We start from the raw sequence: 114133 nt of genomic DNA, 5'->3' as shown, positions 1-114133 counted from the left end.
CGTGGCCCCGCTCGCGGTCGCCGCCGTGGTCCCAGCCGTAGTCGTCGCCGTCGTACCCGTCGGGGTGGCCGTAGCCGTAGCCGTCGTGGTCGTGGTCGGCCGTCCATCCGCCCGGGACGGCGCGGGCGGCTTCGGCCTCCGCGCGTGCCCGGTCGGCCGCCCGCTGGCGCTCCGCGGCGCTCGGTTCGTGGATCTCGGCGTTCCGGACGAAGTCCTCGTCGAACACCACGGAGGCGAAGTCCTCTTCCGCGCCTCCGCGGTCGTCTGCATCGTCTTCGGGGGTCCCGTCGTCCGGGAACGGCTTGCCCCCCACGTCGTCCGGCACGGCAACAGAGTAGACCTGGGGGGAGCCTTTGGGCAGGGTGTCCGCCGAATTCCGGCCACCCCCGGTGGGTGATTCGACTACCGGACGTGACCGTCGCCGGTGACGATGTACTTGGTGGAGGTGAGCTCCGGAAGCCCCATCGGGCCGCGGGCGTGCAGCTTCTGCGTGGAGATGCCGATCTCGGCGCCGAAGCCGAACTGACCACCGTCGGTGAACCGGGTGGACGCATTCACGGCGACGGTGGTGGAGTCGACCAGCTGGGTGAAGCGGCGCGCGGCGGCCTGCGAGGTGGTGACGATCGCCTCGGTGTGCCCGGAGGTCCAGCGGCGGATGTGGGTGACGGCGTCGTCGAGGGAGTCCACGACCGCGGCGGCGATGTCGTAGGAGAGGTACTCGGCGGCCCAGTCCTCGTCCGTGGCGGGCAGCGCGGTGGCCTTGGTGCCCTCGGCGGCGGCCAGGACGGCCTCGTCGCCGTGGACGGTGACGCCGGCCTCGGCGAGCGCGTCGAGGGCGCGCGGCAGGAAGGCGTCGGCGATGTCACGGTGGACGAGGAGGGTCTCGGCGGCGTTGCAGACGGAGGGCCGCTGGGCCTTGGAGTTGAGGAGGATGTCCACGGCCATGCCGAGGTCGGCCTGGGCGTCGACGTAGACGTGGCAGTTGCCGGTACCGGTCTCGATGACCGGGACGGTGGACTCCTCGACCACGGTCTTGATGAGGGAGGCACCGCCGCGGGGGATGAGTACGTCGACGAGGCCGCGGGCGCGCATCAGCTCGCGGACGGAGTCGCGGGACTCTCCGGGGACGAGCTGGATCGCGTCGGCGGGCAGGCCGGCGCTCTCGACGGCGTCGCGGAGGATGGCGACGAGCGCGGTGTTGGAGGCGTAGGCGGAGGAGCTGCCGCGCAGCAGGACGGCGTTGCCGGACTTGAGGCAGAGGGCGGCGGCGTCCACGGTGACGTTGGGGCGGGCCTCGTAGATGATGCCGACGACGCCGAGGGGGACCCGGATCTGGCGGATGTCGATGCCGTTGGGGAGGGTGTTGCCGCGGACGACCTCGCCGACGGGGTCGGGGAGGGCGGCGACGTCGCGGACGTCGGAGGCGATGGCGGCGACGCGCTCACGGGTCAGGGTGAGGCGGTCGATGACGGTCTCGCTGGTGCCGGCGGCGCGGGCCTTGTCCGTGTCCACGGCGTTGGCCGTGATGATCTCGGCGGTACGGGCCTCCAGCGCGTCGGCGATCGCCAGCAGGGCCGCGTCCTTGGCGGACCGCGGGAGTGGGGCGATGGCCGCGGCGGCGGTCCGGGCGCGGTGCGCCGTGGCGAGGACGGGGGAGGCGGCGGGGGCCGTGGCGGTGGCGTCGTCGAGCGAGGTCATGCGGCCAGGGTAAGCCCCTGCCGGTAGCCGGCCGACGGGGCTTCCATCCCGCGAGACGGCCCCTGCGGGACGCCGCTGCGCGGGCCCTTCTCCCCGCCTCGCCCTTGCGCCGTTTCCCGGGCTCTGCCCGGACCCGCGCCTCACCCGCCGACCGGGCTGTCAGTACGGGTGGACGCCCACCGGGTGGGCCGGGGGCGGGCCGTAGCCCTCCGCGACGCGCAGGTGGTAGGTGGCGCGGTCGATGACCTCCAGGCCGACGATCTCCCAGGGCGGCAGTTGCGCCGAGGACCGGTGCTCGCCCCACAGGCGCAGGGCGACGGCCGCGGCGTCGTGCAGGTCGCGGGCCTCCTCCCAGTACCGGATCTCCGCGTGGTCGTCGGCGTACCGGCTGGTGAGCAGGAACGGGTGGTCGTGTGCCAGTTGTTCCAGTCCCCGCCTCACCTCGGACAGCGGGGCCGGTTTGCCGGAGACGCTCAGGGTCACGTGCCACAGGCGCGAGGCCTGGTCCTGCTCCTGCTCGTGCCCGCCGCCGTCACCGTCCCCCGTACCGACGCTGGTCAGCGCTCGTCTCACCAGCCGCCTCCTGTCTCCGCTACGCGTGTCCGCCTGCTCCGCCCCTCACAGTTGACCAGTCCCCGGGCGGCCGCGCTGCGGTTTTGCCGAACCTCAGCCCTGGAGCAGGACCAGATCGTCACGGTGGACGACCTCCCGCTCGTACGCGGGTCCGAGTTCCCGTGCGAGCTCGCGAGTGGAGCGGCCGAGGAGCTGCGGGAGTTCCTTGGCGTCGAAGTTGACCAGACCCCGGGCGACGGCGCGGCCGTCCGCCGCCCGCAGCTCCACCGGGTCGCCCGCGACGAAGTCGCCCTCGACCGCCGCGATCCCGGCGGGCAGCAGCGAACTGCCCCGCTCGGTGACCGCGCGGACGGCGCCGTCGTCCAGGACGAGGTGGCCCTGCGGGGTGGAGGCGTGCTGGAGCCAGAGGAGCCGGTCCGCGCTGCGGCGTCCGGTGGCGTGGAAGTACGTGCCGGTCCCCCGCCCGGCCAGGGCGTCGGCCGCCTGGCTCGCGGAGGTGAGCACCACCGGGATGCCGGCGGCCGCGGCGATCCGAGCCGCCTCGACCTTGGTGACCATGCCGCCGGTGCCCACGCCCGCCTTGCCGGCGCTGCCGATGGTGACGTGCGCGATGTCCTCCGGTCCGCGGACCTCGTCGATGCGGGTGGTGCCGGGCTGGGAGGGGTCGCCGTCGTAGAGGCCGTCGACGTCGGAGAGGAGGACGAGGAGGTCCGCGCGGACGAGGTGGGCGACGAGGGCGGCGAGCCGGTCGTTGTCGCCGAAGCGGATCTCGTCCGTGGCGACGGTGTCGTTCTCGTTGACGACCGGGAGGGCGCCCATGGCCAGCAGCTGGTCCAGGGTCCGGTAGGCGTTGCGGTAGTGGGCGCGGCGGCTGGTGTCGTCGGTGGTGAGCAGCACCTGGCCGACGCGCAGCCCGTACCGGGCGAAGGAGGCGGTGTAGCGGGCGACGAGGAGGCCCTGCCCGACGCTGGCCGCGGCCTGCTGGCGGGCCAGGTCCTTGGGGCGGCGGCGCAGGCCGAGCGGGGAGAGCCCGGCGGCGATGGCTCCGCTGGAGACGAGGACGATCTCCTTCTCACCGCCGCTGCGGGCCTTGGCGAGGACGTCGACGAGCGCGTCCACCCGGTCGGCGTCGAGCCCGCCGGCCGCCGTGGTCAAGGAGGAGGAGCCGACCTTGACCACGATCCTGCGGGCGTCCACGACACCTTGCCTAGCCGCTGACACGTTGTTCCCCTTGCCCCTTGCCGTCACTGCCTGCCACCTCAATCTACGGGGTGGCCGAAGGGGGCCGCTCGGGGGTTTCAGACCGTGGACGAGGTCCTGGCCCGCTCCTGCCGCCCGCCCGGTCCGGCGGCCCGGCCGGCGCCGGGGACGAGGATCTTCCGGGAGAGCAGGAAGGTGAAGGGGATGGCCACGATCGCCGCGACCAGCGGGGCGATGCGGGTGTCCATCCCGGCCCACGTCACCAGGGCGTAGAGGCCGGCGGACTGGATGACGTAGTTCGTCACGTTGGTCAGGGGGAAGAGGAGGAACTTCTTCCAGGTCGGCCGGGTCCGGTAGGTGAAGTAGGTGTTCATGAAGAACGAGCCGACCATCGCCAGCACGAAGGCGAGCGAGTAGGCGGCGAAGTACGGCATCCAGGGGTGCAGGAGGAGGTAGATGCCGAAGAAGGTGCCGGTGTTGACCGCTCCCACCAGGGCGAAGCGGAACACCTGGCCGAGCTGTTCCCTGCGGGTCATCGGGCGCTGCGCTCCACGATCGTCGGCTCCGCCGCCGGGGTGGTGGTGCCCGCGGTCCTCGGGAGGGGTTCGGAGCCGTGCGACTCCTTCACCAGGAAGTGCGGCCGGCGCTTGGTCTCGTAGTAGATGCGACCGATGTACTCGCCGACGAGGCCCAGCATGATCAGCTGGACGCCGCCCAGGCCCGTGATGATGGCCACGAGGGTGACGTAGCCCGGGGAGTCCACTCCGTTGGTGATCGCCGTGATCGTGATCCACAGCGCGTACAGGCCGGTCAGCGCCACCAGCGACACGCCGAACCAGATACCGATCCGCAGCGGCCTGTTGTTGAAGGAGATCAGGCCGTCCATGCCGTAGTTCAGCAGGGAGCCGAACTTCCACTTGGTCTCGCCGGCCTCGCGCTGCGCGTTGCGGTAGTCGAAGTGGACGGTGTCGAAGCCGATCCAGGAGAACAGGCCCTTGGAGAAGCGGTTGTACTCCGGCAGCGACAGCAGGGCGTCCACGGCCGGGCGCGACAGCATCCGGAAGTCGCCGACGCCGTCGGTGAGCTCCACGTCGACCCAGCGGTTGACGCCCCGGTAGTAGAGGCGGCTGAGGGCGGAGCGGACCTTCTTGTCCCCCTCGCGCGTGCGGCGGGCGATGATCTGGTCGTGGCCCTGGCGGTAGTGCTCCAGCATGGTCGCGATGAGCTCCGGCGGGTGCTGGAGGTCTGCGTCCATGATCACGACGGCGTCGCCGGTGGCCTCGCGCAGGCCGGCCAGCATGCCGGCCTCCTTGCCGAAGTTGCGGCTGAAGGAGACGTAGCGGGTCCGTTCACCGTGCTCGGCAGCGATCTTCCGGAGCTTGCCGAGGGTGCCGTCGCGGCTGCCGTCGTCGACGTAGCAGACCTCGTACTCGACGGGCAGGGAGTCCAGGACCCTGCGGATCTCGACGTCGAAGCTGTCGATGACGGCTTCTTCGTTGTAGCAAGGGACAACTACGGACAGCTTGGTCATGAACACTTCCTGCTGGATCCGAACGGGTGATTGTCGGCGACCGGACCCGCCTCTCACCTCTTCCTTAGAAGTATGCACGGCGAGGGTCCACCGAGAGTCGCCCTGCCTGAGCCGAGGGCGGCACACGGTAGCTTTGACGGGATAAGCGGAATGAGCGGAACGAAACGAAGGGATCGAGGTGCACGTGCCCGACGTCTCCGTGGTCGTCATCGTCTACAACGACGCAGAGCGTCTGTCGACAGCAGTCCAGTCGGTTCTCGACCAGACACTCCAGGGTGTCGAGGTCGTGATCGTCGACGACTGCAGCCAGGACCGCTCCTTCGCGGTCGCCCAGGAACTCGAGTCAGCGCATCCGGGGAGGGTGCGCGCCTTCCAGCTGCCGCAGAACAGCGGCGGCTGCGGTGCGCCGCGCAACCACGGCATCCAGCAGGCCACGGGAACGTACGTGATGTTCCTCGACAGCGACGACGTGCTGGAGCGCAACGCGTGCCGGAACATGCTGGCCGCCGCCGAGCGGACCGGCTCCGACCTGGTCTCGGGCATGTGCGTACGCGTGCACCTCGACAACCGGTGGGGCAAGACCACCGAGTGGTACCCCTGGATCTACTCGCGCACGCGCACGCTGGAGTCGATCACCGAGTTCCCGGACCTGCTGGTCTACGACACCCTCTCCACGAACAAGTGCTACCGGCGCGCGTTCCTGCTGGAGCAGGGCCTGGAGTTCCCGGTCGGCATCCACTACGAGGACCTGCTCTTCTCCGCGCAGGCGTACGTGGCGGCCCGGCGCATCACGCTGATCCCCAACCACGTGTACTTCTGGAACGTGGTCGAGAAGGCCGCGGCCAAGTCGATCAGCAACCGGCGCCACGAGATCGCCAACTTCGTGCACCGGATGGAGATCCACCGGCGCGTCGACGAGCTGCTGGCGGCCAAGGGCCACACGGACATCAAGTCCGCGAAGGACGCCAAGTTCCTCAAGCACGACCTGGTCCTGCACCTGCGTGACCTGCCGCTGCTGAGCGACGAGTACCGCCAGGAGTTCGCGGGCCTCGCCAACGGCTACCTCGCCGGCATCGACCCGGAGGCGTACGAGCACGTCACGCACCTCCAGGCGATCTGTGCGTACCTGCTGGGCAAGGAGGACTGGGACAACCTGCTCCCGGCCGCCGACGCCATGATCAACAAGGGTCGGCTGACCTCCCCGCTGGCCGAGCGCGACGGCCGCGTCTACTGGTGCGCCCAGCACATCGACGGCTCCGACGCCGCCGAGGCCCGCCGGATACTGGACGTCACCGAGCAGGGCTTCCACACCACCCCCCTGTCGTCCCTCACCCTGGGCAACCGCCTCACCTCCTACGAGGACGACGGCCGCGGCACCGTCACGCTCTCCGGCACCGTCGTGAACCCGCTGCGCCGCATCGACGCCGACGCGGAGCTGAAGGCCACGCTGGAGCTCCGGGCCCGCCGGCAGGTCGGCGTGCGGTCCTTCAGCTTCCCGGTGGCAACCGTGCGCCACGCCGGTGACACGATCGAGTGGAGCACCACGGCGGACATCGGCGGCACCGTGCGCCCCTTGGGCATCATCGACGCCGTCTGGGACGTCCGCCTCAAGCTGACCGCCGGGGGCGAGCGGATCACCACCCGCGTCTCGGTCGGCGGCCTCGACCTGGACTCGGCCGCCCGGCTGCGCGTCCGGCCGCGGCTGACCCGTCTGGTCTCCGACCGCTTCGCCGCGGAGATGACCAAGAAGGGCAACCTCTCCTACGTCCTGACCGCCGAGGGCGCCGCGGCCGTCCGCACCCAGTCGCTGATCAACAACGCCATACAGGGCAAGGCGGCCGGCGTGGTCAAGCGGGGCCTGCGCAAGGCCCTGCGGGCCCGCCGGAACATGGGCTCGGGCGAGCAGAAGGTACGGATCTACCACGAGGTCTTCTCGAAGCTGCCGGTCAAGAAGGGCACGGTCGTCTTCGAGAGCCACATGGGCAAGCAGTACAGCGACAGCCCGAAGGCCATCTACGAGGAGATGGTCCGCCAGGGCGCGCCCTTCGAGGCGATCTGGTCGTACGCGGGCTCCCGGCCGACCGGCTTCCCGAAGGAGGCCACCCTGGTCAAGCGGTGGAGCTGGCAGTACCTGCGCGCCCTGGCCCAGGCCGAGTACTGGGTCGACAACCAGGGCTTCCCGCTGGCCCTGGCCAAGCGCCCCGGCACCACCTACATCCAGACCTGGCACGGCTCCGCGCTCAAGCGGATGGGCTTCCACGAGCCGCGCACCAAGGCGCAGGGGCGGGCCGGGCAGGCCCGCTTCCAGGCGGCCGTCGACCGCTTCGACCACTTCCTGATCCGCTCCGAGCACGACGCCCGCACCCTCGCGAAGGGCTTCCGGCTGCGCGACGAGGTCCTGCTGCGCACGGGTTACCCGCGCAACGACGCCCTCGTCGAGGCGCACCGGGCCGAGACGGCCAGCGGCGAGCGCGTCCGCGGCGCCCTCGCCGCCGAACTGGGCATCGACCCGGACAAGAAGGTGCTGCTGTACGCGCCGACCTTCCGGGCGGGCGCGGACGGCGCGGTGGAGGGCTTCGCCTTCCCGTTCGACGTGGAGGAGTTCGCGGACCGGCTCGGCGACCGCTTCACGCTGCTCGTGCGGACCCACTACCTCAACAGCGTCTCGCTGCCGCCGTCGGTGGCCGGGCGGGTCGTCGACGTGTCCCGGCACCACGACATCACCCCGCTGCTGGCCCTCGCCGACGGACTGATCACCGACTACTCGTCGGTGATGTTCGACTACGCGGTCCTGGACCGGCCGATGGTGTTCTTCGCGTACGACTACGAGAAGTACGCCACCGACATCCGCGGCACGTACTTCGACCTGAAGGAGAAGGCCCCGGGCCCGGTGGTGGCCACCGCGGACGAACTCCTGCAGGCACTGGCGGCCTTCGAGGAGGCGGACGCCAAGTACGCGGAGGCGCGGCAGCGCTTCCTCACCGAGTTCGGCGAGTACGACCGCGGGGACGCGGCCCGCCAGATCGTCGAGAAGTTCTTCACCGGGAGCGGCAAGTGAGCCGGGACATCTTCATCGTCTCCAACAGCGTCGACGAGATCGGCGGCGTGACCACCTGGTCGCACCAGATGGCCCGGCTGTTCACCGAACGCGGCCACCGGGTGCACCTCGTCGGCATCGCCCCCGTCGCCGAGGAGATCCGGCAGAGGCTGCCGCAGGACCTGCCGTACGAGACCACCACGCTCTACGACGCCCACCCGCCGGCGGCCCGCCGGCTGCGCGGCATCAAGGGCCGGCTGAACGCCCCCGAGCGGCGCCGTCAGGCGGCCCGGCGGGCGCAGATGCGGCTCAAGGCCGACCGGCTGAGCGAGCTGCTGCGCGGGGCCCGGCCGGGCGGGGTCGTCATCGTCACCCAGGTCTGGGCGATGGAGTGGGTGGCCCTCGCCGACACCAAGGGGCTGTCCGTCGTCGGCATGAGCCACGAGTCGTTCGAGGCCAGCCAGAAGTCGACCCGCGGCGAGCGGGTCCGCCGGCACTACCGGGAGGTCGACCGGCTGCTGGTGCTGACCCCCGAGGACGCGGACCTGTGGATCCGGACGGGCATGGAGAACGTCGGCAGCATGCCGAACCCGATCCCCTTCATGCCCGGCACCCCCGCCCCGCGCACCTCCAAGGTCGTGGCCAGCGTCGGCCGCCTCGCCTTCGAGAAGGGCGTCGACCTGCTGCTCGACGCGTGGGCGGACGCCGCGCCGCTCCACCCGGACTGGGTCCTGCGGATCTACGGTGCGGGCGCGGAGGAGGCGGCGCTGCGGGCGCACTGCACCGGCCTGGGCATCGACGACTCCGTCGAGTGGATGGGCAGCACCGACGACGTGCTGGGGGCGCTGCGCGGGGCCTCGGTCTTCGCCCAGGCCTCGCGGGCCGAGGGCTTCCCGATCACGCTGCTGGAGGCGATGGCGGCGGGCGTGCCGGTGGCCGCCTTCGACTGCGCGCCGGGCGTGCGGGAGATCGTCGAGCACGGCGAGGACGGGCTGCTGGCCCGGCTGGGCAACACGATGGAGCTCGCCGGGCACCTGCACGAGCTGATGTCCGACGGCGAGCTGCGCGACCGGCTCGGCGACAACGCCTTCCGCTCGGTGAAGCGCTACTCCAGCGCCGAGATCACCGACCGCTGGGAGGAGCTGTTCTCCTTCCTGGAGCGCTGACGGCCCTCCCCCGCACCGGACAAGACGCGGCCGCCCGCCCCGGACCTTCCCGGGGCGGGCGGCCGCGTCATGCGACCCGAGGGGTCGTCGGGCCTCAGGCCTTGTGGACGTCGCGGTGCGCGTCCTGGCGGGCCACCTTGTTGGCCTCCCAGCCCGCCCACGCGGAGGTGACCATCTCGCTGACGTCGTGACGGGCCGCCCAGCCCAGCACCGTGTTGATCTTGTCTGCGGAGGCCACGACCTTCGCCGGGTCGCCGGGCCGGCGCGGGCTGATCTCCGGGGCGAGGTCGTGCCCGGTGCCCTTGTTCAGCAGCTCGACCATCTCGGCGACCGAAACGCCCTCGCCGCGCCCGATGTTGACGGTCAGGTCCTTGTAGTCCTCGGCCGCGGCCCACTCGGCCAGCTTGCGGGCGGCCGCCACGTGCGCCTCCGCCAGGTCCTCGACGTGGATGTAGTCGCGGATGCAGGTGCCGTCCGGCGTCGGGTAGTCGTCACCGAAGATCTTGGCGCCCAGGCCGGCGTCGTAGCGCTCGAACACCATCGGGACCAGGTTGAAGACGCCGGTGTCCGCGAGCTCGGGGGTCGCGGCGCCCGCCACGTTGAAGTAGCGCAGGCACGCGGTGGAGATGCCGTGCGCCCTGCCCGCGGCGCGCACCAGCCACTCACCGGCCAGCTTGGTCTCGCCGTACGGGCTCAGCGGCGCGCACGGGGTGTCCTCCGTGACCAGGTCCACGTCGGGCATGCCGTACACGGACGCGGAGGAGGAGAAGAGGAAGTTGCGCACGCCCGCGTCGGCCACGGCCTGGAGCAGGACCGTGAGGCCCTGCACGTTCTCGTGGTAGTAGTACAGCGGCTTCTCGACGGACTCGCCGACCTGCTTCTTGCCCGCCAGGTGCACCACGCCCGTGATCTTGTGCTCGCGGAGGGTCTTCTCCAGCACCAGCCGGTCCAGGACCGAGCCGACCACCAGCGGTACGCCCTCCGGGACACGGTCCTCGTTGCCCGTGGAGAGGTCGTCGAGGACGACGACCTTCTCCCCCGCGAGCAGCATCGCGCGGACGACGTGCGCGCCGATGTAACCGGCGCCACCGGTGATCAGAAACGTCATGTGCATATCTCCTTGGTCCTGTCCGACTTCGGTGGGCGAAGCGCAGCGGGGCGCATCCGTTCTCAGCCCGCCCCCCGGGCCGCCCGGGCCCGGTGGAGGCGGTTGCGTACGAGGTAGAGGGCACCCTCGGCGCCGGGCGCGAGGCGCAGCGCGAGGGCGCCGGCCCCCGTCCGGTAGGGCTGCGCCAGCAGAACACCGTACCGGCTGCTCGGCAGGGCCCGACGGCGGAGCAGCCGGCCCCGGGGGCGCAGGGAGGTGAACACCGAGCTCCCGTCGGCACACTGCACGCCCACCCCGACGTTCCAGGCCTGCATCCTGCGCAGTCCCTGGCGGCGGCCGGTGACGGCCAGGTCAGCGAGGCGGAAGGGCAGTACCGCCAGCCAGCCTCCGCTCCGGTCGGGCTGCAGCTCGACCGGGCGCGCGAGGACCGGCTCGCCGCCCGCACGCGGCATGAAGCTCAGCCGTGCGGTCTGCGGACCGGCCTCGGCGAGGCGTCCGTAGAGGTCGTGCACGCGGATCCGCACGGCGCCGCGGCCGGCCGGTTCGGCGTCGACGGTGACGGGCAGCTCGTCGACCGGCAGCGTGGTCAGGCCGTCGAGCTCGACGGGGAGCTCCTCGCTCCACACCGGCTCGCCGGAGGGTCCGACGGCGTACGGGGGCAGCAGCCGCGGCGGCTGCGCGGCCAGCCGGGACAGCCGCTCGATGTCGGCGGGCGGGGTCGCGGTGGCGCGCAGCACCCGCACGATCCAGCGGGCGGTGGCCGCGGCGGCCTCGACGTCCGCCTCCGCGAAGGTGTCGACGTACTCGCGGGTGAGGGTCCACCAGGCCGCCCGGTAGTCGGGGTCCGCACCGATCTCGCGCAGGTACATGGGCAGGTCGTATGCGAGGAACTTCACGTGGCAGGCGCTGCCGAGTACCGGGGAGGCCGCGGCCAGGGTACGGGCCGCCGTGCGGTGGGCCTCGATGCGCGAGCGCCAGTTCCCGACGTCCTTGCGGTCCAGGGAGATCGACACCTGGGCGGCGCTGCGGCGCACGTGCCACACGTAGACGAGCTCGCCGGTGACGGCGATGCGCGGGGCGGCGGCGAGGACGCGGGCCGTGAAGGCGAAGTCCTCGTAGACGAACCGGCCGTCGGGGAAGCGCAGGCCGTGCTCCTCCAGGAAGGCGCGCTCGTAGAGCTTGTTGACGCAAAGGGTGTCGCGGACGAGCTCGGGCCGGTCCTCCGGGCGCTCGATGACGTCGCCGGGGGTGTACAGACCGGGCATCCACGGCACGTCGTGGTGCTGGGGCAGCTCGCGCCGCACGGCCGCGCCGACGGTCACCGGCGCGCGGTGCTCCTCCGCGGTGCGCACCAGGGCGTCCGCCGCGCCCGGTGGCAGGATGTCGTCGCTGTCGAGGAAGAGCACGTACCGGCCGGAGGCCACGGCGATCCCGTCGTTGCGCGGGGTTCCGCACCCGCCGCTGTTCTCCGTCCGGTGCACGACCTTGAGGCGGGGGTGGACGGAGGCCAGTTCGTCCAGCACCCGCGCGGTGCCGTCGGACGAGGCGTCGTTCACCGCGATGACCTCGGCGACCACCGGGCCCTGGGCGAGGGCCGAGGAGACGGCCTCGCCCACGAGCCCGGCGTCGTTGTACGCGATCACCACGACGGAAACGGTGGGGAGGTTGCTGCTGTTCACCCGGAGGATCCTAGGCGACCGAGATAAAAGTGCCTTCAAACCCTCCGGGTCCCTTTCCCTCGGGAGTGGACTAGAACGGCCGGAATTCGTCGTACTCCTGCTGCGCCGAGTCCCCGCGCCGGGCTTCCTTCTCCTTGCGGCGCTGGGTGGCCGGACGCGGCGCCTCCATGCGGTGGTCCTCACCGCGGCGGCCCAGCATCTCGGCTCCGGCCATCATGGTCGGCTCCCAGTCGAAGACGACCGCGTTCTCGTCGGAACCGATGGCGACGCCGTCACCGGCGCGCGCACCGGCCTTCTTGAGCGCGTCCTCGACACCGAGGCGGTTGAGGCGGTCGGCCAGGTAGCCGACGGCCTCGTCGTTGTTGAAGTCGGTCTGGCGGACCCAGCGCTCCGGCTTCTCGCCGCGCACCACGTACACGTCCTCGGCCTCGTCGTAGGCGACGGTGAACCCGGCGTCGTCCACGGCCTTCGGGCGGATGACGATGCGGGTCGCCTCCTCCTTCGGCTTGCGGGCGCGGGCCTTGGCGATGACCTCGGCGAGGAAGTAGGAGAGCTCCTTCAGGCCCGTACGGGCGACCGCGGAGACCTCGAAGACCTTGTAGCCGCGGGCCTCCAGGTCGGGGCGCACCATGTCGGCGAGTTCCTGGCCGTCCGGGATGTCGACCTTGTTCAGGACGACGAGGCGCGGGCGCTTCTCCAGGCCGCCGCCGTAGAGCTTCAGCTCCTCCTCGATGACGTCGAGGTCGGCGATCGGGTCGCGGTCGGTCTCCAGGGTGGCCGTGTCCAGGACGTGCACGAGCACCGAGCAGCGCTCGACGTGGCGCAGGAACTCCAGGCCCAGGCCGCGGCCCTGGCTGGCGCCGGGGATCAGGCCGGGGACGTCGGCGATCGTGTAGACGGTCGAGCCCGCGGTGACGACGCCCAGGTTCGGGACGAGGGTGGTGAAGGGGTAGTCCGCGATCTTCGGCTTGGCGGAGGAGAGCACCGAGATCAGCGAGGACTTGCCGGCGCTCGGGAAGCCGACCAGCGCCACGTCGGCGACGGTCTTGAGCTCCAGGACGATGTCGCTGGTGGTGCCGGGGACGCCGAGGAGCGCGAAGCCGGGGGCCTTGCGGCGGGCGGAGGCGAGCGCGGCGTTGCCGAGGCCGCCGCGGCCGCCCTCGGCGGCCACGTAGGTGGTGCCCTGGCCGACGAGGTCGGCGAGGACGTTGCCCTGCTTGTCGAGGACGACGGTGCCGTCGGGCACGGGCAGGACCAGGTCCTGGCCGTCCTTGCCGGAGCGGTTGCCGCCCTCGCCGGGCTTGCCGTTGGTGGCCTTGCGGTGGGGGCTGTGGTGGTAGTCCAGCAGGGTGGTGATCGCCTGCTCCACCACCAGGATGACGTCGCCGCCGCGGCCGCCGTTGCCGCCGTCGGGGCCGCCGAGCGGCTTGAACTTCTCCCGGTGCACGGAGGCGCAGCCGTGGCCTCCGTTACCCGCGGCGACGTGCAGCTCGACGCGGTCCACGAAGGTGGTCATGGTTGTTCCTCCAGATACAGCGGGGATAGTCCGGAAAGATCCGGTGGCAGGCCTTGCTGCCCATTAAACGTGTCTATGTGACAACGCGCCGAGGGCGGACCTCTCTTCCCGGCCTGAGCCGGGAAGAGCTGAGATCCGCCCTCGGGAAGTTACGAACGCTCGATCAGCCGAAGCTGGATCAGGCGGCCGGAACGATGTTGACGACCTTGCGGCCACGGTGCGTGCCGAACTGCACGGCACCGGCCTGCAGCGCGAACAGCGTGTCGTCGCCACCACGACCGACACCCGAGCCCGGGTGGAAGTGGGTGCCGCGCTGGCGGACGAGGATCTCGCCGGCGGAGACGACCTGACCGCCGAAGCGCTTCACGCCGAGCCGCTGGGCATTGGAGTCGCGCCCGTTCCGGGTGGACGATGCGCCCTTCTTGTGTGCCATGTCTCAGTCCCTCTTACTTCGCAGCCGCGGGGATACCGGTGACCTTGATCGCCGTGTACTGCTGGCGGTGACCCTGGCGACGGCGGTAGCCGGTCTTGTTCTTGTAGCGCAGGATGTCGATCTTGGCGCCCTTGTGGTGGTCCACGACCTCGGCCGTGACCTTGATACCGGCCAGGACCCACGGGTCGCTGGTCACGGCGTCGCCGTCGACAACGAGCAGGGTCGAGAGCTCGACCGTGTCGCCAACCTTGGCAGTGGAAATCTTGTCAACCTCAACGATGTCGCCGACAGCAACCTTGTGCTGGCGACCACCGCTGCGCACGATGGCGTACACGCGGATCTCTCTCTCACTCGGGACGGATGCTCCTGAAGCCAGCCGCTCAGGCGGGCCGGGGCCCACGCTGATCCGGATTGGACGAGCGGCCTCTCCCGCACAGCGCTCGCGCGCCGGAAGCCGGAGGAAGGTGCTCAGGAGCTCGACGCGCGCTGAACGGATTCGTACAGGACACGCCGACGGTCTAGGTTACGGGGCCGGTTCCGGAGGGTCAAACCGGGTCCCGCACGGCCGTGGGCCCCGCCGAGCGGCGGGGCCCACGGTCACGTGACGGATCAGGCTTCGGCCGGAGCCGAGACGGTCGGGGCGGCCTGCTGCTCCGCCGCCGCGGTCTTCTTCGTCGCCCGCTTCGTCGCGGTCTTCTTCGTCGTGGCCGCCTTCTTGGCCACCGTCTTCTTGGCGGCCGCCGCCTTCTTGGCCGGGGCCTTCTTCGCCGCGGTCGCCTTCTTGGCCGGAGCCTTCTTGGCGGCCTTCTTCGCCGGTGCGGCCTCATCGGCGGGAGCGGACTCCTCGGCCGGGACGGCTTCCTCGGCCGGGGCGGCCGACTCGGTCACCGGGGCCTCGACGACCACCACGGCGGCCTCCGCCGCGCCCGCCGGGGAACCGGCCGGTGCGGTGGCCTTACGGGTGGCACGGCGGCGCGGACGGGCCGGCGCGGCCTCCGCCACCGGAGCCTCCTCGGCCGCGGCGACCGGCTCGGACTCGACGACCGGCTCCGGGGCCTCGACGACGACCGGCTCGGGGGCCGGGGCCGGCTCCGGCTCGGCCACGACGACCGGCTCCGGGGCCTGCTCGGCGGCGACCGTCGGCGCGGTGGCCTTACGGGTCGCACGGCGCCGGGTACGGCCCTTCGGCGCGGCCTCCTCGACCGGGGCGACGGGGGTGGCCTCGACCGACTCCGCGGCCTCCACGGCCTCGGTGACGACCTCGGTGGCCGGCTCCAGGACGGTGTCGGCGGGCTCGGTCACCGGCTCGGCGACGACCTCGGCCACGGGGGCCGGGGCCGGAGCGGCCTCGCGCCGCGGGGCACCCGCCGGAGCGGTCGCCTTGCGGGTGGCACGGCGACGGTTGCGGCGCCCGCTCAGACCCGCGGCGGCCTCCGCCTCGGCGGCGGAGCCGTACAGCTCCTCGCCCGCGGCGAACTCCGGCTCGGGCAGCGCCTTGGGCGCCGCGACCTCGGCGGCGACCTCGGCCTCGGACTCGAAGGTCTCCGCCTCCGGGGTCTCGACGGTCTCGACCTCGTGCTCGTGCTGGTCGAACTCGCCACGGCCGCCACGGCGCTTGGAGCGCTTGCCGTTGCCACCGCCGCCGATCGCGGCCGGGGACTCCATGTGGACGATGACGCCGCGGCCGTTGCAGTGGACACAGGTCTCGGAGAAGGACTCCAGCAGACCCTGGCCGACCCGCTTGCGGGTCATCTGGACCAGGCCCAGCGAGGTGACCTCGGCGACCTGGTGCTTCGTGCGGTCACGGCCCAGGCACTCCAGCATGCGCCGCAGGACCAGGTCGCGGTTGGACTCCAGGACCATGTCGATGAAGTCGATGACCACGATGCCGCCGAGGTCGCGCAGCCGCAGCTGGCGGACGATCTCCTCGGCCGCCTCCAGGTTGTTCCTGGTGACGGTCTCCTCGAGGTTGCCGCCCTGACCGGTGAACTTGCCGGTGTTGACGTCGATGACGATCATCGCCTCGGTCTTGTCGATCACAAGCGAACCGCCCGAGGGCAGCCACACCTTGCGGTCGAGCGCCTTGGCGAGCTGCTCGTCGATCCGGTACGTCGCGAAGACGTCGACCTCGGAGGTCCAGCGCTGCAGCCGGTCGGCCAGGTCCGGGGCGACGTGCGAGACGTAGCCGTGGATGGTCTCCCAGGCGCCCTCGCCGCTGACGATGACCTTCGAGAAGTCCTCGTTGAAGATGTCGCGCACGACGCGGACGGTCATGTCCGGCTCGCCGTACAGCAGGGACGGCGAAGACGTCGTGATCTGCTTCGACTTCTTCTGGATGTCCTCCCACTGGGCCTGCAGACGCTCGACGTCGCGGCGCAGCTCGTCCTCGCTCGCGCCCTCGGCGGCGGTGCGCACGATGACGCCCGCGTCCTCGGGGACGATCTTCTTGAGGATGGTCTTCAGACGCGCGCGCTCGGTGTCGGGCAGCTTGCGGCTGATGCCGGTCATGGACCCCTCGGGCACGTAGACCAGGTAGCGGCCGGGCAGCGAGACCTGGCTGGTCAGGCGGGCGCCCTTGTGGCCGATCGGGTCCTTGGTGACCTGCACCAGGACCGACTGGCCGGACTTCAGGGCGGACTCGATGCGGCGCGGCCCGTTGGCCATGCCGAGCGCCTCGAAGTTGACCTCACCGGCGTACAGGACGGCGTTGCGGCCCTTGCCGATGTCGATGAACGCGGCCTCCATCGACGGCAGCACGTTCTGGACCTTGCCCAGGTAGACGTTGCCGACGTACGAGGTGGCCTCTTCCTTGTTGACGTAGTGCTCGACGAGCACGTTGTCCTCGAGGACGCCGATCTGGGTGCGCTCGCCGGACTGGCGGACGACCATCACGCGCTCGACGGCCTCACGGCGGGCCAGGAACTCGGCCTCGGTGATGATCGGGACGCGGCGGCGGCCCTGCTCGCGGCCCTCGCGGCGGCGCTGCTTCTTCGCCTCCAGACGGGTCGAGCCCTTGATGGACTGGACCTCGTCGGACGGCTCGGCCTTCTCGCGCGCCGGGCGCGGCTCGCGGACCTTGACGACGGTGCGCACACCGTCCTCGTCGCCGGTGTCGGCGGCGTCGGTACCGGTGTCGCCGCTGCGGCGACGGCGACGGCGACGACGGCGGCTGGAGGTGGAACCGAGGGCTTCCTCTTCGGTCTCCTCCTCCTCTTCCTCGTCGGACTCCTGCTCGGCGGCCTCGGGCTCGGTCTCCTCCTCGGCGGACTCGTCGAGGTCGGCGGCCTCACCGCGACGGCGGCGACGGCCACCGCGGCGGCGGCGGCGCGAGGGGCGCTCGCCCGACTCGTCGCCGTCCTCGAAGTCGGCGGCCTCGGCGGACTCGTCCTCGGACTCGGCGGCCGCGGCCTCCGGCTCCTCCTCGGCGAGCACCTCGGGCAGCGAGACCGGCGCGGTCTCCGCGGCGCCACGGCCACGGCGACGGCGGCGGCCGGTGGGCTGCGCGGCCTCGACGGGCGCGGCGGCCTCGGTCTCCTCTTCCTCCTCGACCTCCTCGGCCTCGCTCGCGGCGGCGGCAGCGGCGGCCATGGCGGCGGTCTCGGGGGTCTGGAACATCGGCTCGGTGAAGACCGGTGCCTGGAAGACGGCCACGGCGGGGCGGACCGCGCGGCGGGCGCGGGCCGGGGCGGCGGGCGCCTCGGCGGCCTCGGGCTCGGCGGCAGCGGCGGGCTGCTGCGCGGCGGCGGGCGCGGTGGTGGAACGGGTGGCGCGGCGGCGGCCGCGCTTCGGGGCGTCCACGGCGTCGGCCACGGTCACGGCGCGGGCGGCGGCCTTGGGGGCCTCCTCCGCGACGGCGGGAACGGGCTCGGCGACCGTCTCGGCGGCCGGGGTCTCGACGGCCGGGGCGGCGACGGCGCGGGTGGCACGACGGCGGGTACGCGGAGCCGGAGCGGCCGGGGCCTCCTCGACGACCGGCGCGGGAGCGGCCTCGGCAACGGCCGGAGCCTCCACGACCGGAACCTCGGCAGCAGCCTCAGCGGCCGGAGCGGCCACCGCACGGGTGGCACGACGGCGGGTACGCGGAGCCGGAGCGGCCGGGGCCTCCTCGACGACCGGCGCGGGAGCGGCCTCGGCAACGGCCGGAGCCTCCACGACCGGAACCTCGGCAGCAGCCTCAGCGGCCGGAGCGGCCACCGCACGGGTGGCACGACGGCGGGTACGCGGAGCCGGAGCGGCCGGGGCCTCCTCGACGACCGGCGCGGGAGCGGCCTCGGCAACGGCCGGAGCCTCGGCGGCGGGGGTCTCGACGACGGCCTCGACGGCCTGGGTCTTCGGAGCGGCGACGGCGCGGGTCGCGCGGCGGCGGGGACGGGCGGGGGCGGCGGCCGGAGCGGCCTCCTCGGCGGGGGCGGGCTCGGCCACCGCAGTCACCTCGGCGGCCGCGGTCGCGGCGCCGCCGGGCGGACCGGCCGGCCGGGACGCGGCGCGGCGACGCCTGCGCGGGGGCAGGTTGTCGCTGGGGCTGCCGCTGTCGGCGCCGGCGGGGGTGGTGTCGTTTTCGTTGTTGAGCATTGCGGGCGGTTCTCCCGTCACGCTCCCGGGCGCCGCGGCTGACTTCCGGTCCGGCACGGCTCCGCGCGATGACGCGGGGCCGGCCTCCGGGGCGCGTTCGCCACACGGGAGCTGTAGTCCATGGCCGCCGGTTCCGTACGTGTTGGTCCGTACGGCCTGGCGGAAGTCTTCAGGTCTGTACGCGGCCCGACCCAGGTGGCTCCCGAGTGCCAGGGCTGCGCGACGACGACGGTCCTTACGCGGCGGGACCTTCCGGCGCCTTCGCGTCGGCGGTCACGGCGACCGTGGGTGGGGCGGCCGTGTCTGCCTCGCGGTCGGGCGCGAGCGGGTCGGTCACCGTGCCGGACTCCTCGTCGAAGAGCCCCTGCGCCAGCCTGGTCACCGCAGAGGGGACCGGCGGCGCCAGGTCGGCCACAGCTCGGAGACCGGACAGGACGTCGTCGGGTCGCACGGCAGGTGTCAGATGCCGAACAACCAGCCGCAGTATCGCACAAGCATTGTCCAGCGGCCTATCAGCCGGCGCGGGAAGCGCTTCGAGGCTGACGACCGCGCCGCGGGTGTCGAAGGTCCGCACGCCGTTCTTGGTCTTGCGCTGCACCTCGACGGTCTCGGCGGCGAGGAAGACCTCCACCGCCCGCTCGGCCTCGGCGAGGTCCACGCCGTCGAGTCGCAGCTCCCACACGGAGGCGGTCAGCCGGTCCGCGAGCCCGGAGGTGCGGGCCTCGACGGCATCGATGATGTCGAGGCCGGACGGCATGGACTCGTCGAGCAGTTTGCGGAGGGTCTCGGGGTCGCGGGGGGCCGCGAGACCGATCTCCAGGTACTCGGCCTCGCTGCCGGTCCCGGTCGGGGCGGCGTTCGCGTAGCTGACGCGCGGGTGCGGGGTGAAGCCGGCCGAGTACGCCATCGGCACCTCGGCACGGCGCAGGGCCCGCTCGAAAGCGCGCTGGAAGTCGCGGTGGCTGGTGAACCGGAGGCGGCCGCGCTTGGTGTAGCGCAGTCGGATGCGCTGCACCACCGGTGCGGGAGGCGGGCCTTCGGGCTGTCGCTTGCCCAGTGGTTCTTCTCCTTGTGCGGGGCTCCGCGGCTCGCGCTTCGCCCTGAGGTCTGTCGACCCGCTCCGGCTCACCCCTGCCGTCGGGGCAGGGAGATCTCGTCTGCGGGTGCCGCGTCGGCGGCTGTCGTACTACCCAGAGTACGCGCCCGTGACCTCGTCGGTTCCACGGGAGGAGTCCCGAAGAGCGCACGGCGCACGGTCGCCCGTGCCTCGCGGACGGCTGCGCGGGCGGTCCGCCACACCTCGCGCACGGCGTGTCCGGCCGGGGTGAGGACGTGCCGGTAGACCTGCGCGGCGGGCCATCCGACCAGCACCCAGCAGACCCGCTTGAACCCGCGCCACACGGCGGAGACGATCAGCCCGGCCACGTGCCAGGCCCAGGCGAGGACCTTCCCGAGCGGGGTGAGGACGTACCGGTACAGGGCGGCGGCCAGCCATGCCGCACCGAGCCCGACGGGCCGCAGCAGGTACCGGTACACGGCGACGACGAGCCGTGCGAGACCCAGCCCGACCGGCCGCAGCAGGTACCGGAACACGGCCACCGCGAGCCACAGGAGCCCGTGCCCGACGGGGGTGAGGACGTGGCGGTACGCCGCCGCGGCCAGCCATGCGGTCCCGCGGCCGACGGGCGCGAGCACGTACCGCCACAGCGCGACCCACGGCCAGACGAACAGCGTCATGCCGAGCGCCCACCCGATCCGGGTCACGCCCTTGGCGAGGGGCGCCAGCAGGTAGCGCATGCCGCCCCGGCCGATCCAGGCCAGCGCCGCCCCGAGCGGACGCAGCAGGCAGGCAATCAGGAACTGCCCGGCCGGCGCGAGCAGGTGGTCGTACGTCCCGCGGCACAGCCACGCCAGTCCCTGCCCGACCGGGACGAGCACGTACCGCCACAGCCCGACCCACGGCCAGACGAGGAGCAGCTTGAGCAGGACGGTCAGCAGCCACCCCAGCGCACGCAGCAGGGGTTCGAGGACATGGGCGTACAGCGGCCCGAGGACGTGCCGGTGCACGGCGCGGGCCGCGGCGACCAGCAGTTCCCAGACCACTCGTACGGGCAGTACGACGAGTACGGCGACGATCTTCACGGGGATCCTGATGACGCCCACCAGGCACCCGTCACCGCCGTCGGCGGGAGGCCGTTTGTCCATGTCCATGCCGTGGAGGACACGAGGGAGGCCCCCGCCCGTTGCGGGCGGGGGCCTCTCGTGACCCAAGGGTTACGTGACCGGCGGGCCGGTTACTTCACGACCGACAGCGGCAGCAGCTTCTTGCCGGTGGGGCCGATCTGGATCTCGGTCTGCATCTGGGGACACACGCCGCAGTCGAAGCACGGGGTCCAGCGGCAGTCGTCGACCTCGGTCTCGTCGAGGGCGTCCTGCCAGTCCTCCCAGAGCCAGTCCTTGTCGAGACCGGAGTCCAGGTGGTCCCAGGGCAGGACCTCTTCGTAGGTGCGCTCGCGGGTGGTGTACCAGGCCACGTCCACTCCGTAGGCGGGCAGGGTCTTCTCCGCGGCCTGCATCCAGCGGTCGTAGCTGAAGTGCTCGCGCCAGCCGTCGAAGCGGCCGCCCGACTCGTAGACGGCGCGGATGACGTCGCCGATGCGGCGGTCGCCGCGGGAGAGGAGACCCTCGACGATGCCCGGCTTGCCGTCGTGGTAGCGGAAGCCGATGGAGCGGCCGTACTTCTTGTCGCCGCGGATCTTGTCGCGGAGCTTGCCCAGGCGGGCGTCCGTCTCCTCGGCCGACAGCTGCGGCGCCCACTGGAACGGGGTGTGCGGCTTGGGCACGAACCCGCCGATCGACACCGTGCAGCGGATGTCGTTCTGGCCGGAGACCTCGCGGCCCTTGGCGATGACGTTGACCGCCATGTCGCCGATCTGGAGCACGTCCTCGTCGGTCTCGGTGGGCAGGCCGCACATGAAGTACAGCTTCACCTGGCGCCAGCCGTTGCCGTAGGCGGTGGCGACGGTCCGGATGAGGTCCTCCTCCGAGACCATCTTGTTGATGACCTTGCGCATGCGTTCGGAGCCGCCCTCGGGGGCGAAGGTCAGGCCGGAGCGGCGACCGTTGCGGGTCAGCTCGTTGGCCAGGTCCACGTTGAAGGCGTCCACGCGGGTCGACGGCAGGGAGAGGCCCACCTTGTCGTCCGAGTAGCGGTCGGCGAGGCCCTTGGCGATGTCGGCGATCTCCGTGTGGTCCGCCGAGGAGAGCGAGAGGAGACCGACCTCTTCGAAGCCCGTGGCCTTGAGGCCCTTCTCCACCATCTCGCCGATGCCGGTGATGCTTCGCTCCCGCACGGGGCGCGTGATCATGCCGGCCTGGCAGAAACGGCAGCCGCGGGTGCACCCGCGGAAGATCTCCACGGACATGCGCTCGTGGACGGTCTCCGCGAGCGGGACCAGGGGCTGCTTGGGGTACGGCCACTCGTCGAGGTCCATGACGGTGTGCTTGGACACGCGCCACGGCACGCCGGAGCGGTTCGGGACGACGCGGCCGATGCGGCCGTCCGGGAGGTACTCCACGTCGTAGAAGCCGGGCACGTAGACGTTGCCCGTCTTGGCGAGGCGCAGCAGGACCTCTTCGCGCCCGCCCGGCCTGCCCTCGGCCTTCCAGGCGCGGATGATGTCGGTCATGTCGAGGACGGCCTGCTCGCCGTCGCCGATGACCGCGCAGTCGATGAACTCCGCGATCGGCTCGGGGTTGAAGGCCGCGTGGCCGCCCGCGAGGACGATCGGGTGGTCGACGGTGCGGTTGCGGGCCTCCAGCGGGATGCCGGCGAGGTCCAGCGCCGTGAGCATGTTGGTGTAGCCCAGCTCCGTGGAGAAGGACAGGCCGAACACGTCGAAGGCGGAGACCGGGCGGTGGCTGTCCACGGTGAACTGCGGCACGTCGTGCTCGCGCATCAGCTCTTCGAGGTCGGGCCACACGCTGTAGGTGCGCTCGGCGAGGACGCCCTCGCGCTCGTTGAGCACCTCGTACAGGATCATGACGCCCTGGTTGGGCAGCCCGACTTCGTATGCGTCCGGGTACATGAGCGCCCAGCGGACGTCGCAGCTCTCCCACGGCTTGACCGTGGAGTTGAGTTCACCGCCGACGTACTGGATGGGCTTCTGCACGTGCGGAAGCAGGGCCTCAAGCTGAGGGAAGACCGACTCGGTCATCACGCGACTTTCGTGAAGCGGGCAGGGGGCAGCTATCTAGCGTACCCCGATGGCTCAGCCGCCCCCCACCGCGTGATCACTTCAGTGCCGTCCGCAGGGCGGGGGCCGAGGCCTTCGCCCAGACGTCGGGCAGTTCCCGTTCGCGCCGCTCGGCCAGGGCCTCCTCGCGGCCGTAGAGCAGACCCCAGGTGAAGGCGGGCTCGCCCGCCTCCGTCGCCTGGGCGGCGAGGCCACGCAGGGCGTCGCGCGCGACCACGCTGTCCTGGTGGTCGCCGAGCAGGGTCTGGACCTTCTTCACGGCCTTGGCCAGGTGTTTCGCCGGTTTGCCGAGCTGGGGCTCGGCCGACTCCGCGGCGTACCGGACGCGCTTGGCGGCCTTGCGGGCCTCGTGGAGGGCCAGGTCCCGTTCCCGGCCCTCGTCGAGGGCGAGCGCGCCGTCGATGCGGGTGGAGAGGCGGGCGTAGTCGCGGAGGACCGCCTTGGCGAGGACCTTCGCCGGGGACTTGGCGGCGCCGTCGAGCAGCGGGGGCGCGTCCAGCACGGCGTCGAGCGCGTCGAGGAGGGCGACGTAGCGGTCGCTGTCGAGTGCGGCCAGGGCCCGGCGCCGCGATGCGGAGCGCCGGCTGGTGTTCCAGGTCCGCAGCCGGCTGCGGACCGGACCGGTGAGGAGGGTGCGGGGCAGGGCGGCGAGGTGGTCCTGGAGCCGCTCCATGAGGACTTCCTGGTCGCGGTCGACGCCGAGTTCGGCGGCCAGCCAGCGCAGCTCCTCGCCGACGGGGTCGGTGACGTCGCGGTCCAGGACCTTGCGGTAGGTCTTCAAGGCGCTGCGCAGGCGGCGGGTGGCGACGCGCATCTGGTGGACGGAGTCCGGCAGGTCGCGTCGTACGGCCGGGTCCTGGGCGACGAGGGCGTCGCGCTGCTCGGTCAGGTACGCGACGACGTGCGCGCCGGCGGTGCCGTCGGGGCGCGCGCCGGCGGGCCGGGCGGGGGGCGCGGCGTCGGTCTCGGCGAGGGCCCTGGCGAGTTTGGAGGGGGCGTCGGACACCTTGAGGCCGGCTTTGCGGAAGGCCTTCTCGACGGCGTCGAGGAGGTCGGGGTCGACGCCGTCGGCGAGTTCCACCTCGACCTCGGTCCAGCCGGCGGTGGCGTCGCCGCGTTCGGCGACGACCTCGTCGGTGCTCAGTTCCGCGAGGAGCGCGCCGTCGGCGTCGAGGAGGTGGCTGACCCGGCGCGAGGAGACCAGCCGGACCTGCGGGCGGAGTGCGGCGTCGCGGACGCGGGAGCGGACGAGGGCGGCGAGGGCGGGCGGGACGGTGTCGCTGAGCGCGGCGCCGACCTCGTCGCGCACGCCCGGGGAGACGGGCAGTTTGAGGTGCCAGCCCTCGTCCTTGCCGCCCGTTCTGCGCCGGAGGGTGAGACCGTCGGCGGCGAGCCGCTGGTCGGGGGTGTCGTAGTAGACGGCGTCGAGGTCGACGGTGCCCTGGTCGGAGACGGCCGCGATGGCGGCCGTCCCCGTCAGGTCCGGCACCCCGCGCCGGGCAGTCTTGGCCTTGGAGAACTCGAATTTCCGCTCGATCTCGCGCTTTGTGTCCGCCATGTACCGAACTTAGTCCTGAACGGGACACGTCTGCAGAATGAACGGAACATCAGGCTGACAATGGCCGTTGCACCTTGATCGACTGGAGGAGTCCGACCGCTATCCACACGGCGAACATCGACGAGCCTCCGTAGGACACGAACGGCAGCGGCAGACCGGCCACGGGCATGATGCCGAGGGTCATGCCGATGTTCTCGAAGGACTGGAAGCCGAACCAGGCGATGATGCCCGCGCACACGATCGTCCCGTACAGCTCGGTGGTCTCCCGGGCGATCACGCAGGCGCGCCAGAGGATGACGCCGAGGAGCACCAGGATCAGGCCCGCGCCGAGGAAGCCGAGTTCCTCGCCGGCCACGGTGAAGACGAAGTCCGTCTGCTGCTCGGGCACGAACTGGCCGGTGGTCTGCGAGCCCTTGAACAGGCCGGAGCCGGTCAGGCCGCCGGAGCCGATGGCGATGCGCGCCTGGTTGGTGTTGTAGCCGACACCGGCGGGGTCGAGCTCGGGGTTGGCGAAGGCCGCGAAGCGGTTGATCTGGTACTCGTCCAGGACGCCGAGCTGCCATATCAGGACGGCCCCGGCGACGCCGGAGCCGAGGAGGCCGATCACCCAGCGGTTGGAGGCCCCGGAGGCGAGCAGCACGCCGAGCACGATGACGACCATGACCATGACGGAGCCGAGGTCGGGCATCAGCATGACGATGCCCATGGGGGCGGCGGCCAGGCAGAGTGCCTTGACGACGGTGCGGTGGTCCGGATGGGCGAGGTCGCCGGCGTCCACGCGGGTGGCGAGCAGCATCGCCATGACCAGGATGATCGTGATCTTCACGAACTCGGACGGCTGGAGGGAGAACCCGCCGCCGATCACGATCCACGCGTGGGCGCCGTTGATGGTGGCGCCGAGCGGGGTGAGCACGGCGAGGATCAGCACGAGCGAGAGGCCGTAGAGGACCGGCACGGCTCCGCGCAGGGTGCGATGGCCGAGCCAGACGGTCCCGATCATCAGCACCAGGCCGATGCCGGTGTTCAGCGCGTGCCGGGCGAGGAAGTAGTACGGGTCGCCCTGGTTCAGGGTGGTCCTGTTGCGGGTCGCGGACCACACGAGCAGGGCGCCGAGGAAGGACAGGGCGAGCGAGGAGAGCAGGATCGGCCAGTCGAGCCGGCGCAGCACGGAGTCGCGGGCGGTGAGCCTGGCCACCGGGCCGCGCTCGGGCGCGTACCGGGAGACGGAGAACTTGTTGGCGGTTGGCATGTCGGTATGGGGTCCTCAGTCGTGCCGTGTCGGGGGTGGCCCGGCGAGTGCCGGCGGGTCCGGGTCCTCCGGGGACGGCGGTACGTACGGCCGGATCTCGGGGGATTCGATGGAGCCGTCGGGGTTGATCCTGGGCAGTTTCGCCTCCGGGGCCGGCAGCAGGGCCCTCTTCGGGTCCGACTTCCCTTCCATGGTCAGACCGTAGATGGCGTTGTAGAGGTTGCGCACGGCGGGGCCGGAGGCGCCGGAGCCGGTGCCGCCCTGGGAGATCGTCATCACGATCGTGAAGTCCTTGGTGTAGGTCGCCAGCCAGGAGGTGGTCTGCTTGCCGTAGACCTGGGCGGTACCGGTCTTCGCGTGCATCGGGATCTTGTCCTGGGGCCAGCCGCCGAAGCGCCAGGCGGCGGTGCCGCCGGGCTCGACGACCATGCGCAGGCCCCGGTCGAGGTCCGCGATGGTCTGGGCACCGATGGGGAGCCGGCCGTGCGACTGGGGCTTGAGCATCTCGACGTGCTTGCCGTCGGGGCTGATCACGGCCTTGCCGACGGTGGGGTTGTAGAGGGTGCCGCCGTTGCTGATGGCGGAGTAGGCGGTCGCCATCTGGATGGGGGTGACCAGGACGTCTCCCTGGCCGATGGCGAAGTTGATGCTGTCGTAGGCCTTGAGCTGGTTGCCTTCGAGGCAGCTCTCGTAGGCGATCTGCTCGACGTAGGTACCGCCGCGCTTGCCCTGCTTGCACCACGAGTTCTTGTTGGCCGCCCAGAAGCTCTGCTTCCACTGGCGGTCGGGGATGCGGCCCTTGACCTCGTTGGGCAGGTCGATGCCGGTCTCCGAGCCGAGTCCGAACTCACGCGCGGTGCGGTAGAACCAGTCGTGGGCGTCCTTCTTGGGGCTGAGGCCGCCGTCGCGCTGCCATTCCTTGTGCCCGAGGGCGTAGAAGACGGTGTTGCAGGAGAACTTCAGGGCCTCGCCGAGGGTGATGGGGCCGTGCCCCTGGGACTCGAAGTTCGCGAAGCTCCGGCCGCCGAGGCTGTAGGAGCTGCTGCACATGTACTTGTCGTTGAACTTGTAGCCGGCCCGGACGGCGGCGCTGGCGGAGACCACCTTGAAGATGGAGCCGGCGGGGGCCATGCCCTGGATGGCGCGGTTGAGCAGCGGGTAGTTCGAGCTCTTGCTGGTGAGCTTGGCGTAGTCCGCGCCGGAGATGCCGCCGACCCAGGCGTTGGGGTCGTAGTCGGGCTGGGAGGCCATCGCGACGATGCGGCCGGTCTTGGCCTCCATGACGACGACGGCGCCCGAGTCGGCCTCGTACTTGCGGCCGGTGATGTTGTCGGTCTCGTTGCGGACGACCTTCATGGCCTGCTGGAGCTCGTACTCGGCGACGGCTTGGACACGGGCGTCGATGCTGGTGACGAGGGTGGATCCGGCGACTCCGGGGTCGGACTTGGTCTGGCCCATGACCCGGCCGAGGTTGTCGACCTCGTAGGAGGTGACCTGGGCCTTGCCGCGCAGCTGCCGGTCGTAGGTGCGCTCGATGCCGGAGCGGCCGACCTGGTCGGAGCGCAGGTGCGGGGAGTCGGTGTCCTTGGCCTTCTGGATCTCGTCGTCGGTGACGGGCGAGAGGTAGCCGAGGACCTGCGAGGTGCGGGCCCCGCCGGGGGCCGGGTAGCGGCGGACGGCGGTGGGCTCCGCGGTGATGCCGGGGAACTCCTCCGGGCGTTCGCGCAGCTGGAGCGCCTGCTGGGTGGTGGCTTCGAGGGTGACCGGGATGGGCTGGTAGGGGGAACCGTTCCAGCAGGGCTTGGGCGTCTGGGAGTCGCAGAGCCGGACCTTGTCCATGACCTCCTTGGGGGTCATGTCCAGGACGTCGGCGAGGCGGGTCATGACGCCCTTGCCCTTGTCCTTCATCTTCATGAGCGCGGTGCGGCTGGCGGAGACGACGAGGCGGGTCTCGTTGTCGGCGAGGGGGACCCCGCGGGCGTCGAGGATCGAGCCGCGCACGGCGGGCTGGACGACCCGCTGGACGTGGTTGCTCTTCGCCTCGTGGTAGTACTCCGCGCCGTTGCGGATCTGGAGGAACCAGAGCCGGCCGCCGAGGGTGATGAGCATCGAGAAGACGAGGACCTGCATGATGACGAGCCTGATCTGCACCCGGGAGGTGCGGCCGGTCTCCGGGACGTTGGTCACGTCTGCTCCTCCCTCACAGTTTCTTGACGCTCTTCACACCCTTGGCCGGCTTGACGCCCTTTATACGGACGGCCTTGTTGGCGCGGACCCGCGCGGTCTTCAGGCGCAGGCCGCCGCGCTGGCTGCCGATGCGCAGGCCGGTGCCGCCCGCCAGCCAGCCGGCGGAGACGTCGGCGGCCTTGTTCGCGGGGCCGCCGCCGGCCTCGACGGCCATCGGGTCGTTCTCCGCCTTACGGGCGAGCGCCATGATCCACGGCACGGTGAACGGCGCCAGCAGCAGGTCGTAGAGCGTGGCGGTGAACACCAGCCCGGTGAGGCCGACGTGGCGGGCGGCGGTGTCGCCGACCAGGGCGCCGACGCCCGCGTAGAGCAGGGTGGACCCGATCGCGGCGGCGACGACGGTCAGCATCGGGCCCCAGGCGGAGCGGAACCGTCCGCCGTCGGGACGGACCAGGCCGGCGACGTAGCCGATGACGCACAGGACGAGCGCGTACCGCCCGGCCGCGTGGTCGGCGGGCGGTGCCAGGTCGGCGAGGAGTCCGGCGCCGAAGCCGATGAGCGCGCCGCTGACGTGCCCGTACACGAGTGCGAGCGAGACGACGGTGAGGAGGAGCAGGTCGGGTACGGCGCCGGGCAGTTGGAGCCGGCCCAGGACGGTGACCTGGATGACGAGGGCGACCACGACGAGCGTGGCCGAGAGCAGGATCCGGTTGAAACGCATGCGGGGTCGGCTCCTAGTCGTCGGCCGGCTGGGCCGCCAGGCTGGCGGACCCGGACGGAGTGACCGTGACGGTGACCGTCGGGGTGGGCTTGGGGGCCTCGGGCTTGGGCGGCAGGACGGCGTCGCGCGGGTCCTCGCGCGGCGGCATCACGACGACGCCCACGATGTCGAGTCGCGAGAAGCCGACGAACGGACGCACCCAGACGGTGCGGGTCAGGTCGCCGCGGGAGGGGTCGACCTTGACGACCTCACCGATCGGGACGCCGGGCACGAAGGGCTTGTTGCCGCGCGAACCGAAGGTGACGAGCCGGTCGCCGGGGCTGACCTTGGCCTTGCCGTTGAGCATCTGGACGGACAGGGCGCGGTCGCCCTGGCCGGTGGCGAAGCCGAGTTCGCCGGTCTTCTCCAGGCGCGTGCCGACGGTGAAGTCGGGGTCGTTGGCGAGGACGACCGTCGCGGTGTCCGGGCCGACGGTGGTGACCCGGCCGACGAGCCCGTCGCCGTTGAGGACGGTCATGTCGCGCTCGATGCCGTCCTTGCTGCCGGCGTCGATGGTGACGGTCCATGAGAAGCCCTGGGCCGCTCCTATGGCGATGACCTCGGCGCCCTTGATGCCGTACTGTCCGGCGCCGGCCCGCTTGAGCATCTCGTCGAGCTCGTGGATGCGGCTGCGGGTCTGGTCCTCGCTGCCCAGCTTGGCCTTCAGCGCCGCGTTCTCGCGCTCCAGCGTGGCGATGCGGTTGTGGCGCTCCCCGGAGTCCCGTACGGCCCCTATGGCGTTGGCGACCGGATCGACCGCGGTCGCCACACCTTCCTCGACCGGCCCGAAGACCGCTGCGGCGGCCTGCCGGGCACCGTCGACCGGTGACTCCTCGCCTGCCCTGATGTCCACCGTGATCAACGCGAACGCGATGGCGATCAGAAGCACCAGGAGCAGCCGGCTTTCTCGTGTGTCCCTCACGTGCGGCGGCCGTGCCTTCCTCGTCGGAATTCTCTTTTGCCTGTATATCAACGATCCGCCGCACGGGCCCGGTAGCACCCGTACGGCGGATCCTTGTGTTCCGCTTGCTCCCTCCCCGGCCGGGAGGGGCGTGGTCAGCGACGGGGCTGAGCGTCCAGGACCTGCTGGAGGGCCTCGAACTCCTCGACGCACTTGCCGGAGCCGAGCGCGACGGAGTCGAGGGGGTCCTCGGCGATGTGGATCGGCATGCCGGTCTCCCGGCGCAGCCGCTCGTCGAGGCCGCGGAGCAGGGCGCCGCCGCCGGTGAGGACGATGCCGCGGTCCATGATGTCGCCCGAGAGCTCCGGCGGGCACTTGTCGAGCGTCGTCTTGACCGCGTCGACGATGGAGTTGACCGGTTCCTCGATGGCCTTGCGGACCTCGGCGGCCGAGATGACGACCGTCTTGGGCAGGCCCGAGACCAGGTCCCGGCCGCGGATCTCGGTGTGCTCGTCCTTGTCGAGGTCGTACGCCGAGCCGATGGTGATCTTGATCTGTTCGGCCGTCCGCTCACCGAGGAGGAGCGAGTACTCCTTCTTGATGTGCTGGATGATCGCGTTGTCGAGCTCGTCGCCGGCCACCCGGATGGACTGTGCCGTGACGATTCCGCCGAGGGAGATGACGGCGACCTCGGTGGTGCCGCCGCCGATGTCCACGACCATGTTGCCGGTGGCCTCGTGGACGGGCAGGCCCGAGCCGATGGCGGCGGCCATGGGCTCTTCGATGATGTGCACCTGGCGGGCGCCGGCCTGCGTGGACGCCTCGATGACCGCGCGGCGCTCCACTCCCGTGATGCCGGAGGGAACGCAGACCACGACGCGCGGGCGCGCCAGGTAGCGACGCTTGTGGATCTTGAGGATGAAGTACCGGAGCATACGCTCGGTGATCTCGAAGTCGGCGATCACGCCGTCCTTGAGGGGCCTCACGGCGACGATGTTGCCGGGCGTGCGCCCGATCATCTTCTTCGCCTCGGAGCCGACCGCCAGGATGCCACCGGTGTTCGTGTTGATGGCGACCACGGACGGCTCGTTCAGGACGATCCCCCGGCCCCTCACGTACACCAGCGTGTTGGCGGTCCCGAGGTCGATCGCCATGTCACGGCCGATGAACGACATGTTGTTCCCCTTGTTCCCCATGAGGAGCGTCTGGCCTTCCAGTTGAAAGCGGCTGCTGTCAGGTCGGCGAGGTGGGTGTGTGGGTGGAGGCCCCATCGTAGTGCCGGGGTACGGACACCGCGCGACGGGACTCCGGCAATCCCGCCGGATCGGATACCCGCCCCCTTAGTGGTGACGACGTGTCCTGCCCAGGCGTTCCCGCTCGTGCCCGGAATTACCTGGGGGCGACCGAAATTACTTCGGTCGCCCCAGGTCATGAGCGCTATTCGGCTGATGTCTCGTCAGGAGGGACTGATCAGAGAGCGGGGAAGAAGAGCTTCAGCTCGCGCTCGGCCGACTCCTCGGAGTCCGAGGCGTGGATCAGGTTCTCCCGGGTGACGGTGCCGAAGTCGCCCCGGATGGAGCCGGGCGCGGCGGCGATCGGGTCGGTGGGTCCGGCCAGCTGGCGGACGCCCTCGATCACGCGCTCCCCCTCGACGACCAGGGCCACGACCGGGCCGCTGGACATGAAGCCCATCAGCGGCTCGTAGAACGGCTTGCCCTTGTGCTCGCCGTAGTGCGCCTCCAGGGTCTCCTGGTCGAGCGTGCGCAGCTCCAGCGCGGGGATGGTCCAGCCGGCCTTCCGCTCGATGCGGCCGATGATCTCGCCGACCAGGCCACGACGGACGGCGTCGGGCTTGAGCAGGACGAGGGTGCGCTGGGTCATGTTGCGGCTCCTTGCGGCATACGGGTGCGGTGGGACGAATCTACAGGGCCGTCCGGGGCGGTCCGGTCGCCCGGGGGCCGGGGGCATCCCGGGCCCGGGGAGATCCGGGGCCCAAGGAGACCCGGGGGTCCGGGCGGCCGGGCCTGCGTCAGGCGGTGTCGGTCGCCGCGGGCGCCGCCGAGGCCTCCTGCGCGGCCGCCCAGCGCTCCTTGATCGAGTCGATCTTCCGGCCGTAGTGCACGGAGCACCACCAGAGGCCGGCGAAGACCGCGCCGAGGAAGAACATCGTCGGGACGACGATCCCGCTCGCGATGAGCCCGATCTGCAGGGCCCAGCCCAGCTGGACCGCGCCCGGCCGCGACAGCATGCCGCACAGCAGCACCGACAGCAGCATGGCGACCCCGCACACCGTCCAGACCGTGGCCTGGGTCAGGTCCGGGTCCTTCATGGCGACCAGCCCCGCGAACCCGATCACGAAGAACTCGCCGATCAGCGTGCTCGCACACAGCGTGCGCATCCTCAGCCCCTCTTCAGCAGCAGGCGGGCCTCGCCCACCGTGATCACGGAACCGGTCACCAGGACCCCGGCCCCTCCGTACTCGGCCTCTTCCTCGGCCAGGGTGATCGCCGCCTCCAGGGCGTCGTCCAGCCGCGGTTCCACCTGGACCCGGTCGCCGCCGAAGACCTCGACGGCCACGGCCGCCAGCTCGTCCGCGCCCATCGACCGGTGGCTGGAGTTCTGGGTGACGACGACCTCGGCGAAGATCGGCTCGAAGGCCTCCAGCACCCCCCGCACGTCCTTGTCCTCGCTCGCGGCGACGACACCGATCAGGCGGCTGAAGCCGAACGCCTCGGTGACCGCCTCCGCGGTGACCGCCGCGCCGGCCGGGTTGTGCGCCGCGTCCAGGATCACCGTCGGGCTGCGCCGCACGACCTCCATGCGGCCCGGCGAGGCCACCGACGCGAAGGCCTTCCGCACGGTGTCCACGTCGAGCTCCCGGGCGTGCTGCCCGCCGACCCCGAAGAAGGCCTCGACCGCGGCGAGCGCCACCGCCGCGTTGTGCGCCATGTGGGCCCCGTACAGCGGCAGGAAGATGCCGTCGTACTCGCCGCCCACACCGCGCAGCGTCAGCTGCTGCCCGCCGACCGCGACCTCGCGCGAGACGACGCCGAACTCCATGCCCTCGCGGGCCACCGTCGCGTCCACCTCGACGGCCTTCTTCAGCAGCACCTGGGCCGCGTCCACCGGCTGCTGCGCCAGGATCACGGTCGCGTCCTGCTTGATGACGCCGCCCTTCTCCACCGCGATCTCACCGGGCGTGGAGCCGAGCCGGTCGGTGTGGTCCAGGCTGATCGGGGTGATCACGGCGACGGAGCCGTCGATCACGTTGGTCGCGTCCCAGCTGCCGCCCATGCCGACCTCGACCACGGCCACGTCCACCGGGGCGTCCGCGAAGGCCGCGTAGGCCATTGCGGTCAGCACCTCGAAGAAGGACAGCCGGAACTCCTCGGCGGCGTCGACCATCTCCACGTACGGCTTGATGTCGTGGTACGTCTCCACGAACCGGTCGGCCTCGATCGGCGCCCCGTCGAGGCTGATGCGCTCGGTGATCGACTGGACGTGCGGGCTCGTGTAGCGGCCGGTGCGCAGCTCGAAGGCGTTCAGCAGGGCCTCGATCATGCGGGCCGTGCTGGTCTTGCCGTTGGTCCCGGTGATGTGGATGGAGGGGTACGCGCGCTGCGGCTCGCCGAGGACGTCCATCAGCGCCGCGATCCGCGACACCGAGGGCTCCAGCTTGGTCTCGCCCCAGCGCGTGGAGAAGCTCCTGCTCCACCTCCAGCAGCGCCTCGGCGACCTCCGGGTCGACGGGCCGGGCGGGCACCGGGTCCCCCTGGGGCGGCCCGGCATGGGCACGCAGGGTGCGGCTGCCGGCCTCGATCACCGCCAGGTCGGGGTCGCGGTCGGACTCTTCCGCCACGATCTGGTCGAACTCGTCGAAGGCACCGGGGAGGTCTTCGTCGTCGCGGCGGTCGTGGCTCTCGGGCTGCTGGTCACTCACAGGGCCAGTCTACGGACGGCCACCGGAAGGACTTTCGGCCCGGCCGTTTCGGGACCTTCGGCGCCGGGAGCGACCTGATCGTTATGCAAGCCTTGCGAGCAGCAGATAGGGGAGCAAATGCCGCAGGCCAGCACCAACAAGACAGCTTCCAGCCGCGACATAGGGATCGACCTGGGGACCGCCAACACCCTCGTCTACGCACGCGGCCACGGGATCGTCCTCAATGAGCCGTCCGTGGTCGCCGTCAGGGCGGGCACCACCACCGCCCTGGCCGTCGGGGCGGACGCCAAGGAGACCATCGGCCGCACCCCGGGGTCGATCACCGCGATCCGCCCCCTCAAGGACGGCGTGATCTGCGACTACGAGGCCGCCGAAGAGATGATCCGGCACTTCGTGCGCAAGGCGGTCCCCGGCCGGCGCACCCGCACGCGGATGGTGATCTGCGTACCGTCGGGGGTGACCCCGGTCGAACGGCGGGCCATCGTCCACGCCTCCACCCGGGCCGGCGCCAAGGCCGTGCACCTGATCGAGGAGCCGATGGCCGCGGCGATCGGCGCCGGACTGCCCGTGGCGGAACCGCGGGGTTCCATGGTCGTGGACATCGGCGGCGGCACCTCCGAGGTCGCCGTCATCTCCCTCGGCGGCATCGTCACCTCCCGTTCGCTGCGCGTCGGCGGGGACCGGCTCGACGCGGCGATCATCGACCACGTGCGCAAGGAGCACGCGCTCCTCATCGGCGAGCGCACCGCCGAGCACGCCAAGCTGGCCATCGGCTCGGCCTGGCCGGTGCCGGACCGGCCGGAGCTGGAGGACCTCACCTTCACGGTGCGCGGCCGCGAGAAGGTCGGCGGCATGCCGAAGACGCTCGCGCTGGGCGCCGCGGACGTACGGGCCGCGCTCGACGAGCCGGTGGAGGCGATCATCGCGGCGGTGCGCGGCACGCTGGAGGAGTGCCCGCCGGAGCTGTCGGGCGACGTGATGGAGCACGGCATCGTCCTGACCGGCGGCGGCGCCCTGCTGCCCGGCCTCGACCTGCGCATGGCCTCGGCGACCGGCATCCCGGTCTTCGTCGCGGACGACCCGCTGGACTGCGTCGCGCTGGGCTCCGGCCGCTGCGTGGAGGACCTGGACGCGCTCCACGGGCTGCTGACACCGGCCCGGGGGTAGGGCGGGCCGTTCGGCCCCGGGACGTGCCCGGCGGGTCGAGGTCGGACGGTCCGGGCGGGCCGGGCCCGGCCGTGATCCGCCGGACACCCCCTAGCCGCGCGGGAGGGTGGCGACGACCTCGTACGTGGCGTCCGTACGGGTCGCCGTCAGGGTGCCCCCGAGGCTGCGGACGCGCTCGGCCATGCTCGCCGTGCCCGAGCCCGCCGAGACCGGCGCCCGGCCCGCGGTGCGGACCGGCAGGGCGTTGCTGACGGCGATCCGCAGCCGCGGGCCGTCCGCCGCGATCGACACGTCGATGGTCTCGCCGTGCGCGTGCTTGGCGGCGTTGGTCAGGCACTCCTGCACCACCCGGTAGACCGCCGCCTGCCGCAGCGGCGACAGCCCGTGGGCCCCCTCGTCCATGGCCAGCCGGACGGGCGAGCCGGCCCGCGCGCTCTCCTCCGCCAGCGCCGGCAGCCCCTCCACACCCGGGGTCGAGGCGTGCTCGCCCCGCTGCACGATGATCTCGTTGAGCACCAGGTGGGCCCGGCGCGCGGTGTCGGCCAGTTCCTCGAAGTCCCGGGCGTGCGCGGTCTCGCGCGCCCGTACCGACAGCACCTCGGAGCGCACCGTCAGCAGGGTCAGTTCCCGTCCGACGAAATCGTGCACGTCGCGGGCGACGGAGGTGCGTTCCTGCTGGACGGCCTGGAGCACGGCCGACTCGGCCCGCCGGGCCGCCAGCTCCCCCACCAGGTCGTGCCGGTAGGCGGCGATCCCGACCGCCGAGGCGAGGGCCCCGATGGGCACGACGATGCTGAGGAAGCCGCTGAGCGTCTGCCCGTCGGGCTCGGGCCAGCCCGGCACCCAGAACATCACCAGCGCGAAGGCGATGTAGCCGAGCGTGGCCAGGCTCCCCGCCCGGCGACCGCGGAAGCGGCCGACCGAGTAGAGCGCGAACTGGATCAGGGTCAGCTCGTGCAGCCATCCGATGAAGAGCAGCGCGGTCAGGTACGGGATCCACGGCAGCCGGCGGCGCACCAGCAGGGTCGCGCAGCCCAGGGCGAGCACGACGGCCGCGGCGGGTCCGTTCAGCGAGTTGTCGGCGGCGGCGAGGCCCGGCAGGTCGAGGGCCATCAGCCCGAGGCAGCCCAGCGCGGTGAGCACGTCGACGGACCGCGGGGACCCGGCCCAGGTGCCGGTCAGCCGACGGCCGGCGGTCACCCAACGGCGGAACACCGGGGCGACGGGCTTGACGTGCATGCCCTCCATCATCCGTGGTCGGCGCCGCCGATGAGATCCAGCCGCCCGAAAAACGCAGTGATATAGGGCACTTCGGACAGGCCGGAGGTCCCTGCGGCCCACGCCGAAGGCCCCCGCACCGGCGGACGGTGCGGGGGCCTTCGGCGACGTACGGGGCGCTACGCGGCGGGCAGCGTCTCCAGCTGGGCCTGGATCCGGGCGATGTCCGCCTCGGCCTTGGCCAGCCGGCCCTTGATCTTGTCCACGACGTTGTCGGGCGCCTTGGCCAGGAAGGCCTCGTTGCCCAGCTTCGCCTCGGCCTGCGCCTTCTCCTTCTCGGCCGCCCCGAGGTCCTTGGTCAGGCGCTTGCGCTCGGCCTCGACGTCGATGGTGCCCGACAGGTCGAGCGCGACCGTGGCGCCGGCGACCGGGAGGGTCGCGGTGGCGCTGAAGGAGTCGCCCTCGGGCTGGAGCCGCAGCACCTGGCGGATGGCGGCCTCGTGGGCGGCCAGGACGGTGCCGGTCAGGTCCAGGCGGGCCGGGACCTTCTGCTTGTCGTCCAGGCCCTGCTCCTTGCGGAAGCGGCGGACCTCCTTGGTCAGCGTCTGGATGCTGCCGATCTCGGCCTCGGCGGCGTCGTCGCGGAAGCCGCTGTCCCGGGGCCAGTCGGCGATGACCAGCGACTCGCGCCCGGTGAGGGTGGTCCACAGGGTCTCGGTGACGAACGGGACCACCGGGTGCAGCAGGCGCAGCATGACGTCGAGGACCTCGCCGAGGACCCGGGCGGAGACCTTGGCCTGCTCGCCACCGGCGAAGAAGGTCGTCTTCGACAGCTCGACGTACCAGTCGAAGACCTCGTCCCACGCGAAGTGGTAGAGCGCTTCGCTGAGCTTCGAGAACTGGAAGTCCTCGTAGTACGCGTCGACCTGCGCGATCGTCTTGTTCAGGCGGGAGAGGATCCAGCGGTCGGTCGCGGACAGCTGCTCGGCCGCGGGCAGCTCGCCCTCGATCGTGGCGCCGTTCATCAGGGCGAAGCGCGTGGCGTTCCAGATCTTGTTGGCGAACTTGCTGGACGCCTGGACCCAGTCCTCGCCGATCGGGACGTCGGTGCCGGGGTTGGCGCCCTTGGCCAGGGTGAAGCGGACGGCGTCGGAGCCGTACTTGTCCATCCAGTCCAGCGGGTCGACGACGTTGCCGAAGGACTTCGACATCTTCTTGCCGCGCTCGTCGCGGACCAGGCCGGTCAGCGCGATGGTCTTGAACGGGACCTCGCCGTCCATGGCGTACAGGCCGAACATCATCATCCGGGCGACCCAGAAGAAGATGATGTCGTGGCCGGTGACCAGGACGTCGGTGGAGTAGAACTTCGCCAGGTCCGGGGTCTTCTCCGGCCAGCCGAGCGTGGAGAACGGCCACAGGCCGGAGGAGAACCAGGTGTCGAGGACGTCGGTGTCCTGCGTCCAGCCCTCACCGGTGGGTGCCTCGTCGTCCGGGCCGAGGCAGACGACCTCGCCGTCCGGGCCGTACCAGACGGGGATGCGGTGGCCCCACCACAGCTGGCGCGAGATGCACCAGTCGTTGAGGTTGTCGACCCAGTCGAAGTAGCGCTTCTCCATCTCCACCGGGTGGATGGCGACGCGGCCGTCGCGGACCGCGTCACCGGCGGCCTTGGCGAGGGTCTCCACCTTGACCCACCACTGCAGCGACAGGCGGGGCTCGACGGTGGTGCTGCAGCGCGAGCAGTGCCCGACCGAGTGCAGGTACGGGCGCTTCTCGGCGACGATCCGGCCCTGCTCGCGCAGCGCGCCGACGACCGCGGAACGGGCCTCGTAGCGGTCCAGACCCAGGAAGGGACCGTGGACGGTGATGACGCCGTGCTCGTCCATGATCGTCATGTTGGGCAGGTCGTGGCGCTGCCCGATGGCGAAGTCGTTCGGGTCGTGCGCCGGGGTCACCTTGACGCAGCCGGTGCCGAACTCCGGGTCGACGTGCGTGTCCGCGACGACGGGGATGGAACGGTCGGTCAGCGGGAGCTTGATGAGCTTGCCGACCAGGTGCCGGTAGCGCTCGTCGTCGGGGTGGACGGCGATGGCCGTGTCACCGAGCATCGTCTCGGCGCGGGTGGTGGCGACGACGAGGGTGTCCTCGCCCTCGCCGTACCGGATGGAGACGAGCTCGCCCGCGTCCTCCTGGTACTCCACCTCGATGTCGGAGATGGCCGTCAGACAGCGGGGGCACCAGTTGATGATGCGCTCGGCGCGGTAGATCAGGCCGTCGTCGAAGAGCTTCTTGAAGATGGTCTGGACGGCCTTGGACAGGCCCTCGTCCATGGTGAAGCGCTCACGGGACCAGTCGACGCCGTCGCCGAGGCGGCGCATCTGGCCGAGGATCTTGCCGCCGTACTCCTCCTTCCACTGCCAGACCCGCTCGACGAACGCCTCGCGGCCCAGGTCGTGGCGGGACTTGCCCTCCTCGGCGAGCTGCTGCTCGACCTTGTTCTGGGTGGCGATGCCGGCGTGGTCCATTCCGGGCAGCCACAGCGCCTCGTGGCCCTGCATGCGCTTGCGGCGGGTCAGGGCGTCCATCAGCGTGTGCTGGAAGGCGTGGCCCAGGTGGAGGGAGCCGGTGACGTTCGGCGGCGGGATGACGATCGTGTACGGGGGCTTCTCGCTCGCGGGATCGGCGGTGAAGTACCCACGCTCTACCCAGCGCTCGTAGAGCTTCCCCTCTACATCGGCCGGCGTGTAGGCGGTCGGCAGTTCGGAGTCGGGGCTGCTGGGTGTCTGCGTGTTCTCGGTCACGGGGCCCAGTTTAGGGCCGTAACAGTCCAGTCATGAAACCGGTTGGGGAGGGGCCCGGCGCCCTGGCGGGCTTCGGCTTCCGACAGGATGTGAGGAACGTATAAGCAACCTCAGAGGGGGACGCGGGATGAGCTACAACCAGCCGGGGCCTTACGGACAGCAGCCTCAGCAGCCCGGACCGTACGGACAACAGCCTCCGCCGCCCGGCCCGTACGGCCAGCCCGCCCAGCCGGGCCCCTACGGCCAGCCCGCGCCCCCGGCGCCGGGCTACGGCTACCCCCAGCAGCCGGGCGTCCCGCCGCAGGGCTACCCCCAGCAGCCGCCGGCCCCGGCCTACGGCTACCCCCAGCAGGCCCCGTACGGCGGCCAGCCCCCTAAGAAGTCCAAGGCCGGCGTGATCATCGGCGTGGTCGTGGCGGTGGCGGTCATCGCGGGCGGCGGGTGGTACCTCCTGGGCGGCGGCGCGGGCGGCAACATCTCGGCGGACACCAAGGGCTACAAACTGGTCGCCCCGGAGTCGGTGGACGACTTCAAGAAGGACCCGAAGCACCAGGACAAGCCCTTCACCGACAAGGACAAGCAGGAGGCCGAGGCCGCGGGCGTCAAGAACCCGACCAAGGTCTCCATGAACTACCAGGCGGGCGACCCCAAGAACCCGCTCACCGCCAAGGGCCTCAACTTCTCGGGCGTCTACGGCGAGATCGCCGACCCGGAGAAGACCGTGGACGGCTACTTCGCCATGGCCAAGCTGGAGAGCGCCAAGGACGGCAAGTCCGATGTGGAACTCGTGGGCAGCCCCAAGGCGGTGACCCCGGCCGGCTTCGAGGGCGCCGTCATGAAGTGCCAGGACGTCAAGTTCACCGCGAAGGACGCGACCACGAAGGGGCCCAAGGAGGCCACCCTGCCGATCTGCATCTGGGGCGACTACAGCACGCTGGCCATGGTCAGCGCCACGGACGTGGCGTCCATCCTCGCCGGCAAGCCGGGTTACAACCAGGAGCAGACCGGGGAACTCGCGGCGAAGCTCTACAAGACCGCCCGCGTCAAGAACTGACCGGCGACGGAACACGCAGAAGGGGCGCCCCGATCGGGGCGCCCCTTCTGCGTACTGCCCTGCCGCTAGGCCGACTTCTCGTGCGGGCCCTGGTCCTTCGGGACGATGCGGGGGACCAGCGTCGGGTTCACGTTGGAGCGGACCACGTCCGCCGTGATGACCACGCGGGCCACGTCCTTGCGGGACGGGACCTCGTACATCACCGACATCAGGACCTCTTCCATGATGGCGCGCAGGCCGCGCGCGCCCGTCTGGCGGAGGATCGCCTGGTCCGCGATGGCCTCCAGCGCCTCGCGCTCGAAGTCCAGCTCCACACCGTCGAGTTCGAACAGCCGCTGGTACTGCTTCACCAGCGCGTTGCGCGGCTCGATCAGGATCTGCAGCAGCGCCTCGCGGTCCAGGTTGTGCACGGAGGTCAGCACGGGGAGACGGCCGATGAACTCGGGGATCATCCCGAACTTCACCAGGTCCTCCGGCATGACCTCCTGGAACTGGTCGCTGGCCTCGATCTCCCGCTTCGAGCGGATCGTCGCCCCGAAGCCGATGCCCTTCGCACCCGCACGCGACTCGATGATCTTCTCCAGGCCGGCGAAGGCGCCGCCCACGATGAAGAGCACGTTCGTCGTGTCGATCTGGATGAACTCCTGGTGCGGGTGCTTGCGCCCGCCCTGCGGCGGCACCGACGCCGTCGTGCCCTCCAGGATCTTCAGCAGGGCCTGCTGCACGCCCTCGCCGCTCACGTCGCGCGTGATCGACGGGTTTTCGCTCTTGCGGGCGACCTTGTCGATCTCGTCGATGTAGATGATCCCGGTCTCGGCCTTCTTGACGTCGTAGTCGGCGGCCTGGATCAGCTTCAGCAGGATGTTCTCGACGTCCTCGCCGACGTACCCGGCCTCCGTCAGCGCCGTCGCGTCGGCGATGGCGAACGGGACGTTCAGCATGCGGGCCAGCGTCTGCGCCAGCAGCGTCTTGCCGGAGCCGGTGGGGCCCAGCAGCAGGATGTTGGACTTCGCGAGCTCGATCGCGTCCTCGCGGCCCTGCGCGCCGCCGTTCTCGCCGGCCTGGACCCGCTTGTAGTGGTTGTAGACCGCTACCGAGAGCGCCTTCTTCGCCGGCTCCTGGCCGACGACGTAGCTCTCCAGGAACTCGTAGATCTCACGGGGCTTGGGGAGTTCCTCCCACCGGACCTCGGAGGTCTCCGCGAGCTCTTCTTCGATGATCTCGTTGCAGAGGTCGATGCACTCGTCGCAGATGTACACACCGGGTCCTGCGATGAGCTTCTTCACCTGCTTCTGGCTCTTTCCGCAGAACGAGCACTTGAGCAGATCGCCGCCGTCACCGATGCGTGCCACGAGGTGCTTCCCCTTCGCCTGGGAGACGCCTGGTTCAGCGCTCCTGGTGCCTCATATCCGACGGTACCTTGCCGGGGGCCCCGTGCGGGGCCCCCTTGACGTGGTTCACACCGCCGAATCCGGTGGTGCGCCCGCGCCGACTGGCGGCAGGGATCAGAGCTTGTTGCTCTTGCGGGTGGAGATGATCTGGTCGACCAGCCCGTACGCGAGGGCGTCCTCGGCCGTGAGGATCTTGTCGCGCTCGATGTCCTCGCGGATCTTCTCGATCGGCGTGGTCGAGTGCTTGGCCAGCATGGTCTCCAGCTGGTCGCGCATGCGCAGGATCTCGTTGGCCGCGATCTCCAGGTCGGAGAGCTGCTCACGGCCGGTACCGCCGGAGGGCTGGTGGATCAGCACGCGGGCGTTCGGCAGGGCCATGCGCTTGCCGGGCGTACCGGCGGCGAGCAGGACCGCGGCGGCGGAGGCCGCCTGGCCCATGCAGACCGTCTGGATGTCCGGCTTCACGAACTGCATCGTGTCGTAGATCGCCGTCAGCGCGGTGAAGGAGCCGCCGGGGCTGTTGATGTAGATCGAGATGTCGCGGTCCGGGTCCATCGACTCCAGGCACAGCAGCTGCGCCATGACGTCGTTGGCCGAGGCGTCGTCGATCTGCACGCCGAGGAAGATCACGCGCTCCTCGAAGAGCTTCGCGTACGGGTCGTACTCGCGCACGCCCTGCGAGGTGCGCTCGACGAAGCGCGGGATGACGTAGCGGTTGTCCACCTGCGGGCCGGAGTAGAGGCCGCTCGCGGAGAAGTTGTTCTGCATCTGGGTGTTCACCATCCTGGTGGCGTTCTGCGGGCTGTCGGCTGCTGGGTAATGACGGTGGTTACCGGGATCAGGCCCCGGTGCCGCCGCCGCCCGGAACGTTGGACGCGGCCGAGATGATCTCGTCGATGAGGCCGTAGTCCTTGGCCTCCTCGGAGGTGAACCAGCGGTCGCGGTCACCGTCGCGGATGATCGCCTCGACGGTCTGGCCCGAGTGGAACGCGGTGATCTCGGCCATCCGCTGCTTGGTGCGCAGCAGGTACTGGGCCTGGATCTTGATGTCCGACGCGGTGCCACCGATACCGGCGGAGCCCTGGTGCATCAGGATGTCGGTGTTCGGCAGGGCGAAGCGCTTGCCCTTGGCGCCACCGGTGAGCAGGAACTGCCCCATCGAGGCCGCCATGCCCATACCGATGGTCACGACGTCGTTGGGGATGTACTGCATGGTGTCGTAGACGGCCATGCCGGCCGTCACCGAGCCACCGGGGCTGTTGATGTAGAGGTAGATGTCCTTCTCCGGCTCGGCGGCCAGGAGCAGGAGCTGCGCCGTGATCTTGTTCGCGATGTCGTCGTCGACCTGCTGGCCGAGGAAGATGATGCGCTCGCCGAGCAGCCGGTTGTAGACATGGTCGCCGAGGCCGCCACCGATGGACGGCTCACCCGCGGCGTAAGGCTTCAGATTCGTCACGTATCCACCTGCTCGTCTCCGACGGCCATGTGCCGTCTCAGCGTCTCGTTCTGGGGCGCGGTCCGGCCGGAGCGGACGGGTCCGCCGACGCCCGGGTATTCACGTGCCCTCGTATTCATGGACCCTAACGCGCAGGTCGGACAACGCCATCCCGCTTCCCCAACTGTTCGCTCGGAGCGCAAGCTCCGGGGGCCTTGCGGGGACCGGCCCGGCGGCCATGCGCAAGGGCCCGTACGCGGCTGCGCACGGGCCCTTCTGAGCACTGCTCGACGGGCTCCGGGCCGGGTTCGTCACCCGGCCCCGCCCGAGGTGTTACTTGGCCTCGTCGGCCTTGACCTCGTCGTCGCCCTCGACGGCGGCCTCGACGGTCTCGGCGGCCGTCTCGACCTCGTCCTCGTCGTCGGAGAGGTCGACGACCTCACCGTTGGTGTCGACGACCTTGGCGGCCTCGACGACGACCGCCAGGGCCTTGCCGCGCGCGACCTCGCCGACCAGCATCGGCACCTGGCCGCCCTCGACGACCGCCTGGGCGAACTGGTCGGGGGACATGCCGGAGGACTGGGCACGGCGCATGAGGTGCTCGGTGAGCTCCTCCTGGTTGACGCCCAGCTTCTCCTTGTTGACCAGGGCGTCCAGGACGAACTGGGTCTTGATGCCCTTGATCGCCTGCTCCTTGGTCTCGGCGTCGAACTCCTCGACCGTCTTGCCCTGGAACTCCAGGTACTTCGCCAGGTCCAGGCCCATCTGGCCGAGCTGGTGGTGCTCCAGGTTGTGCTTGCGGGTGTTGACCTCGTCCTCGAGCAGCTTCTCGGGGATCGGCACCTCGACGAGCTCCAGCAGCTTCTCCAGGACGCGCTCCTGGGCCTGCGTGGCCTGGTCGTACTGCTTCATGTTCTCGAGGCGCGTGCGGCTGTCCGCCTTGAGGTCCTCAAGGGTGTCGAACTCGCTGGCCATCTGGGCGAACTCGTCGTCCAGCTCCGGGAGCTCCTTGGCGGAGACCTTGGTGACCTTGACGGAGACCTCGGCGTCCTTGCCCTCGGCGGAGCCGCCCTTCAGCTGCGAGGTGAAGGTGGCCTCGCCGCCGGCCTCGAGACCGGTGACGGCCTCGTCGATGCCCTCGAGCAGCTCGCCCGAGCCGATGGTGTAGGAGACGTCGGAGGCGACGCCGTCGGGCAGCACCTCGCCGTCGACCTTGGCCTCCAGGTCGATGGTGACGACGTCACCCTCGGCGGCGGCGCGCTCGACGTCCTTGGTGGACGCGAAGCGGTTGCGCAGCTGCTCGACCGACTTCTCGACGTCCTCGTCGGAGACCTCGATGGCGTCGACCTCGACCTCGATGCCGGAGTAGTCCGGGATCTCGATCTCGGGACGCACGTCGACCTCGGCGGTGAAGGCCAGCAGCTCGCCGTCCTTCAGCTCGGTGATGTCGACCTCGGGCTGGCCCAGCGGGTTCAGGTCGGCCTCGTTGACGGCCTCGGTGTAGAACTTCGGGAGGGCGTCGTTGACGGCCTCCTCCAGCACCGCACCGCGGCCGAAGCGCTGGTCGATGACGCGGGCCGGGATCTTGCCCTTGCGGAAGCCCTTCACCGTGACCTGCTGGTTGATCTTCTTGTACGCCGCGTCGAGGCTGTCCTTGAGCTCCTCGAAGGGCACCTCAACAGTGAGCCGAACCCGCGTCGGGTTCAGGGTCTCAACGGCGCTCTTCACGGTTCGGTCTCCTTGTGGCTGACTGCTGGGGGATCTGCCGTCTCGCTGGAATCAGCGGCCCGGCGGACTTCGGCCCGGTACATCAGACACACGGGCACGCAGCTTGCATAGTAGCCGCAAGCGGCAATCAGCCCACAACGCGATCTTGCGGTGGGCCGCCAGTGGTCGGGGTGGCCGGATTCGAACCGACGACCTTCCGCTCCCAAAGCGGACGCGCTACCAAGCTGCGCCACACCCCGTCGGTGCGACACGTAGGGTACATGCCCGGAGACCCTCTGATGCGCGGTGTTTCCGGAGCCGTTTCGGACGGACGGCGGCGCGGGCACGCAATGGGGTGTGCGCTCGGCGGGAACGACCCGCTAGGATGCTGTCCGTGCCGAGGTCCCCGGACCTGCGGCGCGCGCAATGCGGGCGTAGCTCAATGGTAGAGCCCTAGTCTTCCAAACTAGCTACGCGGGTTCGATTCCCGTCGCCCGCTCTGAAGCACGAAGGGCCAGGTCAGAGGAATCTCCTCCGCCTGGCCCTTGGTCGTTCCCGGGTCTGCGATCAGGTCGGCGTGCCCCCTGCGTGCCCCTTCCCCTCCCCCGTGCCCTTTCGCGTGCCCTGGACGAGCTTGCTCAGCGCGTCGGCGATCAGCCGGTCCCGGTCGGCACTGGCGTGCTGGTAGATCAGCGCGGCGCGGGCGGTGCTGTGGCCCATCCTCGCCATCAGCTCGCGGGTGCTGGCTCCGGTCGAGGCGGCCAGGGTGTTCCCCGTGTGCCGGAGATCATGGAAGTGCAGCCCCTTGATCCCCGCCTTCCGGCAGGCCTTGTGCCACAGCAGGTTGAAGTGGTTCCGGCGCGGAGTCGCCCCCTTGGCACCGACGAAGACACGCCCGTCGACCCCCGGTTCGGCGTACGTCTCCAGGTGCTCGCGGATCTCCTGGACGATCACGCCCGGGATGGAGACGGTCCTCTTGCCGGCCGCGCTCTTCGGTGCCTTGATCTCCCGCTGTCCGTTACCCAGCTCCGCGACGGACCGGCGGACGCGGACGGTCCCGTGCTCCAGGTCGACGTCCCGGCGGTGCAGCCCGATCAGCTCGCCCCAGCGCAGCCCGAGGAACCCGGCCATCAGGATCAGCGCGCGGTATCGGGGCTGGACGGCCGCGGCCAGGGCGTAGACCTCCTCGACGGTGGCGGTCGGCCGCTCCGGGGTGTGCACGGTGCTGGCGCCCTTGATCTGGCACGGGTTCCGCCTGATCAACTGGTCCGAGAGGGCCGTCCCGAGGATCGCCCTCAGCAGCGCGTATGCCTTGGCAACGGTGGTGGGCCCGGTGCCGGCGGCGAGCTTGTCGGCACGCCAGCGCCGAACGAGCGGTGCCGAGATCTCCCCCACGTTGACGGCCCCGAAGGCCGGCTCCAGGTGATGCTTCAGCAGCGAGCCGTAGAGCTGTCGCGTGGTGCTGGTGAGCTCCCGCTCCTTGATCCAGGAGGAGGCATACGGACCGAAGGCGACCTTCCCGGCGTCCGGGTCGTGCCAGTCGCCGCGCCGCATCTCGGTCTGCTGGTCAGCGAGCCAATCGTCCGCGTCTCTCTTGGTTCGAAAGGTCTCGGGTGCCGGTCGAACCTGTCCGTCCGGCCCGAGGTACCGCGCCTGATAGCGACCTGAGGGAAGCTTCCGCACCCGCCCGAACTGACGACGCTTTCCAGCCATCAGGCAGCCACCCCCAGACGGCGCCGACGCGGCTCGACGGTGTGGGCGGCGATGTATGCGCGCACGGCACTCTCGGGGATCCGCACGTGCCGACCGACCTTCACGTAAGTGATCCGCCGCTCCTCGACGAGCCGCCGCGGAAACCGGACGGTGGTGCCGAGCAGTTCGGCGACTTGGACGACGCTGAGGTAGCGCTCAGTCATGCTGCCCTCCTTGCAGGGCTTCTCGGGCGGTCTGGCGGTTGAGCTGAATGCCGCGGGCGATGGTGGCGGCGAGGACGGACTCCCCTGGGCTGTGTCCGTGGCCGGCGTATTGCCAGGAGGCGAGGACGAGCACGGTGTCCGGCTCCACGTCTCCCAGGCCCCGGGCTTCCCGCTCCTGCGCCGCTCGGTAGTCGGCCCGTGTCTGTCGCAACGCCCCGAGGGTGGTGGAGTACTGGCGGGATTTGGTCGAGAAGTGCCCGCGGAAGCCGAGCATGTGAGACCACGCAGCGAGGCGGCGGTCCGGGTAGAGCGGGTCGAGGTCGAGGCAAGCCGCAATCAGGCGAGCGGCGTGCTCCGGGACGTCTAGGAGGACCAGGGCCTCACGGTTGCCGATGCGGCGGTCGAGCGTGCCGGTGTTCTCGGCGGCCTTGGTCGCGTACTTGGCGACGTAGGAGGCGACGGCCTGTTCGGTGACGTCGGAGCCATCGCCGAAGGCCTTGATGGGGCGCACGTCGAGCTGTGTACCCCAGCGGAAGGTACGGGCGGGCTGGTCGGCGGCGGCCGGGACTGTGATGGAGGTGTACGTGTGGGCGACGGCCGCCTGGATGGAGCGGTCGAGTAACCCGGTGGTGGCCCATGCCGGCGGCGGGGTGTCGGGACCGCCGGGTCCATCGAGGCGGATCACGGCATGGAAGTGGACGGCGCCGCGCTTCTGGAACTCGGCGACCTTGCCGTAGGAGATCCGCGCGACCTCCTTCAGTTCGCGTTGGGTCAGTCCGGCCGCGGCAGCGATCTCCCGGCGCAGGCGAGTGGTGAAGCGCTGCCAGAGCTGTCCGGCGTGGTTGTTGAAAAGGACGGCGGCGGCGTAGTCGTAGGTGGCCGGGTCGAGGGCGGTGCCGAGTTCGGGCGCGTCTTCCTGGTGGTGCTTGCCGCAGCGGCACGGGCGGCCGGCGGGGCGGTTGTGGACCGGGCCGAAGGACGGCGCGGTGAGGGTGGCGAAGACGCGGGGGTGCTCGCGGACCGCGGCGGGGATGTTCCGGCGGTCGTCCCCGGCGAGCCCGGCCCGGATCAGGTGGTAGGTGTCGCCGGAGTAGGTCCAGGCGCAGGCGGGGCAGCGGGAGGCGCGGCGGTTGCCGCATGCGATGCGGAGCCGGGCACCGGGTTCGTTCTCGGTGGAGTAGCGGTGCAGGACCTCCCCCGAGGTCGTGTCCTTGACGACGCTCCATCCGGTGATGTGGATCGGGTCGGAGCAGCCTCCGGTGCGGCGGATCTGGTCCTCCCAGCGGGCGTAACCGGCAGCCCCGGCCACCTTCAGCATGTCGCCGAGGAGGCCGGGATCCAGGTCCGCGAGGGTCGCGGAGTCGTTCACGCCGTCACCGCCGAGGAGACAGGACCGAACACCGTGAAGACCCGCAGACCGATGCGACCCACGGACGCGGCGAAGAGGAGTTTCCTCCCGCCGGAGGCCTCAGTGAGCTGTACGTCGAGGACGTCCGTGTGCGTGGCCTGCCGCCAGGCCTCCAGGTCGGCCGGGCTGTCGAGGAGGACGTTTGCCTCAGCGGGCGTGCACTGGCTGGTGGTGATGTATCCGCCAGGAAGAGTTGGGTGGAGTTCGGCGAGCCCGGCAAGCATCGCGAACACGGCCACCTGAGCGGTCAGGGGGTTGGTGAGATCGACATCGGTCGGCAAGGGGTCACCGCCCGTTGCCGGGGCGGGGTGGTGCTGGGACATGATGGTGCTTCCTTCCGGATCATCTGGTTCGGGCAGGAGCACGGCGCCGGGACGGCGGAGACTTGGCGGTTGAGGCCGTCCCGGGGCCGGTCAGTGGTGGTGCCGGCCGTTGAGTAGCGAGCGCAGGACGACGGCGCAGACGGCGACCGAGGCGCCGGTGATGGCGACGGCCAGGAGCATCGAGACGAGAACCGCGCCGACGACGAGGACCAGGCCCGTACCACCGGCAACGACGGCTGCAAAACCGGCCGGAGTGAGGCGGACGGCGGGCAGCTGCATGCGAGAGGCCCGCTGGTCGGGCGCAAGTGTCTGCGGGCAGCCGCAGACCGGGGCCGTCCGGTGGTGGGGCTCGACCGTGGTGGTCGGGTGGACGAGCGGGGCGACGAGGCCGGTCGGGAGCGGGTTGACCGGGATCTTGGGCCTGATCATGTGGGTCTCCTTCCGGGGCGGGCTACTTGTTGATCGCGGTGTCGATGGCGGGTGCGAGGAAGCTGTCCGCGAGCAGGAAGCCGCCGAGGAGGATCACGGCGACGAGCCACAGCGGCGGGCGGATGAGCTTGTAGCCGAGTACGCCGACGACGATGAGGGCGAGCCAGAGCGGGACGTCCACGAGCGGTCCTTCCGGTGTCAGCTGACGCGGCAGCGGTGGGAGCGGGCGGCGAGCTGGGCGGCGGTCGACGAGCTGTAGTCGGAGGACCAGCCACAGCCGTCGTTGGTGCAGACGGCGGTGTCCTTCGTGCGGCCGCGCCGGTCGCGGTAGGTGCCGATCTGGACGGGGCCGATCTTCATGAGCGAGCGGAAGTTGATCCGTGCGGGCATCGGAGCTCCTCAGCCGAGCTGGGCGGCGATGGCATCTGCCATCGGGGACGGGACGCCGAGCCGGGCACGCAGGGTCTCGGTGTCGATGGCCGAGCCGGTGCGTGCGCGATGGTCGGCGGCGATCTTCTGGGCGTGGGCGACAAGTGCGGGCGGAACGGTGACCGCAGCCGCAGGCTCCGGGGCCGGCAGAGCGGGGACCGAGGCGGCCCGTACGCCGGGTTCTCTCTCCCGCTCGACCACGGGCGGGAGCTCCGGTTCAGGCTCCGAATCCTGCTCGCTGGGCGGCGTAGGCCGATGGACCAGGAGCGTGCCGCCGAGGAAGGCGAGCGCGGGCCAGCCGGCGACGAGGATCCGGAGCCAGTCCGGGACGTCGCGCAGGTCGAGGAGGCCGGCGGTGGCGACGTTCGCGCCGAGGGAGGCCGCGAGGGCGACGGCGAACCAGGACCAGGCCGAGCACGCGGGCTGTCCGGCGTCCCGCAGGCTGCGTAGGCGGTGCCAGGCGGCGACGAGGAGCAAGTCCACACTGACCGGGTAGGCCCAGGCTTTCCAGCCGTGCTGTCCGGCGGCTTCGGCGAGGTCGTGCAGGTGGGCGAAGGAGAGTGCTCCGGCGATGACAGCTTGGACGAGGACGGCGTCCGGGCGAACCAGGCGGGGCATGGGTTTCACCTCCTTTCAGGCATGGGTGGGGTAGGGACTTGGCGCGTGAGGCCGCGCCGACCGAGTGGGGCCAAGTGCTTAGAAGGCAGTTGCCGCAGTGGGCTTCGGCTGGACTTTGCCAATGAGGACGCGGACCGGGACCGCAGGGCGGAAGGGCTCCAGCTCCGGGATGCTCGGGGTGCGGTGCGCGTGGGCGTTGCAGGTGTCCACGGCCTGTCGGAGCGTGGTGTGCGGGGCACGGATGCGGGACCAGCCGCCGGAGGAGTCACCGGCCACGGCCGTGCCGGGGCGGTCCTTGTCGATCTGGACGGCGGCGAGGACGGCGTCCGGGGAGATGTCCCCGAAGGCCATGTTCGCCGAGGTCTCATCGTTGACGCGGTGAGCGGTGCGGCCGGTGAGCTGGGCCCGGAGCATGGTGATGCCCTTGCCGAGCTCGGAGCCGAAGCGCTGCCCGCAGATCTCCAGGTAGATGCCGGCGGCCCGGCCAAGCTGGGAGAGCCGTACGAGGTGGGTGACGATCTGATCCCGCCGAGCCTCCTCGGCCTTGCTCGCGGCGAGTGCCAGCTCCGCGACCTCATCGACCAGGAGCACGACCGGAACGGGCCGCAGGTGCGCGGGCAGGTCCCAGATGTCTGCGGTGACCTCCGCATCCGGCAGGCCTACGCTGATCCGCTGCTCGGCACGAATGAGCTCATAGACACGCCCCATGTAGGCGACGAGAGCAGCCAACAGATCAGCCGCGGCATCCGGGTTGTCCGCCAGGGCAGTGAACCGCGATGCCAGCGGCGCGAGCTCCACACCGTTCTTGCAGTCGATGCCGACGAGGGCGACGTTCTGCACCGCCAGCCCCGCGACCAGAGTCCGCTGATAGACGGACTTCCCCGACTGAGTCGCGCCGACGTTCAGGGCATGAGGGACGTGCCGGTAGTCCCGGTAGTGGATCTCCCCGTCCTCCCGCAGAGCCACCGGCACCCGGAGCCCCTCACCGGGTATGACCGCTGGCATGCGCACCCGCCTGAGCACGTCGTAGCCCGTCATCCTCAGCTCGACCACGCCGGAGCGGATCTCTCGCGAGACGACGTTGTGGAGTGAGAAGGAGTGGCGCAAGCGGTCGGACGACGCGGAGAAGTCGAAGGCGTCCTGACCGGGCCGGAGTTTCAGCCTGAGCACCAGGCCGGTCGCGGTGGGACGAAGCCACAGGATGCGGGGCGACCGGGCTTCAGGAACAGGTCGGTTGGCGACCCGGGCGAGGGCCAGCCGCCAGCGGGACGGCGGAACGGTGAGCCCGCAGGCGTCCATCACCGAGCGGTAGCGGACCAGGACGCGGACCGCCGCGAAGGTGACCCCGAAGGTCAGCCAGTACCAGGTGGGCCGCAGCCGGCGCAGCAGCAGCGCGGCGATCAGGACCACCGGCAGCGTGACCCATAAGGCGTCCATGCTCAGCCCGCCTTGACCAGCGAGGTCACCGCCACGGCACGGAAGCTGATCCCGTGGCGCTTCTGGCCGTTGAACTCGTTCTCCCACGGGCGGGCGACCAGACCGGTCAGCGCGACCGGGGTACCCATGGCCAGCTCACCGGAGATGCCCGGCTCGGCCACCGTCACCGGGATGACCTCGGCGTTGCCGTTCATCACGAACAGCACGTCCACGGTCATGAGGTTGTCGCCGGTGTCGCCGTCCAGGGCGATCTGTCCGGTCTTCTTGTCCCGCATCTTCAGCTGCGGGGGCTGGGCGACCATCACGGTCGCGCCGGAGGTGTCGACGGGAATCTGGCGCACAGCAGATCACTCCTCTAAAGGGGTCGAACTCCTTCACTCCTCTACAGGAGTGACATGAAGAAGAGTGCACCACTCCTATACATGAGTCAACCCGCCGCGAGTGAAAACTCGGGGCGGGCTGCGAGGAGTTGAGTGAGCGTCAGTCGCGTGCAGGGATCCGGTACTCGAAGACGAACTGGTCAGCAGCCATGAGGGTGTCGCAGACCTCAACCACGCGCCCCTCCTCCGTGACCGCGTTCCGCAGCAGGTGTACGACCGGGGAGCCGGGGCTCAGCGACAGCTCGGTGGCTTCAGCCTTGGCGGCCGGCCGGGCCTGGAGCGTCTCCACGAACTCGGCGAAGACATGCCCGTGATCCTCCAGCCGGGCATAGATGCCGCCGGGCCCCGGGTTGTCGGCGAACAGCTCGGGGATGTCCTTCGCGACATCCCACGGCAGGTACGAGGTAGCAGTCTCGACCGGCGTCCCGTCGCGGAAGTACAACCGCCGCCGGGCGAGCACCTGAGTCCCCACAGTCACCCCGAGCCGCTGAGCGATCTCTTCCGGCGCCTCCATGGGCCCGCGGAAGAGCATGCTCACCGATGCCTCAGCCCCGGACTGGGCCGACTCGGCAAGGTACGCCGCCTTGCCCTCCTGCCGGTGTGTACGCCGGAAGCGGTCGGAGGACCGGTGCCGTACGGGCGGCCGTGCCTTCACGAACGAGCCCTTGCCGTGCCGCGTCTCAACCAGCCCACTCGCGCGGACCTCCAGCATTGCCTTGCGGACAGTCCCGCCGGCGACGCCGTAGCGCTCCACCAACTCGGACTCACTCGGCACCATGTCGCCGGCCTTCAACGCGCCGGCCCGGATCTGCTGAACGAGGTCGTCAGCGATCTGCACGTAGCGCGGCACAGCCCCTCGGCCACCTCCTACTGCGGTTCCCATAGTCCTTCTCTTCCTCCTATGCTCCTGTACATGAGTACGGGTTCCCCGCAGGCCAAGTCAACGCCACTGCACTCCGTGTCCGTAGCCGGGGCAGTGCTCCGCGAGGACGGCCGGCTCCTGGCGATCCGCCGAGCGGACAACGGAACTTGGGAGCTCCCCCGGCGGAGTCCTCGAACTCACCGAATCCCCAGAGGCCGGCGTCCGCCGCGAGGTCCTGGAGGAAACCGGCATCGAGGTCCAGGTCCAGGAACTCACCGGGGTCTACAAGAACACCACCCGCGGCATCGTCGCCCTGGTCTTCCGCTGCCAGCCGACCGGCGGGACCGAGCGCACGTCGGAGGAATCCACCGCGGTCGCCTGGCTCACCCCGGACGAGGTAGCAGCCCAAATGTCCGAGGTCTACGCGATCCGCCTCCTGGACGCCCTGGACAAGGCTGGCCCCCACGTCCGCAGCCACGACGGCCGCCATCTGATGGGCACTTCGGCATGACAAGCCCAGACGCGAAGAGGCGGCAGCCCAGGCCCCTCAGCGAACTAAGCAACGTCTATGACTTCCTGGACGAGATCCGCCTACGACCGGGCATGTACTTGCGTCAGCCGAGCCCGCTCCAGGACCTCCAATCCATCCTCTACGGGTACAGCGTCGCCACCGAGATCCACGGCGCACCAAGCATGAAGATCTTCAATCACCTTGGCCCGTTCAGCGAATGGCTGTGGCCGCGACTCGGCATGCAGTACCCAAGCGCGCTGAGCTGGGCAGCCGAGATCGAGCGAGTGACCCAAGCCGCAGGTGCATCAGCCGTGGACATGTTCTTCGACCTCTTGGACGAGTTCCGCGCCGAGCCCGTGCGATAAGAGTTTCCCTACTTCATCAAGGCACCCGCCGCGCACAGCGCGGCGAGCGCGCCCGTCGCCCGGGCCTGCGCTCCTGTCTCCGCCCCGCTCCAGCCCAGCCGCCGGCCGCGCGCCAGAATTAGCGCGGGTCTGATGGTGGGAAGCCCGCGGTACGCCTGGCGATGGTCCCCCAGCTGCACCATTCCCCTGACCTCGCCCGGATTCGGGGCTAGCCACACGCCCGGCGCCTCTTGGGACTGCGCCCCTACCTGCCACGCCTGCGGAAGGTGTCGGTGCCCGGGGACGCTGCGCTTCGCCCCCGCCGAGCGGGCCAGCCAGCGGTCAGAGCCTTGCCTCCGGCGGGGGCGCTCAGGCTCCGGGATGACCGGGGCGGTCGCCCGGGTGCGGGCCGGTTCGTAGTGGGGTGGGGAGCTGTCATCCCGTCTGCCGCCGACCCAGGCAAGCCATAGCAGGGCATGCTTCTGGGGCCCAGGTCGTTCGTCCAGCAGGGCGCTCCACCTGGGCCCCAGAAGCATGCCCTGCTATCACTACGTGTGGGTCGACGGCAGACGGGATGACAGCGGGTGCGAGGCATAGTGCTGCTGCAAGCTCGCTTGGACCCGACAGACAATTCGAGGACCTGATCGACCTACGGGCCAGATGGAAGAGTCCCGTAGGATCATAACTAGCGGAAGCGAGAGCGGCGCCCGACGCACCTCCTCAGTCGCGGCTCTGCCTCTCTGCGGCTTTCGCAGGCCTCGCTGAAGTGCCCCATCTGCTTTCCCCACTAGGGCGCGTACGGTCGTGCAGGACCACACCCCAACCGAACGCGGGCAGTATGTGATGCTTCAGCGAGGCCTGGCCTTTACGGGATTAGAAATTCCGTGCAGGGAATCAGATCTCGAACTGATGAAGTGGACACTCAATCCTCACCCTTCTGCACTCGCCGCAGCATGGGCAATGCAGTGATCAAACTTCTGGGAAGAGGGCAGCCCATCGATCTAGCTCCGGCTCCCGAACCTCGATTTCTACCATTCTGCGATACATCGCGTCGGGGAAATCGGCCAGAATAGAGTGCACGTCACGATTCGACCAAACGAAGATGTCACGCAAAAAGCTCGCGACACTTTCATTCACCTTAACAATGCAGCCGTATTTCTGCTCGAGTTCCGACGTCAACACTCCCGAGGAGATCAGCGACGAATGGGAAGGATGGTCAACCATGAGCGCAATTCGAGGAAAACCATGCTCTGTCGCGCTGCGCACGAACTGCTCAAGTTCGTCCCGTCTTACCTTCTTGCCGCGCACCTCTACCGTAAGCAGAGGGGAACCATTGGATAGCACCTGGACATCGCCAGGCATGTCTCGGGACGGGTCGTTCACCCTCCTAGACACAACCTCATCAAAGACCATGTCCAATCCAGCCGCCACACATGCTTGCAGCTTACGGGGGAGGTCAATTCCGGTGGACACGAAATCTTGAGTTTCGGCGATCAGGCTAGCTTCCGCAATTGCCCCGCCGACAGGAAGTCGCCTCTTCTTATTTGCGACCGAAATACATACAACCAAAACCGAAACGAGCGCCAGAAATGACTCATCTTCGGTCCAGCCTTCGCGATCAATTACCGCAAGCGAATCCCGAACCCGATTCAAGTAGGGAATCGACTTTGCCGCTACTCTCTCAATCTCATCATAGTGGTCATAACGGAAGAATGGCTGATTATTCAGTGGCTCTCGGCCTGTAGCGCCGAGGTCAAAGCCGAGTTCAACCGAAATCGGGACGACCACTCCGTGACAGAGTTGACGCAACGAGAAGGCTCTCGCGTTGTACTTTTCTTTAATGGATTTCGGATCCACGTTCGCATCACAGGCGCGAGCGAGAAGTGCCGTTACGAGCGCAGCGGTATAAGTCCGCGGGGCGTCTACCTCGCGCAAAGATCTCGCAAGAAGGCTCCACTCGTCAGACGCGTCGACATCATTCGATACGGCTGCGCTATAAGCATCCCGAAGGACCTGCTCAGCGTCACCTTTTTTGATTTTCAGACCCATTACCCCCCCAGGTTTTCGACCTACATAAGTTCGAGCTGTTCGTGGCTCGCCTTGGCGTCTGAATTGCCGCTAACAGGTTCCAGGTGCCCGAGTTGCTCCATCAGGGAACGAACAACCACCTTGCCCAGTTCGACTGGGACTGCATTACCAATTTGACGCTGAACTTCACGCTTGTTTCCCGTGAAGGTAAATCCATCAGGGAAAGTCATGATCCGCTTCATTTCGGATACCCGGAACCTGCGAGCCCGCTTCTCTCCGCGCTCATTGGTGACAGTTTCCCAGTGGAACGGACCAACCCAGGGGCCTGGCTGAGCTTGCAGTGTGGTGGAGGGGCGGTCCGGATCCGACTTGAGAAGGAACGTCCAATACCTGCTGCGCCACTTGAACTCGTTGCGGCCACCGTAACGATCGGTGTGCCACAGATAGTTTTGCCCTGGGGGAACCTCAGCAGCAAGCTCGGCGTAAGTTCCTTCCACAATCTCCCCCGCGTCGGGAGTGTCGGCGAGTCCCTGAAATGCCTGGCGCAGGCTAGTGAAGGGGATTTTACTGTGATCGATTACGCGGTCTCTTTCAGATTCACCAGAGTGCGTCGTCTCCGGAAATTTGAACCTCTCCCCGTCTCGGCGCCCCACCACAAATACACGCCTGCGGAGCTGTGGAACCCCATATTCGGCTGCGAGGAGCACTTGGAACGTGGGATTATATCCAGCATCCCTCAAACTGGAAATCAAACGATCGAACTGCGCCTGATGCGTCTTGTATGTCAGGCCCTGCACATTCTCGAGAATGAAGGCTTCTGGCCGACTTTCACGAACTACGCGAACATATTCATCAAGAAGTGAGGCATTCGGATCTGCACTATTGCGCTTTTCTTCGATCCAGAAACCTGACTTGCTGAACGGCGTGCAGGGAGGGCCGCCGATAACCAGCGCCGGCTCCTCTACCGTGAGCCCGCCAGCTTCCAGAAGCTCTTGTGTGGAGATCTTCTGGATGTCGCCACAGACAGTCTTGGTGTGGGGGAAGTTTGCCGCTAGCGTGTCTAGGGCCGTCTGCTCATAGTCCGTTGCTACGGCGACACGCAGGGGCGATCCGGAGCCATCCTGTACGAGCGGTGGTTCGGCACAGCTCTCAACAGCACAGTCGAGGCCACCAGCCCCGGAGAATAGACTAATGACAGGAAGCTCACGATTCACCTGCCCACCCTAGCGTACCGCAGACTCGCTCATTCCATGATCTCCACCCGCTCACCGTACTCGCACCACTACGAAGACCGCGCATGACAGGCTCGCGGTCCGGCGGGGCTGCAGAGCCGACGGAGACCGTCGCGAACAGGTTTGCAGTACAGGCCGCCCTCCGTCGGCTGCGGTTCAACTCCTCGGGGCTGTCGCTAGGCGGATTGCTCCCGGTAGGTGTGCGTCCTCACGATGTCTCGACAGCGCAGGCACCTCCCAGTGATCGCTTTGAGAGCTACGGCGTGCTGCCCGAGGCCGACGAGAGACGGCCGTGCTTGCCTGTTGCACGCTGCGGCCTATGCGCGGACGACAGTGGCAGGAAGGCGCTCATGTAGCAGGTTGACCTGCTGTCGGACGTGCGCACGGGGCCTCCGGAGCCGTGTGCGACACAGCGGCCCCTGACTGAGTCTGGGGCCGCTCCGTTGTCACGTATGAGATTGCTGCTAGCTGGGGTGCGCCGACGGTCCTTCGTGGGCGGGGTGGGAAGGGCCCGGGAGGCGGTGGCCGCGGCTGGTTGCTACTCGGACTGCGTTCCGGAGGGCTCCGGTCAGGTCTGTTGCCAGGAGGCGGAGTTCTTCCGGATCCGAATCTGCATCGGCGAGCACTTCCTCGGCGTGGGCCAGTAGCTCGGAAGCCAAGCCGAGTTGGATCTCTTCGGTGTTGTCGGCGAGGCGTGACAGGTAACCGGCGGGTGTGTCGGAAGCAGGTAGCAGGGCTTGTCGTCTGGGCCAGACCACGGGAGAAGGCGCAGTTCGTTGCTCTCGGTCATGCCTTCGGGCTCCTCTCCTCGATCACGAAGCGGGTGGTGAAGAGTGCGTCTGCTCTGTCGCCGGGGAGGACCAGAAGCGCTGCCTCGACCACGCGGCCGGCGGTATCGGTGGACACGCGGGTGAGCGAGAGGACCGCCAGAGTGGGGCTGATTCGGAGTGTCGTTGCCTCTTCCTGGGTCGGGAGGCGGGCGCTGACACGCTCCTGGACTTCCGAGAGTGGTGGACGAAGGTCCGCCAGGCGCACCGCTATCTGCTCGGGCAGGGGTGGAGTGGCCGGCGCTAGTTCGTGGGGGACGTAGATGTGGGCCAGGCCGTGAGGTGTCTTCCCCTCGTGGGTGGTGAAGAGGACTTCGGTCAGGCTGCTGCGGGGTGGCACGTTCAGCAGGGTGGTCAGGTGGCTGGGCGCCTCGATGTTCGTGGTGTGGGCAGTCATTCGTAAGGGTGCGGAGAACGCGCTCCATGGGGCTGGCGCAGCTGCCCCACCGGTGTACGTGATCCGGCAGCGGGGACGGCGGACGAAGTTGCCGTTGCCGTGGATCTTCTCGACCAGGCCTTCGCCCTGAAGGAGCGCAAGGGCGCTTCGTAGGGTGGACGTGCTGACCTTGTAGTGGGTCGCGAGTTGGTTCTCCGAGGGGAGGCGTTCGCCGGGTTTGAAGTGGCCGGATGAGATCTGGTGGCGGAGGTCTTCGGCGATGGTGTGGCGGCGAGAAGGCACGGGCGAATCACCACTTCCTCATCAGCCGGAGGGCGATGAGCCGGCTTCGGACGTGCATCGTCAAGACCTCGCCCGACTCGAAGAACAGCCGCTTGGCGCCGGCGGGAAGCTGGACGAGATCCCTCACGCGGCAGGGCTGGCCGCCAATCTGGATGACGTCGCCGCGCCGCACGTTGAGCGATGTGATCTCGATGTTGGCGGCGAGTGCGCCGCTGGGAGCCCAGCCCGTCACTGGTTCACCTGCTGCGGGGTCGGCGCAGCGTCCGAGGCATGGCAGAAGCAGTCGCAGGCCTCGTAGATCACCGGGACCCCAACAGGGGCGGTCGCCGGGGACGACTGGGCGCAGTCGGGATGCGTGCCGATTGCGCACGAACTCGACCGGTAGGTGGCACTCGCGGGCGTAGCGGGCGGGGGTGTGCGGTGGTGGCTCCCACTGGTGCGGGCGGCGGTGGGGCCCATACGGTTGTGCACGCTGATCAGCTCCTATCGCTGACGGCCAGGTCCCCGGACGTCGCCCGTCGCGGGGACCGCTTTGTGTACGGCGGCCCAAAGGGTGCGGCCGGTCAAGCTGCTGGCGAGGAGCCCGAATCGGTCGGCCTCCGCCACGACTTCCAGGACCTCCCGCCACGATTCGGCGGGCAGCGCTTCCGGTACCTCCGCTTCGATCGACGTGTACGTGGTGTGCGGCTCCACGCGCGTGGCCAGCCCGAGGGCCGACAACCGGGCGGCAAGGTCCTTGGCCCTTGATTCCGATGCGGGCACAAGGCCTCCGTCGCCGTTCGATTACGTTGAGTGAAGCTAGTTAACTAGATTAGAGCTAGTGGACTAGATTTTCCACATGTCTGAGCAGCCGCCTTATCTCCGGATCGCCGATGTCCTGCGGCAGCGGATCGCCGAGCACGTGTGGACGACCGGAGATCGGCTCCCCTCTCGCTCCCAAATCGCCGAGGAATGTGGCGTCGGCGAGAACGTGGTCCGTCGGGCTCAGGAGCTACTGATCTCCCAGGGCGTACTTGAGGGACGCGCGGGGTCTGGCACGTACGTTGCCGAGCCTCGTCGGCGTGTACGGGTCGTTCGGTCCTCGGCTCGTGAGCAGCCCGGCGGTTCTCCCTTCAGGGCGGACATGCAGGCCCTGGGGAAGCAGGGCAACTGGGAGAGTCGGACCGAAGCGAAGGTGCCGGCCCCGGCTGAGATCGCGGCACGGCTCGGGATCGCCGAGGGAGAGCTGTGCGTGCGCACGGTCTACGAGTTCCTCGCCAATGGACGGCCGGTGCAGTTGTCCACGAGTTGGGAGCCGTACGAACTCACCGCGGGGACGCTCGTGGTTCTGCCGGAAGGTGGGCCGCATGCCGGCGTCGGTGTGGTGAACCGGATGGCCGCGATCGGGATCACCGTCAGCCATGCCGTGGAGCAACCGGAGCCGCGGCACGCAACCGCCGAGGAGGCGTCGCTCCTCGGGATCCAGAAGGCAGCTCTGGTCACCCACATCCGCCGGACGTACTACAGCGACCAGGGACAGCCCGTGGAGACTGCGGACATCGTCATCCCAGCCGCCCTGTGCGAGGTCGTCTACGAGATCCCGGTCAAGCGCTGACGCACATCAGCTCCGCAGATGCGGCCAGCCGTCCCGGTTGGAGAAGGTCTCGAAGCAATACCGCGTAGCACGGTCCCACTCCTCACCAGTGGCCAGTTCGTACGCCTGGTCGGGTACGTAGAGGAGCCACTCACCGTCGTACTTCGTGGAGGTATACGGGGCGAACCGGTCAACATCGAAGAAGACGTCTTCCCACACGGCTTGTCCTGCCGCGACGACCGCGCAGCGGGTGTACAGGAACTGGTCGGCCGACTGAGGGAAGGGGTGCCCGTCGCGGTCACTCAGGTCGGCGACCGGAAGACTGCCGAACTTCTCCTGGTCCAAGCGATAAAGAGCCTCCGCATGACGTTCGGCGAAGCCGATGATGTCGTGGACGGGGCGTTGTCCCAGCTCCTTGGCGAGGCGTTGGCAGCTTGCCTGGTTAGCCTCGCCGTTCAGGGTGGCTATAAGCGCCCAGAAGTCGACCCATGTCATGTTCACTGCCGCATGGTCTCAGGACGGTCTGACATCTCCCTCGGCCCGTGCCCGCCTGCGCAGGGCTGCAGTTCGTCGTTCGGCGGAGTGATGCTCTGTCGCCGGGAGGACGACGGCGAACGGGTCTGCCGGTCGCTGTGGAAGTGCCCCGCTCGGCATGTCTGGTGGCACTGGGCCGACCGGCTGGACGAGGCACTGGAGACGTGTCCGGTGCCGGAGATGTTCCTCTGACGTCCGAGTTCGTCGCCGTGCCCTTCGCGTGCCCGATCGGGCGGCGAGTGGCGGGGACTCACGGTCAACCGCGGTGGGCGCTCGGCTCGGGTGCAGGTCAGGGGTTTGGCTGGTCGGGCGGCGGGGGCGTACGCGATCTTCCAAACTAGCTACGCGGGTTCGATTCCCGTCGCCCGCTCTTCATGGCTCAGGGCCAGGTCGGAGGATGTTTCCTCGACCTGGCCCTGATGCGTTCCCGGGTGCGGAACGGCTCCGCGGGCCCGGGGGGCTTCCTGGGTGTCCGGTCCGGGGCGCGACCCCGGACCGAGGAGCGGAGCTCGAGCGCCCTGGCCGGATGCGCGCGCCCACCCGGCGGCCGGACACCCCCTAGAGCTTGATGTTCGCGATCATCGTGGCCAGGGAGTTGAGGAAACGGTTCACGTCGTCCGCGATGGAGCTGGACGCCAGGAAGAAGCCGAAGAGGGCCGCAACGATGGCGGGGCCCGTCTTGATGTGGTTGCCGCGGATCAGCACCACCAGGATGACCGCCAACAGAACCACCACTGACAGCGAAATGGCCACTACTGATCACACCTTCGGTCGTCCCCTGGTCGGCCGGGGGCGCACGGCCGAGAATGCCCCCACATGGACCATCCTCCCACCAACCGGCCACGGTCATACGCCCCGTGACGAAAGGCCATGGTTCCGTTTTCGTCAACCGCCGTGGGCGAGGCGGCTCAGGAGGCGGTGAGCCCCAGGAGGGAACGGACATAAGCGTACTTAGCGGTCAGCCGGTCGCGGGTGGGGGCGTCCAGTTCGGCGAGGCGGGCGGGGTCCGCGTTGTGCGCGAGGTCGGCCTCCTTGACCAGCAGGGCCCCCGGAGTGGCGAGGATGCGGGCCGCGTACGCCTCCAGCGGTTCGCCGGGGCGCTTGGTGACGGCGAGGACCATCTCCTTCACGGACTGCGGGAGGGCGGCGGAATCCAGCCACGTGAGGCTCAGCGCCTCGTCCTCGATCGCGTCGTGCAGCCAGGCCGCCGCCTGCTGTTCGGGGGTTCCGCCGCGCACGCGCACGCCCTCGGCGACGGCCGCCAGGTGCTCGGCGTACGGCCTGCCGGACTTGTCGGTCTGGCCCTCGTGCGCCTCGCGCGCCAGGGCCTCGACCTCCAGGAGGGTCAGGGGACTGCTCGTCATGCGATCTCCCTCGCTGCCGTGCGCAGGGCCCGGGCGGCCCGGTCGACGTCTGCCTGCGTCGTACGCCAGTTGGAGAACGCGGCACGCAGCCCGCTGGTTCCCCCGTAGACGGTGGGGGTGACGAAGACCTCGGCGACCACCGCCTCGCGCAGGGCGGTCAGACGGGCCGGATCGGGGCCGTCGGCGAGGGTGAAGCAGACGACGTTGAGGCGGACGGGGGCGAGGAGGGTGAAGGCGGGGTCCTCCGCCAGGGCGGCGCCGAGGGACCGGGCTCCGGCGATGTTGCGTTCGACGATCTCCCGGTGCCCCCGGCGGCCGTAGGCGCGCAGCGTGAACCAGGCGGCGAGGGCGCGCAGTCGGTGGGAGTTCTCGGGGGTGAGGTGGACCAGGTCGGGGTGTTCGCCGAGGGGGCCGAGGTAGGCGGCGGAGTTCTGGAACACCCTGGCCTGCAGGTCGCGGCGGCGGGTGAACTGGACGGCGCTGTCGTAGGGGACGTTGAGCCACTTGTGCAGGTCGACGCAGAGGGAGTCGGAGGCGTCGAGGCCCGCGGCGAGGTGCGCGTGGTCCGGGGAGAGCGCGGCGAACGCGCCGAAGGCGGCGTCGGTGTGCAGCCAGAAGTCGTGGCGCGGGCGGAGGGCGTCGATGGCGGGGAGGTCGTCGAAGTCGACGGTGTTGACGGTGCCCGCGTTGGCGACGACCACCGCCGGTCCGGGGGTGTCGGCGAGCGCCCGGTCCAGGGCGGCGGGGTCCACGGCCTCGCGGCCGGGCAGGGTCGGGACGCGTACGAGGGAAGTCCGGCCGAGGCCGAGGACGGAGAGGGCCTTGGCGATGGAGGAGTGCGGTGCTCCGGACAGGACGCGGACCGGACCGAGGGCTCCGGCGCCGTCGTCGGCCGGGGACACGCCGAGGCGTTCGCCGAGCCATTCGCGGGCGATGGCGAGGCCGGTGGTGTTGGACATGGTGGCGCCGCTGACGAAGGTGCCGGTGTGGGCGCCGGAGAGGCCGAACAGCTCGCGCAGCCAGCCCACGGTCTCGCGTTCGAGGTCCTGGCCGGCGCCGTCCATGGAGGAGTTGGAGTTCTGGTCGTGGGCGGCGGTGAGCCAGTCCCCGGCGAGCGCCGCGGGGGTCGCGCCGCCGGTGACGAAGCCGAAGTAGCGGGGGCCGGCGGAGGCGGAGAGCCGCGGCTCCCAGTGGGCGCGGAACGCCGCGAGGGCGGCCTCAGCGCCGCGGCCCTCCTCCGGGAGCGGTTCGGGTCCGGCCGGCTTCGGCACGTCCGGTACGACCGCGCGCTCGCCGAGGGTGGCGAGCGCTTCGGCGGCGGCGCGGCGGGTGGCGTCGAGCAGGTCGGGGAGCCGGGCGAGGTCGGCGGCGAGCGTGCGGTCCATGGGGGCACGGTAGGGCTCGCGCGGGCCGGTGCGGGCGAGCCAATCCGCGGCGAGTGGCCCACCCGTACCCGGTCGGGGGCGTCGTAGGCTCGACGGAGGACCGTGGAGCGGGTGCGGGGTGCGGGGTGCGGGGTGCGGGGCGCAGGGTGCAGGGTGCGGGGCGCAAGGTGCAGGGAACGAGGTGCGGGGAGGGGTGCGGCGACCGGTGCGAGAGGTACGACGGGCAGGGCGGGCTCGGTGGGGACGGATCGCTGCCGGGGGTGCGCTCGCCCTGGGCCTGTGCGCGGGAGCCGCGGGCTGCTCCACGCCCCCGGCGCCGTCGGCGGCGCCCGGGCCGAGCTCCGCTCCGCACGCCCGCTCCGCCCGGCCGGGTACGGCGCCGGACCGGGGCGCGCCCGTGCCCGGGCCGACCGACGAGTCGTGCCCCGAGGGCGGGGTGCGGCTGCTGGAGACGGGCGGGGACGCGGCGACGGGGCTTCGGGTGGAGGGCTTCCGGCTGGTCAACTGCGGTACGGAGGAGTACGTGCTGGAGGGCTACCCGGCGGTGTCGCTGCGGGACGGCCGCAACGCTCCGCTGGAGGTCACGGTGGTGCACGGCGCGGAGGGGATCACCACGGGCGTGCCGGACATCGAGGCGCCGCCGCAGCGGGTGACGCTGGCGCCGGGTCAGGCGGCGGCGTGGTCGGTGGTGTGGCGCAACCTGGTCACCGACCCGACGGTGACGGCCACGACGGTGCCGGTGATGGAGGTCGAACCGCGGCCCGGAGCGCCCCGCTTGTGGCTGCGGCTCGCCCGGCCGCTGGACCTGGGGAACACGGGGAGGCTGGGCATCGGCCCGTGGTCGGCGGTCACCCGGTGATCATCTGGCTCAACGGGCCGTTCGGCGGGGGCAGGACGCAGACGGCGTACGAGGTGCACCGGCGGCTGCCGGGCAGTGTGGTGTGCGATCCGGAGCACGTCGGGTTCGGGCTGCACCGGATGCTGCCGCCCGCCCTCCGCGGTGACTTCCAGGACCTGCCGGCATGGCGGCAGGGCGTGTTCGAGGTACTGGACCTCGCGGCCCGGCGGCATCCGGGGGTGCTTGTGGTGCCGATGACGCTCACGGAGCCGGTCTGTTTCGCGGAGACGGTGGGACGACTGCGGGAACGGGGCCACGACGTGCGGCACTTCGCGCTGCTCGCCGAACGGGCGACGGTCCTGCGGCGGCTGCGGGGACGGGGACTGGTAGGCGGCGTCGGGCGGGACGGCTTCGCGGTGTCACGGCTGGACGGGTGCCTGGAGGCGCTGCGCGCGCCGGAGTTCGCGCAGCACCTGGCCACCGACCTGCTGACCGTCCCGCAGGTGGCGGGCCGGGTGGCGGCCTCGGCCGGACTGGACCTCGTTCCGGACAGGGACGGCCGGCTCCGGGGCCGGCTCCGCCGCGCGCTGGTCGGGGTACGGCACATCCGCTTCGACCGGTAGCGGCGAGGCCCCTCCCCGGCCACCGCGGGGGAGGGTGCCCCCGGTCCGGTGGGACACGCCGTCCGGACGGCCGGCGCTCCTGTGCGGAGGCTCCCCGGAGCGACCCGGGCAGGACTGCGCCGCGGCTCCCCCGGGGCGGGTTCCCGGTCGGCCCGGCCCGACCGGCGGGGTACCGGGGACACCGGGGCGTACGGGTCAGGGCGAGCGGCGGATGAGGAGGAGGGCGCGGTCGTCGTTGACGTCCTTGGCGACCTTCTCGATCAGGTGCCAGGCGGCGCCGTCCCAGCCGGCGGAGACGTAGCGGTCGGCTTCGCCGGTGAGGCGGTCGATGCCCTCGCTGATCTCGCGGTCGGCGGTCTCGACGAGGCCGTCGGTGAAGAGCATGAGGACGTCGCCGCGGCGGAGGTTGCCGCGGGCGGGGGTGAATTCGGCGCCGTCGTAGACGCCGAGCAGCGGGCCCTCGCCGGACTTCTCCTGCCAGCGGCCCGTTCCGGCGCAGAGCTGGAGGGCGGGGAGGTGGCCGGCGGAGAGGAGTTCGTAGTCGCCGGTCTCCAGGTCCAGGACGAGGTGGATGGAGGTGGCGAAGCCCTCGTCCCAGTCCTGGCGGAGCAGGTAGCCGTTGGCGGCGGGGAGGAAGCCGTGCGGGGGCAGCGCGCCGAGCAGTCCGCCGAAGGCGCCGGAGAGGAGGAGGGCGCGGGAGCCCGCCTCCATGCCCTTGCCGGAGACGTCGGTCAGGACGATCTCCAGGGTCCGGCCGCCGTTGGTGCGGGCGGCGACGACGAAGTCGCCGGAGAAGGACTGGCCGCCGGCCGGGCGCAGTGCCATCTCGCGGTGCCAGCCGCGCGGCAGGGCGGGCAGCTTGCTCTGGACGCGGATGCGTTCGCGGAGGTCGAAGAGCATGGTGCCGCCGCGCCTCCAGGGCACGCCGACGCGGCTGCGGAACTGGGCGATGACCAGCCCGAAGAACCCGCAGGCCGCGACGACCAGCACGGTTCCGGGGGTGACCCTCGCCGGACCCTGGGTGTACGGGCCGAGGACCAGGGCCTCGACGATCAGCGCGGCCGCGGAGGCGGCGTACAGGGCGAGGAGGCTCGCGGGGCGCAGCAGCAGACCGCCGGCGACGATCGGCAGGACGAGCGCGGAGGGCGAGAACCAGACCGGCAGCATCAGCGTGCCGCAGGCTATGGCGGGGACGGTGAGCAGCAGCCCGATGAAGGCGAGCCAGTCGGAGGCGTCCCCGCGGAAGTAGTCGACGGCTGATTTGCGCAGGGCGGTGCGGCCCCGGCGCGAGCGCATGCGCATCCGGGCCAGAAGGGACTCCACGCGTGCTCCGGCCATTGCTTCGGGACCCTATCCATCCTGGCTGTGAATGCGCAGGGGTACCCCCGGACCCGGGCCCCGGGGGCGCCCGAAAACGCTTCGCATGCGACGGAACGGCCGGGTGAGGATGGCGGTATGGATCTTGAGATGCGCGTTCTGCGGCAGGAAGAGTGGGATGTCTGGTTCGATCATCTGGAACTGGCTTTCGGCGGTGTGCCCGAGCCGCCGGAGGGCCGGGCGCTGTTCCGGTCCCTGACGGAGCCGGGCCGGGCGCTCGGGAGCTGGGAGGGCGGGACGTGCGTCGGCTCGGCGGCGGCCTTCAGCTTCCGCCTTTCGGTACCGGGCGGCGCGCTGGTGCCCGCGGCCGCGGTGTCCTTCGTGGGCGTCGCGCCGACGCACCGCCGTCGCGGCGTCCTCACCTCGTTGATGCGGCGCCAGCTGGACGACGTCCGGGCGGCCGGCGAGCCCCTCGCCGTACTGACCGCCTCCGACCCGGCGATCTACGGGCGCTTCGGTTACGGCCTCGCCACCTACGCCCTGTCCCTGGAGATCGACACGACGCGGGTGCGGCTGGACGTGCCGCCCGGGACGGACGAGGTGCGGCTGCGGCTCGCGGACCCGGAGGCGTCGCTGGCCGCCTGCGAGCGGGTGTACGCCGAGCTGGTGGGCCGGCGGCCCGGAGCGCCGGCCCGGCAGCCCGGCTGGGAGCGGATGGCCCTCACCGATCCGCCCGGGGAGCGGGGCGGCGCCTCGCCCCTGATGTGCGTGGTGGCGGAGCGGGAGGACGGCGAGGTGGCCGGCTACGCCCGCTACCGGGTCACGCCGGAGTGGGCCTCCACAGGTGCGGACGGAACGGTGCGGGTCGAGGCCCTCGACGCGCTGGATCCGGCGGCGACGGCCGCGCTGTGGCGCTACCTGTTCTCCATCGACCTGACGTGGACCGTACGGGCCCCCAAGCGCCCGGTGGACGACCCGCTGCTGCACCTGGTCAGTGGCATCAGGAGGTCGAAGCCGGCCACGCGCGACGCGCTCCACGTCCGCCTGGTGGACCTTCCGGCGGCCCTGGAGGCGCGCTCGTACGGGACCGCCCTGGACGTGGTCCTGGAGGTGGAGGACGCGTTCTGCCCGTGGAACGAGGGGCGGTGGCGGCTGGTGGCCGACGGCGCGGGCACCGTCCGGTGCACCCGGACCGCGGACCCGGCGGACCTGGAGCTGTCGGTCCGGGAGCTGGGCTCCGCCTATCTGGGCGGGGTCAGCCTCACCTCGCTGGCCGCCGCGGGCCGGGTGCGCGAGCTGCGACCGGGGGCTCTCGCGGAGGCGTCACGCGCCTTCGCGGGCGACGTGGCGCCCTGGCTGCCCCACGGCTTCTGAGCCGCGGACCCGCCGGGCCCGCGCTAGCGGGCCTGGCAGGTGGGGCACCAGAAGAGGTTGCGGGCGGCGAGACCGGCGGTGCGGATCTCGCCTCCGCAGATGTGGCAGGGCATGTTCGCCCTCCGGTAGACGTACACCTCTCCGCCGTGGTCGTCCACCCGCGGCGGCCGTCCCATCGCCTCGGGCAGGTGCTCGTCGCGGACGGTGTCGATGCGGTTGTGGCGCACGCCCCGGCGCATCAGGAGCGCGAGGTCGGCCCACAGGGCGTCCCACTCGGCGCGGGTCAGGTCCTTGCCCGCGCGGTACGGGTCGATGCCGTGCCGGAAGAGGACCTCGGCGCGGTAGACGTTGCCGACGCCCGCGACGACCTTCTGGTCCATGAGGAGCGCGGCGACGGTGGTGCGGGAGCGGGAGATCCGGGCCCAGGCCCGGTCGGGGTCGTCGGCCGCGCGCAGCGGGTCCGGGCCGAGCCGGTCGTGTATCGCCTTCTTCTCGGCCTCGCCGATCAGCGCGCAGGCCGTGGGTCCGCGCAGGTCGGCGTGGTGCTCCTCGTTCAGCAGGCGCAGCCGGACGGTGTCGGTGGCGGGCGGCGCGGGGGCCGGGCCGAAGCCGAGCTTGCCGAAGAGGCCGAGGTGGATGTGGATCCAGGCGTCGCCCAGTTCCAGGAAGAGGTGCTTGCCGTGCGCCTCCGCGCTCTCCATGGTGCGGCCGTCGAGCAGGGCGGCGCTCTCGGCGAAGCGGCCCTGGGGGCTGCTGACGCGGACCGGGCGGGCGGCGAACCGTTCGGTGTGGTCCTGGGCGAGGCGGTGGATCGTATGCCCCTCGGGCACGGCGGACTCCTGGAGGAATGGAAACGGCCGTGCCGCCCCGCGAGGGAGCGGCACGGCCGGAGGCGGGATCAGCCCTGCGGGTGGTGGGCCGGGATCGGGGGGAGCTCGCCGGTCTGCTCGTAGGCGGTGAGCATGTCGATGCGGCGGGTGTGGCGCTCCTCGCCGGAGTACGGGGTCGCCAGGAAGGCCTCGATGAAGCTGACGGCCTCGTCCTGCGTGTGCATGCGGCCGCCGACGGAGATCACGTTGGCGTTGTTGTGCTCACGGCCGAGCTGGGCGGTCTGGACGCTCCAGGCCAGGATGGCGCGGACGCCCTTGACCTTGTTCGCGGCGATCTGCTCGCCGTTGCCGGAGCCGCCGATCACGATGCCGAGGCTGCCCTCGTCGGCGGCGGTCTTCTCCGCGGCGCGGAGGCAGAAGGGCGGGTAGTCGTCCACGGCGTCGTAGATGTGGGGTCCACAGTCGACGGGCTCGTGGCCGTTGTTCTTGAGCCAGTCCACGAGGTGGTTCTTGAGCTCAAAGCCGGCATGGTCGGATCCGAGGTACACGCGCATGGGACGAGTGTGGCACGAGGAGCCCCGACGCCCCGCAGTGGGTGTCGCGTAAGTCACTTCTAAAGCTCAAGTAAACCCAAAGAACGCAGATGGGACACGGGCGGACGTCGGTCCTGGACGTTCGTCCCAACGCAACGATCCGGATTGAGGTCTTCCGTCCTGCGTTCATCTCAGGTTTGAATGCCGGGGCTCGCAACCCGAGAACCTAAGGATCCGTCCATGAGCTCCACGACGACCCTTCAGAAGGCAGGCGACCCCTCCGGTAACTCCGGTGAAGGCCTGCCCTCCGACGGTCTGAAGGCCGGTCTCAAGAACCGCCACCTGTCCATGATCGCCATTGGCGGCGTCATCGGCGCCGGTCTCTTCGTCGGCTCCGGTGGCGGCATCGCCAAGGCCGGCCCCGCCATCCTGATCTCCTACGCGCTGGTCGGCGCGATGGTCGTCTTCGTGATGCGCATGCTCGGCGAGATGGCCGCCGCCAGCCCGAACTCGGGCTCCTTCTCCGCCTACGCGGACCGGGCGCTCGGCCGCTGGGCCGGCTTCTCCATCGGCTGGCTCTACTGGTTCTTCTGGGTCGTCGTCCTCGCCGTGGAGGCCACCGCCGGTGCCGCCATCCTGGAGAGCTGGATACCGGCCGTCCCGCAGTGGGCCTGGGCCCTGATCGTGATGGCGGTGCTGACCGCCACCAACCTCGGCTCGGTCGCCTCCTACGGTGAGTTCGAGTTCTGGTTCGCGGGCATCAAGGTCGTCGCCATCGGCGCCTTCGTGATCATCGGCATGCTGGCCGTCTTCGGCGTCCTGCCGGGCTCCGACAACCCGGGTGCGGGCTTCGCCCACCTGACCGACACCGGCGGCTTCTTCCCCAACGGCTACGGCGCGGTCCTCACCGGTGTGCTCATGGTCGTCTTCTCCTTCATGGGCAGCGAGATCGTCACCCTCGCCGCCGGCGAGTCGGAGAACCCCCGCAAGGCCGTCACGCAGGCCACCAACTCCGTGATCTGGCGCATCGGCGTCTTCTACCTCGGCTCGATCTTCGTCGTGCTGACGCTGCTCCCGTGGAACGACGAGTCGATCACCGAGAAGGGCTCGTACGTCGCCGCCCTCGACTCGATCGGCATCGCGCACGCCGGCACGATCATGGAGGTCATCGTCCTGACCGCCGTGCTGTCCTGCCTGAACTCGGGCCTCTACACCGCCTCCCGCATGGCCTTCTCGCTCGGTGAGCGCGGTGACGCCCCCAAGGCGTTCGCCAAGGTCAACAAGAACGGTGTGCCGGTCGCCGCGATCCTGGGCTCCACGGTCTTCGGCTTCGTCGCCGTCTACTTCAACTACGCGTTCAAGGACACGGTCTTCAACTTCCTCCTGAACTCCTCCGGCGCCATCGCGCTCTTCGTGTGGCTGGTGATCTGCTTCACCCAGCTGAAGATGCGCGGGATCCTGGTCCGCGAGGCCCCGGAGAAGCTGACCGTGAAGATGTGGCTCTTCCCGTGGCTGACCTGGGCCACCGCCGCCCTGATCATGTTCGTGATCGGCTACATGTTCGTGGACGACGCCAACCGCGAGGTGGTCACCCTGTCCACCCTCGTCGCCGGCGTGGTCGTGGCCGTCGGTGTGGTCCTGGACTTCCGCCGCAAGCGGGCCGCCGTCCAGGGCTGACCCCGCACGAGCCCCGTACGTACGCCGGAGCCCGGCCCGCCTCGTCAGGCGGGCCGGGCTCCGGCCGATACGGGGGGGCGCCGGGCGTCAGCCGCGGCGGCCGACCAGCTTCCAGGCGGCCGGCAGGGCGCCCATCGCGAGGGCCGCCTTGAGGGCGTCGCCGATCAGGAACGGGGTCAGGCCCGCCGCGACGGCGGCGCTCGGGGACATGCCCGTGGCGGCCATCAGGTACGGCACGCCCACCGCGTAGATCACCGCGGATCCGAGCACCATCGTGCCCGCCGTACGCAGGACCGAGCGGTCGGCGCCGCGCCGCGCGAGCGCGCCGACGACGGTGGCGGCGAGCACCATGCCGAGGACGTAGCCGAAGGAGGCGCCGCCGGCGCCGGAGGTGCCGCCCGCGAACCACGGCACCCCGGCCATGCCGACGAGGGCGTACAGCGCCAGCGACAGGAAGCCCCGGCGGGCGCCGAAGGCGGTGCCGACGAGCAGCGCTGCGAAGGTCTGGCCCGTGACGGGGACCGGGGAGCCGGGGACGGGGACCGCGACCTGGGCGGCGATCCCGGTGAGGGCGGCGCCGCCGACGACGAGCGCGATGTCGCGCACGCGGCTCGCGGGCAGCAGGTCGGCGAGGACGGCGCCGGGCCGGAGGGAGACGGAAGCAGTGCTCATGAGGGGGCTCCGCGGGGTGGTGGGGGTGGGGACGATCACCGACGTTAGTGCGCGGTCCGGGGCCGCCCCACCGCCGCCCGGAACAAAGCCCTGCTCCCCCCGTTGGTGGGGACCGGACAAAGCCCGCTCCCCCGCCCCGGTCGACGTGATCCTCGTCACGAGCAACATCTGACAACACGTCCGTTTTGCACGGACGGCCGCCGCTCAGCAAGACTGTTGGATCCCGCCAAGCCATCGGCGGAGTCCCCACCACCGCTGGGCCGAACGAGAGTACGAGCACTCCTCATGCGTGAGCGCCTGCCAGAAGCACCTCCGACGACGGGCGACCTGCCCGCGGAACCCCTCAGCCACAGCCTCAAGCAGCGCCACCTGACCATGCTGGGGCTGGGCGGCGTGATCGGCGCCGGCCTCTTCGTCGGTTCCGGCGCCGGCATCGGCATCGCCGGTCCCGCGATCATCTGCTCCTACCTCCTCGCCGGCGTCCTCGCGATGCTGGTGATGCGCGCGCTCGGGGAGATGTCGGCCGCGATGCCCGCGTCGGGCTCCTTCTCCGTCTACGCGGAGCGGGCACTGGGCCGCTGGGCCGGCTTCTCGGCGGGCTGGCTCTACTGGTTCCTGCTGGTCGTGGTGCTGGCGGTGGAGGCCACCGGCGCCGCGAAGATCGCGAACGGCTGGCTGCCCGCGGTCGACCAGTGGATCTGGGTGCTGGCCTTCATGGTGGTCTTCACCGTGAGCAACCTGGCCGCGGTGAAGAACTTCGGCGAGTTCGAGTTCTGGTTCGCCGCCCTCAAGGTCGGCGCGATCGTGCTCTTCCTGATCCTCGGCACCCTCGCGATCTTCGGCGTGCTCCCGGACACGGATCCGGTCGGCATGGCCAACCTCACCGGGCACGGCGGCTTCTTCCCCGAGGGCTTCGGCGGTGTCGTCGCCGGCATGCTCGCCGTCATCTTCGCCTTCGGCGGCCTGGAGGTCGTCACCATCGCGGCCGCCGAGTCCGACGACCCGGCCCGCTCGGTGTCCCGCGCGGTGCGCAGCGCCGTCTGGCGCATCCTCTTCTTCTACGTCGGCTCGATGGTCGTCATCGTGACCCTGCTGCCGTGGGACTCGCTGGAGCCGGGACAGAGCCCGTACGTCGCCGTCCTGGACTCCATCGGCATCCCGGCGGCCGGCCAGATCATGAACATCGTGGTGTTCGTGGCCCTGCTGTCGGCGCTCAACGCGAACCTGTACGGGTCCTCGCGCATGGTGTTCTCGCTGGCCGAGCGCGGCGAGGCGCCGAAGGGACTGCTGAAGGTCTCGGGCGGCGGGGTGCCGCGCCGGGCGGTGTTCGCGTCGGTGGCCTTCGGCTTCGTCTCGGTGGTGCTCAACCTGCTGTGGCCCGACACGATCTTCCTCTACATGCTCAACGCGGTCGGCGCCGTGCTGCTGTTCGTGTGGGCGCTGATCGCCGTCTCGCAGCTGAAGCTGCGCCGCCGGATCGAGCGGGACATGCCCGAGCGACTGACGCTGCCGATGTGGCTGTTCCCCTACGCCACCTGGGCGGCGCTGGCCGGCATGGCGGCGGTCCTGGTGCTGATGCTGTTCGACGACTCCGCGCGGCCGCAGTTGCTGTGGTCGACGGGCGCGGCCCTGCTGGTCCTCGCCGTGGCGGGCGTCCGCGAGCTGCGGGAGCGGCGGGCCGCCAAGCCCTGACCGCCGCACGGCTCCGGCTCCGGCCCCCGTCCTGTACGAAGGCCCCCCGCGCACCCGGCGCGGGGGGCCTTCGCGCGTCAGGTGCGCAGGTACGAGGCTCCGTTGACGTCGAGGACGGTGCCCGAGCTCCAGCGCGCGGCCGGCGAGGCCAGGTGCAGTACGGCGGCGGCGATCTCCTGCGGGGTGCCGACCCGCCCGAAGGGGCTCTGCGCCCGGATCCGCTCGCCCTCCTCCCCTTCGAGCCGCCCGGCGACCCGCTCGGTGGCCACGAAGCCGGGCGCCACGGAGGCCACCGCGATGCCGTGCGGGGCGAGCGAGACGGCCAGGGACTGGCCGAGTGCGTGCAGGGCGGCCTTGGTGGCGCCGTAGGCCGGGTGGTCGGGCTCGCCCCGGAACGCCCCGCGCGAGCCGATGTTGACGACGCGGCCCTCCCGGCGGCCGGCGATCATGCGGCGGGCGACGCAGTGGGTGAGGTCGGCCGGAGCGAAGAGGTTCACGGCGGCCGTCTGCCGCCAGGCCTCCTGCCAGTCGGCGTACGAAGTCGTGGGCAGCGGGTGCGCGACCATCACGGCGGCGTTGTTCACGAGGACGTCGACGCCGCCGAGCGCCTCCTCGGCCTCGGCGGCGACGGCCTCCACGCGGGCCGGGTCGCGGAGGTCGCCGGCGACCAGGACGTGGCCCGCGCCCGGCAGGTCCGCGAGGGTGCGTTCGGCGTCCGCCCCCCGGACCGTGCAGTGCACCGCCACGCGGTCGCCCCGCTCGGCGAAGGCTGTGGCGATGGCCCGCCCGATGCCCCGTGAGGCGCCGGTGACGAGCACGCCCCGGCCCGTGTCGGGCAGTTCCCGTATGCCGCGCTCGCTTCGTTCCGCCACCGCTGGTCCCCCTGTCGTCCCCGTCGCCCGTGTCCTGTCGGCAGCGTACGGGGATGATCACGGCCGGTCATCCGGCTGTCCGGATAGCGGACGCAGACCATCCGAAGATCGGACAGGGGTGAGACTGGGGCACCTCATCCCGTCCCCCCGCACACCGGACAGGCACTTCCCCATGAGTCAGAGCACCCTGACGCCCCCCGAACCGCCGCGGACCGACTCCGGGTCCCCGCTCGGCAACGGCCTCAAGCAGCGCCACCTCTCGATGATCGCCCTCGGCGGTGTCATCGGCGCCGGACTCTTCGTCGGCTCCGGCGCCGGTATCGCGGCCGCGGGTCCCTCGATCGTCCTCGCCTACGCAGCGTCCGGACTGCTCGTGATGTTCGTGATGCGCATGCTCGGCGAGATGTCCGCCGCCAACCCCGCCTCCGGCTCCTTCTCGGTCCACGCCGAGCGGGCGATCGGCCCGTGGGCCGGGTTCACCGCGGGCTGGATGTTCTGGACGCTGCTGTGCGTGGGCGTGGCCATCGAGGCCATCGGCGCGGCGCACATCATGACGGGCTGGTTCCCGGGCACCCCCTCCTGGATGTGGGTGCTGGTGTTCATGGCACTGTTCTGCGGTTCCAACCTGGCCGCCGTCTCGAACTTCGGCGAGTTCGAGTTCTGGTTCTCCGCCCTCAAGATCGGCGCCATCGCCCTCTTCCTGGGCCTGGGCGTGCTGGCCGTCCTCGGCCTGCTGCCCGGCACCTCCGCCCCCGGTACCGCCAACCTGCTCCACGACGGCGGTTTCCTGCCCAACGGCGTGGACGGCCTGCTGGTCGGCCTGCTGGCCTCGGTCGTCGCGTACGGCGGGCTGGAGACGGTCACCATCGCGGCGGCCGAGTCGGAGGACCCGGTCAAGGGCGTGGCCAAGGCCGTGCGGACCACCATGTGGCGCATCGCCGTCGTCTACGTCGGCTCCATGCTGGTCATCGTCACGCTGCTGCCCTGGAACGACCCCGAGGTCAGCGAGCAGGGCCCGTACGCGGCCACCCTGGACCACCTGGGCATCCCGGCGGCCGGCGAGATCATGAACGTGGTCATCCTGATCGCCCTGCTGTCCGCGATGAACGCCAACATCTACGGTTCCTCGCGCATGGCCTACTCCCTCGTCTCCCGCGGGCAGGGCCCGAAGGCGCTGGGCAAGGTCACCGGCCGGGTGCCGCGCCGGGCGGTGCTCGCCTCCTCCGGCTTCGGCTTCGTCACCGTGCTGCTGTCGTACTGGTACCCGGACACCCTGTTCGCCTGGCTGCTGAACATGGTCGGCGGGGTCATCCTGATCGTCTGGGGCTTCATCGCCGTCTCGCAGTTCGTGCTGCGCCGCCGCCTGGAGCGCGAGGCGCCCGAGAAGCTCGTCGTGCGGATGTGGGGCTTCCCGTACCTGACCTGGGTGGCGCTGGCCGGGGTGGCCGGGGTCCTGGTGCTGATGGCGCTGGGCGACGACACCCGGGTCCAGGTGATCTTCACCGGCGGACTCACCGCCGCCCTCGCGGTGACCGGGTACGTGATGCAGCGCCGGAGGGCCGCCGCGGCCGTCTGACGGCCCCTCGACCCCAGGTGGGCCCCGTGCGAACGCACGGGGCCCACCTGCGTTTTACAGAGGTAACCCTTACGTGTGAGGTGGAATAGATGCTGCTAGCGTGCAGTTGCGCATTAATTGCAATTAGCGATTGGCACGCCGAGGGGACCGGATAACACGCATGGCCATCTACACGCTTCCTGAGCTTCCGTACGACTACGCGGCGCTGGAGCCGGTGATCAACCCGCAGATCATCGAGCTGCACCACGACAAGCACCACGCGGCCTACGTCACGGGCGCCAACAACACGCTGGAGCAGCTGGCGGAGGCGCGCGACAAGGAGAACTGGGGCGCGCTCAACGGCCTCGAGAAGAACCTCGCGTTCCACCTCTCCGGCCACATCCTGCACAGCATCTACTGGCACAACATGGCGAGCCCGAAGACCGGCGAGGGCGGCGGCGAGCCCACCGCTGCCGACGGCCTGGGCGACCTGGCCGACGCGATCACCGAGTCCTTCGGCTCGTTCGCGAAGTTCAAGAAGCAGCTGACCTTCGCCTCCTCCGCCACCCAGGGCTCCGGCTGGGGCGTGCTCGCGTACGAGCCCGTCAGCGGCCGTCTGGTCGTCGAGCAGGTCTACGACCACCAGGGCAACGTGGGTGTGGCCAGCACCCCGATCCTGGTCTTCGACGCCTGGGAGCACGCCTTCTACCTGCAGTACAAGAACCAGAAGGTGGACTTCATCGAGGCGATGTGGAACGTCGTCAACTGGCAGGACGTCTCCAAGCGCTACGCCGACGCCAAGGCGAACACCCCGCTGCTGATCCCCGTCAAGGGCTGACCGCCCCCGCGAGCCCGTCCGCCTCGTGATCGTCTTCTCAACTTTCACCGGCGGGCGTGTACAGCGGAAGACCCCCGTGAGGACGTGACTCACGGGGGTCTTCTGTGTCGCGGTGCGGTGCGGGCGGCGCCTACTCGAAGGACGGGCCCTTGGTGCGGGTCCGCTTGATCTCGTAGAAGCCGGGGGTGGAGGCGACGAGCAGGGTGCCGTCCCACAGCCGGGCCGCGGCCTCGCCGCGCGGGGTCGGGGTGACGACCGGGCCGAAGAAGGCGACGTCGCCCTCGCCGTCGGCGCCCGGGACGGAGATCACCGGGGTGCCGACCTCCTGGCCGACCCGGTCGATGCCGTTGTTGTGGGAGGCGCGCAGCACCTCGTCGTACTCGTCGGAGTCGGCGTACGCGAGCAGCTCGGCCGGCAGACCGACCTCGGCCAGCGCCTCGGCTATGACCTCACGGGTCGGACCCTTGTCCTCGTTGTGGATGCGGGTGCCGAGCGCGGTGTAGAGCTTGCCGGTGACCTCGTCGCCGTGCTTCTGCTGCGCGGCCGTCACCACGCGCACCGGGGCCCAGCCCTTGGGACCGAGCAGCTCGCGGTAGACCTCGGGCAGCTCGTCGAGCTTGTTCTCGTTGAGGACGGCGAGGCTCATCACGTGCCAGCGCACCTCGACGTCGCGGACCTTCTCGACCTCCAGCATCCAACGGGACGTCATCCAGGCCCAAGGGCAGAGCGGGTCGAACCAGAAGTCGACCGGGGTCTTCTCGCCCACCTGGGTCTCGGTCATGTCTCTCCTCGGTGTGGGTCTCAGGCGGAAAAAGGCATCAACGGCGCATGTCCTTCCGTGGCCAACCAGGACGCCCTCGCGCGCATTCCCCTCGTGCGAGGATTCGACGCAAGAACGCGATCACGCACGAAGGAGTGCAGGTGCCCGGAGAGAATCTGTCCCGCGAGGAGGCCCGCGAGCGGGCCGAGCTGCTGTCCGTCGACGCGTACGGGGTCGTCCTCGACATCCGGTCGGCGGTGGACGAGGCCGAACCGGCCGAGGGCCCCCGGACCTTCCGCTCGGTGACGACGATCCGCTTCCGGGCCGCCGTCCCCGGCGCCGCCACCTTCGCGGACCTGATCGCCCCCTCGGTGAACTCCGTGACCCTGAACGGGCGGGCGCTGGACGTGGCCGCCGTCTTCGACGGCTCCCGGATCGCCCTGGACGACCTGGCCTCCGAGAACGTCCTGGTGGTGGACGCGAACTGCGCGTACAGCCGGACGGGCGAGGGCCTGCACCGCTTCGTGGACCCGGAGGACGGCGAGGTCTACCTCTACACGCAGTACGAGCCGGCCGACGCCCGGCGGGTGTACGCGAACTTCGAACAGCCGGACCTGAAGGCGCCCTACCGCTTCGAGGTGACCGCGCCCGAGGGCTGGCAGGTGTGGAGCAACGGCGCCGAGGAGTCGCGCGAGGGGCAGACCCGCCGCTTCGCCGAGACCGCGCCGATCTCCACCTACATCACGTGCGTGGTGGCGGGCCCCTACCACTACGTGACGGACACCTACACCCGCGGGGACCTGACCATCCCGCTGGGCGCGATGTGCCGCAAGGGCCTCGCGAAGCACTTCGACGCGGACGACGTCTTCCTCGTCACCAAGCAGGGCTTCGACCTCTTCCACGAGATCTTCGACTACCCCTACCCCTTCGGGAAGTACGACCAGGCCTTCGTGCCGGAGTACAACCTGGGCGCCATGGAGAACCCGGGGATGGTGACCTTCCGGGAGGAGTACATCTTCCGCGGCAAGGTCACGCAGGCCTCCTACGAGCGGCGCGCGAACGTCATCCTGCACGAGATGGCGCACATGTGGTTCGGCGACCTGGTCACCATGAAGTGGTGGGACGACCTGTGGCTGAAGGAGTCCTTCGCGGACTTCATGGGCTCCTTCGGGCTGGTCGAGGCCACCCGCTTCGACCAGGCGTGGGTGACCTTCGCCAACAGCCGCAAGTCGTGGGCGTACCGCGCCGACCAGCTGCCGTCCACCCACCCGATCACGGCCGACATCCGTGACCTGGAGGACGCCAAGCTGAACTTCGACGGCATCACCTACGCCAAGGGCGCGGCGGTGCTCAAGCAGCTGGTCGCCTACGTCGGGCGGGAGGCGTTCCTGGAGGGCGCGCGCCGCTACTTCAAGGCGAACGCGTACGGGAACACCACCCTGGACGACCTGCTGTCGGTGCTCGGCGAGGTGTCGGGGCGGGACATGACCGAGTGGTCGCGGGCCTGGCTGCAGACGGCGGGCGTGAACGCGCTGACGCCGGTGGTGACCTACGACGCGGCGGGGCGGATCACCGAGCTCGCGGTCGTCCAGGAGGGCGACGAGCTGCGGCCGCACCGGGTCGGCGTCGGCCTGTACCGGCTGGAGCCGGACGGCGCCCTGGTCCGCTACGCGCGGGCCGAGGCGGACGTCGCGGGCGCCCGCTCGGTGATCGCGGAGCTGGTGGGGCAGGACCGCCCCGACCTGGTCCTGGTCAACGACGAGGACCTCACCTACTGCAAGATCCGCTTCGACGAGGGCTCGCTGGAGACGCTGCGCCGGCACCTGGGCGACCTGACGGATCCGCTGGCACGGGCCCTGAGCTGGTCGGCTCTGTGGAACCTGACGCGGGACGGCCTGATGCCGGCGCGCGACTTCGTCTCGCTGGTGCTGGCACACGCGGGCCGGGAGACGGACGTCGGCGTGCTGCAGATGCTGCACGCGCAGACGCACACGGCGGTCACGCACTACGCGGCCGCGGACCGGCGCGAGCAGAGCGACCGGGACCTGGCGGCGGGCGCGCTGCACGAGCTGCGCGTGGCGGAGCCGGGCTCGGAGCACCAGCTGACCTGGGCCCGCTTCTTCGCGGCGAGCGCGGCGACCGAGGGCGACTTCCAGCTGCTGCTGGGGCTTCTGGAGGGGTCGGCGCGGATCGACGGACTGGAGGTGGACCAGGAGCTGCGCTGGGACTTCCTGCTGCCGCTGGCCGCGCACGGCGCGGTGGACGAGGCCGTCATCGCCGCCGAACTGGCCCGCGACGACACGGCGTCGGGCAAGCGGCACCAGGTGCGGTGCCTGGCGGCGCGTCCCTCGCAGGCGGTCAAGGACCAGGCGTGGGCGGCGGTCGTCGAGTCGGACGCGTTGTCCAACGCGCTGGTGGAGGCGACCATCGCGGGCATGCAGCAGCCCTCGCAGCGGGGCCTGCTGGCCGCCCACGCCGGCCGCTACTTCGAGGTGATCGAGCGGGTGTGGGCGCAGCGATCGATCCAGATCGCGATGGACGTGGTGAAGGGGCTCTACCCCTCGCTCCAGGGCGACGCGGCCACGCTGGACGCCACGGACGCCTGGCTCGCGGGGCACGAGGACGCCGCCCCGGCGCTGCGCCGCCTGGTGCTGGAGTCCCGCGACGACCTCGCCAGGGCCCTGCGCGCCCAGGCCTGCGACGCGGCGGCCGGCTGACCCCACCTCCCGGGCCGACTGCGGGGGCGGTGCCCCCGCAGTCGGGTCACCCGGACGGGCGCACCTCATCGGCAGTCGAACGCCCGTACTTTAGCCCCGCCTTGTCCGCATTTGTCGACAGGCGTGTAACAGGGGTTAGCGAGGCCATGGCCTGAGGGAATCACCGCGTCATGAACCACAACGCACCCCTCCCCCTCGCCCACCTCACCGGTAACCGTCCCCGCGTGCTGACCCTCGCACAGCTGCGCGAGCACGGCGTGAGCGCCTCCGAGGCCTCCGAGCGGCCGTGGCGGCAGATCCTGCCCGGCGTGTTCCTGCTCCACGCCGGGCCGGCGACCAGCGAGGAGCGGCTGCACGCCGCGCTGCTGTACGCGGGGCGGCGCGGCGGGGGCGAGGCCATGATCACCGGGCTGGCGGCGCTGGCGCTGTACCGCTTCGCCTCCGCGCCCCCGCTGCTGGCCCTGTCGCACATCGACGTGCTGGTGCCGGGTACCCGGCGGCTGCGGTCCACCGGCGACGTGCGGATCGTGCGCGCGCGCACCGCGCCCCGGTCCCAGGAGGTCACCGGACTGCCCGTGGCACCCGTCGCGCGGGCCGTCGCCGACGCCGTCGCGCAGCTGTCCGACGCCGGCGCCGTGCGCCGGCTGCTGAGCGAGGCCGTCCGCAGCGGGCACTGCGAACCGGCGGCGATCGTGCGGGAGCTGACGGTGGCCCGGCTGCTGAGCCGGCCGCACGTGGTGGACGCGGTCGAGTCCCTCCTGGCGGAGGGCCGCGCGATGGCCGAGGACCGGCTGTACCACCTCGTACGCGGCTACGAGCTGCCCGACCCCGTCTGGAACGTGGACCTGCGGATCCCCGGCGGCCCGCACCTGGGCGGGGTCGACGCGTACTGGCCCGAGCACGCGGTGGCCGTGGAGATCGACACCCGCGCGCCGCGCCAGGGGGAGGACGAGGAGTGGTCCGAGTGCGTGCGCAAGCGGGAGACCCTGGAGCGGCTCGGGGTGACCGTCCTGCACATCACCCCGCGCAAGCTCCGCGACTGGCCCGAGCAGCAGGCCGCGGTCATCCGGACCGCCCTGACGGCGGCAGACGACCACGACCCCGCCGCCTACCTGGTGGTACTGCCCAGGTGAGGCGAGTACTCCGGGGTGCTCCACAGCAGTCGCCCCGGATGCACGGCCTCCACCACCGACTCCACCCGGAAGCGGGTGCGGCGGCCGCCGTCGGCCGCGAACTCCGTCCGGGCCCGGCCGCTGAGCTGGAGCACGGCCCCGCCCTCCCAGTCCGGGAAGAGCAGTCCCGCCCGCGGGTCGGCCGTCAGGTTCCCGAGGGTCAGGAACATCGCGTTCCCCGCGTAGTCCGGCCAGGCCAGCTCCGTCGGGGACAGCACCTCCACGAATCCCGGCAGACCCCCGCGGTGGCTGGCGTCGGCCCCGTCCGCCTCCGCCGTCGTGGCGACGAAGAAGGTGTCGGCCCGCCGTACGGCGCGCACCTGGCCGGGAGTCAGCGCCTCCCCGCGGCGCACCACCCCCGCCCCCTCCGCGACCAGCTCCAGCGGCTGCCGCTGCTGCAGGTACTTCGGGCAGTTGGCGAAGACCTGCTCGGCCTCGACGGCGAAGCCGCGGGGGGTCGCCGCGAGGGTTCCGTTCAGCCGCATCCGGCGCCGGGTGCGCGGGTCGAGCGCGATGGTCCCGATCCGCGTCCCGTCCGTGGCCAGGACCTCCGCGAGGGGATCCCCGACGGGGGCGCCTCCCGCGACGGAGACGCGGTGCGGACCGGTGGCCCGCACGAAGCCGGGCGGGCCCGTGAGCAGGGAGGCCCACATCCGGCCGGCGCCGTCGGCGGCGCCGACGACCAGGTGCGGCTGGAGCTCCAGGAAGGCCGCGGCGACGTCGCGGATGCCCGTACCGATCGAGCGGCCGACGTGCTCGGCCGGTCCGCGCACGCCGACCCGCTCCTGCACCGCCAGCGATCCCCAGTGGTAGACGCCGTTCATGAGAAGAATCCGCAGGTCGGCGCGCCCGCGGAGGGGGCGGGAGCGTCCTCGGCGCCGGTCGGTACGGAGATCTCCAGGCGGGTGCCGTCGGGGTCGTGGAAGAAGATGCCCCCGGAGGCCGCGCCCTCCCGGTGTGCGACGACCCCCTCGTAGGCGAACGCGACGCCCAGCCCGCGCAGCCGCTCCTCGTACGCGCGCACCTCCTCGACGCCCCCGGCCGAGAACGCCAGGTGGTGCAGTCCTGCCGCTGCCGGGGCGTAGGCCCCGTCGGCCTGCTGCCAGAGGGTGAGGACGAGCTCGCCGTCCCGGCCGAGGAAGGCGAAGCGACGGCCCTCCTCCTTGCCCTCGCCGAGCACCTCGAAGTCGAGGGCGTCCCGGTAGAAGACGAGCGAGCGCTCCAGGTCGGTGACGTTCAGGCCGACGTGCCCGGTACGGAGCGTGCTGATGGCGGTGGTCATGACGGGTCCTTCCCCGGAGGCCGTGCAAGGAGTTCTAACCTTCTATACTCACGTTAAAGGTTAGAGTCCCGAGCGTCAACCGCTCACGTACCCTTGAGGGGTTAGCGAGCGAGGAGACGGACATGACGACGGCGGACGCACGGCCCCTGACCGGGGAGCCGATCGCCCTCGACCTGCTGAACACGCGCTGGATGCGCGAGGGCGAGCGCGTCGACCTCTTCGCGGGGGCCTTCGGGCTGAGCCGGGTCGAAGGGCTCGCCATCTGGCTGGAGTCCACCGGCCTGGCCGGGCGCTTCCGGGCCGACGCCGCGACCCTCGTCCACCTGATGACCGCGCGCGAGGCACTGGCCCGCGCGGTGGCGGACCCGGCGGACGAGAGCGCCCGCGCGCTGGTCGACGGCGTACTGGAGCACGGCCGCATCCGCGCCACCCTGACCGCCGAAGGGCCGGGCGAGCGCGCCGAGTTCGACGACCCCTCCTGGGGGCCGGCCTGGACGGCCGCCCGGAACTACCTGGAACTGCTGGGCTCCGCGCCCGAGCGGATCCGCAAGTGCGCCTCCGAGAGCTGCGTGCTGCACTTCCACGACACCTCGCGCAACGGCACCCGGCGCTGGTGCTCGATGTCCGTCTGCGGAAACCGGGCGAAGGCCTCGCGCCATTACGCGCGCACGCGCGAGCGCTGACCGGTCGGAATCTGTCACACCTCCCTCGGCGCACGACCCTGCCCGGGTACCGACTTGGGGCCGCCAAGTCGATAAATCAACTCTTCCACCCCGATGGTTCGCACCACTGTGCCCGCATACGGTCGCACTGGCGGACGAGGCGCACTGGCGGGTCTCCGCCACCGTAGGTCTCGGTCGATGACATCCCTCCCCAAAGACCTGTCCCTTGAGGAAAGCTGACCGGTCATCCGGCACCGAAATCCGGACCGTATCTTTCACTTACCAGGGATGCTGATGACCCTCGAATCCCCCGGCTCCATACCCGGGGCCAGACGCGTCGCGCGCGTCGCGGCCGCGGCCGGCCTGGTCGCCGCCCTCGCGGCGACCGGCGCCGCGCCCGCGTTCGCGGCGACCGGCGCGGACACCCCGGGCGCCACGCCCGCGGTCAAGTCCGCCGACCAGAAGCTCGGTTCTGCCGACGTCGAGCTCCTCCAGGAGGCCAAGGCCAAGGGTGACGCGAACGTCACCGTCATGGTCGCGACCGCGCCCGGCCAGACCAAGCAGGTCGCCGACCAGCTGGACGCCGTCAAGGGCGCCTCGGTCGGCCGGACGTACGACAACCTCGGTTACGTGCGCGCCACCCTGCCGACCGGCCAGGCGGAGGCCGCGCTGAAGGCGGCCGCCAAGCTGTCCTCGGTGCACGGCATCGACCTGCGCCACGAGATCCAGCTGCCGGACCCGCGCCCCGACGCGGACCGGGAGACCGGTACGGTCAAGAAGACCGCGGCCGAGACGTACGCGGCGCCGGACAAGAACACCCCGGCGAAGAACCCGTACAACCCGTCCTTCGAGACCGGCGCGGTCGACTTCGTCGCGGAGAACCCGCAGGCCGACGGCCGCGGCGTGACCATCGGCATCATGGACTCGGGCGTCGACCTCGGTCACCCGGCCCTGCAGAAGACCACCACCGGCGAGCGCAAGATCGTCGACTGGGTGACGGCCACCGACCCGATCACGGACAACGACGGCACCTGGCGCGCGCAGATCACCCCGGTGACCTCCGCGGGCGGCACCTTCACCGCGGGCGGCCAGAGCTGGAAGGCGCCCGAGGGCAGCTTCCAGTGGAGCCGGTTCAGCGAGTCGATCACCGCCACCGGTGACATGGCGGGCGACGTCAACCGGGACGGGGACACCACCGACCGGTTCGGCATGCTCTACGACGCCGCCGCCGGCACCGTCCGCGTCGACACCGACCAGGACGGCGACTTCACGAACAACGAGCCGATGAAGCCGTACAAGGACGGCTACCAGATCGGCTGGTTCGGCACGGACAACCCGGCGACCGAGGTCGCCGAGCGGATCCCGTTCGTGATCGAGATCCGCAAGGACGTCCCGATGGACCCGCTGGGCGGGGACTGGGTCGGCAAGAAGGCCGACTTCGTCAACATCGGCATCATCGAGTCCGAGCACGGCACGCACGTCGCCGGCATCACCGCCGCCAACAGCCTCTTCGGCGGCAAGATGAACGGCGAGGCGCCCGGCGCGAAGCTCGTCTCCTCGCGCGCCTGCTCCTGGTCCGGCGGCTGCACCAACATCGCGCTGACCGAGGGCATGATCGACCTCGTCGTCAACCGCGGCGTGGACATCGTCAACATGTCCATCGGCGGCCTGCCGGCGCTGAACGACGGCAACAACGCGCGCGCCGAGCTCTACCGCAACCTCATCGACACCTACGGTGTCCAGCTGGTCATCTCGGCCGGCAACTCCGGCCCCGGTCTCAACACCATCGGCGACCCGGCCCTCGCGGACAAGGTCATCTCCGTGGGCGCCTCGGTCTCCAAGGAGACGTGGGCCGCGAACTACGGCTCCGGCGTGAGCACGAAGTACAGCATGTTCCCCTTCTCCTCGCGCGGTCCGCGTGAGGACGGCGGCTTCACGCCGACCATCAGCGCCCCCGGCGCGGCCATCAACACCATCCAGACCTGGCTGCCCGGCGCGCCGGTGAAGGAGGCGGGCTACACCCTGCCGGCCGGCTACGGCATGCTCCAGGGCACCTCGATGGCCTCGCCGCAGGCCGCGGGCGCGAGCGCGCTGCTGATCTCGGCCGCGAAGCAGCAGGGCATCAAGCTGACGCCGGCCTCCCTGCGGGTCGCGCTCACCAGCTCCGCCCAGAAGATCGACAACATCCCGGCGCACGCGCAGGGTTCGGGTCTGATCGACGTCCGCGGCGCGTGGGAGTCCATCCAGCGCGACGCCAAGGCCAACGAGTTCACCGTCAAGGCGCCGGTCGACACCGCGATCGACCAGTTCCTGAAGACCCCGGGCTTCGGCACCGGCCTGTACGACCGCGAGGGCGGCCTGAAGGTCGGCCAGAAGAAGGTCTACAACGTCGTCATCACCCGCACCACGGGCGTCAAGTACGGCACCCGGCACGACCTGAGCTGGCGCAACAACGACGGGACCTTCAAGGTCATCGGCGGCTACGACTACGTCACCCTGCCGCTGAACAAGCCCGTCACCATCAAGGTCGAGGCCAACGCCAAGACGGCCGGCGTCCACAGCGGCATCCTGCAGCTGGACGACGAGACCACCGAGGGCATCGACAAGCAGATCCTGACGACCGTCGTGGCTTCCGCCCCCCTGGCCGCGCCGTCGTTCACCCTGTCGCAGTCCTCCTCCGTGCAGCGCAACGCGCACAAGTCGTACTTCGTGACGGTGCCGCCGGGCGCCAAGAGCCTCGAGGTCGCCCTCGGCGGTCTCGCGGCGGGCGCCCAGACGCGCTTCATCGCGATCCACCCGTACGGCACCCCGGTGGACCCGACGGCCACGACCAACTGCTACCCGAACTACGACAACCCGGCGAACACCTGCCGCCCCGACGTCCGCTCGTACCCCGAGCCGACCCCGGGCGTCTGGGAGATCGAGGTCGAGGCCCGTCGTACGTCGCCGGTCCTGGACAACCCGTTCAAGCTGGACGTCTCCGTGCTCGGCGCGGCCTTCGACCCCGCGGTCAAGGTCCTGCCGGAGGTCAAGCAGGGCACCCCGGCCCCGGTCCAGTGGAGCGTCAAGAACGCCGGCGCGGCCATCTCCGGCGGCAAGCTCAAGGGCGGCCCGCTCGGTTCCGCGAAGGTCGCCAAGCCGACCATCGCGGGCGGTGAGACGCACACCACCGAGATCGCGGTGCCCGCTGGCACCTCCCGCCTCGACGTCGCCATCGGCAAGGTGTCCGACACCGCCGCCGACCTCGACCTGGAGGTCTACAAGGACGGCGTCAAGGTGGGCTCCGCCGCCGACGGCGACTCCGAGGAGGCCGTGAGCCTGGTGAACCCGGCCGCGGGCACCTACACCGTCAAGGTGATCGGCTACGCGATCCCGTCCGGTTCCACCACGTACGACTACCGCGACGTGTTCTTCTCGGCCGCCCTGGGCTCCGTCCAGGTCGACGAGGCCGCCGCGGTGAACCTCGCCACCGGCGCCACCGCGCAGGTCGCGGCGAACGTCCTGGTCACCAGCGCGGCCCCCGAGGGCCGTCAGTTCTTCGGCCAGGTCGAGCTGCTCAACGCCCGCGGCACCGCCGCCGGCACCGGCAGCGTGCAGATCGAGAAGGTCCTCCCGTAGCACCTTCCGCAGGGAACCCGAGGGGGCGGCGCTCTGGCGAGCACCGCCCCCTCGGGCCGTTCCCCGGGCCCCGGCGGATCCCGGGGACGGGTTTCGGCCTTCGGTCGATCATGTCCGGATAACGGACATCACAGATCGGCCGTTAACCGACCCCGACCAGGCAAAACGGTCGCCCGGAGGCCGTGAAACAAGGCCGCCGCGCACGCGTCACGGGTGTTCACATTCAGAACACCGTCCGGTCCTCGGACAATGGATTGGACAAGGCTCGTGGGGTCGAACGCATGATGGCCCCACGCGCGCACGCGACGTATGGATCAAGAGGAGTCAACGTGAGGGTCGGAATCGTCGGAGCCACCGGTCAGGTCGGCGCAGTCATGCGCGGCATCCTCGCCGAGCGCAAGTTCCCGGTGGACGAGCTGCGCCTGTTCGCCTCGGCCCGGTCCGCCGGTTCGACGATCGAGTGGGAGGGCCGCGAGATCACCATCGAGGACGCCTCCACGGCCGACTACTCCGGCCTGGACATCGTGCTCTTCTCGGCGGGTGGCACCACCTCCAAGGCCCTGGCCGAGAAGGTCGCCTCGCAGGGTGCCGTCGTCATCGACAACTCCTCCGCCTGGCGCAAGGACCCCGAGGTCCCCCTCGTCGTCTCCGAGGTGAACCCGCACGCGATCAAGAACCGCCCCAAGGGCATCATCGCGAACCCGAACTGCACCACCATGGCGGCCATGCCCGTGCTGCGCCCGCTGCACGCCGAGGCCGGTCTGTCCGCGCTGGTCGCCACCACCTACCAGGCCGTCTCCGGCTCCGGCCTGGCCGGTGTCGCCGAGCTCGACGGCCAGGTCAAGGCGGTCGCCGAGGGCGCGACCGGGCTGGTCCACGACGGCGGTGCCGTCGACTTCCCCGAGCCCGGCGTCTACAAGCGCCCGATCGCCTTCAACGTGCTCCCGCTCGCGGGCTCGATCGTCGACGACGGCTCCTTCGAGACCGACGAGGAGCAGAAGCTTCGCAACGAGTCCCGCAAGATCCTGGAGCTCCCGGAGCTCAAGGTGTCGGGCACCTGCGTGCGCGTGCCGGTCTTCTCGGGCCACTCCCTCCAGATCAACGCCCGCTTCGACCGCCCGATCAGCGTCGAGCGCGCCTACGAGCTGCTGAAGGACGCGGCGGGCGTGGAGCTCTCCGAGATCCCGACCCCCCTCCAGGCCGCCGGCAAGGACGCCTCGTACGTGGGCCGCATCCGCGTCGACGAGACCGTGGAGAACGGCCTCGCGCTGTTCGTGTCGAACGACAACCTCCGCAAGGGCGCCGCGCTGAACGCCGTCCAGATCGCGGAGCTGGTGGCCGACGAGCTGCGCGGCTGACCCCGCCCCGGCACGAAGGGAGGGCGGGCGCCGCACGGCGCCCGCCCTCCCGGCACGTCAGGGCCTGCGCACCTCGAACTGGAAGCAGCCGTACTCGGCGGCGCGCACGTGCACCAGGGCCACTTCGGGATCCTCGAAGGCGTCGGCCAGGGCCCGCTCGACCACCCCGTCGGGATCCTCCCCGAGGTCCAGGACCCGCCCGCCGAGGATGTGCCCGCGAGCGTCGTAGCGCCGGACGGTGCGGCTCACCCCGGGCCGGGCGAAGGGGTGTCCGCCGCCCGCGTCCGGCGGTCCGCCGCAGTCCTCGGCGTGGATGAAGACGGGTCCCTGCTCGTCGTAGGCGCCGGGCTCGGCCCCGGTCCGTGCCGCCCAGCGGCGCAGCGGCGCGTACGAGACGAGCGCGATCCGCTCCCCCGCCGTGCTGGTCCGCAGGCAGCACCGCAGCGGCGCCCCGCCCTCCCCGTCGGTGTGCGGGACGCAGTCGCGGCCCGCGTCGTCGCGTACGCGGAGCTCCGCGAGCGCCGTCTCCTCGATGGGCCTCGCCCGGAATCTGCTGGTCATGGCCACCAGCGTGCCGGGGAAGGCCGCCGGTGTCCGGCGGGTTCCCGACGTCGCGTTCGCCCGTGGATTACTCCGAGGCGGTGACCCGTCCCCCGTGGAAGGATGTGCGGGCAACGTCACCATCGAAGGAGATGACCGCGTGCCAGGCACGAATCTCACCCGTGAAGAGGCTCAGCAGCGTGCGAAGCTGCTCACCGTCGACTCGTACGAGATCGAACTCGATCTCAGCGGGGCGCAGGAGGGCGGGACCTACCCGTCCGTGACCACCGTGCGCTTCCAGTCGGCCGAGGCCGGGGCGGAGACCTTCATCGACCTGGTCGCCCCCGCGGTGCACGAGGTCGTCCTCAACGGCAAGTCGCTCGACGTCGCGGCCGTCTTCCGCGACTCGCGGATCGCGCTGGCGCACCTGGCGGCCGGGGCCAACGAGCTGCGGGTCGTCGCGGACTGCGCGTACACCAACACCGGTGAGGGCCTGCACCGCTTCGTCGACCCGGTCGACCAGCAGGCCTACCTCTACACCCAGTTCGAGGTGCCGGACGCGCGCCGCGTCTTCGCCAGCTTCGAGCAGCCCGACCTCAAGGCGACGTTCCGGTTCACCGTGACGGCCCCCGAGGGCTGGACGGTCATCTCGAACTCCCCGACGCCGGAGCCCGCCGACGTCAAGGACAACGTCTGGCGCTTCGAGCCGACCCCGCGCATCTCCTCGTACATCACGGCGCTCATCGTCGGCCCGTACCACGCGGTGCACAGCTCCTACGAGGGCCCCGACGGCCAGAGCGTGCCGCTCGGCATCTACTGCCGTCCCTCGCTCGCCGAGTTCCTCGACGCGGACGCGATCTTCGACGTGACCCGGCAGGGCTTCGACTGGTTCCAGGAGAAGTTCGCCTACGCCTACCCGTTCGCCAAGTACGACCAGCTCTTCGTACCGGAGTTCAACGCGGGAGCCATGGAGAACGCGGGCGCGGTCACCATCCGCGACCAGTACGTCTTCCGCTCGAAGGTGACGGACGCCGCGTACGAGGTGCGCGCGGAGACCATCCTCCACGAACTCGCCCACATGTGGTTCGGTGACCTCGTCACCATGGAGTGGTGGAACGACCTGTGGCTGAACGAGTCGTTCGCCACCTACACGTCCATCGCCTGCCAGGCCTACGCGGAGGGCTCGAAGTGGCCGCACGCGTGGACCACCTTCGCCAACTCCATGAAGACCTGGGCGTACCGGCAGGACCAGCTGCCGTCCACGCACCCGATCATGGCGGACATCCGTGACCTCGACGACGTCATGGTCAACTTCGACGGCATCACCTACGCCAAGGGCGCGTCGGTGCTCAAGCAGCTCGTCGCCTACGTCGGCATGGATGCCTTCTTCAAGGGCGTGCAGGCGTACTTCAAGGCGCACGCCTTCGGCAACACGCGCCTGTCGGACCTGCTGGGCGCCCTGGAGGAGACCTCGGGCCGCGACCTGACCGCCTGGTCGAAGGCGTGGCTGGAGACGGCCGGCATCAACGTCCTGCGTCCCGAGATCACCACCGACGCCGACGGCGTGATCACCGCCTTCGGCATCCGCCAGGAGGCGCCGCCGCTGCCCGCCGGAGCCAAGGGCGAGTCCACGCTGCGCCCGCACCGCATCGCGGTGGGCCTGTACGAGCTCCAGGACGGCGCGCTCGTGCGCACCGACCGGATCGAGCTCGACATCGACGGCGCGCTGACGTCGGTGCCGGAGCTCGTGGGCCGCGCCCGCCCGGCGGTCGTGCTGCTCAACGACGACGACCTGTCGTACGCGAAGGTCCGCCTGGACGAGGAGTCCCTCGCCGCGGTCACCGCGCACATCGGCGACTTCACCGAGTCCCTGCCGCGCGCCCTGTGCTGGGCCTCGGCCTGGGACATGACCCGCGACGGCGAGCTCGCCACCCGCGACTACCTCTCGCTGGTGCTCTCGGGCATCGGCAAGGAGTCCGACATCGGCGTCGTGCAGTCGCTGCACCGCCAGGTGAAGCTGGCCGTCGACCTGTACGCCGACCCTGCGTGGCGCGAGGAGGGCCTGGCGGCCTGGACCGCGGCCACGCTGGAGCACCTGCGTGCGGCGGAGCCGGCCGGCGACCACCAGCTGGCGTGGGCGCGGGCCTTCGCGGCGACGGCCCGCACCGAGGAGCAGCTGGCGTACCTGTCGGCGCTGCTGGACGGCTCGGCCGTCGTCGAGGGCCTGGCCGTCGACACCGAACTGCGGTGGGCGTTCCTGGAGCGGCTCGCCGCGACGGGTGTCGCCGACGAGGCGGCCATCGCGGCGGAGCTGGAGCGGGACGCCACGGCGGCCGGCGAGCGGCACGCGGCGACGGCGCGGGCGGCCCGCCCGACGGCCGAGGCCAAGGCCGCGGCCTGGGCCTCGGTGGTGGAGTCCGGCGACCTGCCGAACGCCGTGCAGGAGGCGGTGATCGGCGGCTTCGTCCAGACCGACCAGCGCGAGCTGCTGGCCCCGTACACCGCGCAGTACTTCGCGGCGGTCAAGGAGGTCTGGGAGACCCGCAGCCACGAGATCGCCCAGCAGATCGCGGTGGGCCTCTACCCCGCCCTCCAGGTCTCGCAGGAGACCCTGGACGCGACGGACGCCTGGCTGGCCTCCGCCGAGCCGAACGCCGCGCTGCGGCGGCTGGTCTCGGAGTCCCGCGCGGGCGTGGAGCGCGCGCTGAAGGCCCAGGCCGCAGACGCCGCCGCCGCTGCCGCTGCCGCTCAGGCGTAAGGGCCCCCGGGCTCTGCCCGCACCCGCCGGGGCGCTGTCTCCCGCGGGTGCGGCGCCCTGGCGGGGCCCTGCCCCCGGCTGAATTGCAGCCCGCCCGGCGTCGGAGGGCACGGGCGCGGAGCGCACGTACGGGGTCCGGGGCGGAGCCCCGGGAGCGTACCGTCAGGGTGCGGCGGCGACGGTCCGCAGGGCCGTGAGGACGTGCGCCACCGCGGGAGCGGATTCGGCCCCGCGGCGCACCGCCGCGATCACGTGCCGCGTCGGCCGGTCCCGCGAGAGCACCCGTACGGCCACGCCCGACGCCCGGCCGGACACCATCCGCGGGACCAGGGCCACGCCCATGCCCGCCTCGACCATGGCCAGGATCGCCGTCCAGCCCGACGCGGAGTGGGCCTGCTCGGGGACGAAGCCCGCCGCCTCGCACGCGCCCCGGGCAATCTCCGACCACGGGCCGCTGCCCCCGTAGATCCACGGGTCCCCGGACAGGTCCGCCAGCCTCAGGTCCGCCGCCTCCCGCAAGGGGTGCCCCGGCGGGAGCGCCACGTCGAGCGGGTCCTCCATCAGCGTGACCCGGGTGAACCGCCGGTCCCGCGCGGTCGGCGCGTGGGCGGCCAGCGACAGCGCCAGGTCCACGCCCCCGGCCGACAGCAGTTCGTACGACTCGGCCGCCTCGGTCTCCCGGACGCGGACCTCCACCCCGGGGTGGGTCCTGCGCAGCACCGCGACCGCCGGGACGACCAGCGCGGGCACGGCGGTGGAGAACGCGCCGACCCGGACCTCGCCGGCGTCCCCGGCGAGGTATCCGGACAGTTCCGCGTCGGCCCGCTCCAGCTGCGCGAAGACCGCCTCCGCGTGCCGCAGTACGAGGTGGGCGGCGGCGGTGAGGCGGACCCGCCGGCCCTGCGCCTCCAGCAGCACCACCCCCAGCTGGCGGGCGAGGTTGGTCAGTTGCTGCGAGACGGCCGAGGGCGTCATGTGCAGCGCCTCGGCCGTCCGGGTCACGGTCCCCTGTTCGGCGAGGGTCCGCAGGATCCGCAGCTTCTTGATGTCCCACTCGGTCATGGGCCCGAACCTACCGGCGGGCACTTCCCAGCCCGACCCCGCCGAGGATCAGCGCCATGCAGAGCAGCTGGGCCGGGCCGGTCGGCTCGCCGAGCAGCAGCAGGCCGAGGCCCGCGGCGCACACCGGCTGGAGGTAGTAGACGACTCCCGCGCGCGCCGCGCCGATCACCGAGACGGCTTTGTTCCAGGCGAAGAACGCGACGGCCGAGGAGAACACCCCGACGTACAGCAGTGGTCCGACCGTGCCGGCGGTCATCTCGAAGCCGCCCTGGACGTGCAGGGAGACGGCGTAGGCGGGGGCCAGCATCAGCGCGCCGAGCACGAAGGTGGTGATCAGGAAGGCGAGGCCGCCGAGGTCGGCGGGCTTGCGCTTGAGCAGGGCGCTGTACGTGGCGAAGGAGAGGGCGGCGGCGAACATCCACAGGTCTCCGGCGCCGAAGTCGAAGCCGATCGAGCCGTCCCCGATGAGCAGGAGCACGCCGAAGGCGGCGAGCAGCATGCCGAAGGTGCGGCGGGCGCCGAGGCGTTCGCCGCCGAGGCGTGCGTAGAGCGCCATGACGACGGGCGAGGCAGCCATGATCATGCCCATGTTGGAGGCGGAGGTGGTCAGTCCGGCCTGGTGCACGAGCGTGTTGTAGAGGGCGACGCCGAAGAGCGATGCGAGGGCGATGAAGCCGAGGTGGCGGCGGATCAGGGCCCGCTGCTGCCAGGCCTGGCGGGCCGCGAAGGGGGCGACGGCGAGCAGGGCGATGATCCAGCGCCAGAAGACCGCCTGGACGGGCGGGACGGTCTCGGCCATGCCCCGCGTGGCGACGAAGCTGCCGGACCAGACGACCGTCGCGAGGAGGGCGAGGAGCACGCCGAACCCGGCGGCACCCTTCCTGCCGGTGCTGCCGGGCTCGGCGTGCGAAAGGGTGCGGGCGCGGTCCGTGACGGCCACTGTGTGTCTCCCCCTGGGGGTCGGTGCGGTGTCGAGGGCCCTACCGTCGCACCCGCCCATCGGTCAGGTCCATCGAAATGTTCCGATCGTTCTTTTCAGCAGAGCTGAACGGTCGTGCGGCGCGGGCGGCTGCCAGCTGACCGGCGACGGTGGCCCCGAACGCGATCGCCATACCGACGATCTGGACGGGGGTGAGCGCCTGGCCGAGGGCCGCCCAGCCGATGACGGCCGCACTGAGCGGGGAGAGCGGTCCGAGCAGGGTGACCGAGGTGGCGCTGAGCTGCCCCATGCCGCGGAACCACAGCCAGTAGGCGATACCGGTGTTGATCAGCATCATGTACCCGTAGCCGAGGAAGGCCCTGCCGTCGAGCGCGGGCGGCGCGCCTTCGACGAGGGCGGCGACCGGGATGATGACCAGCCCGCCTGCGGTGAGCTGCCAGCCGGTCAAGGCCAGCGGCCCGACGCCCTCGGGGCGGCCCCAGCGCTTGGTCATGACGGTGCCCGCGGCCATGGATGCGGAGGAGACCACGCCCGCGACGACGCCGACGAGGTCGAGTGCCGCCTCGGCCTTGAGGACGACCATGCTCACGCCGAGCGCCCCCACGACGGCGGCCAGGACGGTCCGCAGGCTCGCGCGCTCCCCGAGGACGAGGGCCGCCAGGCCCACCACGAACAGGGGGCCCGCGGAGCCGAGCACGGCCGCGACCCCGCCGGGCAGCCGGTAGGCGGAGAGGAACAGCAGCGGGAAGAAGGCGCCGATGTTGAGGGTGCCGAGGACGGCGGACTTCCACCACCACGCGCCCTTGGGCAGGGTGCGGGCGAGGGCGGTGAGCAGCAGGCCCGCGGGCAGGGCCCGCATGACGCCGGTGAACAGCGGCCGGTCGGGCGGCAGCAGTTCGGAGGCCACGGCGTAGGTCGAGCCCCACGAGATCGGGGCCAGGGCGGTCAGGGCGACGGTGGCGAGACGCTTCACGGCGGACACCTTCTAGGAGGCTGCGCCGGCGGGGGCCGGTGTGCGCAGGGCGGTCAGGGCGGCGGCCGGGGGCCGGGCGTGCACGGCCTCGGCCGGCAGGTGCCGCTCCAGCCGCAGCAGCGCCAGGGCGGCGCCGAGCGAGGCGGCGGTCAGGACGGCCCAGGGCAGGCGGCCGTCCACGGCGAGCAGGGCGGTGAAGAGGGAGGGGGCGAGGGCGCCGGCCAGCGAGTGGGACAGCTGGTAGGTGGCCAGGTAGCGGCCGCGGACCGGCTCGGGGGCGGCGGAGACCGACAGGGCGCCGCCGGAGGGGCTGTGCACCAGCTCGCCGAGGGTGTAGACGATGACGATGACGAGCAGGGCGGCCAGGGTCGCGCCGCGGCCGGGGCGCAGCGTGCCGAGGACGGTCTGGCCGGTGAAGGCGGCGGCGAAGAGCACGGCGCCGAGGGCGGCCGAGCGGGTGCGGCGGGCGCCGGAGCGGCGGACCCGGCCGGCGACGAGTACGCCGATCCCCGCGCACAGGGCGGTGTTCAGGGTGAAGGCCGCTCCGGTGACGGAGTCGGGGGCGGCGAGCCAGGTGGTGAGGTAGAGGGGGAAGAGGACGGAGAGGGCGGAGTATCCGAGCGCGGTGAGGAAGTTGGCGGCGGTCAGGCCGAGGAAGGGGCGGTCGCGCAGGACCGTCCGGTAGCCGGCCGCGGCCTTCGGCGCGGCGGAGGGGGCGGCCGGCTCGGCGGGGAAGGGGCGGACCCTGCTGACGAGGAGTCCGGCGAGGGCGAAGGCCGCGGAGTTGCCCCAGGCGGTCCAGTCGAAGGCGCCGGTGCCCCACAGGGCCAGCACCCCGGAGACGAGGAGGGCGCCCGCGCCCATCCCGGCGTTCTGCAGGGCCCGGGTGGAGGCCTGGAGGCGGTCGCGGGCGGCGCCTCGGGCCACCTCCCCGATGAGGGACTGCTGCACGACGGAGAAGGAGCGGTCGGCGAGCGCGGTGACGAGGGCGACGGCGGCGAAGGCGGGAAGGGAGTCAGCGAAGGGGTAGAGGGCGAAGCCGAGCGCCCTGATCGCGTAGAGCACCAGGTTGACCCGCTGGGCGCCGAAGCGGTCGACGGCCGTGCCGGCCAGCGGCATGAAGGCCAGCCCGGCCACCCCGGTGACCGTCATGACCAGGCCCACGAGGGTGAAGGAGAGGCCTGTGACGTGGTGGAAGAAGACGAGCGAGAAGGGGACGTACATGCCGATCCCGATCGCGCTGATTCCGATGCCGAGGAGCAGCGACCGCTCCCCCGCGACCTTCGCCTCCCCGGCTGTGGACGCCTCGCCCCTGAACACTGCCATGACGGCCCCTCCCCCACGATTCGGTTGCTAGTAAGTAGCTTAGCGCTAAGCCACTTTCCGTCAAGCAACTTTCTTGCGAACGGTCCGAGGAGACCGGAATACTGCGCTCATGAGTGAGGACAAGGACGCGGTCGACGCGATCACGGCCCAGTGGTTCGCCGTGCGCCCCGAGCTGGACACGGTTCCCATGGCCGTCTTCGGGCGGATCTACCGGATCGCCAAGGCGATGGGCGACGCGATGGAGGAGCGCTACCAGCGCTTCGGCCTCTCGCGCGGGGAGTTCGACGTCGTCGGCACGCTGCGCCGTTCGGACGCCCCGTACACGCTCTCGCCCCGCCAGCTCTCGGCGACGCTCATGCTCACCACGGGCGGCATGACGGGGCGGCTGGACAAGCTGGAGAAGGCGGGTCTGCTCTGCCGCAAGCCCGATCCGCACGACCGGCGGGGGCTCCAGGTGACGATCACCGACCGCGGCCTCGCGCTCGTCGACGAAGCCGTCACCGCCGGCCTTGAGGTGCAGCGGGAAGCCCTCACCGGGCTGACCGACGAAGAGGTCGCGCAGCTCACCGGCCTGCTGCGCAAACTGATGGCCGCCGTCTGAGGACATGACGAGGCGCCGGGGGTCGACGCACGGCCGGTACGGATCGGCGGTGCGGACCCCCGGCGCCCGGGAAGGTCACGCGGCTGCGGCCCCGCAGGGGCCGGGCCGGGTCAGGCCTGCTTCTTCTTCGGCCTGTCCGACTTGTCGAGGGCCATCACGAGACCCACGATGACCAGGAAGATGACGATCGGCAGGGCCACGTACAGGCCGAGCGTCTCGCCGATGCTCAGGCCCGGGCCCGGGTCGTCGCCGTCGTCGCGGGTCAGCGCGAGAGCGGGAGACGTCATCAGCAGCATCATCAGCGTCGTTCCGGCCGAGACGGCGCCGGCGCGCAGAGCGTTCTTCTTGTCCACGGTGCAAACGTAGCGAACACCTAAACGCCGCGCGCGCCCGGGGGTGCCGTACGGGGGCCCGCCCCCTCCCGGACCGCGCTGAGCAGCGCGTTCGCCCGGGGCGAGGCCATCAGCTCCTCCAGGGTCAGGGGCCTGCCGGAGGCATCGGCGACCGGCAGGCGCCAGTTGGGGTACTGGTCCCAGGTGCCCGGCAGGTTCTGCGGCCGCCGGTCGCCCACCGCGTCCGGCAGCCAGACGCCCACCAGCCGCGCGGGCGTGCGCAGCAGGAAGGCGTACAGGGCCTGCACGGCGGCCTCCTCGCCCTTGGTGTCCAGGCCCAGCCCGTCCAGCAGCGCCAGCCACTCGGCGGTGTCGGCCGCGTCCTCGGCCCGCTCCTGTTCGGCCGGACGCGTCAGCAGGCCCAGGCGGTCGCGCAGTTCCACGTGGCCGCCGGCGAGCTTGGCGGCCGTGGGCGGCAGGTCGTGGGTGGTGACGGTGGCCAGGCAGTCCGCCCGCCAGGCCTGCGGGGCGAGCGGTCCGCCGGCGCCCGCCCAGTCCCGCTCGAACCACAGCACCGACGTGCCGAGCACCCCGCGCCGGGCCAGGGCCCGCCGCACGTGCGGTTCCACCGTCCCGAGGTCCTCACCGATGACCGGGGCGCCGGCCCGGTGCGCCTCCAGCACCAGGACCGCCAGCATGGCCTCGCCGTCGTAGCCGACGTAGGTGCCCTCGGCGGGCGGGGTCCCCTCGGGGATCCACCAGAGCCGGAAGAGGCCCATGACGTGGTCGATGCGCAGTGCACCGGCGTACCGGAACACCCCGCGCAGCAGGGCCCGCAGGGGCTCGTAGCGCATGCCGGCGAGCACGTCCGGGCGCCACGGCGGCAGTCCCCAGTCCTGGCCGCGCGCGTTGAAGGCGTCCGGCGGGGCTCCGACGCTCATGCGGCGGGCGTGGAGGGCGGGCTCGAAGGCGTCCGAACCGTCCGGGTGCACGCCGACGGCCAGGTCGTGCACGATGCCGACGCTCATGCCGGCCTCGCGGGCGGCCCGCTGGGCCGCGACGAGCTGGCCGTCCGTCAGCCAGACCGTCCAGCGGTGGAAGTCGGCGCTCGTCCCCGGGTCGTCCCCGGCGCGCGAGGCCTGCCAGCCGGCGTGGACGTCCAGCATGGCGCCCCCGTCCTCGCAGAACGCGCGGTAGTCCGCCTCCCGTTCGGCGGTCCGCGGGACGGCGTACAGCAGGCGCAGCGCCCGCCGCTTGAGCTCCCAGACGGCGTCCCGGTCGATCAGCGCGCCCTTCTCCAGCACCTCGTGGCGCAGCGCGGCGCCGCGGGCGGCCAGTTCGGCGAGCGCCTCCCGGTCGGGGCAGGCCGCGTACTCGGGGACGTCCTCGATCCGCAGGTGGACGGGGTCGGGGAAGCGGCGCGAGGACGGCCGGTACGGGGAGGGGTCGGTCGGCGTCCCCGGCAGCGCGGCGTGCAGCGGGTTGACCTGGATGAAGTCCGTGCCGTGGGTCCGGGCGGCCCAGCGGGCGAGCTCGGCGAGGTCCCCGAGGTCGCCCATGCCCCAGGAGCGCTCGGAGAGCAGGGAGTAGAGCTGGACGAGCAGGCCGTGGGCGCGTTCGGGGGCGGCGGGGGCCCGTGCGGGGGCCACGACCAGGGTGGCCCCGGCGATCCGGCCGTCGGGGGTCTCGGCGGTGATCCGGTGGATGCCGAGGGGAAGTCCGTCGCCCCAGGGGAGTTCCTCGCCGGAGCCCTCCGCCAGCACCCGGACCCGGCTGCCCGGCGGGAGCCCGGCGGGCAGGGGCGCGACGGGCTCCCCCCGCCAGAGCACCACCGTCGGTGGCAGCAGCCGGGCGGCGGCCGCCCGGGTGCCCTCCTCGGCGACGACCCGGACGTCGGCGTCGTCCGTGACGACGCCGAGCAGGCCGAGGACGCTCCTGACGGTGGCCTCGGGGACCCGGACGGTGACGTCCGGTGCGGGCTGGTAGGCGGTGGCGATGCCGTGGAGGGCGGCGAGCCGGGCCAGGTCGTCCATGGACGGGCGCTCCTTCGTGCGTGCGGCAGCAGGGGATGAGGGTGGGTCAGAAGCGTGGAGCACAAAGGCGGGACGCCGCCGGGGAACACCGCAGCCATACCCACTCGGAGGGATCGCATTCCTGCCACATCCGGGGCAGATCACCCACCCGCATTGACACTCCAGCCGCACGGGTGGTGGGCTCGGGCTCATTCGTACGAGTGGGGGACGTCTCGCGACGAGGAGGCTCTGTGCAGCTCAGGGGCAGGAAACGGTCGACGGCCGCGGCCATCGCGGTCATCGGGTCGCTGCTCGGCGGCGCCGTGGCCTCCACACCGCCGGGGTTCCTCGCGGGCTCCGCCTCCCCCGACGCCCCGAACCCCGCGCCGGGCTCCGGGGGCGCCGCCGGTGCTGCGGGCGTGGGCGCCAACGGCGCCGTCGGCCCCGCGCTCGACCCCGGCGCCGACACCCCGCGGGCCGCCTCCGAGGGGCCCGCCGTGTGGCCCCGGCCGCAGTCGATGACCGCCGACCAGACGCGCGAGATACCTCTGGGCACGGAGGCCGTGCTGGTGGCCCCGGCCGACGCCGACCCGTACGCCGTCGAGGTCGTGCGACAGGCCCTGCGCAGGGCGGGCGTGAAGACCCTGCACGAGCCGGAGCCCGGGGAGCCGCTGCCCGAGCGGGGCACCCTCGTACGGCTCCAGGACGCGGGCGCGCAGGAGGCGCTGACGGCGCTCGGCGCGACCGCGGCCACGGACCTGCCCCACGGCGGTTACCGGCTGGCCGTGGGACGGCCCGGCGGGCGGGACACGGTCGCCCTGGCCGGCGTGGGAGAGGAGGGGCTCTTCCACGCGGCGCAGACACTGCGTCAGCTGCTGGGCGCGGGCCGCGGGAAGGTGCCCGGCGTCCTGGTGCGGGACTGGCCGGCCGCGCCGGTGCGCGGGATCACCGAGGGGTTCTACGGGCAGCCGTGGACCCAGCAGCAGCGTCTGGCCCAGGTGGAGTTCATGGGCCGCACCAAGCAGAACCGGCTGCTGATCGCCCCCGGCGACGACACGTACCGCACGACGGGCTGGCGCGAGGACTACCCGCGGGAGCGGCAGGAGGAGTTCCGCGCGTTGGCCGAGCGGGCCCGCGCCAACCGGGTCGTCCTGGCCTGGGCGGTCACCCCCGGACAGTCCATGTGCCTGTCGTCGGCGGCCGACCGGGCGGCGCTCGCCCGCAAGGTGGACGCCATGTGGGACCTGGGCTTCCGCGCCTTCCAGGTGCAGTTCCAGGACGTCAGCTACACCGAGTGGGGCTGCCGCGCGGACCTGGAGCGGTACGGGAGGGGCCCGCAGGCCGCCGCCAAGGCGCACGCGGAGGTCGCGAACGAGCTGGCCGCGCACCTGGCCGCCCGGTACCCCGGGGCGCCGGCGCTGTCGTTGCTGCCGACCGAGTACTACCAGGAGGGCGCCACCGCCTACCGAACGGCCCTGGCCCGCGGGCTGGACCCACGGGTGGAGGTCGCCTGGACGGGCGTCGGCGTGGTGCCGCGCACGATCACCGGCAAGGAACTGGCCGGTGCGCGCTCCGCCCTGGGGCAGCAGCCCCTGATCACCATGGACAACTACCCGGTGAACGACTGGGACCCGGGCCGCATCTTCCTCGGCCCGTACGCCGGCCGCGAACCGGCGGTGGCGGGCGGCTCGGCGGCGCTGCTGGCCAACGCGATGCAGCAGCCCGTCCTGTCGCGCATCCCGCTCTTCACGGCGGCCGACTTCGCCTGGAACCCGCGCGGATACCGGGCCGGCGAGTCCTGGCAGGCGGCGGTGCGCGACCTCTCGGGCTCCGACCCGCGCGAGCGCGAGGCGGTGGCCGCGCTGGCCGGCAACACCGTGTCGTCCGGGCTCAAGCAGGAGGAGTCGGCGTACCTGAAACCGCTGGTCGAGCAGTTCTGGAAGGCCCGGGCCGCGGGTGATCCGGCGGCCGGGACCGAGCTGCGCAGGGCGTTCACGGTGATGCGCGAGACCCCGGCCCGGCTGACCGCGCTCTCGGACGAAGCAGGGCCCTGGATGGAACGGCTCTCGCACTACGGAGCCGCGGGCGAACTGGCCGTCGACGTCCTGCAGGCCCAGGCCCGCGGCGACGGGGCGGCCGCCTGGCAGGCCTCCCGGGCACTCGCCGAGGCCCGCCGGGCGCTGGCCGAACCCGGGCCGGCCCAGGTGGACAAGGCCGTCATGGACCCCTTCCTGAAGAAGGCGGCGGAAGAGGCGGACGCCTGGACCGGCATCGCCCGCACGACCGGCACGGTGACCAAGGACGCGCAGTCCTGGACGGTCCGGCTGGACGCCGCCCGCCCGGTGTCGGCGGTCACGGTGATGACGGACCCGCTGGGGGCGGGCACGCGGGGCGCCGTGGTCGAGGTCCACGTACCGGGCGAGGGCTGGCGCAAGGTCGCCGACGCGGCGGCGTCGGGCTGGACCCAGACCGACACGGCGGGGGTGCGCGCGGACGCGGTGCGCCTGGCCTGGGCCGGGGACGCGCCCGTGGTGCAACAGGTGGTCCCGTGGTTCGGGGACGGTCCCCGGGCGCGCTTCGAGCTGGCGGACGGGGGCCGGACGGACGCCGAGATCGGCGGCGCCCCGCAGCGGGTCACGGCGCAGCTGTCGGCCCTGGGGGCCGGCGAGGTCCGCGGTCCGCTGACGGCGCAGCCGCCGGCGGGCATGGAGGTGCGTCTGCCGCAGACCGCGGTGGTCCCGCGCGGGGGCCGGGCGTCGATCCCGCTGGAGGTCGTCGTCGCCGCGAACACCCCGCCGGGCGACTATCGGATCCCGGTGGCCTTCGACGGCGAGACCCGGATCCTGACGGTACGGGCGGTGCCCCGGACCGGCGGACCGGATCTGCTGCGGACCGCGCGGGCGAGCTCCTCGGCGAACGAGACCGCCTCGTTCCCGGCCTCGGCGGCCGTGGACGGCTCCCCCTCCACCCGCTGGTCGTCACCGGCCGTGGACGGCGCGTGGTGGCAGGCGGAGCTGAGCGCCCCGCGCCGGGTCGGGCGGCTGGAGCTCTACTGGCAGGACGCCCACCCCTCCGCCTACCGGGTGGAGACCTCCGCCGACGGGGTGACCTGGCGGCCGGCCGCGGCCGTCACGAACTCCCGGGGCGGCCACGAGTCGCTCCGGCTGGACGCCACGGCACCGGACACCCGGTTCCTGCGGGTGACGTGCGAGCGCCGCGCGACGCGCTACGGCTGCTCGCTGTGGACGGCGGAGGCCTACGCGGTCACGCCGTAGCCCCGCCCGTCCCGGCACCGGGCCCCGGCCCGCGCCACGCCGGAGCGCCGGCGGGGCCGGTGCGGGCCGGTGCGGGCCTCGTCGGCCCGCACCGGGTGGGGCCGGGGCGCTCAGGAGGCCGCCACGCCGATCCCGATCCGTTCCAGCGCGTCGTCGGCCCCGTACGGCTGGAGGTACGGCATCCACCGGGGGTCCCGGTGGCCGGTGCCGATGATGCGCCAGGCCAGGCCCGAAGGAGGGGCCGGCTGGTGGCGCAGGCGCCAGCCCAGTTCCAGCAGGTGCCGGTCGGCCTTGACGTGGTTGCAGCGCCGGCACGCCGCGACGACGTTGTCCCAGACGTGCTGTCCGCCCCGGCTGCGCGGAATGACGTGGTCGACGCTGGTGGCGACGGCCCCGCAGTACATGCAGCGGCCGCCGTCCCGCGCGAACAGCGCGCGCCGGGTGAGTGGAACGGGCCCCCGGTAGGGGACCCGCACGAAGCGCTTGAGGCGTACCACGCTGGGCGCGGGGACGACCCGTGTCGCGCTGTGCAGATAGGCGCCGGATTCCTCCAGGGAGACTGCCTTGTTCTCCAGGACGAGGACGAGCGCGCGGCGGAGCGGTACGACGCCGAGGGGCTCGTACGACGCGTTGAGGACCAGGACGTGCGGCACGGACTGCCTCCTTGTACGCCGGCGGCGCGTGGCTCGCGCCGGGACGATCTGCTCTCCAGTCTCTCCTTACGGCTGGTCGAAGCGCCACCACTCGCCCGTAACGGGTCCGAGGTGTTTTCAACCACAGTCAGTCATCCCCAGGTGAGTCTGGTCTCTCCCTCGAACAGGGCGCCAAGGTGAAGGGATTGCCCCGTTAGTGTGGATGGTCTGCCCCGCACATCCGCCCGCGGACTCCGTCCACGCCGGACCCCCGGCGGGCAGACCGCTACATCTGGAGGTTCCTGTCGTGCCCTGGCCCGCCGCTCTGCTGCCCCTCGCAGCCGATGTCCCGGACGCGCCCGCTTCGGTCAAGGAGGCGCAGGAGAGCGTCAACGAGGCCGCGAGCTTCATCGAGCAGAACTGGGCCACCTGGCTGAGCATCGGCCTGCGGATCCTGCTGATCGTCGTGATAGCCGCGGTGATCCGGTCGGCCGTGCGCAAGGCGCTGACCAAGCTCATAAGCCGGATGAACACCAGCGCCGAGGCGGTCGAGGGCACCGCGCTCGGCGGACTGCTGGTCAACGCCGAGCGGCGGCGCCAGCGGTCGGAGGCGATCGGCTCCGTCCTGCGGTCGGTGGCGTCCTTCCTGATCCTGGGCACGGCCGCGCTGATGGTCCTGGCCGCGCTGAAGATCGATCTGGCGCCGCTGCTGGCGAGTGCCGGTGTGGCCGGTGTCGCCATCGGCTTCGGTGCCCGCAACCTGGTCACGGACTTCCTCTCCGGCGTCTTCATGATCATGGAGGACCAGTACGGCGTCGGTGACAAGATCGACGCCGGGGTGGCCTCGGGCGAGGTCATCGAGGTCGGCCTGCGCGTGACGAAGCTGCGCGGCGACAGCGGCGAGATCTGGTACGTGCGCAACGGTGAGATCAAGCGGATCGGCAACCTCAGCCAGGGCTGGGCGACCGCGGGCGTGGACGTGCAGGTCAAGCCGTCCGAGAACCTGACGCGGATCCGCGAGGTGGTGCAGCAGGTCGCCGACTCGATGGCGAAGGAGTCCCCCTGGGACGAGCGCCTGTGGGGTCCGGTGGAGGTGCTGGGCCTGGACGAGGTGCTCCTCGCCTCGATGACGGTGAAGGTGTCCGCGAAGACGATGCCGGGCCAGCAGTTCGCGGTGGAGCGCGAGCTGCGCTGGCGGATCAAGGAGGCCTTCGACGCCGCGGGCATCCGGATCATCGGCGGCGTGCCGGCCGGGGACGACGAGGACGAGGCCCCCGCGGACCCGTCGGCCTCCGTCGCCGCGCCGTCCGCCCTGGCGAACCCCACCTCCCCGCAGTCCCTGGCCACGGCCCCGATCCCGGCGCCGTCGAACCCGAAGATCACCAAGTAGCGCCGGCCCCGCACTCCCGCTGCCCCGCAGGTCCGGTCCGCACGGACGGACCTGCGGGGCAGCGGCATTGACACGGCTCGCGGGGTGATAGGAAACTTACCTAACAGAACACCTCGGTGAGGGAGAGCCGCCGCATGCCCGCCGCCACGCCCGGAACGCCCAGCCTGTTGCGCGCCATGAACGACCGGGCCGCACTCGACCTCCTGCTGACGCACGGACCGCTGTCCCGGACCCGCATCGGGCACCTGACGGGGCTGTCCAAGCCCACCGCCTCCCAGCTGCTGGCCCGTCTGGAGGCGGCCGGACTGGTCGTGGCCACCGGCACCGACGGCGGCCGCCCCGGCCCCAGCGCCCAGTTGTACGCGATCAACCCGCGGGCCGCGTACGTCGGCGGCGTCGACGTCACCCCCGGGCGCGTCCTGGCGGCCGTCGCCGACCTGACCGGCACCGTGGTCGCCTCCCACGAGGTCCCGTACACGGAGGGCGCGGACGCCGTGGGCCAGGTGACCGAGGCCCTCGGCGGAGCCGTCAAGGCCGCCGGACCCACCCTGTCCGAGCTGCACCGGGTCGTCATCGGCACGCCCGGCGCCTTCGACCCGCAGACCGGCCGGCTGCGCTACGCCAGCCACCTCCCCGGCTGGCACTCCCCCACCCTCCTCGACGACCTGGCGGCGGCCCTGCCGGTGCCCGTCGAGTACGAGAACGACGTCAACCTCGCCGCCGTCGCCGAGCAGCGCCTCGGCGCCGCCCGCGGCCACGAGGACTTCGTCCTGCTGTGGAACGAGGAGGGGCTCGGTGCCGCGCTGGTGTTCGGCGGCCGACTGCACCGCGGCTGGACCGGCGGCGCGGGCGAGGTGGGCTTCCTGCCCGTACCGGGCCGCCCCCTGGTCCGGCAGGTCACCCGGGCGAACTCCGGCGGCTACCAGGAACTGGCCGGCGTGGAGGGACTGCCCCGGCTCGCCGCGGAGCTGGGCGCCGCGGCCCCCGCCGCCCCGGAACCGGCCGCGCCGCGGCCGCCGGGCACCCCGTACGGACCGGAGGTCGCCGCCGCCGTCGCGCTGCTCGAACGGGCCGCCGCCGCTCCCGAGGGGGCGCACCTGCGCTTCCTCCAGGAGTACGCCACCGCCCTGGCCACCGGTCTCGCCTCAGTGGTCGCCGTCCTGGACCCGGAGATCGTGGTCCTGGCCGGGGCCGCGATCGCCGCGGGCGGTGAACCGCTGCGCGAGCTGCTGGAGGCCGAGCTCGCCGAACTGGCCCCCTCGCGCCCCCGCCTGGTCCCCGGCGAGGTCCTGGAACGGCCTGTCCTGCGCGGTGCGCTGGAGAGCGCCCTGGCCGCCACCCGCGACGAGGTCTTCGACACCTCCCGCTGACCCGCGCACCCGCGCCGCTCCTACGCTCCCCCGCTGCCCCTCCTCCCTCCCCCACTCCCTCCCTCACGCCCACGCGCCACGCTCCGCCGGCACCCCCAGGCCCCCACCGGAAGTTCCCTCCCGCAGAGAGCGAGCCCCGCCATGCCCAGAACCGGACGCCCGACCACCGTGACCGCCCTCCTCGCCGCGATATCCGCCCTCGCCACCGCGTGCACCGGCCAGGCCGCCGACACCGCCTCCGACGATCCGAAGGCGGACGTCACCGTCACCTTCTGGCACGGCTGGTCCGCGCCCAGCGAGGCCAAGGCGATCGAGGACAACATCGCCCGCTTCGAGAAGGCGCACCCGAACATCAAGGTCAAGGTCATCGGCAACATGACCGACGACAAGATCAACCAGGCGCTGCGCGCGGGCGGGGACAAGGCCCCCGACGTGGTCTCCTCCTTCACCACCGACAGCGTGGGCAAGTTCTGCAACTCCCGCGCCTTCGCCGACCTCAACCCCTTCCTGGAGAAGTCCGGGATCGACAAGACCAAGGTCTTCCCCAAGACCCTGCTGGAGTACACGCAGTTCAACGGCAACCAGTGCACGCTGCCGCTGCTCAACGACGCGTACGGCCTCGTCTACAACAAGACGGCCTTCGACGCGGCCGGCATCACCGAACCCCCCAGGACGTGGAGCCGGTTCGTCGAGGTCGCCCGGAAGCTGACCACGCCGGACGCGTCGGGCGACTCCTACGAACGGGTCGGCCTCATGCCCACCTTCCACGGCTACGAGACCACCCCCATGCGGCTCGCCGCGCAGTGGAGCCCCACCTGGTTCGCCGCCGACGGCCGCTCCAACCTCGCCGCCGACCCGGCCTTCACGAAGATGCTGACCGCGCAGAAGGACCTGGTGGCGGCGCTCGGCGGCTACGAGAGGCTGGAGCGGTTCCGCAGCACCTTCGGCGACGAGTGGAGCGCCGAACACCCCTTCCACACGGGCAAGGTGGCCATGCAGATCGACGGCGAGTGGCGCGCCCCGATGGCCGCGGAGGCTGGCGTCGGCTTCGAGATCGCCACCGCACCGCTGCCCGTCCCCGACGACCAGGCCGACGACTACGGCAAGGGCTATCTCTCCGGCACCGTCATGGGGATCGCCTCGGGCAGCCGGAAGCAGAACGCCGCCTGGGAGCTGGTCAGATACATGACCACCGACACCGACGCCGTGGTGGCCTTCGCCAACGCCATCCACAACGTGCCGTCCACGCTCGCCGCCCTGGAGTCGCCGGCGCTGCGGGTGACCCCCGAGTCCAAGACCTTCCTCGACATCGCCCGGCACCCGAAGTCCAGTACCACCCCGGCCCGCGCCGACGGCGGCACCTACCAGCTGACCTTCACGGACTTCGCGTACGCCGTCGAGAAGGGCGACGTCACCGACATCCCGGCCGGCCTCGCCAGGACCGACCGGCAGATCGACACGGACATCGCGAAGGCGGAGTAGACCGATGACCGGCCCCCGCTCCCTGCGGTCGAAACGGCGCCGCGGCGCCCTGCGGACCGCGGCGTTCATGTCCCCCTGGCTGATCGGTTTCTCGGTCTTCTTCGTCTACCCGCTCCTGTCCACCCTGTACTTCTCCTTCACCCGGTACGACGGCTTCCGCGAACCGGTCCCGAGCGGGCTGGACAACTGGAGCTACGTCTTCACCGACTATCCGCTGTTCTGGCCCGCGATGCGCAACACCCTCTGGCTGGTCCTGGTGATGGTGACCTGCCGGGTCGCCTTCGGCCTCGGTATCGGTCTGCTCATCACGAGGATCAAGACGGGCGCCGGGATCTTCCGGACCCTCTTCTACCTGCCCTACCTGGCCCCGCCGGTCGCCGCGACCCTCGCCTTCGTCTTCCTCCTCAACCCCGGCACCGGCCCCGTCAACACCCTGCTGGACGCGGTGGGCCTGCCCGCCCCCGGCTGGTTCACCGACGCCGACTGGTCGAAGCCGGCGCTGACCGCCCTCGCGCTGTGGGGGGTGGGCGACCTGATGGTGATCTTCATGGCCGCGCTGCTCGACGTACCGAAGGAGCAGTACGAGGCGGCCGAGCTGGACGGGGCGGGGCGCTGGGCGCGCTTCCGGCACATCACGCTGCCCAACATCGCGCCGATCGTCCTGTTCGCCGTGGTCACCGGGGTCATCCAGGCCATGCAGTACTACGCCCAGCCGCTGGTCGCCGGCAAGGTCGCCGCCGGCGTGATCGGCGGCTCGGGCCAGCAGTTCGAGCCGGGCTACCCCGACAAGTCGACCCTCACCCTGCCCCAGCTCGTCTACAACCTCGGGTTCCAGCGCTTCGACTACGGCGCCGCCTGCGTCGTCGCCCTGGTCCTGTTCGCCCTCTCCATGGCCTGCACCGCACTCCTGATGCGGCGCCGTGGCGGTCTGATCGGAGCAGGTGGATGAGCGGCGGCGCGCACGGCCCGAGGAGGAACCCGTCGGCGGTCCTGCACTGGGTCGGGGTGCACGCGCTCGGCGTGGCCGCCGCCCTCTTCTTCGTCCTCCCCTTCGTCTTCCTCCTCCTCACCTCGCTGATGGGCGACCGGCAGGCTCTGACCCGCGACCTGTGGCCCGACACCTGGGAGTGGGACAACTACGCGGAGGTGTGGCACACCCCGGGCTTCCTGACCTGGTGGCGCAACACGCTCCTGTACGCCGGACTGGGCACCCTGTTGACCGTGGTCTCCTCCGTTCCCGTCGCGTACGCCCTCGCCAGGTTCCGCTTCCGCGGCCGACGGCTGTCGCTGCTGCTCGTGATCGCCATGATGATGCTGCCGCCGCAGGTGGTGGTCATCCCCATGTACCTCTTCTGGGCCAGACAGCTCGACCTGTCCGGCACCCTGTGGCCGCTGATCGTCCCGATGGCCTTCGGCGACGCGTTCTCCGTCTTCCTGCTCCGGCAGTTCCTGCTGACCATCCCCGACGAGTACCTGGACGCGGCCCGCGTGGACGGTTGCGGCGAGGTGCGCACGCTGCTGCGGGTGGTCCTGCCGATGGCCCGGCCCGGGATCGCCGCCGCCGCCCTGTTCCAGTTCTTCTGCGCCTGGAACGACTACTTCGGCCCGCAGATCTACGCCTCCGACAACCCGGCCGCCTGGACCCTCAGTTACGGACTGGAGTCCTTCAAGGGGGCGCACCACACCAACTGGAACCTGACCATGGCCGCGACCGTGCTGGTCATGGCCCCGGTGATCGTCCTCTTCTTCTTCGCCCAGAAGGCGTTCGTCGAGGGAGTCACCCTGACCGGCGTGAAAGGCTGACGACGTTGAAACTCGCAGTGGTGGGCGGCGGTTCCACCTACACCCCCGAACTGGTCGACGGCTTCGCGCGGCTGCGCGACACCCTGCCGGTGAGCGAGCTGGTGCTGATCGACCCGGCCACCGAACGGCTGGAGCTGATCGGTGCCCTCGCCCGCCGGATCTTCGCCCGGCAGGACCACGCCGGCACGGTCACCACGACCACCGACCTCGACGCGGGCGTCGCCGGCGCCGACGCGGTCCTCCTCCAGCTGCGCGTCGGCGGGCAGGCCGCCCGGCTGCAGGACGAGACCTGGCCCCTGGAGTGCGGCTGCGTCGGGCAGGAGACCACCGGCGCGGGCGGGCTCGCCAAGGCCCTGCGGACCGTCCCGGTCGTGCTCGACATCGCCGAACGGGTCCGCCGGGCCGCCCCGGACGCCTGGATCATCGACTTCACCAACCCGGTCGGGATCGTCACCCGGGCCCTCCTGCGGGCGGGCCACCGGGCCGTCGGACTGTGCAACGTCGCCATCGGCCTCCAGCGCAAGTTCGCGGCCCTCCTGGACCTCGCCCCCGCCGACGTCCACCTGGACCACGTGGGCCTCAACCACCTCACCTGGGAGCTGGGCGTGCGCAAGGGCGGCCCGGACGGCGAGGACCTGCTGCCCGGGCTGCTCGCCGCCCACGGCGAGGCCGTCGCCTCCGACCTGCGGCTGCCGCGGGCGGTGCTGGACCGGCTCGGCGTCGTGCCCTCGTACTACCTGCGCTACTTCTACGCCCACGACGAGGTCGTACGGGAGCTGGGCACCAAGCCCTCCCGGGCCGCCGAGGTCGCCGCGATGGAGCGTGAACTCCTCGCCCTGTACGCCGACCCGGCCCTCGACGAGAAGCCCGCTCTGCTGGCGAAGCGGGGCGGCGCCTTCTACTCGGAGGCGGCCGTGGACCTGGCGGCCGCCCTGCTGGGCGGCGGCGGCCCGGACGTGCAGGTCGTCAACACGTACAACAACGGCACGCTGCCCTTCCTGCCCGACGACGCCGTCGTCGAGGTCCAGGCCCGCGTCCGCGCCGCCGACGGCGCCGCGCCCGGCCCCGTACCGCTGCCGGTACCGCGGTTGGACCCGCTGTTCACCGGGCTGATCGCGCACGCGACGGCGTACGAGGACCTCGCGCTGGACGCGGCCCTGCGGGGCGGCCGCGAGCGGGTGTTCAAAGCCCTGCTGGCGCACCCGCTGGTCGGCCAGTACGACCTCGCCGAAGGACTGACCGACCGGCTCCTCGCGCACAACAAGGAGCACCTGCCATGGGCGTGACCGGCGCGGGCCTCCCCCCGGTCCTGGCGATCGACGCGGGCAACAGCAAGACGGACGTCGCCCTGCTCGGCCCCGACGGCTCCGTCCTGGCCACCGGGCAGGCCGGCGGCTTCCAGCCGCCCCGGACCGGGGTGGCCGCGGCCGTGGACGTCCTGGCCGAGGCGCTGGCCTCCGCGGGGGTGCGTCCCGGGGCCGGCGGCGGGCCGGTCGCGGCCCACGTGACGGCCTGCCTCGCGAACGCCGACTTCCCGGTGGAGGAGCGGCGGCTGGCGCGGGAGATCGAGGGCCGCGGCTGGGGGCGCACCACCGCCGTGCACAACGACACCTTCGCCCTGCTGCGCGCCGGCCTGCCCACCGGCGCGCCACCGCGCGGTGTCGCGGTGGTGTGCGGGGCGGGCATCAACTGCGTCGGCATGACCCCCGACGGGCGGACCGCGCGCTTCCCCGCCGTCGGACGGATCTCCGGCGACTGGGGCGGCGGGGGCGGACTGGCCGAGGAGGCCCTGTGGTTCGCGGCCCGCGCGGAGGACGGGCGGGGCGCCGCCACGGAACTGGCCCGGGCGCTGCCCGCGCGCCTCGGCCACACCTCGATGGCCTCCCTCATCGAGGCGCTGCACCTGGGCGGCGTACCGGCCGGCCGGAGGCACGAACTCACGCCGGTGCTGTTCGAGGTGGCCGCCGCCGGGGATCCGGTGGCGCTCTCGCTGGTGCACCGTCAGGCGGACGAGGTCGTGGCCATGGCGGTGGTGGCGCTGGACCGCCTGCACCTCCTGGGCGAGGAGGTGCCGGTGGTGCTGGGCGGCGGGGTCCTGGCGGCCCGGCATCCGCGGCTCGACGAGCGGATCGCGGCGGGCCTCGCCGAACGGGCCCCGCACGCCCGCGCCGTCGTGGTCACGGCGCCCCCGGTACTGGGCGCCGGACTGCTCGGGCTGGACGCGGTCGGGGCCCCGGCGGAGGCCCACGGAAAACTCCGTGCCCATTTCGGTTGAACGCGCCCCGGAACGCCCCGGGTCTGGAACCGTTACGCCCGTAAGGACGTATTGACGGTGAAGGGGTGACGAAAGGCACCCGCGGGGGCGGATCGCCCCGGATCCAGCACCGGGTGCTGTGGTCCACCGGCACTACGGCCATACTGCTGCTGCGCAGCGGGGATCCCCCCTGCGCCGGCTGGGGGACGACAGGACCGAGGGGGAGGTCACGGTGGCGATCACATCACGCGCGCCCGCGCCCGGGGGTGGTGCCTCCGCGCCGCCCGCCGGCGCGCCGGCGTCGCCGCCCGCCGGGCCACCCCGGCGGCGCACCGCCTGGTCCGAGGGCGTGCAGCGGCTGCGCGAGGCGGCGACCACCGAGCCGGGCCGGCTGCGGATCGTCGGCGCGGTACTGGCAGCCCTGATCGTGCTGTTCGGCACGGTCAGCGTGTGGGAGATGTCCGACCGGGCCACCGCCGCCGACGACGTGGTGGGACGCAGCCAGCCGCTGAGCGCGGACGCGGCCAGCATCTACCGCTCCCTCGCCGACGCCGACACCACCTCCTCCAGCGGTTTCCTCCTCGGCGCCCAGGAACCGCGCGAGGTCCGCCGGCGCTACGAGCAGGACATCGCCAACGCCTCCCGGCTGCTGGTGAGCGCCGCCGCGAACACCGGCGGCAACAAGGAGTCCCGCGAGCAGATCACCCTGCTGAGCGAACAGCTGCCGCGCTACACCGGCCTGATCGAGCAGGCCCGCGCCACCAACCGGCAGGGCCTGCCGCTGGGCGGCGCGTACCTGCGCTACGCCAACGAGCAGATGACCACCCAGCTGCTGCCCGCCGCCCAGCGGCTCTACGAGGCGGAGACCCGGCGGCTGCACACCGACGACGCCGCCGCCCGGGCCTGGCCACTGGGTTCACTGGCCCTCGGCGTGCTCGCCGTGGCCGCCCTGGTGTGGGCGCAGCGGCGCAACTACCGGCACACGAACCGGGTCTTCAACCACGGCCTGGTGGCGGCGACCGCCGCTTCCGTGGTGGTGCTGCTCTGGCTGTCCGTCGGCCACGCGGTGGCGCGTTCTTCGCTGAGTGAAGCCCGTACGGACGGGCAGGAGTCGATGAAGGTGCTCAACGACGCGCGGATCGCCTCCCTCCAGGCCCGGGCCAGTGAGAACCTGACACTGATCGCGCGGGGCGCCGTACTGGCCGAGGACAAGAAGTCCGACAAGTACGACGTGGACTTCACGAACAACATGAAGCAGCTGGACGCGGGGCTCGCGACCGCGCTGCGACTGGCCGACGACGAAGACGGCCGGACGCCCGTCAGCCGCGCCGCGGACGGCGTGGAGCAGTGGAAGCAGCGGCACGCCGCGGCCCGGGAGGCGGACTTGAAGGGCGACTACGAGGCCGCTCTGCCCCAGGTCGTCGGGGACGAGCAGCACAGGGAGAGCAGCGGCGCCGCCTTCGACACGGTGGACGCCTCCCTGGAACTGGCCGTCGCCCACGAGCAGCGGGAGTTCACCCGCGCGGCCCGGGACGGGATCGGCGCGCTGGGCGGTCTGGTGACGGGCTCGGCGGTACTGGTGGTCATCGGCGCGACAGCGGCCCTGCTCGGTATCGGGCGCAGGCTTTCGGAGTACAGGTGAGAGCGATGCGGATACGGGCGCGGCGGGCCGCCGAGGGCCATGAGGAGCACGAACAGCACGAGGGCCGCACGCGTGCCCCGGGCGCGCGGTCCGGTCTCCGCCGGGCCGCGGGCCGGCTGCGCGGCTGGGGCGGTGTGAGCGCGATGGCGGTCGCCTGCGCCGTGACCGCGGCGGCGGTGCTGCTGCCGCTGGCCCACGCGACCACCGAGACGGCACCCGGCGTCCCCCGGCGTCCCGCCGCGGCGGTGGCGGCCCCGGCGGCGCCCTGGGTCCTCTCCGACACCTGCCAGGACCCCGAGGCCAGCCTGCGCCCGTCCGACGTGGACGGTGCGGCCATCGCCCGGATCAAGGCGGCGGGCAAACTCGTCGCGGGCGTGGACCAGAACAGCTTCCGCTGGGGGTACCGCAACCAGACCGCGGAGGGCGGCCGCCTCGACGGCTTCGACATCGACCTGGTCAAGGCCATCGCCAAGGACATCCTGGGCGACGAGAACGCGGTCATCTACCGGGCCATCCCGACCAGCCAGCGCATCCCCGCCCTCCAGGAGGGACGCGTCGACATCGTCGTGCGGACCATGACCATCAACTGCAAGCGGCTGGAGGACGTCGCCTTCTCGACGGCCTACTTCGAGGCCGGACAGCAGGTGCTGGCCCCGAAGGGCTCGCCGATCACCGGCTACGACGCCTCGCTGAAGGACAAGCGGATCTGCGTCGCGGCCGGTTCCACGGCGGAGAGCGCGCTCAAGGCCCAGTCCTACGGATCCCGGCCGGTCACCGTCGCCAACCAGCTGGACTGCCTGGTCCGGCTCCAGCTGCACGAGGTCGACGGCATCATCACGGACAACGCCCTCGCCGCCGGCCAGGCCGCGCAGGACCCCTCGGTGCGGCTGGTGGGCTCGCCCTTCACCCGCGAGTTCTACGGGGTCGCGATGAACAAGGACGCCTCCGACCTGGTCCGCCGGGTCAACAAGGTGCTGGAGGGCTACCGGGCGGGCGGCGACGACAGCCCGTGGATGCGGGCCTACCTCAAGCACCTCCAGCCCGTCCTGCCCGGCGTGACCGCTCCGCCCGCACCCAAGTACCGGGACGGCTGAGGCCGGTGGCGACTCCGGGTACGGAACCGGGAACGAGATCGGACGCGCGGGGGATCGGGGAAGCGAACTCGGAGGCGGCGGCGGAAGCGGAGGCACGGTCGGTGGAGACGGGGCCTGCAGTGATGGACCGGGACGGCGTCGACCGTGCCCTGGCCCGGCTGGGCGCGGAGCACGAGGCCGTCGAGACCTCCCTGCTCGCCCTCCAGGACCACGCGGGGCGCCGGCTGCTGGAAGGCGCCGAGCTCAGCGGGCTCACCAAGGAGCGGTGGGCGCAGGCGGAAGCGGACATCACCCGTCTGTGGACGTACTTCGACGCCTACAGCGGCGCGCTGACCGCCGCCCGGGAGATCCGCGAGCGGCGCCGCTGGCCCCACCGCGAGGACCTCGTCGAGCTGACCGAACGGCTGCGCGGGCCCGGCGTCCTGATCGCCGGGGCCGCGACGGAGGGCGCCGCGCTCGCGGAACGCCTCTCCCTGGCCGAGCTGGTGACCCGGATGAACGACCTCTACGCGCGTTCGCTGGACGTGGTGGTCGCCGCCGACGCCGTGTGGTCGGCGCTGCCCGCCCGCATCGACCTGCTCGCCGCCGAACTGCACCGCACCCGCTCGCTGGCCCACTCCGTGGGCGTGCGCCCGGGCGAGCACCCCTCGGGCGACGACCTGGAGCACATCACCGCCGAACTCACGGAGCTGCGCACCCGGGTGATCGCGGATCCGCTGGCCTTCTGGCGTCCCGGCGCGGGGAGTTCCGCGCCCGGCGGCGGCCGCCCGGACACCGACCGCTACGACCGGGCCGCGCTCGCGCTGGAGGACGTACGGCGGGAGGTCGAGGCGGTCCTGGACGTCCGGCAGGACGCCGAGCAGCGGCTGATCAGCCTGCGTGACGTGCTCTCGCGGGCCGACCGGACCCTGGCGGAGGCACGGACCGCGCGCGGCGAGGTGCTGGCGAAGATCGCCGCGTCCGAGGTGCCCGTGGTCAGCGGCCCGCCGACGGTGCTCCACGAGCAGCTCGCGGCGGCCGCCGAGCACCGCCGCCACGCCCGCTGGCACCGGCTCTCGCCGCTGCTGGAGTCCCTGGAGGAGCGGGCCGAGGAGGAACTGCGCCGGGCCCGTGAATCGTTGACCGCGGTGACGGCGCCGCTGGCCGTACGGGCCGAGCTGCGCGGGCGTCTCGACGCCTACAGGGCGAAGGTGACCCGGCACGGGCTCGCGGAGGACCCCCTGCTGATCGAGCGGTACGACGTGGCCCGGCGGATGCTGTGGAGCGCGCCCTGCGACCTGCGGGCCGCCGAACAGGCCGTGCTGCGCTACCAGCAGGCGGCCGCCGAGTCGCTGGTGCCGCGGCAGCGGCCCGAGGAGACGGTCCGGCCCGAGGGGCCGGGGACGGAGGACGCATGAGCATGATCGGAGCAGCGTGCGTTCGCCCCGGCTGCCCGGGATCGTACGAGGACATGGGCGGCGGCGGGCTGTACTGCGACACCTGCGGCCTGGCCCCGGTCGGGTCGATCGCGGCGGGCGCGGAGGAGCTGGTGTCGCCGCCGACGGGGATGACGAGCGCCGCCCGCGGCTCCCTGGGATCCGGCGGTTCCCGTGGCTCGCACGGGTCACAGGGCTCCCAGGGGTCCCACGGCTCGGCGCGTTCCTCGGCGTCGGCGCGTTCCTCGCGCTCCTCCTCGTCGCGCCGTTCGGTGTCGGGGCGGCTCTCGCGGTCGCTCACGGGCGGCCAGGGCTCCACCCGTTCGGTGTCGGTGCGCAGTTCGGGCTCGGCCGCCTCCTCCTCGGGGCGCAGCCGGCTGGGCGCCGGCCTGGTCAACGTGCCGGAGGTACCGCGTCCCGATCCTT

Annotated in this window: 98 protein-coding genes, 2 tRNA genes and 3 pseudogenes (2 of these 103 running past the window's edge); 35 read left to right on the top strand and 68 right to left on the bottom strand. The window is 71.4% G+C overall.

The window, feature by feature from the left end:
* The 6 genes from AC2RP6_RS26170 to AC2RP6_RS26145 all read right to left on the bottom strand — a co-directional run.
* Window positions 1-325, bottom strand: the 5' portion of a protein-coding gene (locus AC2RP6_RS26170; RefSeq protein ID WP_486448404.1) for an SCO2584 family spore wall biosynthesis protein. The gene continues 251 nt to the left of window position 1, outside the view; the window shows 325 of its 576 coding nt (coding positions 1-325); the start codon lies at window positions 323-325; its stop codon lies beyond the left edge, outside the window.
* A 77-nt stretch (window positions 326-402) separates the two neighbouring features.
* Window positions 403-1698 carry a glutamate-5-semialdehyde dehydrogenase gene (locus AC2RP6_RS26165; protein ID WP_486448403.1) on the bottom strand — a complete coding sequence of 432 codons (1296 nt, stop codon included), beginning with the start codon at window positions 1696-1698 and terminating at the stop codon, window positions 403-405.
* A 159-nt stretch (window positions 1699-1857) separates the two neighbouring features.
* Entirely contained in the window at window positions 1858-2259 is a 402-nt protein-coding gene (locus AC2RP6_RS26160) for a hypothetical protein (RefSeq protein WP_486450452.1), read from the bottom strand.
* A gap of 105 nt (window positions 2260-2364) precedes the next feature.
* Entirely contained in the window at window positions 2365-3492 is a 1128-nt protein-coding gene (gene proB / locus AC2RP6_RS26155; RefSeq protein WP_486448402.1) for a glutamate 5-kinase, read from the bottom strand.
* A gap of 77 nt (window positions 3493-3569) precedes the next feature.
* Window positions 3570-4007: a GtrA family protein gene (locus tag AC2RP6_RS26150; RefSeq protein ID WP_486448401.1), complete on the bottom strand. Its 438-nt coding sequence runs from the start codon at window positions 4005-4007 to the stop codon at window positions 3570-3572.
* Window positions 4004-5002: a glycosyltransferase family 2 protein gene (locus tag AC2RP6_RS26145; RefSeq protein ID WP_486448400.1), complete on the bottom strand. Its 999-nt coding sequence runs from the start codon at window positions 5000-5002 to the stop codon at window positions 4004-4006. Before AC2RP6_RS26145 ends, AC2RP6_RS26150 begins: the two co-directional genes overlap by 4 nt.
* 178 nt (window positions 5003-5180) lie before the next feature.
* Between AC2RP6_RS26145 and AC2RP6_RS26140 the strand changes: the two genes are divergently transcribed.
* Window positions 5181-8060, top strand: a complete 2880-nt coding sequence (locus tag AC2RP6_RS26140; protein WP_486448399.1) for a bifunctional glycosyltransferase/CDP-glycerol:glycerophosphate glycerophosphotransferase — start codon at window positions 5181-5183, stop codon at window positions 8058-8060.
* Window positions 8057-9205, top strand: coding sequence for a glycosyltransferase (locus AC2RP6_RS26135; RefSeq protein WP_486448398.1), 1149 nt, complete (start codon window positions 8057-8059; stop codon window positions 9203-9205). The genes AC2RP6_RS26140 and AC2RP6_RS26135 overlap by 4 nt, the downstream gene beginning before the upstream one ends.
* 94 nt (window positions 9206-9299) lie before the next feature.
* On the opposite strand, the gene galE is transcribed toward AC2RP6_RS26135, so the two are convergent.
* The 18 genes and pseudogenes from galE to folC form a co-directional block, all read right to left on the bottom strand.
* Window positions 9300-10313, bottom strand: a complete 1014-nt coding sequence (gene galE, locus AC2RP6_RS26130) for a UDP-glucose 4-epimerase GalE (protein ID WP_486448397.1) — start codon at window positions 10311-10313, stop codon at window positions 9300-9302.
* A 62-nt stretch (window positions 10314-10375) separates the two neighbouring features.
* Window positions 10376-11992 carry a glycosyltransferase family 2 protein gene (locus AC2RP6_RS26125; protein ID WP_486448396.1) on the bottom strand — a complete coding sequence of 539 codons (1617 nt, stop codon included), beginning with the start codon at window positions 11990-11992 and terminating at the stop codon, window positions 10376-10378.
* Between the two features lie 70 nt (window positions 11993-12062).
* Window positions 12063-13508 carry a GTPase ObgE gene (obgE, locus tag AC2RP6_RS26120; RefSeq protein WP_486448395.1) on the bottom strand — a complete coding sequence of 482 codons (1446 nt, stop codon included), beginning with the start codon at window positions 13506-13508 and terminating at the stop codon, window positions 12063-12065.
* Window positions 13509-13686: 178 nt separating this feature from the next.
* Complete coding sequence (gene rpmA / locus AC2RP6_RS26115) at window positions 13687-13941, bottom strand: 50S ribosomal protein L27 (protein ID WP_030027134.1); 255 nt, start codon at window positions 13939-13941, stop codon at window positions 13687-13689.
* Window positions 13942-13954: 13 nt separating this feature from the next.
* The gene (rplU, locus tag AC2RP6_RS26110) at window positions 13955-14275 is read right to left on the bottom strand and encodes a 50S ribosomal protein L21 (protein WP_015033583.1); all 321 of its coding nucleotides are present in this window, start codon (window positions 14273-14275) and stop codon (window positions 13955-13957) included.
* Between the two features lie 275 nt (window positions 14276-14550).
* Window positions 14551-18513, bottom strand: coding sequence for an Rne/Rng family ribonuclease (locus AC2RP6_RS26105; protein WP_486448394.1), 3963 nt, complete (start codon window positions 18511-18513; stop codon window positions 14551-14553).
* A gap of 235 nt (window positions 18514-18748) precedes the next feature.
* Entirely contained in the window at window positions 18749-19528 is a 780-nt protein-coding gene (locus tag AC2RP6_RS26100) for a TIGR03936 family radical SAM-associated protein (RefSeq protein ID WP_486450451.1), read from the bottom strand.
* A 110-nt stretch (window positions 19529-19638) separates the two neighbouring features.
* Window positions 19639-20724, bottom strand: a complete 1086-nt coding sequence (locus AC2RP6_RS26095) for a hypothetical protein (protein WP_486448393.1) — start codon at window positions 20722-20724, stop codon at window positions 19639-19641.
* Between the two features lie 83 nt (window positions 20725-20807).
* Complete coding sequence (locus tag AC2RP6_RS26090) at window positions 20808-22733, bottom strand: TIGR03960 family B12-binding radical SAM protein (RefSeq protein WP_486448392.1); 1926 nt, start codon at window positions 22731-22733, stop codon at window positions 20808-20810.
* Window positions 22734-22806: 73 nt separating this feature from the next.
* On the bottom strand, window positions 22807-24327 hold the full coding sequence (locus tag AC2RP6_RS26085; RefSeq protein WP_486448391.1) for a CYTH and CHAD domain-containing protein: 1521 nt from the start codon (window positions 24325-24327) through the stop codon (window positions 22807-22809).
* A gap of 49 nt (window positions 24328-24376) precedes the next feature.
* Entirely contained in the window at window positions 24377-25576 is a 1200-nt protein-coding gene (gene rodA, locus AC2RP6_RS26080; protein ID WP_486448390.1) for a rod shape-determining protein RodA, read from the bottom strand.
* Window positions 25577-25591: 15 nt separating this feature from the next.
* Window positions 25592-27763 (bottom strand): penicillin-binding protein 2, encoded by a 2172-nt coding sequence (mrdA, locus tag AC2RP6_RS26075; protein ID WP_486448389.1) that lies wholly within the window; start codon window positions 27761-27763, stop codon window positions 25592-25594.
* Window positions 27764-27776: 13 nt separating this feature from the next.
* On the bottom strand, window positions 27777-28484 hold the full coding sequence (gene mreD, locus AC2RP6_RS26070) for a rod shape-determining protein MreD (protein WP_486448388.1): 708 nt from the start codon (window positions 28482-28484) through the stop codon (window positions 27777-27779).
* Between the two features lie 13 nt (window positions 28485-28497).
* Window positions 28498-29445: a rod shape-determining protein MreC gene (mreC, locus tag AC2RP6_RS26065; RefSeq protein WP_486448387.1), complete on the bottom strand. Its 948-nt coding sequence runs from the start codon at window positions 29443-29445 to the stop codon at window positions 28498-28500.
* Window positions 29446-29579: 134 nt separating this feature from the next.
* Window positions 29580-30599, bottom strand: coding sequence for a rod shape-determining protein (locus tag AC2RP6_RS26060; RefSeq protein ID WP_030008578.1), 1020 nt, complete (start codon window positions 30597-30599; stop codon window positions 29580-29582).
* Between the two features lie 295 nt (window positions 30600-30894).
* Window positions 30895-31305: a nucleoside-diphosphate kinase gene (ndk, locus tag AC2RP6_RS26055; protein ID WP_030027161.1), complete on the bottom strand. Its 411-nt coding sequence runs from the start codon at window positions 31303-31305 to the stop codon at window positions 30895-30897.
* 148 nt (window positions 31306-31453) lie between these two features.
* Complete coding sequence (locus AC2RP6_RS26050) at window positions 31454-31822, bottom strand: DUF4233 domain-containing protein (RefSeq protein WP_486448386.1); 369 nt, start codon at window positions 31820-31822, stop codon at window positions 31454-31456.
* A gap of 2 nt (window positions 31823-31824) precedes the next feature.
* Window positions 31825-33286: pseudogene (folC, locus tag AC2RP6_RS26045) on the bottom strand (bifunctional tetrahydrofolate synthase/dihydrofolate synthase).
* 195 nt (window positions 33287-33481) lie between these two features.
* Here folC and AC2RP6_RS26040 point away from each other — a divergent pair.
* Window positions 33482-34531 carry a rod shape-determining protein gene (locus AC2RP6_RS26040; protein WP_486448385.1) on the top strand — a complete coding sequence of 350 codons (1050 nt, stop codon included), beginning with the start codon at window positions 33482-33484 and terminating at the stop codon, window positions 34529-34531.
* 90 nt (window positions 34532-34621) lie between these two features.
* Here AC2RP6_RS26040 and AC2RP6_RS26035 read toward each other — a convergent pair whose 3' ends face one another.
* The gene (locus AC2RP6_RS26035; RefSeq protein ID WP_486448384.1) at window positions 34622-35770 is read right to left on the bottom strand and encodes a sensor histidine kinase; all 1149 of its coding nucleotides are present in this window, start codon (window positions 35768-35770) and stop codon (window positions 34622-34624) included.
* Window positions 35771-35928: 158 nt separating this feature from the next.
* Complete coding sequence (locus AC2RP6_RS26030; protein ID WP_486448383.1) at window positions 35929-38550, bottom strand: valine--tRNA ligase; 2622 nt, start codon at window positions 38548-38550, stop codon at window positions 35929-35931.
* Window positions 38551-38677: 127 nt separating this feature from the next.
* On the opposite strand from AC2RP6_RS26030, the gene AC2RP6_RS26025 reads away from it, so the two are divergent.
* Window positions 38678-39604, top strand: a complete 927-nt coding sequence (locus AC2RP6_RS26025; RefSeq protein WP_486448382.1) for a hypothetical protein — start codon at window positions 38678-38680, stop codon at window positions 39602-39604.
* A 65-nt stretch (window positions 39605-39669) separates the two neighbouring features.
* Here the strand turns inward: AC2RP6_RS26025 and clpX are convergent, their stop codons facing one another.
* The 5 genes from clpX to AC2RP6_RS26000 all read right to left on the bottom strand — a co-directional run bounded on the left by clpX (window position 39670) and on the right by AC2RP6_RS26000 (window position 44397).
* Window positions 39670-40956 carry an ATP-dependent Clp protease ATP-binding subunit ClpX gene (gene clpX, locus AC2RP6_RS26020; RefSeq protein WP_030649983.1) on the bottom strand — a complete coding sequence of 429 codons (1287 nt, stop codon included), beginning with the start codon at window positions 40954-40956 and terminating at the stop codon, window positions 39670-39672.
* Window positions 40957-41109: 153 nt separating this feature from the next.
* Window positions 41110-41778: an ATP-dependent Clp protease proteolytic subunit gene (locus tag AC2RP6_RS26015; RefSeq protein WP_361607159.1), complete on the bottom strand. Its 669-nt coding sequence runs from the start codon at window positions 41776-41778 to the stop codon at window positions 41110-41112.
* 55 nt (window positions 41779-41833) lie between these two features.
* On the bottom strand, window positions 41834-42451 hold the full coding sequence (locus AC2RP6_RS26010; RefSeq protein ID WP_030026957.1) for an ATP-dependent Clp protease proteolytic subunit: 618 nt from the start codon (window positions 42449-42451) through the stop codon (window positions 41834-41836).
* Window positions 42452-42763: 312 nt separating this feature from the next.
* A complete protein-coding gene (gene tig, locus AC2RP6_RS26005; protein ID WP_486448381.1) occupies window positions 42764-44158 on the bottom strand; it encodes a trigger factor in 1395 nt (464 codons plus the stop codon).
* A gap of 162 nt (window positions 44159-44320) precedes the next feature.
* A tRNA-Pro gene (locus tag AC2RP6_RS26000) sits at window positions 44321-44397 on the bottom strand.
* Between the two features lie 168 nt (window positions 44398-44565).
* On the opposite strand from AC2RP6_RS26000, the gene AC2RP6_RS25995 reads away from it, so the two are divergent.
* Window positions 44566-44636: transfer RNA gene (locus AC2RP6_RS25995), tRNA-Gly, on the top strand.
* A 68-nt stretch (window positions 44637-44704) separates the two neighbouring features.
* Here the strand turns inward: AC2RP6_RS25995 and AC2RP6_RS25990 are convergent.
* From AC2RP6_RS25990 to AC2RP6_RS25940, 11 genes are all read right to left on the bottom strand, one after another.
* Window positions 44705-45850: a tyrosine-type recombinase/integrase gene (locus tag AC2RP6_RS25990; protein ID WP_486448380.1), complete on the bottom strand. Its 1146-nt coding sequence runs from the start codon at window positions 45848-45850 to the stop codon at window positions 44705-44707.
* Window positions 45850-46053, bottom strand: a complete 204-nt coding sequence (locus AC2RP6_RS25985; RefSeq protein ID WP_053685436.1) for an excisionase family DNA-binding protein — start codon at window positions 46051-46053, stop codon at window positions 45850-45852. Before AC2RP6_RS25985 ends, AC2RP6_RS25990 begins: the two co-directional genes overlap by 1 nt.
* Window positions 46046-47371 carry a replication initiator protein RepSA gene (gene repSA / locus AC2RP6_RS25980; protein WP_486450450.1) on the bottom strand — a complete coding sequence of 442 codons (1326 nt, stop codon included), beginning with the start codon at window positions 47369-47371 and terminating at the stop codon, window positions 46046-46048. Before repSA ends, AC2RP6_RS25985 begins: the two co-directional genes overlap by 8 nt.
* Window positions 47372-47418: 47 nt before the next feature.
* The gene (locus tag AC2RP6_RS25975; RefSeq protein WP_486448379.1) at window positions 47419-47784 is read right to left on the bottom strand and encodes a hypothetical protein; all 366 of its coding nucleotides are present in this window, start codon (window positions 47782-47784) and stop codon (window positions 47419-47421) included.
* A gap of 90 nt (window positions 47785-47874) precedes the next feature.
* Window positions 47875-48213, bottom strand: a complete 339-nt coding sequence (locus AC2RP6_RS25970) for a SpdD-like protein (protein WP_486448378.1) — start codon at window positions 48211-48213, stop codon at window positions 47875-47877.
* A gap of 22 nt (window positions 48214-48235) precedes the next feature.
* Complete coding sequence (locus AC2RP6_RS25965) at window positions 48236-48394, bottom strand: hypothetical protein (protein WP_107048169.1); 159 nt, start codon at window positions 48392-48394, stop codon at window positions 48236-48238.
* A gap of 17 nt (window positions 48395-48411) precedes the next feature.
* Complete coding sequence (locus AC2RP6_RS25960; protein ID WP_030819196.1) at window positions 48412-48603, bottom strand: mobile element transfer protein; 192 nt, start codon at window positions 48601-48603, stop codon at window positions 48412-48414.
* A 9-nt stretch (window positions 48604-48612) separates the two neighbouring features.
* The gene (locus AC2RP6_RS25955) at window positions 48613-49260 is read right to left on the bottom strand and encodes a DUF2637 domain-containing protein (protein ID WP_486448377.1); all 648 of its coding nucleotides are present in this window, start codon (window positions 49258-49260) and stop codon (window positions 48613-48615) included.
* A gap of 78 nt (window positions 49261-49338) precedes the next feature.
* Window positions 49339-50697, bottom strand: coding sequence for an FtsK/SpoIIIE domain-containing protein (locus tag AC2RP6_RS25950; RefSeq protein ID WP_486448376.1), 1359 nt, complete (start codon window positions 50695-50697; stop codon window positions 49339-49341).
* 2 nt (window positions 50698-50699) lie between these two features.
* Window positions 50700-51038 carry an SCO3933 family regulatory protein gene (locus AC2RP6_RS25945; protein WP_030650012.1) on the bottom strand — a complete coding sequence of 113 codons (339 nt, stop codon included), beginning with the start codon at window positions 51036-51038 and terminating at the stop codon, window positions 50700-50702.
* A 139-nt stretch (window positions 51039-51177) separates the two neighbouring features.
* A complete protein-coding gene (locus AC2RP6_RS25940; protein WP_486448375.1) occupies window positions 51178-51960 on the bottom strand; it encodes a GntR family transcriptional regulator in 783 nt (260 codons plus the stop codon).
* A gap of 18 nt (window positions 51961-51978) precedes the next feature.
* On the opposite strand from AC2RP6_RS25940, the pseudogene AC2RP6_RS25935 reads away from it, so the two are divergent.
* Window positions 51979-52450 (top strand): annotated as a pseudogene (locus AC2RP6_RS25935) (NUDIX hydrolase).
* A gap of 182 nt (window positions 52451-52632) precedes the next feature.
* A complete protein-coding gene (locus AC2RP6_RS25930) occupies window positions 52633-52815 on the top strand; it encodes a hypothetical protein (RefSeq protein ID WP_486448374.1) in 183 nt (60 codons plus the stop codon).
* Between the two features lie 948 nt (window positions 52816-53763).
* On the opposite strand, the gene AC2RP6_RS25925 is transcribed toward AC2RP6_RS25930, so the two are convergent.
* From AC2RP6_RS25925 to AC2RP6_RS25900, 6 genes and pseudogenes are all read right to left on the bottom strand, one after another.
* Window positions 53764-54843, bottom strand: coding sequence for a restriction endonuclease, SacI family (locus AC2RP6_RS25925; protein ID WP_486448373.1), 1080 nt, complete (start codon window positions 54841-54843; stop codon window positions 53764-53766).
* A 20-nt stretch (window positions 54844-54863) separates the two neighbouring features.
* A complete protein-coding gene (locus AC2RP6_RS25920) occupies window positions 54864-56036 on the bottom strand; it encodes a DNA cytosine methyltransferase (protein ID WP_486448372.1) in 1173 nt (390 codons plus the stop codon).
* 482 nt (window positions 56037-56518) lie between these two features.
* Window positions 56519-56844 (bottom strand): annotated as a pseudogene (locus AC2RP6_RS25915) (hypothetical protein).
* A complete protein-coding gene (locus AC2RP6_RS25910) occupies window positions 56841-57560 on the bottom strand; it encodes a GntR family transcriptional regulator (protein ID WP_486448371.1) in 720 nt (239 codons plus the stop codon). Before AC2RP6_RS25910 ends, AC2RP6_RS25915 begins: the two are co-directional and overlap by 4 nt.
* A 7-nt stretch (window positions 57561-57567) precedes the next feature.
* Window positions 57568-57792: a hypothetical protein gene (locus AC2RP6_RS25905; protein ID WP_486448370.1), complete on the bottom strand. Its 225-nt coding sequence runs from the start codon at window positions 57790-57792 to the stop codon at window positions 57568-57570.
* 251 nt (window positions 57793-58043) lie between these two features.
* Window positions 58044-58322 carry a hypothetical protein gene (locus tag AC2RP6_RS25900; protein WP_486448369.1) on the bottom strand — a complete coding sequence of 93 codons (279 nt, stop codon included), beginning with the start codon at window positions 58320-58322 and terminating at the stop codon, window positions 58044-58046.
* A gap of 76 nt (window positions 58323-58398) precedes the next feature.
* Between AC2RP6_RS25900 and AC2RP6_RS25895 the strand changes: the two genes are divergently transcribed.
* Window positions 58399-59154, top strand: a complete 756-nt coding sequence (locus AC2RP6_RS25895) for a GntR family transcriptional regulator (RefSeq protein WP_486448368.1) — start codon at window positions 58399-58401, stop codon at window positions 59152-59154.
* Between the two features lie 6 nt (window positions 59155-59160).
* Here AC2RP6_RS25895 and AC2RP6_RS25890 read toward each other — a convergent pair whose 3' ends face one another.
* Window positions 59161-59628, bottom strand: a complete 468-nt coding sequence (locus tag AC2RP6_RS25890) for a DUF4240 domain-containing protein (protein ID WP_486450449.1) — start codon at window positions 59626-59628, stop codon at window positions 59161-59163.
* A gap of 90 nt (window positions 59629-59718) precedes the next feature.
* Here AC2RP6_RS25890 and AC2RP6_RS25885 point away from each other — a divergent pair, with 90 nt between their 5' ends.
* Window positions 59719-59859, top strand: a complete 141-nt coding sequence (locus AC2RP6_RS25885; RefSeq protein WP_486448367.1) for a hypothetical protein — start codon at window positions 59719-59721, stop codon at window positions 59857-59859.
* Between the two features lie 366 nt (window positions 59860-60225).
* Here the strand turns inward: AC2RP6_RS25885 and AC2RP6_RS25880 are convergent, their stop codons facing one another.
* From AC2RP6_RS25880 to AC2RP6_RS25870, 3 genes are all read right to left on the bottom strand, one after another.
* Window positions 60226-60420, bottom strand: a complete 195-nt coding sequence (locus AC2RP6_RS25880) for a membrane protein (protein ID WP_030008564.1) — start codon at window positions 60418-60420, stop codon at window positions 60226-60228.
* Between the two features lie 155 nt (window positions 60421-60575).
* Window positions 60576-61031, bottom strand: coding sequence for an HD domain-containing protein (locus tag AC2RP6_RS25875; RefSeq protein WP_486448366.1), 456 nt, complete (start codon window positions 61029-61031; stop codon window positions 60576-60578).
* The gene (locus AC2RP6_RS25870) at window positions 61028-62416 is read right to left on the bottom strand and encodes a pyridoxal phosphate-dependent decarboxylase family protein (RefSeq protein WP_486448365.1); all 1389 of its coding nucleotides are present in this window, start codon (window positions 62414-62416) and stop codon (window positions 61028-61030) included. Before AC2RP6_RS25870 ends, AC2RP6_RS25875 begins: the two co-directional genes overlap by 4 nt.
* A gap of 397 nt (window positions 62417-62813) precedes the next feature.
* Here AC2RP6_RS25870 and AC2RP6_RS25865 point away from each other — a divergent pair, with 397 nt between their 5' ends.
* On the top strand, window positions 62814-63275 hold the full coding sequence (locus AC2RP6_RS25865; RefSeq protein WP_486448364.1) for a DUF4232 domain-containing protein: 462 nt from the start codon (window positions 62814-62816) through the stop codon (window positions 63273-63275).
* On the top strand, window positions 63272-63877 hold the full coding sequence (locus tag AC2RP6_RS25860; protein ID WP_486448363.1) for an ATP-binding protein: 606 nt from the start codon (window positions 63272-63274) through the stop codon (window positions 63875-63877). Before AC2RP6_RS25865 ends, AC2RP6_RS25860 begins: the two co-directional genes overlap by 4 nt.
* A gap of 195 nt (window positions 63878-64072) precedes the next feature.
* Here the strand turns inward: AC2RP6_RS25860 and AC2RP6_RS25855 are convergent, their stop codons facing one another.
* Window positions 64073-65215 carry a SpoIIE family protein phosphatase gene (locus AC2RP6_RS25855; RefSeq protein WP_486448362.1) on the bottom strand — a complete coding sequence of 381 codons (1143 nt, stop codon included), beginning with the start codon at window positions 65213-65215 and terminating at the stop codon, window positions 64073-64075.
* Window positions 65216-65332: 117 nt separating this feature from the next.
* Here AC2RP6_RS25855 and AC2RP6_RS25850 point away from each other — a divergent pair, with 117 nt between their 5' ends.
* On the top strand, window positions 65333-66568 hold the full coding sequence (locus tag AC2RP6_RS25850) for a GNAT family N-acetyltransferase (RefSeq protein WP_486448361.1): 1236 nt from the start codon (window positions 65333-65335) through the stop codon (window positions 66566-66568).
* Window positions 66569-66591: 23 nt separating this feature from the next.
* Here AC2RP6_RS25850 and AC2RP6_RS25845 read toward each other — a convergent pair whose 3' ends face one another.
* Window positions 66592-67398, bottom strand: a complete 807-nt coding sequence (locus tag AC2RP6_RS25845) for an Fpg/Nei family DNA glycosylase (protein ID WP_486448360.1) — start codon at window positions 67396-67398, stop codon at window positions 66592-66594.
* Window positions 67399-67466: 68 nt separating this feature from the next.
* A complete protein-coding gene (locus AC2RP6_RS25840; protein ID WP_486448359.1) occupies window positions 67467-67952 on the bottom strand; it encodes a ribose-5-phosphate isomerase in 486 nt (161 codons plus the stop codon).
* A gap of 219 nt (window positions 67953-68171) precedes the next feature.
* On the opposite strand from AC2RP6_RS25840, the gene AC2RP6_RS25835 reads away from it, so the two are divergent.
* A complete protein-coding gene (locus AC2RP6_RS25835; RefSeq protein ID WP_486448358.1) occupies window positions 68172-69608 on the top strand; it encodes an amino acid permease in 1437 nt (478 codons plus the stop codon).
* A gap of 87 nt (window positions 69609-69695) precedes the next feature.
* Here AC2RP6_RS25835 and AC2RP6_RS25830 read toward each other — a convergent pair whose 3' ends face one another.
* Window positions 69696-70280 (bottom strand): biotin transporter BioY, encoded by a 585-nt coding sequence (locus AC2RP6_RS25830; RefSeq protein WP_486448357.1) that lies wholly within the window; start codon window positions 70278-70280, stop codon window positions 69696-69698.
* A gap of 285 nt (window positions 70281-70565) precedes the next feature.
* On the opposite strand from AC2RP6_RS25830, the gene AC2RP6_RS25825 reads away from it, so the two are divergent.
* On the top strand, window positions 70566-71972 hold the full coding sequence (locus tag AC2RP6_RS25825) for an amino acid permease (RefSeq protein ID WP_486448356.1): 1407 nt from the start codon (window positions 70566-70568) through the stop codon (window positions 71970-71972).
* Window positions 71973-72049: 77 nt separating this feature from the next.
* Here AC2RP6_RS25825 and AC2RP6_RS25820 read toward each other — a convergent pair whose 3' ends face one another.
* Entirely contained in the window at window positions 72050-72844 is a 795-nt protein-coding gene (locus tag AC2RP6_RS25820; RefSeq protein ID WP_486448355.1) for an SDR family NAD(P)-dependent oxidoreductase, read from the bottom strand.
* Window positions 72845-73016: 172 nt separating this feature from the next.
* Between AC2RP6_RS25820 and AC2RP6_RS25815 the strand changes: the two genes are divergently transcribed.
* Both AC2RP6_RS25815 and AC2RP6_RS25810 read left to right on the top strand, forming a co-directional pair.
* Window positions 73017-74420, top strand: a complete 1404-nt coding sequence (locus AC2RP6_RS25815) for an amino acid permease (protein ID WP_486448354.1) — start codon at window positions 73017-73019, stop codon at window positions 74418-74420.
* Between the two features lie 160 nt (window positions 74421-74580).
* Window positions 74581-75237 (top strand): superoxide dismutase, encoded by a 657-nt coding sequence (locus AC2RP6_RS25810; RefSeq protein WP_030958438.1) that lies wholly within the window; start codon window positions 74581-74583, stop codon window positions 75235-75237.
* A gap of 130 nt (window positions 75238-75367) precedes the next feature.
* Here AC2RP6_RS25810 and AC2RP6_RS25805 read toward each other — a convergent pair whose 3' ends face one another.
* Complete coding sequence (locus AC2RP6_RS25805) at window positions 75368-76018, bottom strand: mycothiol-dependent nitroreductase Rv2466c family protein (protein WP_486448353.1); 651 nt, start codon at window positions 76016-76018, stop codon at window positions 75368-75370.
* Between the two features lie 140 nt (window positions 76019-76158).
* On the opposite strand from AC2RP6_RS25805, the gene pepN (AC2RP6_RS25800) reads away from it, so the two are divergent.
* Both pepN (AC2RP6_RS25800) and AC2RP6_RS25795 read left to right on the top strand, forming a co-directional pair.
* Window positions 76159-78714, top strand: a complete 2556-nt coding sequence (gene pepN, locus AC2RP6_RS25800) for an aminopeptidase N (RefSeq protein WP_486448352.1) — start codon at window positions 76159-76161, stop codon at window positions 78712-78714.
* A 170-nt stretch (window positions 78715-78884) separates the two neighbouring features.
* A complete protein-coding gene (locus AC2RP6_RS25795) occupies window positions 78885-79847 on the top strand; it encodes a hypothetical protein (protein ID WP_486448351.1) in 963 nt (320 codons plus the stop codon).
* Here the strand turns inward: AC2RP6_RS25795 and AC2RP6_RS25790 are convergent.
* Window positions 79823-80710, bottom strand: a complete 888-nt coding sequence (locus AC2RP6_RS25790; RefSeq protein ID WP_486448350.1) for a pyridoxamine 5'-phosphate oxidase family protein — start codon at window positions 80708-80710, stop codon at window positions 79823-79825. The genes AC2RP6_RS25795 and AC2RP6_RS25790 overlap by 25 nt on opposite strands.
* The gene (locus AC2RP6_RS25785) at window positions 80707-81168 is read right to left on the bottom strand and encodes a VOC family protein (RefSeq protein WP_486448349.1); all 462 of its coding nucleotides are present in this window, start codon (window positions 81166-81168) and stop codon (window positions 80707-80709) included. The genes AC2RP6_RS25790 and AC2RP6_RS25785 overlap by 4 nt, the downstream gene beginning before the upstream one ends.
* Window positions 81169-81290: 122 nt before the next feature.
* On the opposite strand from AC2RP6_RS25785, the gene AC2RP6_RS25780 reads away from it, so the two are divergent.
* The 3 genes from AC2RP6_RS25780 (at window position 81291) to AC2RP6_RS25770 (ending at window position 86806) form a co-directional block, all read left to right on the top strand.
* A complete protein-coding gene (locus AC2RP6_RS25780; RefSeq protein WP_486448348.1) occupies window positions 81291-81851 on the top strand; it encodes a CGNR zinc finger domain-containing protein in 561 nt (186 codons plus the stop codon).
* Between the two features lie 273 nt (window positions 81852-82124).
* Window positions 82125-85448: a S8 family serine peptidase gene (locus tag AC2RP6_RS25775; RefSeq protein ID WP_486448347.1), complete on the top strand. Its 3324-nt coding sequence runs from the start codon at window positions 82125-82127 to the stop codon at window positions 85446-85448.
* 329 nt (window positions 85449-85777) lie between these two features.
* Complete coding sequence (locus tag AC2RP6_RS25770; RefSeq protein ID WP_486448346.1) at window positions 85778-86806, top strand: aspartate-semialdehyde dehydrogenase; 1029 nt, start codon at window positions 85778-85780, stop codon at window positions 86804-86806.
* Between the two features lie 57 nt (window positions 86807-86863).
* On the opposite strand, the gene AC2RP6_RS25765 is transcribed toward AC2RP6_RS25770, so the two are convergent.
* On the bottom strand, window positions 86864-87367 hold the full coding sequence (locus AC2RP6_RS25765) for a DUF1203 domain-containing protein (RefSeq protein ID WP_486448345.1): 504 nt from the start codon (window positions 87365-87367) through the stop codon (window positions 86864-86866).
* Between the two features lie 139 nt (window positions 87368-87506).
* On the opposite strand from AC2RP6_RS25765, the gene pepN (AC2RP6_RS25760) reads away from it, so the two are divergent.
* Window positions 87507-90104, top strand: a complete 2598-nt coding sequence (pepN, locus tag AC2RP6_RS25760) for an aminopeptidase N (RefSeq protein ID WP_486448344.1) — start codon at window positions 87507-87509, stop codon at window positions 90102-90104.
* A 162-nt stretch (window positions 90105-90266) separates the two neighbouring features.
* Here the strand turns inward: pepN (AC2RP6_RS25760) and AC2RP6_RS25755 are convergent, their stop codons facing one another.
* Genes AC2RP6_RS25755 through AC2RP6_RS25740 form a run of 4 tightly spaced genes read right to left on the bottom strand, consistent with a single transcriptional unit; the run spans window position 90267 to window position 94405 of the window.
* The gene (locus AC2RP6_RS25755; protein WP_486448343.1) at window positions 90267-91166 is read right to left on the bottom strand and encodes a LysR family transcriptional regulator; all 900 of its coding nucleotides are present in this window, start codon (window positions 91164-91166) and stop codon (window positions 90267-90269) included.
* A gap of 10 nt (window positions 91167-91176) precedes the next feature.
* Window positions 91177-92106 carry a DMT family transporter gene (locus AC2RP6_RS25750; RefSeq protein WP_486448342.1) on the bottom strand — a complete coding sequence of 310 codons (930 nt, stop codon included), beginning with the start codon at window positions 92104-92106 and terminating at the stop codon, window positions 91177-91179.
* A 40-nt stretch (window positions 92107-92146) separates the two neighbouring features.
* Window positions 92147-93079 (bottom strand): EamA family transporter, encoded by a 933-nt coding sequence (locus AC2RP6_RS25745; protein WP_486448341.1) that lies wholly within the window; start codon window positions 93077-93079, stop codon window positions 92147-92149.
* 12 nt (window positions 93080-93091) lie between these two features.
* Window positions 93092-94405, bottom strand: a complete 1314-nt coding sequence (locus tag AC2RP6_RS25740; protein WP_486448340.1) for an MFS transporter — start codon at window positions 94403-94405, stop codon at window positions 93092-93094.
* Window positions 94406-94514: 109 nt separating this feature from the next.
* Here AC2RP6_RS25740 and AC2RP6_RS25735 point away from each other — a divergent pair, with 109 nt between their 5' ends.
* The gene (locus AC2RP6_RS25735) at window positions 94515-95006 is read left to right on the top strand and encodes a MarR family winged helix-turn-helix transcriptional regulator (protein WP_486448339.1); all 492 of its coding nucleotides are present in this window, start codon (window positions 94515-94517) and stop codon (window positions 95004-95006) included.
* A 110-nt stretch (window positions 95007-95116) separates the two neighbouring features.
* Here the strand turns inward: AC2RP6_RS25735 and AC2RP6_RS25730 are convergent, their stop codons facing one another.
* Window positions 95117-95359 (bottom strand): hypothetical protein, encoded by a 243-nt coding sequence (locus AC2RP6_RS25730; protein WP_030650150.1) that lies wholly within the window; start codon window positions 95357-95359, stop codon window positions 95117-95119.
* A 20-nt stretch (window positions 95360-95379) separates the two neighbouring features.
* A complete protein-coding gene (locus AC2RP6_RS25725; protein ID WP_486448338.1) occupies window positions 95380-97371 on the bottom strand; it encodes a 4-alpha-glucanotransferase in 1992 nt (663 codons plus the stop codon).
* 230 nt (window positions 97372-97601) lie between these two features.
* Between AC2RP6_RS25725 and AC2RP6_RS25720 the strand changes: the two genes are divergently transcribed.
* Complete coding sequence (locus tag AC2RP6_RS25720) at window positions 97602-100625, top strand: beta-N-acetylglucosaminidase domain-containing protein (RefSeq protein WP_486448337.1); 3024 nt, start codon at window positions 97602-97604, stop codon at window positions 100623-100625.
* A gap of 110 nt (window positions 100626-100735) precedes the next feature.
* Here AC2RP6_RS25720 and AC2RP6_RS25715 read toward each other — a convergent pair whose 3' ends face one another.
* Window positions 100736-101278, bottom strand: a complete 543-nt coding sequence (locus tag AC2RP6_RS25715) for an HNH endonuclease (protein WP_030650158.1) — start codon at window positions 101276-101278, stop codon at window positions 100736-100738.
* A gap of 286 nt (window positions 101279-101564) precedes the next feature.
* Here AC2RP6_RS25715 and AC2RP6_RS25710 point away from each other — a divergent pair, with 286 nt between their 5' ends.
* From AC2RP6_RS25710 to AC2RP6_RS25660, 11 genes are all read left to right on the top strand, one after another.
* The gene (locus tag AC2RP6_RS25710; protein WP_486448336.1) at window positions 101565-102647 is read left to right on the top strand and encodes a mechanosensitive ion channel family protein; all 1083 of its coding nucleotides are present in this window, start codon (window positions 101565-101567) and stop codon (window positions 102645-102647) included.
* A gap of 134 nt (window positions 102648-102781) precedes the next feature.
* Window positions 102782-104017, top strand: a complete 1236-nt coding sequence (locus tag AC2RP6_RS25705) for an ROK family transcriptional regulator (RefSeq protein ID WP_486448335.1) — start codon at window positions 102782-102784, stop codon at window positions 104015-104017.
* A gap of 141 nt (window positions 104018-104158) precedes the next feature.
* Window positions 104159-105499 (top strand): ABC transporter substrate-binding protein, encoded by a 1341-nt coding sequence (locus AC2RP6_RS25700; protein WP_486448334.1) that lies wholly within the window; start codon window positions 104159-104161, stop codon window positions 105497-105499.
* 4 nt (window positions 105500-105503) lie between these two features.
* Window positions 105504-106448 carry a carbohydrate ABC transporter permease gene (locus tag AC2RP6_RS25695; protein ID WP_486448333.1) on the top strand — a complete coding sequence of 315 codons (945 nt, stop codon included), beginning with the start codon at window positions 105504-105506 and terminating at the stop codon, window positions 106446-106448.
* Window positions 106445-107302: a carbohydrate ABC transporter permease gene (locus AC2RP6_RS25690; RefSeq protein ID WP_486448332.1), complete on the top strand. Its 858-nt coding sequence runs from the start codon at window positions 106445-106447 to the stop codon at window positions 107300-107302. The genes AC2RP6_RS25695 and AC2RP6_RS25690 overlap by 4 nt, the downstream gene beginning before the upstream one ends.
* A gap of 5 nt (window positions 107303-107307) precedes the next feature.
* On the top strand, window positions 107308-108588 hold the full coding sequence (locus AC2RP6_RS25685; protein ID WP_486448331.1) for a 6-phospho-beta-glucosidase: 1281 nt from the start codon (window positions 107308-107310) through the stop codon (window positions 108586-108588).
* Complete coding sequence (locus tag AC2RP6_RS25680) at window positions 108579-109577, top strand: N-acetylglucosamine kinase (protein WP_486448330.1); 999 nt, start codon at window positions 108579-108581, stop codon at window positions 109575-109577. Before AC2RP6_RS25685 ends, AC2RP6_RS25680 begins: the two co-directional genes overlap by 10 nt.
* 211 nt (window positions 109578-109788) lie before the next feature.
* Complete coding sequence (locus tag AC2RP6_RS25675) at window positions 109789-111198, top strand: hypothetical protein (RefSeq protein ID WP_486448329.1); 1410 nt, start codon at window positions 109789-109791, stop codon at window positions 111196-111198.
* Window positions 111199-111341: 143 nt separating this feature from the next.
* Entirely contained in the window at window positions 111342-112292 is a 951-nt protein-coding gene (locus AC2RP6_RS25670) for a glutamate ABC transporter substrate-binding protein (RefSeq protein WP_486450448.1), read from the top strand.
* Window positions 112293-112414: 122 nt separating this feature from the next.
* On the top strand, window positions 112415-113689 hold the full coding sequence (locus AC2RP6_RS25665; RefSeq protein WP_486450447.1) for a hypothetical protein: 1275 nt from the start codon (window positions 112415-112417) through the stop codon (window positions 113687-113689).
* Window positions 113686-114133, top strand: partial view of a serine/threonine-protein kinase gene (locus tag AC2RP6_RS25660; RefSeq protein ID WP_486448328.1) — the 5' portion only. 2459 nt of this gene lie beyond the right edge of the window; 448 of the gene's 2907 nt are visible here — the first part of the coding sequence; its start codon is at window positions 113686-113688; its stop codon lies off the right edge, out of view. Before AC2RP6_RS25665 ends, AC2RP6_RS25660 begins: the two co-directional genes overlap by 4 nt.

The sequence above is a fragment of the Streptomyces sp. WAC03905 genome (genome assembly GCF_057371075.1).
Note: the sequence above shows the minus strand (reverse complement) of the source record. Positions and strands in the feature narration are given on the sequence as shown.

Excerpts from the sequence above, each read along its gene's own strand:
- AC2RP6_RS26165 (WP_486448403.1), bottom strand. The coding sequence starts at position 1,698 with ATGACCTCGCTCGACGACGCCACCGCCACGGCCCCCGCCGCCTCCCCC.
- AC2RP6_RS26150 (WP_486448401.1), bottom strand. The coding sequence starts at position 4,007 with ATGACCCGCAGGGAACAGCTCGGCCAGGTGTTCCGCTTCGCCCTGGTG.
- AC2RP6_RS26145 (WP_486448400.1), bottom strand. The coding sequence starts at position 5,002 with ATGACCAAGCTGTCCGTAGTTGTCCCTTGCTACAACGAAGAAGCCGTC.
- galE (WP_486448397.1), bottom strand. The coding sequence starts at position 10,313 with ATGACGTTTCTGATCACCGGTGGCGCCGGTTACATCGGCGCGCACGTC.
- obgE (WP_486448395.1), bottom strand. The coding sequence starts at position 13,508 with ATGACCACCTTCGTGGACCGCGTCGAGCTGCACGTCGCCGCGGGTAAC.
- rpmA (WP_030027134.1), bottom strand. The coding sequence starts at position 13,941 with ATGGCACACAAGAAGGGCGCATCGTCCACCCGGAACGGGCGCGACTCC.
- AC2RP6_RS26105 (WP_486448394.1), bottom strand. The coding sequence starts at position 18,513 with ATGCTCAACAACGAAAACGACACCACCCCCGCCGGCGCCGACAGCGGC.
- AC2RP6_RS26095 (WP_486448393.1), bottom strand. The coding sequence starts at position 20,724 with ATGGACATGGACAAACGGCCTCCCGCCGACGGCGGTGACGGGTGCCTG.
- AC2RP6_RS26085 (WP_486448391.1), bottom strand. The coding sequence starts at position 24,327 with ATGGCGGACACAAAGCGCGAGATCGAGCGGAAATTCGAGTTCTCCAAG.
- rodA (WP_486448390.1), bottom strand. The coding sequence starts at position 25,576 with ATGCCAACCGCCAACAAGTTCTCCGTCTCCCGGTACGCGCCCGAGCGC.
- mreD (WP_486448388.1), bottom strand. The coding sequence starts at position 28,484 with ATGCGTTTCAACCGGATCCTGCTCTCGGCCACGCTCGTCGTGGTCGCC.
- AC2RP6_RS26060 (WP_030008578.1), bottom strand. The coding sequence starts at position 30,599 with ATGTCGTTCATCGGCCGTGACATGGCGATCGACCTCGGGACCGCCAAC.
- ndk (WP_030027161.1), bottom strand. The coding sequence starts at position 31,305 with ATGACCCAGCGCACCCTCGTCCTGCTCAAGCCCGACGCCGTCCGTCGT.
- AC2RP6_RS26050 (WP_486448386.1), bottom strand. The coding sequence starts at position 31,822 with ATGCGCACGCTGTGTGCGAGCACGCTGATCGGCGAGTTCTTCGTGATC.
- AC2RP6_RS26040 (WP_486448385.1), top strand. The coding sequence starts at position 33,482 with ATGCCGCAGGCCAGCACCAACAAGACAGCTTCCAGCCGCGACATAGGG.
- AC2RP6_RS26035 (WP_486448384.1), bottom strand. The coding sequence starts at position 35,770 with ATGCACGTCAAGCCCGTCGCCCCGGTGTTCCGCCGTTGGGTGACCGCC.
- AC2RP6_RS26025 (WP_486448382.1), top strand. The coding sequence starts at position 38,678 with ATGAGCTACAACCAGCCGGGGCCTTACGGACAGCAGCCTCAGCAGCCC.
- AC2RP6_RS26015 (WP_361607159.1), bottom strand. The coding sequence starts at position 41,778 with ATGGTGAACACCCAGATGCAGAACAACTTCTCCGCGAGCGGCCTCTAC.
- AC2RP6_RS25990 (WP_486448380.1), bottom strand. The coding sequence starts at position 45,850 with ATGGCTGGAAAGCGTCGTCAGTTCGGGCGGGTGCGGAAGCTTCCCTCA.
- AC2RP6_RS25985 (WP_053685436.1), bottom strand. The coding sequence starts at position 46,053 with ATGACTGAGCGCTACCTCAGCGTCGTCCAAGTCGCCGAACTGCTCGGC.
- repSA (WP_486450450.1), bottom strand. The coding sequence starts at position 47,371 with ATGCTGAAGGTGGCCGGGGCTGCCGGTTACGCCCGCTGGGAGGACCAG.
- AC2RP6_RS25975 (WP_486448379.1), bottom strand. The coding sequence starts at position 47,784 with ATGTCCCAGCACCACCCCGCCCCGGCAACGGGCGGTGACCCCTTGCCG.
- AC2RP6_RS25970 (WP_486448378.1), bottom strand. The coding sequence starts at position 48,213 with ATGATCAGGCCCAAGATCCCGGTCAACCCGCTCCCGACCGGCCTCGTC.
- AC2RP6_RS25960 (WP_030819196.1), bottom strand. The coding sequence starts at position 48,603 with ATGCCCGCACGGATCAACTTCCGCTCGCTCATGAAGATCGGCCCCGTC.
- AC2RP6_RS25955 (WP_486448377.1), bottom strand. The coding sequence starts at position 49,260 with ATGCCCCGCCTGGTTCGCCCGGACGCCGTCCTCGTCCAAGCTGTCATC.
- AC2RP6_RS25950 (WP_486448376.1), bottom strand. The coding sequence starts at position 50,697 with ATGGACGCCTTATGGGTCACGCTGCCGGTGGTCCTGATCGCCGCGCTG.
- AC2RP6_RS25940 (WP_486448375.1), bottom strand. The coding sequence starts at position 51,960 with ATGGGAACCGCAGTAGGAGGTGGCCGAGGGGCTGTGCCGCGCTACGTG.
- AC2RP6_RS25930 (WP_486448374.1), top strand. The coding sequence starts at position 52,633 with ATGAAGATCTTCAATCACCTTGGCCCGTTCAGCGAATGGCTGTGGCCG.
- AC2RP6_RS25925 (WP_486448373.1), bottom strand. The coding sequence starts at position 54,843 with ATGGGTCTGAAAATCAAAAAAGGTGACGCTGAGCAGGTCCTTCGGGAT.
- AC2RP6_RS25895 (WP_486448368.1), top strand. The coding sequence starts at position 58,399 with ATGTCTGAGCAGCCGCCTTATCTCCGGATCGCCGATGTCCTGCGGCAG.
- AC2RP6_RS25890 (WP_486450449.1), bottom strand. The coding sequence starts at position 59,628 with ATGACATGGGTCGACTTCTGGGCGCTTATAGCCACCCTGAACGGCGAG.
- AC2RP6_RS25885 (WP_486448367.1), top strand. The coding sequence starts at position 59,719 with ATGCTCTGTCGCCGGGAGGACGACGGCGAACGGGTCTGCCGGTCGCTG.
- AC2RP6_RS25875 (WP_486448366.1), bottom strand. The coding sequence starts at position 61,031 with ATGACGAGCAGTCCCCTGACCCTCCTGGAGGTCGAGGCCCTGGCGCGC.
- AC2RP6_RS25870 (WP_486448365.1), bottom strand. The coding sequence starts at position 62,416 with ATGGACCGCACGCTCGCCGCCGACCTCGCCCGGCTCCCCGACCTGCTC.
- AC2RP6_RS25855 (WP_486448362.1), bottom strand. The coding sequence starts at position 65,215 with ATGGCCGGAGCACGCGTGGAGTCCCTTCTGGCCCGGATGCGCATGCGC.
- AC2RP6_RS25850 (WP_486448361.1), top strand. The coding sequence starts at position 65,333 with ATGGATCTTGAGATGCGCGTTCTGCGGCAGGAAGAGTGGGATGTCTGG.
- AC2RP6_RS25840 (WP_486448359.1), bottom strand. The coding sequence starts at position 67,952 with ATGCGCGTGTACCTCGGATCCGACCATGCCGGCTTTGAGCTCAAGAAC.
- AC2RP6_RS25835 (WP_486448358.1), top strand. The coding sequence starts at position 68,172 with ATGAGCTCCACGACGACCCTTCAGAAGGCAGGCGACCCCTCCGGTAAC.
- AC2RP6_RS25830 (WP_486448357.1), bottom strand. The coding sequence starts at position 70,280 with ATGAGCACTGCTTCCGTCTCCCTCCGGCCCGGCGCCGTCCTCGCCGAC.
- AC2RP6_RS25825 (WP_486448356.1), top strand. The coding sequence starts at position 70,566 with ATGCGTGAGCGCCTGCCAGAAGCACCTCCGACGACGGGCGACCTGCCC.
- AC2RP6_RS25815 (WP_486448354.1), top strand. The coding sequence starts at position 73,017 with ATGAGTCAGAGCACCCTGACGCCCCCCGAACCGCCGCGGACCGACTCC.
- AC2RP6_RS25810 (WP_030958438.1), top strand. The coding sequence starts at position 74,581 with ATGGCCATCTACACGCTTCCTGAGCTTCCGTACGACTACGCGGCGCTG.
- AC2RP6_RS25805 (WP_486448353.1), bottom strand. The coding sequence starts at position 76,018 with ATGACCGAGACCCAGGTGGGCGAGAAGACCCCGGTCGACTTCTGGTTC.
- AC2RP6_RS25795 (WP_486448351.1), top strand. The coding sequence starts at position 78,885 with ATGAACCACAACGCACCCCTCCCCCTCGCCCACCTCACCGGTAACCGT.
- AC2RP6_RS25790 (WP_486448350.1), bottom strand. The coding sequence starts at position 80,710 with ATGAACGGCGTCTACCACTGGGGATCGCTGGCGGTGCAGGAGCGGGTC.
- AC2RP6_RS25785 (WP_486448349.1), bottom strand. The coding sequence starts at position 81,168 with ATGACCACCGCCATCAGCACGCTCCGTACCGGGCACGTCGGCCTGAAC.
- AC2RP6_RS25780 (WP_486448348.1), top strand. The coding sequence starts at position 81,291 with ATGACGACGGCGGACGCACGGCCCCTGACCGGGGAGCCGATCGCCCTC.
- AC2RP6_RS25775 (WP_486448347.1), top strand. The coding sequence starts at position 82,125 with ATGACCCTCGAATCCCCCGGCTCCATACCCGGGGCCAGACGCGTCGCG.
- AC2RP6_RS25765 (WP_486448345.1), bottom strand. The coding sequence starts at position 87,367 with ATGACCAGCAGATTCCGGGCGAGGCCCATCGAGGAGACGGCGCTCGCG.
- AC2RP6_RS25755 (WP_486448343.1), bottom strand. The coding sequence starts at position 91,166 with ATGACCGAGTGGGACATCAAGAAGCTGCGGATCCTGCGGACCCTCGCC.
- AC2RP6_RS25740 (WP_486448340.1), bottom strand. The coding sequence starts at position 94,405 with ATGGCAGTGTTCAGGGGCGAGGCGTCCACAGCCGGGGAGGCGAAGGTC.
- AC2RP6_RS25735 (WP_486448339.1), top strand. The coding sequence starts at position 94,515 with ATGAGTGAGGACAAGGACGCGGTCGACGCGATCACGGCCCAGTGGTTC.
- AC2RP6_RS25725 (WP_486448338.1), bottom strand. The coding sequence starts at position 97,371 with ATGGACGACCTGGCCCGGCTCGCCGCCCTCCACGGCATCGCCACCGCC.
- AC2RP6_RS25705 (WP_486448335.1), top strand. The coding sequence starts at position 102,782 with ATGCCCGCCGCCACGCCCGGAACGCCCAGCCTGTTGCGCGCCATGAAC.
- AC2RP6_RS25700 (WP_486448334.1), top strand. The coding sequence starts at position 104,159 with ATGCCCAGAACCGGACGCCCGACCACCGTGACCGCCCTCCTCGCCGCG.
- AC2RP6_RS25695 (WP_486448333.1), top strand. The coding sequence starts at position 105,504 with ATGACCGGCCCCCGCTCCCTGCGGTCGAAACGGCGCCGCGGCGCCCTG.
- AC2RP6_RS25690 (WP_486448332.1), top strand. The coding sequence starts at position 106,445 with ATGAGCGGCGGCGCGCACGGCCCGAGGAGGAACCCGTCGGCGGTCCTG.
- AC2RP6_RS25680 (WP_486448330.1), top strand. The coding sequence starts at position 108,579 with ATGGGCGTGACCGGCGCGGGCCTCCCCCCGGTCCTGGCGATCGACGCG.
- AC2RP6_RS25670 (WP_486450448.1), top strand. The coding sequence starts at position 111,342 with ATGGCGGTCGCCTGCGCCGTGACCGCGGCGGCGGTGCTGCTGCCGCTG.
- AC2RP6_RS25665 (WP_486450447.1), top strand. The coding sequence starts at position 112,415 with ATGGACCGGGACGGCGTCGACCGTGCCCTGGCCCGGCTGGGCGCGGAG.